We start from the raw sequence: 96,846 nt of genomic DNA on the forward strand, positions 1-96,846 counted from the left end.
CCAACACTCATTGACGAAGAGCCTAAAAAAGTATGCAGTGCACAATTCGCACCGCATATCGGACTAATTTTTATTCAGATTTGTCTCCACCAAAACGATTTGACGAAGATACGGTTTTTTGTAATATATTTTTGGGTTACTCAAATTCCAATTTTTTCATTATATCATGAAGATCAACTCTATCACTTTATATGAACATTTTCATCAATAAAGCGCCCTTAACAGATTTTAAAGCTGCGATTTTCTCTTTATGAAGATTAACAATGTTGTCAAGATCCTTAAACAACCAACCAATTTTCTGTTGTTCACTACTATTTGGTATAAAAATTGAAATAGAGTTAATTGTTGATTTAGAAAGGCTTGGAACACCTGTAGATTCATCTTTTGCCTTCCAATTTATTTTTTGAAAAATAGAATATATAAAATTCAGATCCGAATCATGTTTAGGAATTGCAAAAAATAGAGTATCTACGGTCCAGAAAGGAGCTTTGAGAATATATGGTTTATCAATTGTTCCCTTTCGTCCTATTCCGATAGCATTGTCATCATATGATAATGCTTGGTTAACACTTAGCATGTAACCTCCAGTACCATAAACAGGTATATTTCCTGAGTCTAAATGCTTATAGTCTCGACCAGAGCGAACATCTACCAAATTAATAAACTTACACTGTTCCCATTCCTCGTCAAAATCCGCAAACCGTAATTCAGGCACTTTTTCTCCATTTTTAGGAAACATCTTCTGTAAGTAAGCCTGCTTCAACTGCTTTAATAAGTCAAGTTTACGCTGATGAAGGGCGATAGAGTTGTCGAGTTGTTTGAAGAAGGTACCGATTTTATTTTGCTCGTCAATTTTCCGAGGATATTTGATATCTGTTTTAGCCACATTACTTTTACTTATTGATAACACCTTGATTCCTTGCATCAGTTTAATCAACTGATTGTGATAAGAAGAAGAATTCAAATAATAACCTAGGTAGTGGGACGCAAACTTAATGTTTGGTCTTGCCACCAAAGTATGGAGTCCAGAAACGACAAAATTATCTGTAATTCCCGCTATTTCAATAGCTTTTCCTGTTGTTTCATCCTCAGCAGTATCTGCAAGAATTATGTCTCCATTCTCAAGCAAATTTTTATTATATTTTTCAAGAGTTCCATCTGTTATATAAGGAATATCATCTTCAGCGATATTAACTACAGATTCAAATTTCGTTAGTATGTCACCATAATGAATGTTTTTGACTACCCCATTGTCATAATTTAATTCTGCACGTGGCAATGTATTATTTGAAATAGAATAATCCAATACTTCATAAAACTTACGCAGTTCCCAATCGTCAGTAAACCCTTCAAACCGCAATTCTGGAGCGTTTTTAGTCATGCTTAAACACTCCTTTTGTCGCTTCAATTATATCCTTCGTTTCAGGAGTAATCGCGAGTTCATCCAACATAGCTAGAACATCAGTTTCTGTTTGTTTGATTTCGGCATTCAATTTTTGTATTTCACTGCTAACTTCAACAATATCGATGGGCTCATCTTCCTCAAACGTATCAACATAACGAGGAATGTTTAGGTTGTACTCGTTCTCTTTAATCTCATCCAATGTTGCAATGTGAGAATATTTCTCTATCTCCTTGCGGTTAACTACTGTTTTAACAATTTTCTCAACATCTTCAGGGCGTAAGTGATTTTGTTTTTTCACTTTTTCAAAGTCCTTACTTGCATCAACAAACAATATATCCGACTCCACGCGATTTTTTCTCAGAATCAATACACATACTGGAATAGAGGTATTCAAAAATAATTTATCAGGAAATCCAATGACCGTTTCAATTTGATGTTTATCAATTAGCGCCTTGCGGATTCGACCTTCTGCAGCTCCTCGAAACAGTACACCATGAGGTAAGATAATTGCCATGCGCCCATTATCTTTTAAGTGATATAGACAATGTAGCAAGAAAGCATAGTCCGCTTTTGTTTTAGGTGCTACCCCATACTCACGCCAGCGTTGATCATCTTCACGTTCTTTGTTATTCCAATGAGCTGAATATGGTGGATTTGCCATTACAGCATCGAACATCCGAGGAGAATCTTTTCCATCTACAACACCATCAGGCCAGTCGCTTTCAAGTGTGTCGGCATGATTAACATTAATATCGTTAAACTCTACTCCATGCATCATCAAGTTCATTCTTGATAAACGATAAGGAGTGGCATCTTTTTCTTGCCCATAATATTTTATCATCCCACGTTTTTTAGAATTCTTCATATAACTTGCCGTAGTAAGTAATAGGGATCCCGAACCAACCGCCGGATCATAAATATGGAAACTTTCTTCATCCTCTCTTCCAAAAGTTAAAATTCGAGCCATCACGTTAGAGATTTCTTTTGGCGTGTAGTATTGTCCCATATCTGAGGCCAAAACTGTCGCAAATTGGCGAACTAAATATTCATAAATATCTGAGACAGTATCTTCATCACCAGACAAATCAAATTCTGGAGAAGATAATAAATCAATCATTGAAATCATTACGCTCGCACGAGATTGCGCAGTTGCTCCCAGATCAGCGCTATCAAAACGCATCCCATCAAAAATCCCTTCAAAATCACCACGTGCTTCAAAAGCAATTTGTTGGTTAAAATGACCAAATGCATCAGTCATCATACCAATATTAAAACGGTCTGTATCAATCGCTTGTTTCCAATCGGCAAAAAAATCATCTGGTTGAATCGCGTAACCCAGGTTCTTTTTCATATATTCTAAAGCTTTTGCAGAGTCTTGGGTATAAACACTTGTCCACGTTTCACCGCGTAACACACTTTCTAGCCAATGGGTTGCTTTCTCTGATAAATATTTATAAAACAGAATCCCAAATATATAATCTTTGTAGGCTGTTAGTCCAATCTGTCCTCGAGTTTGATTGAGCATCGCCCACATTTTATTTTTTTGTTCACTTGATAGTGCCATTTACTTCTGTCCTACTTCCTATTATTTTTGAAATTTTCTATAGTGAGTTGAAAAACTCCATCAACGCTTCTTCAAACTCTGATGCACCAAAGAAACCAATGTCTTCTTCATCCTCAATCGCATGTACGATTTCCGAGAGTTGTGGATTATCAATGAGTGTGTGTCCAGGTAAAAATAAATCAAAAGCCTCTACTATTCTATTTCCATTAACGTGTTGATCCGCAGCCCAACGTCGAATTTTTAACTCACGGTATTCTGTACGATATTTTTTTCGAGTATTCTGTAATGACTCGGTTGTAAAGTGCTCCGTTATCTCACCAGCTTCAATATCAACGACAATCGCATTGATTTCTTGGCGACTTTCCTCATCCATTGGCGTGATATGTTTCTCAATAGCCACTTTATTTGTTTCATTTTTGTCATCCATAAATGTATTCAAGAGTTCCACTAACATGTCATAATCTATAATTTGATGATCATAAAACTTAATACCTATCTTAATTTCTGTAAGATCAGGGCGTTCATCTTCAGGTATTTTCTCTCTAGCATCGTTTAATCGAGCTTGCAAAGCACCAAATTCTTCTATGCTTGAAATATCTAGACGAACTTTTTTGCCTGTAGGTTCATTTTTCTCGTCTAACTCGTCAATCTCACTCCCTAATTCGTAACCTTGTTGAACCAAACGTTGAATCTTATTCTGTGTAGGTAAAGCAAGATGTACAAATTCTTTTAGAGCCTTCTGGCCAAGTGGAATTTGACTAAAGTCTTCTCCTGCGAGTTCTTTTAGTTTAGAAACAGCTTCTTCCAGCTCTTTTATTTGATCGCTTTGTGGTTTTGCTAAGATATTGTCATCTTTTAATTCCTTGATACGTTCATCTTCCGACTCGTCTTCTGCTTCTTGAAGAGTATCATTTCCACCTCTTGTATAAATGCGTAGTGCATTTTCAACGTACTCTTTCATTTCATCTCCTTGACGATAAAAACGTACTTTCCCATGCGGTTTACTGTTAAGGTTATATGTTCTATTAGTCCGAGACATCGCTTGAATTAGCATGCCTTCTTTAAGCAACTTATCCATGTAGATCATATTGACATATTTAGAATCAAAGCCCGTCAATAGTTGATCCGAAACGATCACTAAATCCAGTCGATCTTCTTCTTTACCTTGATTGTAAGGTTTTTTACGAGCTAACCGCTTAGTGATATCAATCATATAAGCGCGTGCCGGATCTTTTGCATTCAAAATACTTGGTACGTTGAACTTCTGAGTATAATCTAAAATAGCCTTTTTCAGTATCTCATTTAATTCTTTAGTACCACGTTCATTCGATTCATCCCGAGAAAAGGTCATGGCCACATTTAAATGTGGGGCCTTTTCTTTGAAAATATTATAATAATGCGCAACTGCCTGCTTACCCGAGACAGCAAGCATTGCTTGAAAAGCATTTTCTTCACGTCTACCAGCTATCAATGCCCCACCAGAAGTTTTTTTCCAGTTATCCAAAATATCTTGAACTACTTGTTGACGATAAACATCACTTTGATAAACTTCCTTCTCATAGTCATGTTCAGAAAAATCATTTTCATTTTGAGGATGTTCAATCACCCAATGAGGTTTGAAGTAAGTAACATCGAATCCAAGTACGTTACCATCACCAATCGCATCCTTGATAGTATAGGTATGCAGTCTTTTTCCGAAAATATCATGTGTGGAAATATCTCGCGTTGTTTTTACATCATTGATTTCATCACTATAAAAATTTGGTGTTCCAGTAAAACCAAACCATGTTGTCTTTTTGAAAGCTCTCTTTATCAAACCGACTGATTCACCGCTGGCACTACGATGGGCTTCATCCATGATAATGACATTCCAATCATCATTTTCCAGACCTCTTTTTACTGCTTTTGTTAGTCCTTGAACAGAAATTAACAGAATTTGTGAAGCACCCTTATGCTTCAGTTCTCGCTTTAATTCATGTCCATTCACTTTCTTAATGCGTTTCTTAAAATGTATATAAGCAAAATCCTTAAAGTTTTCCAATGTTTGGTCAATCAAATCAACACGATCCACAATAAAAAGTACATTCCGAATTCGAGGCGCTGACGCTAACAATTGGGCAACTTTAAAAGAAGTCACCGTCTTACCAGAACCAGTTGTATGCCAAATATAGCCGCCCTCTTTTTCAATAAGATCATTGGCTTCCATATCTTTCATTCGCTGCAAGATTTCTCTTGTAGCTTGAATTTGATAACTACGCATTACCATTAAATTATCATTCGAAGCATCAGGTATCATATTCACCGTTATCAACCGATGCAAAGCAGGAATCCCCATCACTTGATGCGCAAATTCAAAAGCATCTGTAATGTCTTTATTGTTTTCATCACGCCACCCGAATACATAAGTTTGATTATAGTGTTCGAATGCATTTGGGCGAGCAAAATAATGTGCAGAGTGTTGACTCAAAATAAACTGCACCTGTACAAAGGAAAACAGACCTTTATAGAGCCCATCGCCATGATATCCTTTAAGCTGCTCGAACGCATTCCATTGATTTTGTAAATGTTCGTCTTTCTCCTCAATATGGGCTACTGGAAGCCCATTGATAAGTAAAGCAATATCAATGATTCGTTTAGTCGTCAAACCTTTTGGTAAATCCGTAAATGATATCTGACTTACAACTTCATAACGAGAACGTCCTCCCGCAACATCATCTTCATAAAAAATCTCGACTTCCAAACTTGAACCATCATCACGAGTAATTGGGATAGAACCTATTCCCCCAGCGCCTACTAATAAAAGTTGAGCATCATAAGGAGTTTGAATACGTTGCAGGGCTTGAAGAATTAACCCAAATTCAATGTCCGATAAAGGTGTTCCATTTAGTTTATGAGCATTTGTTTCGTTTAAGATATCTCGCCAATGTTCCTCAAGCTTTTTAATACTCACATTCGAAAAATCTTTACGATAACTCCACCCTTCAGCTTCCAGCTTACTAATCAGGGCTGCTTCAAATTTTGCTTCTGCCACTTCACTACTTCCTTCCGCTTTTTTAAGCATCTTCCATAAAACTATCAAATCATCCTATTGTTGTTCCACTTGCGTTGTGTTACAGCGTAAGCTTCAACAGTTTCAATTATAACTGAAAAGCATACGCTTTTGCTATTTTCTATATGATTTATTTATCATGTAGAATGTTCTTCATTAAAAATCAAATATCTTCAACATATCAATAGATAAAGAGAAAAAATACAAACAAAAAAACTACTTGTTATCTTCGATTTCAAGATAGCAAATAGCTAAATCACTGAATTATGTTTCATTAGCAATAGCAATTATAAATTATTCTGTAATTCCTTTACTCAGTTTTTCTAACAGCTTTTTTTCTAATCGCCTCTCCAATCATCGCTTCTGCATTGAAAAATTGCTTTTTGAAGTACTCATTAATTACCTTGCTTCGTTTGATAGTTTTTCGTATAATCAGCCATATTATACTGAACAATGCGATTTCTAAAAATCCTAATAGCAAACAAATAGCAACTTTTCCGCCAAAAGACTTCGGGTCTACTTCAGACCGACTGATACAATTTACTAAACCAATTACACTTTCTTTTGGTAAAATATCTTGGACCACTATTAGGCAAACATAAATAATTAACGTGGTGCAAGGAATCGCGATTTTAAAAAATGAATCATCAAACTTATCCTTTAGAAAAAGAGTCGTGTTTTTTTTAAAAAAGTCTTCACTCAAGGCCATTCCGATAATTGCTGATAGCAAACTAATCCCTGTCCACCACTTGCTACTCATTAAACCAACGAATATAATAAAACTAAAAAGCAGATAGACAAATTTCTTCTTTATATTCATGCTAAAGGAAAATGTATCAAAAATGATAGGAAAGAATAAAAAAATACTGATAACCATTTCAAGCGCATCGGTTAGTTCAGCAAATCCCTTTATATTGATTACACGTTCATATATTTCCAATGGGAAAATAAAAGCGATGATCACTTCAATCCACCGGAAAGAAACAATGGTAACTCCAAAAAATGTTTTGACAGTCGCTTTTAGATTAGGTTTCGAATTATCCTCTTCCGTAGCGATAAACTTATCTTCTAATTTTAACGCTTTATCCACTATTACATAAAAAATCGCTAATGCTGTTTGGGTAAATAGAAAATAATAGATATTTCGTTCCGTCTCAAAAATACGCCATACAAGAAACAGTATTCCCTGAATTGATAAAATGCACAACAAAAACCACTTATTAACCTTCGGACTACTAATTTTTGCTTTTACTAGTAAAATTAGAATTACCATTAGAATCATCATCAAACCAATCAAAATAAATATTTCCCCTACCGACATAATTCCCTCTTTTCTAAAAATAATTAATCTATTCCTCCATCATAATAAATACCTTATTTCAAGTCATTACAATAATCGTCAAATGATAAGAACAAATTTTCTGTTGAATTCTTTTTTTAACAATTGATAAATTTCATCCAGTTCTTCACTACTTAAAGATTTACCTTTGAGAATCGCATCACCAATACACTGTTCCCAATAAGATTGTTCTTCCAACCAATCGCAAATTTTCAGGCCTATCATATATTCCCCCCCTTAATTACAAACACTTCTAATAATAACATTTCTAATTATAAATAGGTTGTTAATTCCTGAACGGTCGATATTAGAACCTGAATGATCTCATAAATCACGTTATTATCCGCGAAACCCTCCTAGATAGTATTCACCTAAAAAGGATTGTTTATTGCCTATTAACTTAGTCTCAATAAAATCATTCTTCGCACCATCTTCCCACAAACCTTTCACCATTTCCCCTTTCTTTTTCAATAATCATCAGATATAATAAAGTTCACAAAATCACAGGGGCGCATCCAATGAACAAAAATCAAGATAACTTACCTAAGAAAATATCTACTCTTACCAAATTAATTATTATCCTAGTTGTCATCATTATCGGCTTGATCTCTTACATCGTAGCCTCTAAAGTGATGAATTCGAGCTCATCTACAAATGATGGTTCAAGTAACTCCATAAAAGTTGTGAATACTTCCTCATCAATGGCAGAAACCGCAGAAAGTTCTTCAACAGAAAATCGTTCTACAATGAGTGATTCCACTTCCGAATCAACGTCTAGCTCTGAAGAACCTGAATCCTACGCTGTTATATTTCCGAAAGGATCCGTTTTCACAGGTGAAAACGATCTTTACGGTTTTGCAGTGACGACTTACGCGAATCGAGAAAATATGACTATGTCCTACAGTCCTAAGGGGAATTATGCACCAGATGCTCATATGAGTATGGCAGCTTCATTCACGCCAATCACCATCCCCACAGCGACTATTCAAGTAAACGAAAGTGGCACTGTGAAGGATGTCAAAGTCGAGACTGAGTTAAAGCTTTCACTGGCTGATAACAGCAAACCAAGTCTTGAGTTTTTTACTCCCTTCAATGGCAATGATACAAAAATTTATGCTTATATGAACAACAGCGGGCAAACGGTCTTTGCTTTTACTCCGCTTGGAAACAATGATCCTTATACTACGGTTCCTATGAATGAAAAGCCCTATTAGGGTTTTTCTTTTTTGTACAAAAGCCAATCGTTCTTCGGGCGTTATTCTTCTGGACATACAAAAATCCCCCTATATAAGTCACCATATATTTCAGTGTCTTATATAGGGGGCGCATATCACATGAAAAGGCCTTTCATTAGAGACTTACTTCTTCCCTCAATCCCCGCGCTCTTCAAATTCCAGCAAATAACTATCCATCTGCCCATTCTCGATGATCTTCATTTCGATCGTATCCCATTCCTTGTGTTCCAGAAGTTTTTGAACTAAATTATTTTCGATCGTCTCTCTCGTTATCGAGCCAATTTCATAATAATCTATTTCAGACAGATCATCGATTTTATTTCCTTCTTCGTCTTCTTCATAGCTTGAGTAAATGTCGTAATCAACCACAAGCTTATTACTCTTTCTCGCATACCTCACTAAATCATCTAGGCGCGCAACTTCATAGCCAAAATACCTCAATGCCTCCTCTATTTCTTCTTTATCCCAACTATAGTGGGGTTCATTATTTTCAAGGATTCGTTGAATTTCTTCTTTTTGTTCTTCCGTTAGTGATTCATAAGTAATCTTATTATCGATCACTCCATCTCCATCATTTTTTTGTTCAACTCTATATAAAACGTTTCCATCTCGGTCCAATAGATTGAACTTCTCTGCCTTTTGTCCGTTCAATAGCGTGATCCAGATCACACGCCCTGGTCGATAGCCACCGTAAGATAATTTTGTTTTTTGATACTCTACTCTCACCTTTTCATCCTCCTCAACGCCAACAATTTTTTCCCGCCATTATTATACAACGAGGCAATCGATGTGGACTAGCTGATTTCAGGAAATAAAAACCCCAATTGCGAGGGATTTTTAAATAAAATGACTTCTTTTATAAAAAAACTTCAAAACAAAAAGACCGAACACTTCGATTCGTGTTCGATCTTTATCCTCAACTAAGCCTTTCCAAAACATTGGCTATCTCAGTCAAGACTTCTGAGTCGGTTTCGGTTTTTTCTAAGTCCTGCAAAAGACTAATCGTTTCCTCAGGTGCTTTTTTTGTCAGCTGACCTAGTGCCCAGACAGCGGTGCCGCGAATGACTGGCCGCTGGTCCTGTAGACAGGCTTTAATTTCTGGGAGTGCTTCTTTCCCACCGAGATTGGCTAAGGCGATCAGTGCATTGCGCTGCAGCGGTTTTTTCCCGCGCCAAGAGCCGGCTAAGTGTCCGAATTGTTCCTTGAACTCGCGATTTGAGATGGATAGCAGCGGTGCTAGTTTAGGATGGACCTCATCGACTTTTGGCTCCATTTCTTCGTGAAAATGAAAATCTTTGCCACGGTTGTATGGACAGACAAGCTGACAGATGTCACAGCCGTAAATGACGTTGCGCATTTTCTTTCGATATTGCTCTGGCATCATGCCTTTGGTTTGTGTTTGATAAGAGAGGCATTTTTTCGCATTCATCCGACCGTCTCCTAATAAGGCACCGGTTGGACAACCGATAATACAACGTGTACAATCGCCGCAGCCGTTAGACACTGGCTGGTCTGGCTCGAACTGAATATTGGTGATTATTTCGCCAAGATACACGAAGGAACCATATTCTTCTGTGATCAACAGGCCGTTGCGCCCGATAAAACCCAGACCCGCTCGTTGCGCGACTGCGACATCCACCAATTCACCTGTATCAACCTGTGGAGCAAAGCGCCACTCAGCTTGAACCTGTTCCGTTTCAGCCTGTTCTTTAATGAAGGCGATCAGCTTCTTCAGTCGTTCTTCTAAAATGAAGTGATAATCCGTTCCCCACGATGCGCGAGCAAATTGCCCACGTTTTTCATCACGGGGAACTTTTTCGTGGATTTTGGTTGGATAGGCCAGAGCTATCGCGATGATACTTTTGGGGTCTTCAAAGGTTTCTTCTGGATACAGCCGTTCTTTAATATTTTGATGTTCAAAACCAGAAGTATGTCCCAACGAGCGCTGCTCAATCAATGATTCCTCCAAATAATCGAAGGGCTCGGCGGTTGTAAAACCAATTTTATCTATTCCTAGCTGCTTACTTTCAGCAATGATCCGTTCTTTTAAGGTTTGCATAGTTCCACTCCTAGTTCGTATTAACGTAATCATTTTTCAAAAACGGAAAAATGAATCTGATTCTCTCCACGTGTGTCATTCTACTAATCCCGCTGAAGCCGGAAGTAGAACTGAGATCCTAGTTCGTACTGTGGTAATCATTTTTCAAAAACTGGAAAAATGAGTCTGATTCTCTCCACGTATGTCATTCTACTAAACCCGCTAAAGCCGGAAGTAGAACTGAGATCCTGATACGAAATTACAGGCTTACTATATCATATGTATCTTGCTTGCAAAAGAAATCACCTGTTTTGATCGAGTCCTGTAGAGCAAATTCATCGATATTCACTAGTGTTCACCATTTCTAAAAATATATTTACTTCCTACTAATTTTTTGAAAACCAAAAACCAATCCAATAATTAGGTAGCAAACTAGTCAAACCGTGAGCAATGAAAAAGAAACCCCGTGCAACTATCAATGCATGATAGTTACACGGGTTATTTTTAGCCTACTTATTTTGTTCCATTAATTTCAACGCTTCTTTGACAATTCGCTCTACCGTAAAATCATACTCTGCCAATAACTCATTAGCAGGACCCGATTTACCGAATTGTTCGACCCCAATTGATTTCCCTTTAGCTCCTACATATTTTGACCAGCCTAAAGTAGATCCTAACTCGATGGACAACTTATTGTCGATTGATGGCGGCAAGACTGAGTCTTTATATTCTTGACTTTGAGCATCGAACAATTCCCAGCTAGGAAGAGAAACAACGTTGACCGTATACTGATTCAATTGTTCTTTTGCCTTCAAAGCCATCTCTACTTCAGAACCAGTCGCGATTAAGATAATATCCGCGGTATCCGAATCTTTTGAAAGGATATACCCGCCTCTTTCAGCTCCTTCGATCTTCACATCAGCAATGGCAGGAACATCGTGACGACCTAGAGCAATAAGGAATGGTCTGTTTTTGGATTCCACAGCTAACTTCCAAGCAACGATTGTTTCATTCGCTTCTGCCGGACGATATACGACAAGATTTGGCATAGCTCTTAGTGATGCAAGGTGTTCTACTGGCTGATGTGTCGGTCCATCCTGTCCGACTTGCAGACTGTCGTGCGTCATGATATAAGTCACCGGTACGCCCATTAAGGCGGAGTGACGAATGGCTGAACGCATGTAATCTGAGAATACTAGGAATGTTCCACAATAGCCTCGCAATCCTCCGTGCAAAGTGATTCCATTACATATTGACGCCATCGCAAATTCTCGAACGCCAAAGTGAATGTTTGGTCCTTCATGGTTCACTTCATCCATAAACGGCCGACCTTCGATAGTTGTTTTATTTGAAGACGCTAAGTCCGCAGAGCCTCCTACAAAATACGGCAAATCCTGATAAATACGATTCAACATTTTACCGCTGGCTGTACGTGTCGCCATCTTTTCTTCAGTAAAAAATTGCAATCTTTCTGAACGAAGCTCCGTTTTTCCTTCAATCATTTTTATCAATTCAGTTGCTTCTACTGGATACGCCTTTTTATAGTCGTCAAAGCTTTGGTTCCATGCTCGTTCTTGCTTCTCACCTTCAGTGATAATCTGATCAAAGTTTTCTTTTACCTCTTCCGGAATAAAAAATTCATCGTACTCCCAACCAATCGCTGCCTTAATTTTCTTCGCTTCTTCCGCTCCCACTGGATTACTATGAATTTTCTCTGTCCCCTGTAAACTAGAGCCGAACCCGATGATATTCTTCACTTCAATTAAAGTTGGTTTACCTGTTTCTGCTTGCGCTTGTTTAATTGCTTCAGCAACTTCATCGGTGTTATTTCCATCCCTTACTAACAGGGTCTGCCAATTCATTGCTGCAAATTTTTGATGGATGTCTTCATGAGAAGAACAGCTTAACGGTCCATCTGAAGTAATGTCATTTGAATCATAAAGAACAATCAGCTTGTCTAGACCTAATTTCCCAGCGATCGCAGCAGATTCTAACGCCACACCTTCCTCTAAATCGCCATCACCACAAATCGTATAAGTGAAATGATCAATCAGCTGGTATTGTTCTCGATTAAACCGCTCACGTAAATGGGCCTCAGCAATCGCCAGTCCGACTGTCATCGAAAACCCTTGCCCTAATGGACCTGTAGTCGCTTCTACACCTGGTGTATGAAATACTTCGGGATGCCCTGGCGTTTTACTGTTTAATTTACGAAATTGTTTGATATCTTCCATTGATAATTCATAACCAGATAAATGAAGTAATGAATAGAGCAGCATCGAGCCGTGACCAGAAGTCAATACAAAGCGATCTCTATTGAACCAATGAGGATTATTAGGGTTGTGCTTTAAATGATAGCGGAACAACTCGTAACCCATCGGCGCTGCTCCTAAGGGGGCTCCCATATGACCATGGTTTGCATTTTCGACACTATCTACCGTCAAGTTCCGTATTGTCGCGATTGATTTTTTATCAATAGTATTCATTAGTAATTCCTCCAACAAATTCTTTATTTAAAATATACTTTGTAATAATTGTCGGATATAATAAATGAGTAGCCCTACAATATTAAAGTCTGTTTCTGGGAAAGATGTACCAGTTAAGCCGATATTTTCCATAATTGGGTAGATTAATGCTGGGCCAACAGCAATCAAGATACCCACCACAAAGGAACCAACCACGCAGCCTTTCCAGCCGCCAGTGGCATTTCCGAATACACCAGCGGTTGCACCAATGAAGAAATAAGGTACTGCTACCGGGATAATCACAATTGTTCCAATCAGTCCCATAATGATCATGGTAACTAGCCCACCTGCATAAGCTGCCAGAAAACCAATGACAGTCGCAGTTGGAGCAAATGGAAAGACTACCGGACAATCTAAAGCTGGCCTTGCGTTAGGAATTAGCTTTTCTGAAATTCCAACAAACGCGCTGACGATCTCTCCCAGTAACAGTCGTACTCCGGTTATGATTACATACAGAGCTGCTGAAAAGCCTAAGCCTTGAAACAATGGATAAACTAACCAATTCACCCCGCCAGATAACTCTTCAACGGCTCCTTTTCCAGCTGCGATCGCTGCAATATAAAAGAAGATGATCATCGTGATGGAAACCCCTACGACATAATCCTTAAACATGGTTAACCAGCCCGGTAATTTCAGATTCTCCGTGCTATCCTCCGGTTTACCGACTTTCGAGCCAATCCAACCTGAAATCGCATAACCGACTGTTACATAATGCCCCATTGCCAGCTCGTCATCGCCTGTAACTTTTCGCATGTACGGCTGAGCGATTGCAGGAAACAACCCGGCACAGATACCTAAAATAATTCCTCCAAAACCGATTGTCAGTGAGTTGTTCATCCCTAAAGACTTGAACATGATGGTTAGCAACGCCGCCAAATATAGATTGTGCTGTCCTGTTAAGAAGATATATTTTAACGGCGTAAATTTCGCTACCAGCAAATTACACAAAAACCCGATCAACATAACCAGCGAGACAGTCGTACCGAATTTGTCCTGCGCCAGCGCTGTTACCGCTTCGGCTAATGGTAAAACACCTTTTAAGCCGAACCCTTCTGCAAATAGTGCCTGAAAACTATCCAAAGAGGTAACTGCCGCTGCCGACCCAACTCCAAAAACTAAGAAGCCAACAATCGTTTTTAAGGTTCCTGAAATCACTTTATCTGCTGGCTGTTTTTGCAGTAACAGCCCTGTTAAGGCAATAATACCAACTAAAATAGGTGCTGAAGATAGTAAATCAAACACCACTACCTTTAAGATTCCCATTGTTTTTCCTCCTTCATATTAATTTTGACTGTCAAAAAAAGCCTGTAATTTTGTTTCAATCTCTTTTTTGTCCATCAGATTATTAATCCCAATGATGTAAGGCACCTGACCTTTCAGCTCATCCGCAACATCTACCATTGTAATCAGCAGGTCTCCCTTAAAACTTTTTACATCATCCAATGTGCTATGTTGGACCTCCAACGGAAACTGGTGTGCTCGCACGACTTGATCCACTTTGATTTTCAACATCATACTGGAACCCATTCCTGTTCGGCAGGCAATAAGTGCTTTCTTTATCATTTTTGCATCCTCTCTTTCTCAAAGTTTGTGATGAAATCAATAACTTCCTCTGGTTTTTCGGCATTATCCAATATTTGATAAAAAGCTTCTTGATCCAATAATTCGGCCAATTCAGACATAGCAGTCAAATGAGTTTGATTATCCAATGCACTTAACCCAAAAATGTATTTCACGGGATCATTCTCTTTGTTACCGAAAACGACTGGTGTCTTTAACGTTGCAATGCTTATACCGATTTTTTTTGCTCCAGATTCAGGACGAGCATGAGGCAGTGCAACATGTTTTGTAATGACGATATAAGGTCCTGTTTCTTTTGTGGTTTGAATCATTCCATCTATATAGCTAGGTTCTGCAACTCCCGTACTGACTAAAACATCTGTAGAGTTACGAATAGCCTCTTCCCAATCGGCAGCTTCGACTTGCAATTTCACCAAGTTCTTATTCGTAATTTCACTTAACAACGGATATTCACCTCCTTCTTCAATAACAATTTTAGAATGATTTGTATCTGCCAGAATCAGCAACTCATTTTCAATTTTTTCATATTGCTCATTAGTAACGTGTTTTTTAACAACCTTTAGAGCATCTGCTAGTATGGGATCTAGTAATGATTCATCGTTCAATAGTCCGTACACACGCCCAATCAGCTCAAACTTTTCCTTTGCTGTCATGATTGGATTCACCACAATAAAGGGAATACTAATACTTAAGATATTTGGGGTAATCGTTGTGGTAAAAACAATATCGAAATGATCTGTTTGTAGTTCTTTATGGTAATCTTGAACAAAGAATTCGATACTCGGAAAGAGCGATTCGAGCTCTTTTTGCAAAATGATCGAAGTGCCAATTCCATTAGGACATAAAATTAACCCTCGATTTCTCTTCACTTGCTCCTCTTGTTCCTCAAATGCAGCAGCAGCAAAATGAACCGTCAAAAATGCAATTTCATCTGCAGGTAGTTCTCGCTTAAACAATGGCTGGAGCGGCCTAATTGCCTCATTCACGAGAGCATAGGTTTCTGAATATTCTTTTTTTATTTTTGGTGTCAACGGATTAATAATTGGTAAATGATAAAATAATCGATAGTAGGTTGGTCTAAAATGTTCATACAATCTGCGAGTTACCGCTTCCCTGTCCAAAAATCTAATACCAGATAAGCTCTCAAAACGCGCAATCAATCGCTGAACAATCTTCTTGATCATTGAACGGTCAGAAGTAGCACTATGGATATTTCCAGTGGATAATCCTAAAATCCATGCAGCGATATAATAGATATTTTCTATTCGTTCAATGTCAAAATATTCGCAGATATTCAGACTAAACTGATATTCATTTGACTGCTTATCAATAAAATCACTATTTATTCTTTGGAAGCCTTTCTTTTTGAAGCGTTGGATTAATAAAATAAAACAATACGTAAACTCCTTAAATTTATTCTCAAAAAAAGAAATTTGATGTTGCTTACTCGCAGCTAAAATCTTACTTTCAAATTTTGAGTAATCAATGCTAAACTGCTTTTTCAAATAGCTTTCCAAAAAAAGCTCTCCATTGTCCTGATGCAAAAAGGTAATTATTGTTTTCATTACCATGTAGCGAATATTTGCCTCATCACCGGATAAATAATACCCTCTAACTCGAGTGTATTCGACATTAATATCATTCCTTCGAAGCTGCTGTTTCACCTCCTTTAAATCACCAACAACTGTAGACCGGCTACTATCCAACATTAGAATCAAATGATCAATCGAAAGATATTCCAATGAACAAGATAAGGTTAAGAGAATCATCAACCGACGATTTTCTTTTGAGTGATAAACATCCGAAAAAAATTCCATTTTTAGCAAATAATTTTGCAGATGTTTTTCGGCCTGACCGTTAATCCTCAGCTCGTTGCCACTGACTTTAATCAACTCTTCACTTTCAGAAAGTAAATCATTGATTTTTTTGATCGAATACGTAATCTGCCTTCGTGTAAGTAAAAATTTGCTTTCTAATTCGGCGGTTTCCCTTCGATTTCTAAAAGCAATCTCATGAAGAATTTCTAAATCTTGACTATCAATCATTTTCCTCAGCTCCTAATCAAAATATACTGTCAGCGCTTTCGCTATTCAATATTTATTGAATTCATCTTTTGTTTCAATGTCTTACAAATAATAAACAGACAGGTGTGAAAGAATTAAAAATCTCACTCTTATTAACGTTTATTCTGCACTAAAGATAGAATAAAAAAACAGTATGCAAAAATCTGTTTACCTCCAAAAAACTTCCCATCTTTCCATATCTTGAAATCGAAATGACTTAGAAATAAAAGAATGGCATTCTGATAATCGACATGCAAAAAAAGACACATTCTTCTCGAATGCCCCTTCTTTGTACGTATGCTAATATATATTTTTTAACAGTTCTGCCAACATTTGACTGGCCTATTTGCTGCCATAACATTCATTAAGTACTAGTAGTATTCATATCACTTTTTTAATATCCCAACGATAAATCTTCTGCTACAAATATTTGAATTTCGTCTCGATTTTCCTCCATAATTCTACCAAACAAAACAGCCACTGATCCAACGACCACAGGCTGCCTCTTCCTATCAAACGCTAAACAATCGGAATATAAATATCCGTCAAACTAGTATCCTTCATATTTTTCGGTGGTTCTGTTACATATAGTTCAAATGGGACGGCATCGCGGGACTTGGCTTTGTCTTTAAACAGCCACTCTTGATACATGTACTGCCAGGCCTCGCCGTACTGCTTGGCGTTCATCTCAAAGTGTCCAACGCCAAATTTCCCTGAAATGCTAGACTCACACACATTTCCGCTTTCAATTACTTGTGCCTCTTGCGGAATGGTCATCGCGACACTGGTGCGCAACTTCTTTTCCTGGGTGATAAAAGGATTGTCATCGTACATCGTTAACACCTTGGTTTCGTTTTGAACGATCAAGTCATTCTTAGTTGCGAAGTCAAACAACTCCTTAAACAGCTTCCCGCTTTGTTTTCTGAATTCTCCATAACTGCCTCGAAAGCGAATATAGATGATTCTTTGATTCGATAATTCCTCTGTGGTGATAGCAATTGGTTCAATCATGGAATCTCCTCCTTGTTTTTTCCTTTTACAAGATTGATTATTCCATGAACCAATCAGGATTTCTTGGCAATTCTTGCTGTTTTCGATAGTTCATAGGACTGACACCAAATTGTCTTTTAAACGAGCGGCTAAAGGAACTGGAATCTGTATAGCCATATTCCATCGCAATCGTCGTTATCGACAACTTCGGATTGACGCGTAAAAAAATTGCAGCACGCTCTAGCTTGAACCTCGTAACGAATTCATTGACGGTCTCAGAGGAATACTGTTTAAAGATTCGATGAAAATGAAAGTCGGACAAATGAGCATTTTTCGCCAGATCACTTAACGTAATCGTTTCCTTGAGATGACCCTCGATGTAATCTTCGGTTTTGTTTATTAATCGGAGATAAACCTGCTTAGAGTTCGTCATCGTCTCTTTCCTCTCTTAAATCACTGATATGCAATTATTATAGCAGAATGGAACCCTCCATTTTTTTCGTCGAACAGTCTTCTAAAAAACTTCGTGAGGATAAAGATATTGGTTAGTCGTTTTCGATAGCAAGTTTTTCTGTTTGTAAATAGTTTTTAGAAAGTATCTATGCAACAACGACTAATACCATCACAGAAATAATCCCTGTTTCCCCAACAAGAAACGGCCGCTGGTCAAACACTTCCTGAGCGCAGCATTACAGCAGCCATTGGATACGCTAAAGCCATAATTAGGATGAATAGGGTTTGCAGCTGGTACCATAAAGGGATCGCCGAAACGTCGCTAGCTAAGAAGACTGGGAGATACCAGAGGAACTAGAGAATGCCGCAAATTACTGTTCCTTTCTCGAATCCATAGAGCGCATTTAGTTTAGGCATCATTTACCCCCAACAGTCAATTTCTTCACCTAATCCTGTGAAAAGATAGGTTAATAATAAAAAACAGCTGCGGTCGCTTCAGAAGCTTGAACAGCATGTTCTCACCGAGGACAGAGCTGCCATAAATCAATGCATAGATCGAATAAGAAATCCCCCAATATATCAGCGGTAATAAAAGAGCATAGAGCAAGTACTTTATTCGTACTTTTCTGATCATCAGCGTCTTTTCTCCTCGGTGATAGATCAATTGCGGCAACACCAGGACACCACATGAGGAAGGGGCTAGCATCAAGCACGTTCTTATCGATAATCAAGTAATAGAAAATACTGCTGAGAGTTAGGCAGAGAATAGTAAAAAGAAGCGATGTTTTTCCGTTTTTGTCATCTATTATTCCATTCTTCAATCATGCTGGAAGCATGAACCGAGTATGCCATTTGAAGCTTGTTCTTTCTAAAATAGAATAGTTAAAAAACCGAATGAAGACGGGATATCCCAACTTCACTCGGCTTCTTAACACAAAATTCTATACCAACTCATTTTCTATATGAAACATTCACTGTTGACTTTTGAGACAATCAGCAAATGGAAATTTCTCGGATATTAGGTAATATCTGATTTTGAATAGCTCCGTAGGCCAAGATACAAAATAAGCCCGTCTAAGACCATCCAGAATAACAGCACCAACCCTACATAAAGAAACGGAAAATCCCAAAATCTCGCCATCATTGAAAAGGACGATAGCGGGTCGCATAGCTTCAACCATTCAGCTTTTGGAAACAGCTGATAGAGTTGATAAGTGACGGATGGAAAGACGATCAAGCCAATTAGATAAGCAGCTATAGTAATACTCGTCTTTTTGGAGAAAACCAAGAGAAGGTATCCAATGGCGATCATCCCAATATAAAGTGGGACAGACAAAACTATTTGAATCATCATTCTTAGTAATAGACCAAAAGTAAAACCGCCAAAGCCAAATAGAATGATCCCTGCGACCGCACTAACAAATAAGCAGCAGACCGTGTAGGTAAAACAGCAGAGAACTCCTGTGATGCATTTTGCAAGGTATACCTGCTTCCGATCAACAAAATAAGACAAGCTGTTTCGAATCGTGCCGGCTGAATAATCCGCACCTAAAATCGCTACCGCGAAGGTTAAGATGAAGAACGGGAATAGACCATCGTCACGCATCTGTTGAACAAAGGCACCACCGTTTGCTGGGAGTGATCGAGCGGCGCTCGCTGTAGATTGAACACCAACACCGCCAAAGCCGCTGCCAGAATTCAGCATATTCATTCCGGTAATAAGAATAATCGTCATGCCCGCCAGTAGTACATTGCGAACCGCCGATCCCCGTTTCAATCGGTATACATCCGCTCGGATTATATTTTTCAAATCCATCTCTTTAATCTCTCCCTTCGATAATTTGGATGAAATAATCCTCCAAGTTGATTTTTACTTCATTAGTAGAATAGATTTTTATCCCATTCTTACTCAACTGTTCTAGGGCTGCCGGCAAGTCGTTCATATAGTCAAACAATCGAATTTCGTTTTTAGGGTAAACTTCAAATCTATCTTTTTTGATCATTGATTGAAGGATAATCCTTGATTTATCAGCATTATCTACCCTCATGGAGAGGTGTCCTTGCGTATTTTTTTTCTAGTTCTTTTGAGGTAAACTCTTTTAAAAGTTGTCCATGGTGAATCACACCATAGTGAGTCGCGACCTGTGTCAGCTCAGAAAGGATGTGACTTGAGAGCAAAATCGTAATGCCGTGTTCCTGATTTAATCCATGAATAATGTCACGGAATTCGATCATACCAGTTGGATCTAAGCCATTAATGGGTTCATCCAAAATCAGCAGCTCCGGCTCACCCATGATCGCTAGAGCCAACCCAAGCCGCTGCTTCATCCCAAGAGAAAACTGATGAAACGGTTTGTCGCCAGTGTCGCTTAGATTCACCTGCTGCAATACCCGTTCAATTTCCTGTTCTTCAGAACTCCCTCGTTGAATACGGTAATACTCGAGGTTTTCTCGAGCCGTCAGCTTCGGAAAAAAGGCGGGTGTCTCGATCATGGAACCGATTCGTTTGCGGGCTGAAATCAACTCATTTTTTTCACTGCTGCCAAAAAGTTCGATACTTCCGCTCGTAGGCTGGATTAATGCGGTGACCAGTCGCAATAAGGTCGTTTTCCCCGCGCCGTTCTGCCCGATGAAGCCATAGATTTCTCCCCTGTTCAATGTCATTGACAGGTTATTTACCGCCCTGCGGCCTGAATACTCTTTAACAAGCTTATTTGTTTTTAAAACTATTTCGTTCATTTTATGGCTCCTTTTTTCGTTCGATACTGCTATTACTATAGCCCTCCAACCTATACCGAACCTTGAATTTTGAGCCTCGATTGCCCTTAACAAATGGAAATCGAACTGCATTGTTTTGAGTGTTTTTGAAATGAGGAATTTCCTTCATGGAGAAAAAAACACCCACCATAATTGGCGAGTGCAGGGGGATCTGTCTTCAAATTTGCATTAAAACTTGGTTTATTGCCCTTGGCTATCAAACCATGCTAAAGCGTTCTTCAATACCTCAACAAATTTTTCACGATGTACTTCTTTTAAAACGAATGTGTTCTTATCAGCTGAAGCAATTCTTCGAAAATCACCATAGGTCAATCCCCGCGCGGGAGACTCATCTGTAATGACATGAATATCTGCGAAGCTTCCTTCGAAGATCTCTGGTTTTAATAGATAGACTATCGCGCATAGATCATGAATCGGAGAGTCTAAAAAGCCGAATTGACGACCCGACTGGTTATAAAAGGACAACAGCTCATACGCTAAGTGACTGACTTTTCCTTTATTCTTAAGCTGTTCAATCTCAGTAACGGTGATCTCAGCCTTTTCCGTCACGTCTAAACCAGACATGATAATTGGGATACCGCTTTGAAAAACAATCTCCGCGGCATCTGGATCAACGTAAATATTAAATTCGGCTAGCGGTGTTTGATTGCCGTGATGAAGCCCGCCCCCCATCAAAGATATTTCTTCAACCAGAGGAAGGACCTCGGGGTAATTTTTGATGAGCAAGGCGATATTGGTCAAGGGACCTAGGGCAACCAATGTAACAGGTTCATTGGTTTTTAGAATCGTCTCCGCTAAAAACTGAACACCGTTGGTTGAACAGATCGGGTAATCCGCACCATCAAAATAGGGCCCATCCATTCCAGAAGCCCCGTGAGCTTCAGGGGCAGTCTGGAGTGCCTTAACTAAAGGACCTGCTTGTCCTGATGCCAAAGGAACCTCAACATTTAAAAAGCTTAAAACATTTTTCGCGTTATCTGTGACCTTCTTCAGCGTTTGATTGCCGCCGATCGTAGTGATTCCCAACACAGTAAAATGCTCTGGATTCGCTAGAGCGGCAATGAGCGCCAGCGCATCGTCATGACCTGGATCGCAGTCAATCAGAAGATTTTTCATGTGGTAACCTTCTTTCCTAGTTCATCCATCGTCATGATGCCTTCAAAGCCCAACGCTTTCGCTAATTGACAAATATATGGCTGCTTTAAGGCACTGACCCTTAGGATTTTTTCATCCCAAAAAATTTCTCTCGGTGTTCCTTCTTTTTGTAATTGCTTCTGGGCAAAAACTAACACGCGTTGAAATTCCTTAATTACAAACTCCATATCATGTGTGATGGTAATAACAGTTTTATTCTTGGCCGTTAATTCCTTAATTAGTTGACCTAACAATTCTGTCGATTCGCGGTCTTGACCAGCCGTTGGTTCATCCAGTATCACAACCTTAGGGTCCATAGCCATAACCGCGGCAATGGTGATAAATTTTCTCTTTGAATAAGGTAAATTATAGGGGTGTTCCTTCAGGACTTCTGTTAAGCCGCATAACTCGGCTGCTTCCTCCACCCGCTCTTTAACAATAGAGGTAGATAGTTTTTGCTTTTTCGGACCGAAGGCGATTTCCTTTTCAATGCTCTCTTGAAAAATTTGATCGTCTGGATTTTGAAAAACATAGCCGACGTGCTTTGCCATTTGAGCGGTAGTAAGTGTGTGCGTTTCTTTTTCATCAATTAAGACTCGTCCTTTAGTTGGTCGCAATAGACCGTTCATTAATTTGACCGTTGTTGTTTTACCAGCACCATTTTGTCCTATGATAGCCACAGATTCTCCTAATTGAAAGTCCGCCGAGATGTTCTGGACTGCCTCAAAGCCATTGGGATAGGTAAAGCTGACATTTTCTAAGGTTAAGACATTCATGATACGGCGCCTCCTTTTAGTTTTCTGATTGCTTCAGCCATCGTAATTGGCACAGCGTCTGTTTGCTTTAGCTGCTTTAAATAGAACAGCGCTACCTGCGGCAAGGAACCACCGTGTATTAAAATGTCAGGATCGCTTAAAACCTGGTGGGCGGTCCCATGCTTTATGACTTGTCCCTCTTCTAATAGAATAATTTCATCACAATACTCGGCTAATAGATCCACCTTATGTTCAATCACGACGATCGTCTTTCCTTGTTTTTTTAGTTTGGCGATAATTTCAAAAACTTCTTCCGTACTTTGTGGGTCTAGCTGTGAAGTCGGCTCATCAAGAAGAATTACCTCCGGATCTAACGCAACAATCGAGGCCAAGGCGACACGTTGTTTTTGTCCGCCGGAAAGCTCGAAAGGGTTCTTTTCTTTTAACTCCTCTAGCTTGAAGAGTGCTAATAATTCCTGTACCTTTTTGCCCATGACTTCTACGGATAGACCAATATTTTCCATCCCGTAGGCCAGCTCTTCCTCCACTGTATCCTTTACTCCAGAGATTTGAGTGAACGGATTTTGTGAAGAATAGCCGATCTCAGCAGCCAGTGCACCGATATTGTATTCTTGAATAGATTTGCCCTTATAAGCGACTGTGCCCTTCAGCTCTCCTAAAAACATCGCAGGAATGAAGCCTCGCATGATATTACACAGTGTGGTCTTCCCTGATTGATTGCTGCCGATCAATCCATAAACTTTCCCTGCCTCAATGGATAGGTCAACATTTTTGATCGTCGCCTCAGCATCTAATGGGTATCGATACGTAACATTTTCAAGTTCAATTATGCTCATAATGGCCCTCCTACAAAATATGCGATTAATCCTGAGAGACAAAGAATCACGACAATATAATCCACTGCGGTTTTTTTAACTGAGTAATAGGCCGTCTTCCGGATTGGCGCAGAAAATCCACGAGCCTCCAAGGTCAATACGCGTTCATCTGTTTGCTGGATGGAGGTTAATACTAATGGTCCCATCATAGGGATAAACGCCTTCATACGAACAAGAACAGAGCCTTCTGTCTCTATCCCTCGTGCCCGCTGCGCACCTGAGATCGTGCGCGAAAGCTTGCTCATTTGAGGAACCAATTGAATCGTCGCAGAAATAACAAAGGTTACCTTCTTTGGAATCCTAGCTTTTTCTAACGCTGAAACGATATCCTTCACACTAGTGACCTGAAAGAACCAGATAATAATGGAGCTGATCGCTACAATTCGTGAGGATAAGCCAATGCTTGTGGCCAACCCGATTTGAGAATAGCCGATAAACCACCAGATCGATTGACTGTCCTCGTTTTGCACGATAAATACCTGAACTAGAAAAATAAACAACACAATGATAAAAATAGATTTAAAAAAGGTAGCTAAAAATCGGCCTATATTCCCCGAACAGAGGCTCAATAAGAGAGAAAGTCCAAACAATACATACTGCACCACATTAGCTGTCGAGAACATACTGATGATGATTACAGTCAGAACAATCATTAATTTTGTTGATGGGTACCATTGATCGATCGATTTAGCCATGCTTCAGGACCTCCTTGCTAATGTAAGGTGCGCCATAATTCAGTTTAATTAAAAAGCGTGGAGGAATACGTTTGACCACTAAAAAGCTGATCGCAAAATTCAAGATCGTATTGATCGTACCAGTAATCATATTTGTTGAAAAAACGGAGTCCCATAGCTGACGGCCAGCCGCTAGAAAGGCCGCGGTCACCAAGTCTGTCCCTGCTCCTGTAATCCCGCCAAACATAAATACAGTCACGACTGCAGCTGTCCCAGCAGAAACGATCGTTAATACTCCGCAAGCCACGATTATCCCGATTAGATGATTAAAAAATTTAAAGCGTGAGAAAAAGCCGGCAAAAAGGCCAATACTCATAGAAACTAGACCATAAGGAATCGCAACTGGATTCAGCATGCCGTTTACTACATTTCCTAAAAACCCTGTCATCAACCCAACCCACGGACCAGCGACCATTGCTACCAAATATGTACCAATTTGATCAATAAAAACTGGAAGCTTTAATATCGTACACAGTTGATAACCTACAACATTCAATGAAACACCTACAGGAATCAGCATCAATGCCTGCAGCCCAAAGTCATATCTTAAACCTCGTTTCATTTCTTCTCCTACTTTCCTTTTTTAGAAAACAAGCCGTCTCTGTAAGGGCTTCCTTCCTTTTTTTCTTAGTATAATCAAAATGAAAATGCCACGAAAGGTCACATGTCCTTTCGTGGCGGAAATACCCAATTTTCAAATATGGATCAAATGCTCCTGTAATCTTTGCCGTTCATTCGGCCCGATATAAATTTTACGGTTTCTGCTGCTGATTTCTTGATTGTCTCGCAGCTTCTTTAAGGAGCGCCCGACGGTTCGAACACTCATACCCAGCTTATTCCCAATCTTTTCTCGGTTTTCCTTCACCTCAATGAAATCAGTCGTAGTACCCGCCTGCTTGTCATAGTACTCAACGAGAAAATAGCGGAGTCGGTCCACGCCTTCAAGCTGATAAAAAAGACCATCATTTCCTGAGCGATGATACAAATCCTCTGCTAAAAGATTTGCGCTTAGCCTTAATAAATCTAAGTCCTGCATGATCCATTGATAGACTGTCGCAGATGGAACACGTACCGCGTCAACATCAGCGGCGCAAGTAACCGTCGCGATGATTTCCTCTTTCTGAGCTAACGTTTCCAGAAGCCCGATGCTGCCATTCGTTTCATCAAGTTGGAAATAGTCATACTCGCTGCCGTCTTCATATTCTCTTATCCCGACGGCTACGCCACTACGAATAAAATAGATATATTCTGGAAATTCACCACGTGTGACGATCTGCTCATTGTTTTTAAACTTTACACTCGTATACTTGTCGCCTAGCCTATCTTGGATTTTAGTATAGTTAAACCGCTTCTCACTCCCGTAAAGCTGCCACATTTTTTTTAATCGATTCCTCTCCAATAGCGTCTCCTCTCAATTTTCCATCATCCAGTTACCCTCAGCATCCTGTTCATTGACTGTTTTAATGACTATAGCATACGCACGTATCCTGACAATACCAACAGTATCTCCTTACCCAATTTTTCTGCTGCCGTTGTGTCCTTCCTTTTTAAGGGGAAGTCGAAGAGTGAACTTCGTTGTCTCATTTAGGGTACTCTCCACCTTGATCGAACCATCTAATTGCTCTACGATACTTCGCGCAATAGAAAGGCCTAACCCATAGCTACCTGTGTGCTTTTGACGAACCTCGTTGGTCCGATAAAAGCGATCAAAAAGCTTGGGAAGATCCTCCTCAGTGATCCCAGCCCCAGTATTAGTAAAGGTTATTTTGATTTCCTTCGCTTTTGATTCCATCAATACATCAAAGGTTCCCTTTTCATCGGTGTATTTCCCAGCATTCTCGATGAAAATATCGAAAAGCTGCTGTAGCAGAGCTGCATCGGATTTTACGACTACTTTGGTCAGCTTTTGATTGACCGTAATTGATTTCGCCGCAAAGATCGTCTCGTAATTCGATAATGTATCCCTTAACAGCTCGTCAATAGAAAATTTCGTGAAGGTCATTTGCTCAAAAAGATTGTCCGTTTTCGCAATCGTCAGCATTTTGTTCACTAGTCCATTCATCCGCTCTGTTCCCCGCGAAATATTGTCCAGCCAGTTTAATTGTTCCTGTATCGTGTCTTCCTGACTAGAATAGAGAACACCAACATTGGTGGAAATAATACTTAACGGCGTCTTCAATTCATGGGAGGCATCTGCGATAAACTGTTTTTGCTTTCGCCAAGCTTCCTCCATCGGAGCAATGGCACGATTCGTGAAATAAATGATGATCAGGAAAAAGAAGAGCAGTAAGCCCACTCCTACAACCACTAAGGTCATTGAAAGAGAAGCCAAGCTCTTTTTCGAGTCTGTTATATCTAAAAAACGCATCAGGTAGGTCGCATCATTTTTGCTGATATTCTTGTCCGCGTCCTCATAGTCAAAATCTGCGATAGCCGGTGCAACCATGTATTGCCATTCTCGACCATTCATTTTTAGAGTACCGCCTTCTTGATTCTTCCATGCGTATTTAGCTGCTTTTTTATACTGTTTTTTTGACAGCTCTAAGGCAGAATCAATCATGATCGGCTTGCCGTTTTCATCCACCAGCATGTTGAAATAAACCCCTGCACCAGTGACAATCCGATTTATCTCCATGGTGTCGGCAGGTTTCTCATCAAAGGTCACTTTGCCGCCGGTGATTCGCAGCTGCTCCGCCTGATTCAATTTATCCAGATTATCGGACTGCTGCTTCAAGTAGGTCGTGATAAAAATTGTTGTGAAGGCTGCGATCAAAATGATCGCTACAAATCCTGTCGTCATCAGGATCAGACGTTTCTTAAATTGATTAATCATTGATGTCACCATTTGAAAATTCTAGGCAATAGCCTAGATTCCGTACCACCTTAATCTGTGTCCTACTGTTAACCTGTCTTAATTTCTTCCTTAAAAGAGAGACATGCATTTCCACATGATTGTACTCAGCCTCTGAATCATAGCCCCACACCTTCTCGATGATCTGATCTTTTGAAAACAATCTCGGATAATTGGTCACTAAAATTTCTAAAATATTTGCTTCCTTTTTCGTTAAGCGAAGCGCTTCGGTGTGCGTTTTCAAACTCAAATTATAGGGATTTAGTTCAAAATCACCAAAAGTGAGAATTCCATCGATCTTGAATTCTCCTTTTCTTCGTCCTAAGGCTTTTAGTCTTGCGATCAATTCCTGATACTGAAACGGCTTGCACAAATAGTCATCCGCTCCACTATTCAAACCATCAACACGATCCTCCAGCTCGCCCTTTGCAGTCAGCATGAGTATGGGAATATCAATGCCCTCCTCTCTTGCTTCTTTTAACATTGTCAATCCATCCTTTTTCGGAAGCATAATGTCAAGAATCGCTAGATCATACACCCCTGAGCGTAAGCAATCGCCCCCATACTCTCCGTCATCGGCTAGATCAACTAAGTAGCCTTGTTTTCTTAAAATTTGTGCCGTCGCTTCTGCAAGCATCGACTCATCTTCTACAAGTAAAACTCTCATTTACTGTCCTCCTTACCACTCAGCGTCTCCCTCATTATATAAGATGAAGCTCTAATGAAGCTTGAATACTAAAAATAACACCTGTAACGATTGTTTTTTTAGTAAAAAATAAAACTTCCCCTCATCAAAAAAATCTTACCTAATAAAAAATAATTTTTCTCTTGCGATTACAGCTTCATTATAGCTTCATCCCCTACACTAAACTCAGAAAAATGAAATGAGGTAGATATTATGAATAACAAGAAGTCAATGAACGATCATCCGAAGCAACCGGCCTCCTGGTCCGCTATTTTAAGAAACCTGCCTTTTACGGTCAGAGTATTCGGTCTCACTATTTTAATTGGTCTTTCACTTATGTCCTACAACATTGGGAAAGCCGTTGCTGAGGCAACCGCCTATAACCAAACGGACGTTTCCTTCACAAACAAGAGAAAACAAAAAACAAAACTGGATGATGTGAAAATTCGTCGGAACAATGGCAAATGGGAATTCTCTTCCGATGAAGGCGTGTCATGGTCTACCACTCCGCCAGAAGGCCTCTACGAAGATGAAGATGGGCGTCTGCGTTACAAAAATTCTAGGTCAGAAAGCATCAGCCGCTCCTCGACTGAAGACATCGTCAACTTTCCATTTAGTGACAATTCCATCAATGGGACGATCATGAAGCGCAAAGACAATAAATGGACCTTCTCCTCTGATGACGGAAAGACCTGGACAGAAGAAAAGCCAGCAGGCGTGGAAATCGATAAGGATGGCAAATTGACTTGGAAAAGTGAGGATGAGAAAAATGTCTCAACGTTTGATCCGAACAGCAATCAATGGAAGTATTCTGAAGATGGAGGGAAGACTTGGTCCGATCCATTAGAAGAAATTGAGGATTGGCTTGATAAAGGCATTACCGTTCCGGTCGAAGGGGGTGTTTCAATGAAGGTTAATGATGGGAAAATCCAGTATTCCACAGATGGTGGAAAGACCTGGTCCGAGGAAGCACCTGAAGGCTTTGAAGACAAGGTGAAATCCCTCATCACTAAACAATCAGAAGACGGGAAGACCCTCTACTCCACTGACGGCGGGAAAACATGGAGTGAAGAAAAGCCAGAGAACTTCACGATTCCAAATGTCGAAGATCTGCTAGATGACCTTCCGGATGAACTATTACCTAAGTCTGAAGATATAACGAGTAACTCCACGGCCATTTAAGCGATTGAAGCTGTAAAAAAGGCAGAGACTGAACGAATCGGTCTCTGCCTTTTTGCAGCTTCTTTTAACTAAAACTTATTTCTTCAACTGCTCCTTCAAAAGTCCCTGAACTCTGGCTAATTCATCAGGTGAAATTCGTTGATAGGATACACCGTCCTGCATGAAGCCTTCTCCCTTTGCTTGTTCAGATTGAATCGTGCGGAAGGCACCACGATAGTTTCTTGCCAGCAGCTCTAGATTTTTGAAGGAGAGGTCTGTTTGGATATTGCTGTCTAGGCTGGCTAGAATTTCCTGATAGCTGCTTAGTCCCTTGATACTGACTGCCTGCTTCATGATTCCTGTGATCACCTGCCGTTGTCTGGCCTGCCGTCCGTAATCCCCTTCCGGATCATCGTAGCGCATACGGGAATACTTTAATGCCTTGCTACCATCTAAAAACTGTGGTCCTTTTGGAAATTCGGTTTCCTCATAGGTAAAGGCGAAGGGATTAGAGACCTCGATTTCTCCCACAGCATCCACCAGCGATTCGATGCCCTTCATATTGATCGTCACATAATAATCGATGGGAATAGCCATTAATTTTTCGATGGTGGCGATTGTCATGGCTGTCCCGCCAAAGGCATACGCATGATTGATTTTATCCATCGTATCATGTCCGACAATCTCGCCATAGGTATCTCGTGGAATGCTGACTAGAACGGTTTTCTTAGTAGCCGGATTGACTGTCGCTACCATGATCGTATCTGAACGTCCCTGCTCTGTTCGGCCCAAAGAGCCTGTATCGACCCCTAAGAGCAATACGCTAAAGGGCTCCTGCTTCTTCAAATCAACCGGATCTAAAGCCAGCGTTCTCGCTACGGCTTTATAGGCTTCATCGGTGGTTTCTTTCACATCATACAGAATCTTTGCGCCGACAGCCGTCAGCAGCAGGACTAGGAAGAGCAGGATACTCACTAACGTAATCAGGATTTTCTTCAGCTTCTGCTTACGCTGCTGAGTATTGCGCTTTTTCTTTTTCCCCATTTGCTTCCTCCATTACTTGATCGTCCTATAAGTTCTGCGCCAGGATGTCAGCGATTCGTTCGCTGGCCTGGCCGTCACCGTAAGGATTCACTGCCTGAGCCATTTTTTGATAAGCTTGCTTGTCTTCGAGCAGCTTCAGGGTTTCCTGATAGACCGTTTCTCGATCTGTGCCCACGAGCTTTAAGGTCCCTGCTTTTATTCCTTCTGGTCGCTCCGTCGTTTCACGCAGGACCAACACAGGAATGCCAAGGGACGGCGCCTCTTCCTGCACGCCACCAGAATCGGTCAGAATCAGATCACAGCGCTGAGCGAAATTATGAAAATCAAATAGGTTCAACGGTTCGATCAGCTGAATGTTCGTTAGTGTCCCTAGCTCTTTTTCGGCTAATTGACGAACCACAGGATTTTTATGCATTGGGAAAATGATCTCTAGCTCTTCTTTTTCCTTCGCCAGCTGTGCCAAGGCTTGAAAAACACTCGTCATCGGCGCTCCGATATTCTCTCGACGGTGCATCGTTACTAACAATCGAGTTTTATCAGGAGCTGTCAAAGCGGGGTGGGAATAGTCTTCCTTCAGCGTATACTTCATCGCATCGATCGCAGTATTTCCTGTAACAAAAATCTGCTCCTGCGGATGATTTTCCTTCTGTAGATTTTCAGAACTTTCCTTGGTCGGAGCAAAGCAAAGATCCGATAAAGTATCAACCAATTGGCGATTCATTTCTTCTGGAAAAGGGGAATACTTATCCCAAGTACGCAAGCCCGCCTCTACATGGCCGATAGGTATCTGCTGGTAGTAAGCGGACAATGCCGCCGCAAAGGTCGTGGTCGTATCGCCATGAACGAGAACAATATCTGGTGCTTCCGCTGTCAGTATCGGCGAAAGCTGTTCAATGATCTGTGTCGTTATCTCACTTAAGCTTTGCTTTTCCTTCATAATATTCAGATCTGCGTCCGGTGTGATCTGAAAAAAATCCAATACTTGATCTAGCATATCGCGGTGCTGACCTGTAACGACTACTTTTGATTGAAAGCGCGGGTCCTTTTCCAGTGTCTTCACTACGGGGGCCATCTTGATCGCCTCTGGTCTGGTGCCAAAAATTGACAATACTTTCATCGGCATATGTATCTCCTTTTTATGCGTATTCTTCTGCTATAACAAAGAATCTTGAAGGAGAAGCGTTCCTCCTTCAAGATCCTTCACTTTCATACAAAACTTAGCGGATTAAGGATCTAATCAATAAAAGATCCATTGCTCTTTGCGAAATATCGGACAATGAAAAAATCAATTATTTTAGATTCCATGTTTTAAGGGCTTTACCTGCTGGAGCATATTGTAGCTGCTTCGCCTTTTCTCCTTGCCCGATCAGATAATACAACTTGCCCTTAGCGGTTTCATCTGGCTTCAAGACACCGCCAAATGCCTCCATTTCCTCAGTGACGCTGTAGGCTTTATCCTTTTTATCGGTCACCAGTCGAAAATCGATCGCTCCCATACCTTTATCGTCGGTACCAATATTTTTGTACTCTACCGTAAAGGTGATCAGCTGCTTCGGCTTTTTGGCTTGGTCCACAGACTCACTGCTGGTCACGTCAGTAATTTTCATTTCAATCCCATCCGCTGTGAAAGGTTCGTTCAATCCATCTTTTACTGCTACTTTAGCAACTGGAGCAGTGCTTTCTCCGCTGTTATCTACTTGCTTATTATTCGCAGATTCGCATCCCGTTAAGAGAAAACAAACCGCAACAATACTTAATAATAATTTTTTCATCCAAAATCTCCGTTCGCTAGTTCACTTGAACTGTTTTTCTATCTAATTCCTTGCCATCTGGATCATAAGCAACCAAGTAAACACTGTCGCCCTTTTTGATCGCATTGCCGACATAATAGCTGAAGCTACCATTTTTGAAGGTTCCGCCAATGGATACCAATCCGCCATTTACATAAAGACGTGCTTGCTTCACATCGCCGACATAAATCCCAGTGATTTCAACTGCGCCAACTGTGTAAGCATTTGGTGAGATGCTGCCTGTGTAAGAGGAGCTAGTGAAGGAAACCTTCACGTTTTCTTGTAACAGGACATCATTTTCTCCATAAGCATTTAATGTAACAACATCGCCTTCTTTAATGCTGCTGCCGACATAATAAGTGAAGGTACCATTTTTAAAGGTGCCGCCCCAAGAAATGACATTGCCGTTTACTGATAGACGCGCTTTCTTCACATCGCCTGTGTAAGTTCCGGTAATTTCACCATTTCCAACCGTATAGGTGTTTGGTGTGATGGTCCCTTTTTGTGCAGGTGCTTGCTTCACAGTTACACGATTGTTTTGTGTCAATACGACGTTGTTTTGGTCATAGCCATTGATAAACACGCTGTCGCCTGCTTTGATGGCGTTTTTGCCAACCCAGTAAGTGAAGCGTCCGTTACTGAAGGTACCGCCTAGAGACAACACTGTTCCGTTTACGATGACTTTCGCTTTCTTCACATCGCCACTGTACGTACCAGTAATGTATTCATCGCCAACTGTATAAGCATCAGCTAAAAGAGTGCCTGAAGTAGTAGACTCTACTTGTACGACTTTGCTGTCTAATTCCTTATCCTCAGCAGAAAAAGCAACTAAACGAACATTTGAACTTTTTGAAATGACATTTTGACCCACATAGTAAGTGAAGGTACCATTCTTGAATGTGCCGCCTTGTGAGATCAATTTGTCATTGACGTACAATTTCGCCTTCTTCACGTCGCCTGTGTAAGTTCCGGTAATTTCAACCGCACCGACAGTGAATTTGTTTGGTGTGATGGTTCCTTTTGCTTCTGGTGCAGCAAGGATCGTCACTTTGTTGTTTTGGCTTAGCACATCGCCGTCAACGTCATAGCCGTTGATCAATACACTGTCGCCCGCTTTAATCGCGTTTTGGCCAACCCAGTAGCTGAATTCGCCGTCTTTGAAGGTGCCGCCTAAGGAAAGAACTTTTCCGTTTACGATAACTTTCGCCTTCTTCACATCGCCGGTATACGTTCCGCGGATGTATTCATCGCCGATTGTATAATCGTACGCTGAAATTGTTCCGCTGTAATTAGACAATACTTTGACTGTTTTTTCATCTAATTTCTTTTTATCCTTGTCATAAGCAACTAGAACGACCTTCGAATTTTTCTTGATCAAGCCGTTGCTTACTTCATACGTGAACTTGCCATCTTTTAATGTACCGCCGCTTGAAACCAAATGATCGTCTACATAGAATTCAAGGTAAGAAACATTTCCTTCATACGTACCAGTAATCATACCTTCTCCAACAGTGTAGTCGCTCGGTGTGATTCCGTGTACGCTAGCTTTTACTTCTACTTCAATGTCTTTTGTCGCAACCCCTTTGTGGCTGTCTTCTACTGAATACGTGATAAAGTATTTACCAACGACATTGGTATTGACGGTATTTGATTTAATAATGATTTTTGAAGTCAAGTCGCCGTCTTCTTCATCGTGAGCGGTAACACCTTCTAATGGATTGAATGGTTCGCCTTTTTCGATGACTTTGTTTTCAGCGTTGATAACGGGTAGTGAATTTTCACCAACGGTAACTTCAATTGTTTTTGTAGCTGTCAATCCATGACTGTCCGTAATTTTATAGGTCACAGGGTAAACACCTGGTACATTACTTCTTACTTGATTGTCAGTAATCACAACATTTTTAGTAATATCACCGTCTTCTTTGTCGATCGCTGATACACCCTTCATAGCAAATGAACCAGTGAAATCATCACCTAAAATAATCTTGCGGTTTTCAGCTGTTAGAACAGGTTTTTCTGTTCCATAGGCTGGGTCAAGCTGTCTGTATTCCAAGTAGCCGCTAGATTCTTTTCCGCCACCGACAGTCCAGTCAATGATGTTGGTGTCTTGCGTCAACGCAGTATCGAAATGATATTTTCCGTCTAACGAGTTTGGTACACGAATTTCTGTATCCGTCACAAAACCACCAAGGTCAATATTTACCGAACAAAATACATGTGGTAAAAGCCCAACAATTGTCGTAACTTTAGGATTTTGAATAATCAATGAGCAGCTTTCTGGGTCTACCTTGATATCTGTTGATTTGTAGGTATAGGATTTGATCGGAATACCCAGATTGTAGGCCTTCATTTCACCTGATAAATAATTAATAAAGCGCGGATCTTCTAATAATGGTTTGAATTCGTTTGGTAATTTGATTTGATAGAAGGTTTTGTCCGCGATTCCCAGATTTGCAAGTTGAGTAATGTTCAAATCAACCGTCAAAATTCCTTCTGTTTTTTGGTTATTGATCACTAGCTCTTTGTTTGTAGAAGTTTTTAGACCAATCTTTCCCCATGCGATTAATCCAATATCCATCGGTTGGATAAGGCTGCCAGAATCTGCCTGTTGTTCACTATCAACAGTCGATTCTTCTGTACCTGCTTCAGATTCTTCTGTTGTCGCAGAAGGCGTTGTTGCTTCTGGTGTTTCTTGGACTGACTCCTGAGTTTGTTCTGGAGCCGCCTCAGGCAAGCTGTCTGTTGTCAGCTTATCTGTTTGTTCTGGTGCTACCTCTTCTGTATCTGCTGTTTTTTCTTCAGCTAAAGATACGACAGGCATTAACCCCGTATTCAGTAACATTAAACTGCTTGCACCAATGGTTAATAATTTCTTTTTCTTCACTATTTTTTCCCCTTTCTTTTCTCCTGATCTTCGTTGAAACGCCGCCTATTCATCCATCACCCCCTCTAATACTTGTAGTATTTATAATTTCCAGCCCCCATGGATTTTGCTCCGTTATAAACAACGCCGATCAGCCGTGCCTTCGATCGTTCGAGTAAGGTTTTACACTTTATCAAATTGTTTCGTTTCGTACGATTCTCCCGAACAACTAAGATCACCCCATCGACTTTAGAGGAAAAAATCTGCGCGTCCGTCACTACCAATAACGGTGGTGAATCCACAATAATGGCATCGTACTGATCCTCTAACTCGCTAAAAAGCTCATTCAATCGAAGGGAGTTCAGCAGCTCCGATGGGTTGGGCGGAATCGGCCCTGCAGGCAGAAAATCTAAATTTTTCACCTGAGTCCGTTGAATTGCTTCGTTCAGTGAACTCCTTCCGTTGTTTAACAAGGTGCTCAAACCCACGGCTTGGCTAGAACGCATATTAAAATATTTTCCGGCAGTAGCTCTCCGCAAATCGCCATCAATCAATAAAACCTTCTTGTTGGTCTCTGACATCACAACAGCTAGATTGGCGGCTAAGGTGGTTTTTCCTTCTTCCTGCTCCGTGGAGGTCACTAAAAGCAGCTTTAAGGGGTCGCCTGCAGAGGCGGCAAATTGAATACTGGTTCGTACATTTCGGTATTGCTCGGTGATTGGTGAAAATCTATTTTCAATCGAAATTAACCGTGTTTCTCTTACTTTCATGAATACGCCCGCTCCTAAACTTTAGACTCGTTTTCTTTGTCTTCTCGACACACTAAGAGAATCCTCCGACAAATTCTTTTTCAGAAGATCCTTGTCTTTCGCAGACATCTTCATGTCCACATTGGTGGTATGGGGAATGATCCCTAAAGTATTGGTGCCAAAAATCTCGTAAATCGCCTGCTCTGATTTAATCGTCTGATCAAAGCTCGCCCGCAGCAGAATAAAGAGAAAGCCTGCCAAACCGCCGACAAAGAAGCTCAGCATCAGGTTCAATTTATGATTGGGAGAGATTGGGTTTCTGCTGGCGGTCGCACCTGAGGTAATCGAGATTTCACCAGGGATCTGACTTTCTGCCAAAGCCTCCTGAAACACCTGTGAAGTTGTGTTCGCTATATAAGCCGCCAATCTTGGCCGATCACTCACGGCTCGAATGGAAAAAAAAAGCGAGTCTTGCTGCTGCTCTAAAGTGATGGCCTCTCGCAGATCGCTAACGGAGAGGCTTTGATTCTCTTCACTCTTCAGCTTTTCCTGTACTCGCCCTAACACAAGATCGCTCAACACTAATTCCTTATAGGTCTTCACTAACTGCAGGTTAGCGGTAATCTCGTTGGACAAGTTTTCTTCTGTCGACTTGGTCGTAGCAATCATCTGGGTCTGGGAGCTGTATTGAGGGGTAATCCAGAAAAAGGAAATATACCCGCCAATCAACAACCCGCCGATACTACAAAAGATAATGATAGGTAATTTTTCCTTAATGGTTCGAAACAAAAAGGAAAAATTGAATTTTTCATCCATAATGGTCAGTTGCCTCCAATAGTTTATGTACTGGTTTAATAAGCACCGTAGTGAGTAACGATCACCAGTAAGGTTTTAAGCATGATTTGAACATCTAAAAGGAAGCTTCCTCTATTTAAATAGCGCAGATCCAACTGAATCATTTCTTCAAAATGAAGCTTATTACGACCACTGACCTGCCAAAGCCCTGTACAACCAGGCTTTACTCGCAAACGTAAACAATGGTAAGCGGAATATTGCTCCACCTCTCGAGGCAGAGCTGGTCGAGGTCCTACGATCGACATTTCTCCTTTTAATACATTTACTAGCTGAGGAAATTCATCGATACTGAACTTTCGCAAAAAGCCACCCACTCGAGTGATTCTCGGATCACGCTTCATTTTGAACATTGGTCCTTCAATCTCATTTTTCGCCATTAAATCAGCAAGCTGCTTCTCGGCACCGACATACATCGTTCGAAATTTATAGATAACAAATGGCTTGCCGTTCAATCCGACCCGTGTTTGGGTAAAAAAGATCGGACCTTTAGGATCTTCCAGCTTAATCAACAGTGCCGTAAAGGCTAGTGGTATCAAAAGGATCGCTAAACCCACAATACTTACAAAAATATCGATGACCCTTTTTGTTCTCCTGCCAAAAAAGTCAGAAGTACCGAAATCGTCTTGATTAGATAACACGAATTCTTCAATCGAAGAATTATTTTCATAAATATTATTCATCTTTTCACTTCCAAAGGATCGGCATCAATTCCGATGTATTTTTCTTTCCTGCAAAAATATTCTTCTTTAGAATAATTACAGCTAACTATTTAATAGTAGAACAGAAGCGAATCATCCAACCGTCAATTAATTGTCGCTTTTTTGATTTTTTATCATCAAAAAACACAGTCTATTTTCGGAAAAATGACTTTATTGTGGAATTACCTTTCTTTTTTTGTTTCTTTTTTGAATTTTCCGCGGTTTGGGTTAGTCAACCTCTGTGACAAGCATTTGATAAAATTCATCTGAAATTTGATACCCTTTGCCCCAGGAAGTATTGATCGGGTCACACTCGACACCGCTTTTGACTACCTTTGATTTGATATTTCGCACACAGGCGGATAAGGCGGACATTCTTGAATTAGTGGCTCCCTCGTCCTCCCAAATTTTTTCGCACAGCTCTTGGCGTGAAAGGTACTTTCCACTGTAATCATATAGACAGGTCATCAGCAGATTCTCTCGTTTAGACAGCCCAAAATGATAAAGATGGTATTTCTTTTTTTGTGTATGTTCCCTTTCTTTGCTAAAAGAAGTATCCTTAAACTTCGTTGGATCTTGGTGGTTGATGGTCTGGCACATCTCACGAATTTCTTCTAGTGAAGCATTCCCTCTGATCCATTGATCAATGGCCGAATCTGTCTGATCCTCTTCATAGCTTTTCGTAAAATCACTCTCGTATTTCCTGACAATCGCAGAAACACAGCCACGAAGCTTCGGCATCAGCGCCACGATCTCCTGATAAGCGATCGTTTCACTCAAAATGACCGCATCAAAGCAAGAGAACAGCAGTCGCTTTTCCTGATCCATCGAGTAGCAATCCTCTAACAGACAAGCACTGCAGAAGACTTCATTATTCAACTGCTGCAGCTTGCTCTGAAAACCTGATTCCGCCAACAAATTTTTGGTTAAGATTAATATTTTCATTCGTGCTCTCCTTCTTTCATGCCATTTTGGCCAATGAACTGTCTGATACTTGAAACAAACTCTTCGTAAAAACGCTGCTGGGAATGCCGCTCTCGTCCACTTATGGCTGCTTTACTCATTTGACGACGTAATGCTTCGTCTTGAATCAATTGCTTTAGGCCTTGCGCAAATTGCTGAACATACTCTTGATCATAGGGAATCAATACTGCTCCTTTTTCACTGATATATTCTGGAATCCCGCCGATTTTTGTTGCAATCACGGGTATCCCCATCGCCTGTGCTTCAACTGCAGAAAGGCAGCAGGTTTCATGGAAGATAGAGGGCACTGCACAGATATCCGCCGCCCTCAAGAAAAACGGGATCTCTTTTTTATTGATATATCCGGTGAAGCGTACCTCAATCGGCAGCTTCTCAGCTTGCGCCAGAACTTTATTGAAATAGGCATCTTTCTTAGTAGAGCTATAGGTGGTTCCTCCTAGCACCAAGACCTTTACATGCGAGATATCGTCGAGTCTGCTTAGGGCTTCTAGAAGCAGATGCACCCCTTTTGTTTCGGTAATGCGACCCGAAAAAACAATGACGCAATCTGAATCCTCCAGACGAAGCTGCGCACGTGCCTCTTGTCTTTCAGCCTGTGATACTGGCTGAAAATCCTCTAGCTGAATACCGTTGTTTACCCGATAAAAAGCCGAACGCTCCTTAGGAAAATCTATCTTTTGAGCCTGTTGATTCAGAAAATCACAGACAGAGAACACACCATCCAGCTCCTGCAAAATCTCTTTTCCGTCCTTTGTCTCAGGATTCAAATAGTCATTATGCAAATACGTGCCTAATTTCCCTGAATAAAAGGAACGCAGCAACGGAATACGTTCTGGACAATTCAGATCCAGCACCCCATCAACCTCTGCCTCCTGTAAATACTCCTTCGTTTTTCTTATTAGTTCAGGATAAGGAATCAAGTTTTTCCGTTTTCCCGTCAGAAGTGACTGTCCTTTATTCCAGCATTTCTGGATGAACCACCATACGGGACGTTCTCTGATATCCACAGGTATAATTTGAGTCTGTGTATGGGTTTGGTTGAAGGCTGAAATTGCCGGGTCTGCTGGAGACACGATTCGTAGTTCCAGCTGTTGATGGGTTTCATTTTCTTCTATTAAAGAATCCAGCAGCGTTTCGATCGCGCCGCCTTTCACAGCCGGAACAGGTAAAGCCCCATAGGTTAGCAGCAAGATCCGTGGTTTCCTCATTTGACCTTCTCCTGCATCGTTAAATAAATAAAATAAAGATTTTCAAAGATGTAGCGTTTATAGAGCCGTCGCGGCTCCTTCATGAAGCGGTGCAGCCATTCCAATCCATTTTTCTGCATCCAGACAGGTGCTCGAGAAATGGCTCCTGCTAAAACATCGAAGCTCCCTCCCACACCCATGATTAGGTTGGCATTCAGCTCAGTTTTATACTTATTGACAAATTCTTCCTTATAAGGTGAGGTCATGCCGATAAACAGCATCTGCGGCTGACAGACGGCAATCTTTCTTACGACCTCCTCCTCATCTTTAAAATAGCCGTGATGAGCGCCCGCAATCTTCAAATTCGGATACTGCTCCCTTAACACCTCTAGCAGTCTATTCAAAATAGCTTCTTTGGTTCCTAAAAAGTACACCGTCATTCCTTTTTTCTCTGCCTGCTCCAGAAGTGCCATCATGGTATCAATCCCGGTCACCCGATCAATCTTTTTCTTTTTGATCCAGCGGCAGGCGCGTACCACCGAATAGCCATCCGCGCTCACCATGTCCGCCTGTTGAATAATCTTTTTTATCTCGGTATTTCGATGGCTGAGGACGACTTTATTCGAGTTGACGCCGACATGTTCAATGACTTCATTTCGCTGGATTCGTTGAATGATTTCAGTCACTGTTTCCTCCAAGCTGCCATCATCTATCATCAGATCAAATAACTCTACTTTATTCATTTATGCACCCCTTTCTTGCTTATCCCTCCATGGAACAAATCAATAAAAATAATGAGAACCAATAACAGACCTTGGCTGAAAAACAACCCTCCGCCAGAAAGTACGCCTGATTGGTTGAGGACAATCTGTCCGATCAATAAAGCAACTTGCAGCCACATTGCTTTTGTGGATAGTCGCTGCTTCATGAAGCGATCGGTTTGCCGTTTTCGTAAATAGAAAATCAGGAAGAAACCACCGCCCGATGCAAGTGAAGCACCATTAATCCCTATCAACGGAATCAGCAGCAAGCTTGCTAAAACATTGACTGCTGCACCTAACAAGGAAGTAGTCAGTATTCCTCTTGTTTTCTTCACAACGATATAGGTCGTCCCGAAGAAACCAGAAATACAGGAAAAGAAATTACTTACCAATAGCAACGGAATATAGGACTTGGCAAAGTAAAACTCTTTTGATAGCAACAACGATGCTAGTGGATCTAAAAACAGCAGGATCAATCCGGAGAACAGCAGCAGCAGCGTGCTGTAATGGTTAAACACCTTTTGATAAAAGGCCGCCGCCTCTTTTTTGTGATACTGTTCAACCGCCGACAGCTGCCACGCCTGTAAAAAGATCGTTCCGATAACGGACAATAGATTCGGAATCTTACTAGCCGCCGCATACATCCCGTTACTTGCCACACCAAGAAAAAAGGTCATAATGAAGCGGCTAGATGTGGTAAGAATCCACCACATCGCGGAATTCGGAATCAACGGCAAACTGTAGGCGATCAACTGTTTCCGCTGCTCAGAATTTACTGTTTTTCTTCGTGTAAGTAATGCTCGCCAGGAAATATTGACAGCTAGAAAACCGAGTGAGAGTAAATTTGCTAAGACCAGTGACAAGAAATATGCCACGATCATGTTCTTCAGACGCTGAAACAGCAGCAGGTTAAACAGCAAGGTTAATAGTGACAGCAAAATCCCGTTGGCCGCGTAGGTCTTCAGTTTCCCGACTGCTTTGATGTACTGCATCAGAATCAACTGGAAGGATTGAATCGTTAAGAGACAAAAGCTAAGCAGCCCCACACCTGAGGAAAGATCTACCGACAGGCCAAACAAACGCAGACCGCCCAATAGCAAAGCTAGACCTCCGAGTCCCATCACATTGGTGCCCAAGGCGGTTCGCAGCCAATCCACCTTTTCCTGTTGGCTCTTACTATCCAGCACAAAGCGCAGCACCCCTTCAGAAACACTGAGACTAACAATTGGAAGAGCCAAATTGATGGTATTCAGCAGCAAATCTGCTGTACCGTACTCACTTTTAGTCAAATAGTAGGTATAAAAACCGACAAGGAAGAACGTAATCAGCTTGCTGCCGAAGCTGCCGATCGCAAAAATCAACGAATCGTTGAACAATTTTTTATATTGATTCCTCATTCGACCAATCCCTGCCGAAAGTCGTCCATTAGCTCATGATTGATTGCAAAGGCTTGCCGCATCTTCTCCTTTGCCCGCTTCATCTGCTGGGAGGCTTCATGATTCTCAACAAGCTTTTCATTTACCTTTTCCAAAAGAAGTACTCGCTTTTTCGGTAGCTCCTCAATTGGTAGTACATCTTCTTCCATCTCAAGATTTTTGAACATCTCGACTACCTTCTGCTGCCAAGACAAGCCGATAATTGGAAGAAATTGAGAAACAGCTACAATCATGGAATGCATCCTGGTACCGATGATCAGACTTAATCCTTGATACAGCTCTAATAACTCTTCTTTATCTGTGGTAACGATCAGCTGTACTTGGGGACACTCTCGAAACTTGGAATACACACTTTCGACCGTTTCGTAATCCTGAATCTCTGAAGAAAAGAGAACGATCTCTCTTTTCGAAGAAACCAGCTCACGAATAAGATGGCTCATTTCCTCTAGATACTGCAGGTATTCTTTTTGCGGACAGCCAGTAATACGGTAATCAATTACACAAATTCCAATTTGTTGGCGAGTCGCCCTTTGTTTTCCAAGCTCCTCAAAGGATTGCTTTTCCGGCAAAAGAAAGACAGGATCCACAGAGGCATAGGCAGCAGAATGCTGAGCATTTTGCAAATAAGCATAGGAACGCTGATCACGAAAGGTCACAGCATCGCATTTTTTTAAGGTAGCGATCGCCGCTTGTTGCTGTTTTTCTGTACAAAAGGGGCCAATTCCGATTGAACTGACGAATATCTTTGTGTGGTGCTTGTTCGCAAGAGTCACTACCTGATCAAAACGTTGTGCGGACAGCGTCGCAGGTGATAAATCGAAAATCGCATTTCCACCGCCAATTATCAGCAGCTCCGTTTCCTCTAAAGCCGCTTCAAATGCTCGAATGTTGGCTGGCTCGTACATTTTCTTTCGCGAACGCAGCCATTTCCCTTTACTGACAAGATTCTTAACAAACGGCAGCTGGCGAAAATATTTGTAATAGTAGTCATGAATTTTTGATCGTCGAATCAATTGGTTGTTTCGTTTAATCTGTGATTCTTCGATCAATTTGTAGCTGTATTTTTTTGTTTCAACATCTGTTAACAGTTGGTCTGACAGCGTTTCAGCGATCAATCGATCCCCGATATTCGAACTATCAATGAAACTAACTAGGATTGCTTTCACTCCGGCCACTCACCTTCAACTTTTTTCTAACATTGCTAGCATTCATAAAAATCAACCACACCGATAATTTCCGTATCCATCAACGAGGGAACGAGCTCCGGCGTTTGAATGATTGCTCTTGCCTTCAGATAGTAATAAATAAAACTGCTTGAGGTACTCAGCATCAAACTGATCAAAAAAATTCCCGCAAATACCTTCGTCAAACGAGGAGACCGCATTGTTTCAAAAGACTGCGCAGACAACAGAAAGACATTCCGCGGCAGCTGACTCTGTTCAACGATCTCTGGATACTTTTCACTCAAGCGAATCGCCAGTTCTTTGCTTTTTTCTGGTTGATCAGCGGTCACACTGACTTTGAATATTTGTGAATTGATGCTGTTGGTCACCGTCAAGGACTGACTAATAGTCTCTCTACTTAACTGCGGCAACTCCTTTTGCAGCGCTTCTATCACAGCATCGCTTTTGATCATTTCCTTGTAGGTCTCCACTAACTTGATATTGCTTGCCACCGCTTTGTTTTCTATCTCTTGTTGGTCGTTATTCGCCAGCGACTCTGCTTCGCGTTGCTCTGCAGGCAGCAGGAAGGATACCTGTGTGCTGTATTTAAAGCCTTTCATGTAAAATCCCACACTTCCCAGCACAGCAAAAAGTACGGTCAGTACGATAAGCGCCTTCTTACGCAACCAAAGAAAGTAAAGAAAGTCCTTAAATGAATACATGACGTACTCCTTTCATCCACGAGATAATGAGTCGTAAAGACTCTCCCAATTCGCAATATACGCATCCAGCGAAAACTGCGCCTCGATCTTTTGTTTCGCCTGTTCCGACAGCTCTTTACGTAGCTTGTCGTCTGAGAAAAAAGAAAGCAGCCGCTCCTCCATTTCATCAATAGCTCCTGGCACTACCAGAAAGCCATTCTCTCTATCCGTGATTACCTGACTGATACCCCCAACATCCGTTGCCAGGTTGGGGATTCCAGCGGCCATTGTTTCTAAAACTGCCATCGGAATCCCTTCATGGTACGAAGGAAGGAGATGTAGACCGCAATCCTTTAAAAGCTCCTGTTGATCAATAGTCCAGCCATGGATTTCTACATTCGTACAGCCCGATTCTTCTAATTGCCGAAGAATTGCTGGAGTCGTTTGATCACTGTCCCCATAAAGATGAAAACGAACCTCAGGCAATTGCTCTTGTATTCGCTTAGCGAGCGTAATAATGTCATGACTGCCTTTTCTTTCGCATACGCGTCCGAAGGTTAGAATATTCATTGATTGCGGGTGGTAGCTGCTCTTTTCTGGTACGAAAACCGCATTGTTTATCACGATCACTGTTGTTGTCGTTAGTGTGCGATAATAATCAGCCCATTCGTCTCCCAAAGCGACAATGATATCCACTTTGTCGAGCGCCCTGCGGATAAAGTTTTTTTGTTTTGTAGAGGCTTTTTCGTAAAATTGATCAAAATTAGGCGCGTGCATATGAAAAATCGTTTTAGTCTCCTTTTTCACTGCCTTCAGCAGCAGTGCTTTGCGATAGAAACTCGCGTCCTGAGAAACATGAAAATGAACGATCGCTAGCTTTTGTGTATGAGCGGCAATGAGTAATTGTCGAAAGGATCGCAACGCGTATCGAAGCTTGTGTTTTTCATTCCATGAAAATACGTATTGAAGTTGCCAGTTATGATCCGTAGGAAAATACTGACGGAAATTTCGGATTACTGTAGAAATTCCACCTTTGCCGGTACTTTCGGGACCTATCATGATTATCTTTGCCATCCCTGCTCCTTTTTTTTCACTTGGATCAGCATGCACATAAAACCGAATACCGTTGCCGATAGTGCGGAGAAAAATACATGTCCCACCAAGAAACTGTAAATGATTGTAAAAATTAATAAGAATACACAGAACTTATCGGAACCGTGATACACAGCCAGTTTCAAGAAATAGCCCACCACAGCGATCAGAAGGAACGTTCCAATAATTCCATAAGAGAAAAACATATCGAAGAAGTCCATTTCTATCAGGCCACCCTTTCTTCCATACCAATCCCAGCGATTCTCGAACCCGGCTCCGAACAAAAAGAGGTACTGATTTTTCGGTGCCTGTAAGAAGTTATCCATCGCATCCTTCAGATACACATTTCTAGAACTAAGCAGCAGCCTCGGCCAATCATCCTGATAAAGTGTGCGAAAGTAAGCGAATCGTGCGATCACACCCGATAAAGCAGTCAATAAAAATTCTTTTCCCTTCATTAAAAGAAGAAAAAGCCCCAATAACAGAAATTCAAAAACAAAAAACTGAGCAGATAAGGAGCGACTCCGATAACGAGAAAGAAAATAAAAAATCAAATAGAAGGTATAAAGGACACCTGTCAACAGACCCGATTTTGTTCCTAAGATCAGCAGGCAATACATATTCAAAAAATACAAAACCAATAGCATTCCGGCTGGAATCAAGCATTTTTCATGATGGATGAGAAACCATCCAACAAAGAAGAGCAAGATCAAAAACGCAAAGGCAATGTCATTTGTCGCGAAATAGAACCCCTTAAAGCCAGCCGTATCGTCATAAGTGCTGTTTCCTAGCCCAAGAAAGTAAGGAATAATTAATCCTCCAATCAAAAATAAATCTAAAAAAACTGTTACCTTCGATAGTTTTCTAATAGACAAATAATCAATGTATTGATTCGCAAAAAACGGAATTAGCAAACATAATGAGAATCGAATGACATAGGACAATTCTTTAATAAGCAGCGAAAGACCCGTTTTGAAATACACCGTTTGAACAATACAAAGAAGGATCAGCAAGAAAAGGGAAATCAGTAGTAATAGATAGTCGCCTGTTCGCTTCACCCCTTTTGACAAAGCGCCATAGAGAATATAAGCAATAAAAAGGACTCGATAGGCTGTTCCTAGCGGGATATTGTGTCCATACGAGATAAAAACGCCGTTAAAAATATCTATTAAAGGAAAGATGATGATCATTATTAAAAAAATATGGATTTTAATCCGGTCAACCAATATATTCCTCCTCTGTCTGGGTATTAATAAAATCGTTTTTTTCGTTAAACGAAACACAATTAATGTTAATTCAATTAATAAATAAGCAAACATCTTTTTTTGTTAATAAATTACCTATTTTTGACTGATTAAAAGGGGTCTCAAAGTATAAAATAGATAAATATCAATCAAAAAATAAACATATTATAATTTTGATATTTTTTAATCGTTTATTCGAATTTATATTCATTATCATTTGATTACTTATCCCCTTCTTAAGAAAATTAATTGTGGGTATGTTGGAAGGAGTAAAAATAAAAGATGTTTCTAATTAATCAAATCGCTGATCTTTTTGACAAAGAAACGGTGACAAAAATAAAAATCATCTATTTGTTGAAAGAAAAGAAAACGTGGGTGTCGATTGATGAGCTGACCTCACAGTTAGAGATCAATCAACGAACAATCACAAAATATTTAACGTTTATTGAAGAAGATATTGATACATTCTCTTCAAACAAAGAAGTTGTGCTGAAGAGCCATAGTAAGAAAGGATATTTTTTGTACTATGATTTTGAGCCGGTTTTAGAAGATCTGGTCTTTCGTATCATTGAGGAAACAATCAATTATCAGTTATTAACGAAAATATTTTTCTCAAAAATTCCTTCGATCATACAGTTTTCTCATAAGTACTACGTAAGCGAATCTTCCTTATGGCGCATGATCAATAAATTCAGAAAGAATTTGCTACCCATTGGTATTTCTATCGAACGGAGATCCCTAGAATTGATTGGTGATGAAATTCAAATTCGTCGATTGAGTTTTGTGTTGCTGCAAAATTCTTATACACGGGGAAAATGGTTATACGGAAGTACGACAAAAATGGTGACAGAAAAACTGATGGAACGACTTGTCACCTTCTTCCATCTATGTTTATCAGATTTTGATTACAAGAATCTTTTCTGTATGATTGCGGTAAGCATTGAACGGACGAAACAAAAAAAGCACCTTCGTCTATCGAAGGAGCTGTGGGAAAATATCGAAAACAATGAATTGTTCGATCATTTTTTTTATGAAATGAGAGAGGTTTCACCCAAGGATTTTTATGATCGTGAAGAAATTGGGTTTCTCTTTTTATATGTTTTTACTATGGATGAAGTCTTTAACGACACATACATCCGAAAGAATTTTATTGCCTTTCATCACGAAAAAAAGACACAGCTCTTTCAGTCGGTGGAAATGTTTAAACAGCTATGGTTTGAGGAACAGAACCTGTTTCTCTCAAAAGATGACCTGATCATTGTTGATAAAAGTCTCTATAGTGCACACCTGTACTGCCAATTATTCTACAATGAAAAACAGCCAAATACTAAATCTGAAGATTCTTATTGGCAATCAAGCGAATACATATCTTTTCATCTGAAAAGTTTAGTCAAAGATTTCATACAATTACTGTACAACAAAACGAATTTTAATCTTTTCAGAGAAAGAAATTATCTTTTGTCTATTTATCCATTGTTGATTGAAACTGTCACACCACTCCAAAAGGTAGAAGAACCCTTACAAGTTTTTTTAGTCTCTGATTTATCAAATCTCGAAGAATACCAATTGATTAAAATGATCGAGAACGAATTCCGAGGGCGGTTTAAACTAGAAATCTATACCCATCATGATAGCCTGTGTGAAACGAGTTCTTTGGATTTGATCCTTTCTACTAGAAAAACATTTCTGCCGGAACGTCCACTATTGCCTAATATCGTCATTCCAAGAGAACCATCCAAACTTGATTTTCATACGTTGGAAATCAAGCTGCGAGACATTTATGCCAGAAAAAACCAGCAACCGACTCTTCCTTCACTGAACCATGTACCAGCAAACAATCCAAAATCAACCTATTAACATTTGTTAGAAACATCTCTGCAGCTTTTTGAAAAGAAAGTGCAGAGATGTTTTCTCACTCAAATCAATGAACTTAATGGAAAAACCAGCTTTTTTTCACTTCTTGAAAAACGGGTCGCCGCACTGGATCCCCATTTAATAAATCCTTTGTCATTTGCTGCATCTCCTCCAGATAGCCTGTCCCAAAACATTCTTCGATCTCTTGATACGCTTCTTTCAAATAAAAACCACGCTGGTGGACACTATGCGCATCTGAGGCAAGCATATACACAAGTCGATTTTCCAGCATCAGCTTCGCCGTCCGTTGAATCTTTTTACCAAAAAAACCGATAATACTGGGAGCCGTCACCTGTGTCAAAGCCCCCATCTCTAAGTAGGGAATCAAACGATTCGGCTCCTTTGCAAAAACCACATTTCTCTCTGGATGAACAATCACAGGAATATGTCCCTGTTCAATCAGCCGAAGAAATAATTTTTCTGCGTAGGCGGGAACCTCTATTGTAGGAAATTCAATCAACAAATAGTGATTCGTCAAATCCGTAAATAAAATATTTCCATGATGAATCTCTTCTAATAAGTCCCCCGTTAGTCGTACCTCCTGCCCTTCAAAAAGAGTCAGCTTTAGGTTTCGCTGATCCAGTTCCTGCTGCAGCTTTTGAACGGCTGATATCACTGTAGAGGCGGGATTTTTGTATCGTCCATTATTGTGATGCGGGGTACATAATATATGTGTAATCCCCTGTCGTATAGCTTCATGGGCCATGGCTAGACTTTCCTCCAACGACTGAGGGCCATCATCAACACCAGGGAGAATATGACAATGCAAATCAATCACACGTATTCCTCCAAACAAATCTACTTCTCTATGAATAGGAAATCGACAATGGTGCAGCCCTTACTACACCAAAATGCTATCAACGCCTTAAGCCTTGTCAATTCCTAATCAAGTTTTTTTCTTTCGTTTGATTCTACCAAATACGCTTAAAAATGCCGCATCAAAAAATGTTGTTTTTGTGAAAAAAATTCTTGTAGGAAAGTCTCGTTCAGAATACTATCAGCCTAGGAGAATAATGGTAGACAAACACTGTAAATACATCTAAATCTGTCAGAATGGAGCACCCCCTCTTTATGCAACCACTCCAAAAAGAACTGGAAGATATTTAATACAGTGAGTTCTGACAAAAAAATCTGTCGTGCTCTCACTCTCTTCTTCATGGACGCAGGGGCCCTTGGGATTAATTTAATGGGAAATCATTATTTTGGAATACTGAAGCGCTTTAGTTATTTGTACCGAAAAAAATATTATCCTAATTGAGCATTGTGGAACAAGTGAACGCTCGCATTCTTTGCTATGCTTTTCTTATTAAAACTAACTGAAATGAGGAAAACTTATGGCAAGAATTGCAGAGATTATGATTAAGCAACTACCAGAGCAGCACATGCTGACTATTCGACGAACCATCAACTTTTTCGAGGAATACGCCGATTTTATGGGGGAAGCGATCCGTACAATTCTTCAACACATCGAGGAAAATGAGGCTTGGCCTAGCAGTGGGCCGATCGTCTGCTTTCATAACATGGATCTAGAAAATTTAGCTGTAGAGATTGGCTTTGTGACGCCACGACCGCTTGAACCAAGTAACGCTGTTCAATCCGTGACACTGCCAATTCGCAAGGTAGCATTGACAATTGATCGCGGACCTTATGAAGAGCAGGACCCTACTCTGGAAGCACTCATGAAGTGGATTCCTGAACATGGCTATGAAGCCTGTGGTGGAATTTATTATCATTACTTAAATGGCGAAGACCAGCCAGAACAGGAATATCTTACTGAGATGTTTCTTCCAATAAAAAGTTCGTAAAATTCTTATATTAAGTCGTGAATCACTCTTTTTTAGTAGGAGTGATTTTTTTAATGCTTCAACATCCAAAAGATTGCATTCCAAACTGTTGACAAAATAAATCTACAGATATATTATATCTACAGATAAATTTAATCTATAGATTTATCTTAATAAGAAATTCAATGATACAAGAGGCGATTATTATGAAACGTAAAAAGAAATTTTTGATTTATGCAGTAGTTTTCTTTTTGACCCTTATTCCGATCCTTTATTCCGGTTTATTTTTAGGTGCTCTAATGGACCCCTATGGAAAAGTCGATCAGCTTCCTGTTGCCTTGGTAAAGGAAAATGACAATCCGATATACAACAAGCTGGTCGAGAGCAAGCTGTTTGATTATAAGGAAGAAAATGCTAGTAAAGCGAAAAAAGATCTAAACAAAGGAAACGTGTACGCAATCATCACTTTTGATGAGGGCTTTACAAATAAACTAACTGCCTTTCCGGTCACTCAACAGCAGCCGGCGATGACCTTGACTACATCGGAGGGACTAAACTACTCTGCCGCCAAATTAATCGTGACAACAACTGAGCAATTTGTTTCCAAAGTCAATGCAGGCCTTTCCTCCCAAATGATCAGCCAGCTAAACGCGAAGCAAGTTCCGACGAATATAGCCAGTATCATTCATTTAGAACATAAGGACATTCATCCAGTGAAAAACAATGGTGAAGGGATGGCACCCTATATCTTCTCTTTGACCCTATTTGTCGGCGGGATTTTTACGAACCAGTTCATTATGAGAGCATTGACGAAGAAAAAGGAAAAATATCGCATTTACTGGCGAGAACAGTTTCTATACCCAATGGTGATCGCTCTGCTGCAGTTGATCTTTTTGCTACTGATCAATGCGCTGTTCATTCACATCTCGATCACAAAACCTTTGGACTTCGCACTATTTTCGATCGTCGTCGCGGCAGCATTTTACAGCATTATCGTTGCCTTTAACAAGCTGGTTCCAGGGGTTGGAAGCTTTATCGTCTTGCTATTGACTATGATGCAGACCTCCTCATCTGGAGGTAGCTACCCTATTCTCTTATCTTCACCCATTTTCCGTACGATCCATCGATTCATTCCCATGACTTATAGTGTCAATGGGTTTAGAAATTTGATCAGCTTAGACAATTCAAAGATCTTTTTAGACTACGCCGCACTGAGTCTATTTATCGTGATCGGTCAAATCGGGATTTATTTCAGCTATCGAATTCATGAAAAGAAAAAAGCAGCGTAGCAAAAGAGCCAATCATGTGATGAATCTTCAACACATGATTGGCTCTTTTCTTTACAACAACGTCGCGATATAAAGCAAGACAGCAGAAACAATTAAGAGGATGACAAATATTTTGGACCCAACCTTCAACCATTTAGAGAAATTGATCTCCGCTATGGCTAAACCTGCCAGCAACACTCCGCCAGTCGGTGAAATCAAATTCATCAGCCCGTTGCCAAATTGATTACTCAAAACTACGACATCACGATTAATATAAACCAAATCTGCTAGCGGTGCCATAACCGGCATCGTCAACGCTGCGGCTCCCGAGGAGGATGGAACAAAGAACGTAACGATGACTTGCGCAATCAATAAAATCGCTGAGAACATAAATTTCGGCAGTCCGCCTAAAAGATTCGCCAAACAATTCAAAATCGTATCAATAATCATTCCGTTCTCCAAAATGACTAGCACACCTCGAGCCAAACCAATAATTACCGCCGCATAAGCAAAATCCGCACAGCCTTCGACAAATGCCTCGGCGATCTCTTTCTGATTAAACCTAGCGACAAGCCCGGCATAAAGACCCATTCCTACAAACAATGCTGAGATTTCAACCATATACCAGCCTTGCGCGATGATGCCCCAAATCATGATCATCAACCCAATAATGAAGCCGCCAATGATCCATTTATCACTCGTACTAAATGGTTTGTCCACTTCAAAATTTTGAAACTTGTGCTTAACCTTTTGGTCATTTTTATAAACAATAGAGGATTCTGGATTGGCCTTGACTTTTTTCGCATAATGCATGGTAAATAGGATAGAAATAAGTGTGATTACCGCCCAGCAGACTACTCGATAGACCAAAAGAGGATTCCCGTGTACATCGGCTACTCCTTGAGCAATCAGTACGTTGAATGGATTTATCGTCGATCCAATATACCCCGCCTGCGTTCCTAAAAAAATAGAATAAGAATTGCCGTCATTGAGTCAAAGCCTAAAGAAAACATCAGGGAAACGAAGACCGCAAATAGCGGAATAACCTCTTCACTCATCCCAAAGGTCGATCCTCCTAAGCTAAAGAGGATCATAGATAAAGGGATAACTAAAATTCCTTTATCTCCTAAAGATTGTGCCAATGTAAATAATCCACGGTCTACGGCACCCGTTTTTAAAATGATTCCAAAAGCGCCGCCTACAATTAAAACAAACGCAACAACTTCAACCGCATTGATTACTCCCGCTGCAGGAGCTTCTAACACGGCGCTAATCCCTTGTCCGTAGCCCGCTTTATCAATCTGATGATACGTACCGGGTACGACCGTTGTTTTTTCCATCCCATTAATCGTTCCAACAACCGTCTTAAATTGCCCGCTTGGAATAAACCACGTAAGTAACGCTGCAATAATAATTAAGAGAAATATCAATGTATAGCTATGGGGAAATACAAACTTTCTTCTTTTTAATTCCATTTCTTCCGCACTCCTTATATCGTATCATAACGTTATGTCAAAAATTAGTCTTTTTTATACACAATCTCACCGTCAATGCAGGTCAAGATTGTTTCGGCTGCCGCAACCTCATTAAAATCCTCAGTCGTAAGGTCTTGGTCAAAAATAGCAAATGTGGCCGATCTCCCTGCCTGCAGAACACCATAGTCTAATAGACCGTTTGCTACAAATCCATTTTTCGTAAAGCTTTTTAATATTTCTAGCGCTGACACGCCATTTTCCTTTTTCCACGTTTCAGCTCCTGTTGGAAAACGACGGAAGCAGGCGCGAAGAATGGATTCTGGCAGATTCGTAATGAATAACGGCAAATCTGTTCCGCTAGTCAGTAGAATGTCCGCCTCATGCAAAAGCCGATAATTGAAAAAAGCTTCGTCCTCACCAAGAAGAACCTCTGGCATATAAGCCTCCTGATAAGAAGGGTTCAATCCTAAAATTTGAGGATAGATTTCCGCAGCGATGTTTCCTTCAGACATTTCTTTAGTCATATTCGCTGTGATCATCTCTAAATCACTGATTGAGTTATATACGCCTTTCGGTAAGCGCTTCCCAAATTGGTTAAGTATTTTCGCGGCTTCGACTCCTGCGCGATCCCCTTCTGTGGTCAAACAACAAGGAACTGATCGTTCATTCCATTTTTTTACTTCATTTGCTAATGCTGGATAATCAATTGTTGGGCCCTTCTTCCCCGAGGCATAGGACCCAGTGATGTCCCCTGTTTCATCTGCGACGACACCATCCACCATCATCTTGACTCCTCCAAAGCGAACCTTCTCTGGAAAATGCTCGGTTTGATAGCTTTGAACTAAAGCGGTCGAGATCGGCTCTTCCACTGATTGAAGGTAGAAGGTCGTCATCAGCTTTCTATAACTTATGTTATTTAAAAAATCAGCAGTATCAAAGACGATTTCCTTGATTGAGACGACTCCTCTCGAAAGCAGCAGCTCCTCGAATTCATGGTACACTGCTTGTACCAATGCCTGATTCGCTAACATTTCTTTGATTAAGCGGAAACGACTTTCCGCACTTGTTTCCGTTTCTTGAAAACCGTAACGATCTTTCGCCTTCTGATTCATCCAGCAATAGGACCGATCCTTCGCGATAGCAGTTATCGGTCCTGGATAGTTCAGACGATCCAATGTTTCTTGACTTGGAAGTGTTCCCCAATCCTGCGTTGCCCAACCATAGGCATAAACAGGCTGTCCATGTTTTTTATCAAGCTCATTTTGAAGCATCTGCAGTGCTTCATTTTCAGAGCTTGTCTTTTCTAAGTTTACTCCTGCATGCATACTTAAATATCCACTAAAAAACACATGGTTATCGTGCAAGCCCGGCATCACAAAAGAATTATCATACTTTAGAACGGTAGTCTCTTCATCTACTAGATGCTGATAATCCCAGCCGCTCTGTACTTCTTCAATCGTCTCCCCCTTAAAAGCAACATAGCCTTTAAAAGGAAGGTTTCCGCCATCGAAAATGGCGTTGGAACGGAGAATTTTACGCAATTTTTTCACTCCTAATTACGGAGAGCCTACAAGCTGAATTTATACACTTCGCCTAAATAATACTGATGGCCAACATGGATAGGCTGATGATTTTGGTCATTGATCAACGTGTTCACATAAAAGAAGGGCGTACCGATCCCTACCTCCATAACCTTAGCTAATTGGTCATCTGCGATTGCCAGCTCAAGGATCGTTTCACCTGGATTGATCGCCAAAATATCCTCCTCAGCCAATAACTGATACAGTGATCCTGTCAAATCAGCTGTCAACAATGACTCAAAACGCTGCTTATCAAAGTAATTATTCTCCAATAGGATGGGCGTACCATCAGCCATACGCTTCCGTTTTGTATAGATGACGTCATCACCAACATTGATCTGGAGTTTCTTAGCCAGTTCGGCAGTCGCGGGAATAATCTTTCGTTCTAAGAGCTGATTGCTCGGGGTGAATCCATTCGCGCGGCAGCTTTCACTGAAGCCAATTACATATTCGATTTTTCGGAAGACCTTGTGTTGATTGACAAAAGTTCCCTTTCCCTGCTTTTTGATCAAATAGCCCTCTTTCACCAGTTCTTGAATGGCCTTTCGAACAGTGATCCTGCTGACAGAATAGACTTCTGTCAATTCCGGCTCTGGCGGAATTTTCTCATTTTCCTTGTACTCTCCGCTACTTATTTTATTTTTTATGATTTCCTCTAATTGCTTATATAAAGGCACCTGTGCTTCTGCATCTAACATACATTGATCCTCACTTCTTTGGATTATCTCTCTTTTGTTAGAGTATCAAATGCCCTTTGATAAAACAAGCTACTCGTAAGAAACACCATAGCCGAAAGAGCCTTCCACCATGCAAGATTCTCCCGCAAATTCATTACCCTTTTTCATCGCAGAAGCAATATCCTCACCGCTTAAGTAATGGATCAGGAAAGCTGTTAGGAAAGAATCCCCTGCTGCCATCGTATCTACCGGTTCTCTCAAAACAGGATTCACTTCATAATAATGCTGACCATCATAGCCAATGGCTGCTTTGTCTCCTCTAGTGGCGATCAATACCTCATTGCTAGGAGTAAAATATTTTTTCAAGAAGGCCTTCGTCTCATCCTCTGACAAATGACTCACTGAAAAGAATCCAAAATTCACTTTATCAATCGCTCGCAGGATCTCCTCCTCAGAAAAATCATCCGAGAAATCATAGGAGACTTTCCCTGGTAGATCGATTAATTCTTCCAATAAATGATTGACATGACTATATAACCCCATGTGAATCAAGGCAAACTGCTCTAAATAGCTACGATCCGCTTGTGTCAGCTGGATTGGATGTTCACGCGTGACACCGCCTTCATTACTCCCTAAAAATATTCGATCGCCCTCTTTTATCTCTACACGGGCACAACCATTTTCACCTGACTCAAAGCGGGAGTGACTATGTTCGATACCTAAATCTTCAAGCGCAGATAATACGTGCTTTCCTTCTGCATCCGATCCGAAAACACCCATGAAGCTGCTGTCTTGGCCAAGCTTTTTGGCAAAGACAGCAAAATTCAACGCATTTCCACCAGGATACATGATTTTAAGGTTTACATATTTATCAACAACATTATCTCCTAAACCTAAAACATTCATGCTGCTTCCTCCTAGTAATCAACTTTTCCCATATAACGTCGAACGTCTAAATCGTGATTCCGATTATCAGCCAATGCAGAACGATATTCTGACAATACGCTGTAAAACAGAATTGGATTGAAGAACTCGGAAACTTCATCTGGGATTAAATCTAATCCTAATTCTTTTGCATCAACAATTTCAACTTTTTCCGCATATTTATCTAGAAAAACTTTTGCTCGCTCATCTAGCACACGCGTACGTCCTTGACTCATTAATAAAATGAACATTGTATCCTTGTCCGTTACTTCAAATGGACCATGGAAAAACTCTCCCGAATGAACCGAGGTCGAATCCAACCACTGCATCTCCATCAATGAACAAATCGAAAAACCATAGGCATGACCATAGCTAGGTCCGCTACCTAAAATGTAATACATTTTTTCTTCTTGGTACTTATCCGCAAAAACCTTCACCCGATCCTGAACCTGTTGCTTCGCATTATCCACTACCGTATCAATGATCGTCATTCCTTCACGAAATTTTTCAAACGCCTCATAGCCCTCAGTCCCATGAAGCAATGAGACTGTCAAATCCAAGATAATCGCCATCGGATTGTTTTGAACCTGTGCATCACCGCCCCATTCATATAGGAAGCTGTAATCAGAAACCTTCAATAGCTCCGCCTTCTTATTATGCGTGAGACCAATCGTGTGTGCTCCTCTTTTTTGTGCAACCTCTCCTGCTTTTACCGTTTCTCCTGTGTTTCCACCATGTGAGCAAAGAATTACGACAGATTTTTCATCTAATCGCTTAGGCACAACTTGTACAAACTCATTTGCAGTATAAAGACCTGTAACTGCCTTCGAAGCTTCAGATTTCATGAAATAGTCCGCAACATACATATCAACCAGCGAACCACCACAAGCTACGAAATAAATACCCGATAATTCTCCCCCATTCTTCTCGATGATCTCATTTACAACTTTTTTTACGTCCACCAAAATTCCTCCTTTTTCGTATAACGTTATATGACGTTATATCTATGAACCTCATTTTAGAGTCTCTCAAACAAAAAGTCAACAAGTTTTTAAAAACGTTTTCTAGAAACAAAAAAAGATTGCTCTATTGGGCAATCGTCTCCCAAAATGAACAACCTTTTTTTAATCATCTAGCTAAACGTTTCGCTTTTTTCCTATCCATTACAACAGGTAGCACTTCCAAAGAACCTTCGACTTCAATCAATTAAGTCGAAGCAACTCCTGCAGCTTTTCTTGTGCCGCATGATCTTCTGAGATTTGAAAATCTACATCTGGCGTATACGTTCCTTGCCTTCCATCATCGTCGTACTCACCAAAGCCTGTATTCGTACTTACTGGTGTGCCATTACCTGTCTTCAATTCATAGACCACACCGTTATCCCCTAGTAAATACTTGCTGACGGGACGAGTAAAATCCATTTTTACAGAATAGTTCGCCGCAAATGAATCCGCAAATAATTCTTGCTTGCCGACGCCGCCATCCTTTGCCGTGTAAAAAATACATCCGCCGATTGCATGAATAGGAAACGCACTTAGTCCAGGCATGTTATTGTTTTGAACTTGAACCTGCCCATCAGGGGTATTCGCATACCAGTCACCGTGTCCAGCTGCCCCGTGATCAAAGAACCAATCACTCACCGCCATATTTCCTATCGCTGCACGTTGTCCTGCCCATTCAAGAAAAGCCTGATTGATTTGATCTTTTTGCGCATCGCTCAATTGAACTCTTCTATTGTTAACAGGATTCGTTTGTTCAGTACTTTGCGCCTCTTCTGTATCAGAAGAGCGAGCAGCTCGCGTTTTTGAAGTAGAAGACATGCTATCGGATGTCGCCGTTACCTTGATTTCAACAGAACTTTCCGAAGCGCTCTTATCCTTAACCGCCATTGAGCTACAACCGGACAATAAAAACACTGCACAGAGTCCAAAGGCGAGAAAGCTATTTATTTTCATTATAATTCCCCCAATACAAAAGCCTCTGGCTCAATTCTAGCACTAAATTCATTAAAAAAAAGAAACCTTTAGTTAGAAAACGATTGATCTTTCTCATGCGCATGCTTCGGTCTAAAGAAAAATCTCACGATCGAATGATTGCTACTAACAGTTAATGCATCCGTAGGGAGCAACGTTAAAATAAAAAAGAATAGCCCGATCGCGTAATTTAGATAGACAAAAATAATGTCCGCTCCAGATCGATAAGAAAAATAGACAAGAGCTATATTAAGAAGAAAATCCATCGCAGCCAATAAACCTGATACTAATGAAACGATCCATAATACGAAAAAGCCTCGACCATTTAATCCAACATCACGGCAGCGTCTTGTGAGCAACGCCAAACTCGGGACAAAAAAGAACAGGAAGTAAATCACTAGTGCAACAAGCATCATCGTCATTATATTGTTCGTAACATATAGAATAACTTGCTCCTCATCTACGTTTCGAAGGATCATATCGATCATACTCGCGAATTGATACACACTAACAGGAATGAATAACAGGGATAAAATAAGATACCCCACCATAACCCACCAATATCCCGCCCGTGTTGTTCGACCTTTAAAATCAAAATAACCAACAAAAAAATCCTTAATCGCTGTTGGAAAACTTACATAACTTGCACGCTTTTTAATCTTTATCACTATGTTAACTCCTTTGATGTTTTGACGACGGAAGTTTGATCAGGCTCTTTGATCATGTCCATATATATTCTGTCGTCGTTAATACTAAATGTAACTGTTGCTTTGATCGACATGCGTGATTATTGATGGAGGGGATTCCTCCTTCGCTGAACAGCCACTTAAAGTAGCAAACAACACTAATAAAAGGAATACAGGTTTCTTCATTCATAAACCTCTCAGGTATTTTCATTCTCTTCAACCTAATCGTATCCAATCAGGCAAAATCTACTCAATAGAAATCATTATCACCTGCAATTAGTAGAGCTGCTTATATAAAGAATCAGAGTTCAATTTCTTATCTTGAAACCAAACTCTGACTTGCTTCTCTATTTAAATCAAAAAATTATTTCAGGGAGTATTATCACCAAATAGAAAGTAAACAAGACAAACTATTGCGATTATAACAACCACAATCATAATGGCCCTTTTGCCATTCCTTTGCGCAGATTTATCTTCTTTCACCTCTAACGCCACAGCTAAACTTTCAATCTCCTGCTCACTAAATTCATTGTTTACCCGTAGTAAATTGATTTTTTCTGGATCAATAGTTGTCATCCCAGACAGCTCTTCATTCGAAATATCCGAATGTTGAAGGGCCTGTTTTACATTCATAAATTTTTTATTTTTTGGAGCGATTAAAAAAGAGTAATAGACATACAGCACTAAACTGAAAACTCCAATGACAAATATAGAATTTCCAAAAAAGGTCAGTGATACTCCCAAAAGTGCGGCAAGTGAAACGAAACCGATGGAAATGATTTTATTCTTATTCAAATTTTTAACTCCTTTTATTTAGTTATTTTACTTAAGTTATCTATGCTTACCTTTCCAAACTTACTTCACTCGATTACTGAAATAAATTTTTAGAAAGACAGAGAAAAGGTGTCGGTATTTCTTATAACACTGACGCCTTTTCTAAATGCCAATCATATGCAGTATCTACTTGTACGACCCCGATTAAAAAAAGTCATATTACTCTACTTCTATTTCCAAAAGAAAGATGTGTATCCCATTAAAAAGGAGAGTTTCTATTTCGATTCGGACTGGTTATTGATGATTTTTCAGTTATAACTATAAAAAGAAAAACGGAACAATTCTCGCCTTCAGAGATACGGTGATCTCATTTCTTCAACAAACAATCCATTTTCGGTTATTTGTACGATTGATTTTCTCAGAACTTTACTAGAGCAAACATACATGTAATAATCATACCCAAAATGAACTTCAAAACTCTTACTCACAAGTTTCGCCCATACGATTTCTCGCAAAATTAATTTTATTACCAAAGCGACATCACAATTCTTAATTGTCATTTCTTCTTCAAGTAAATCATACATTTTTTTCAGTTCATCAGAATCCTCTTCATTGATACTCAAATAATGGTTTTTCTCAAGTTCATTAATTTTTAAGGTTTCTACTTTCATTTCATCCATCATACTTTTTACGGCTTCAAAATATTTCTCTTCGACAGATAAGTAATCAGATAGTGTAAATTCTTTACTATCATAAATTGTCCCAATATCACCAATGGAAATCCACTCATTCTTTGGATAGTGCCCCTTAGAATTCCGATATTTAGGATCATATTTTGTAATTCTATAACAATGCATACGGGTCTCCTATTTTTTTCAATTTGCTATTTTAGTTAACACAAGATCATTATCCCTTCATGACGCAACAAATGTTCAATAGAATTATTCTGTTTTGCCTTAATTTGACAAACTAATCAATCATTATGGATCTGACCTGTTAACCAAAAAGATCCTGAAATGATGTTTCCCTCCATCATCTCCTCAGTCACAAGTTCTGGATCAGCAACAACATCAATTTCTCTTCCCAGCGTCTTGACCTTGGCATAATAAAAGAATTCATTCGTATAAGGATTGGTTATTTTCTTAGTAGACAATACTCGTCCGCCAAAAATTGCAGTAGAATCTGGTAAAAACGGGGCTTCTTCTTCGCTAAATAGGCCAGAAGGAATAAAAAATTCAGTTGCCAAATTTAATCCTTCCTCCCCTTCTTGTGCCTGTTTGTAAGTTTGTTCATTGGTATAAATGTTCAACTCATGGGCAAAAGCCGCTAACTGTACCTTCTTAATCGAAGGAAAGTTTAATTCATGGAGGCCTATATCTGGTAAATCAAAAACAAAAGGATAAGTAATTTCTTCGTCTTCTCCTGGTTCTGCTTCACTGCAAACCTGTCCATCTAAATCTGTAGCTGCCGGGTTTTCGATCTTTTTTGTTAAACAAACTTTTGATACAGCCGTTCCCTTAAAATGTGGATTCAAGCCAATTATCTCATTTGCCTCGTTCATCTGTCCCCACAACTCAACGCCTTCACCCAGCTCCAGTTTTAAATAGGCCGCTTCACCAACTTCAAGTCGTTCTCCTGATTCACAAACTAACTTGGCATACTCCATAAACTCTTCATTAGACTTAAGTGGTAACCCAATTGTTGAAAAATGACTAACCATTTTTTCTCCACCCTTCGAATGTTCAACATGCTGCTGTTTGATCAGCATTACTATCTTTCAAACCAAACTAATCTTCCGTTACCTAAAGCCAATAAGCAATTGCCACCAGACCAATCATCATCAAAATGAACAGTAGTAACGAGTTTTTTTCTTCATCTGCATTCAAAGCTTGAACTGGGGATAATGGTTGAACAGTCTCTATTTCATGCGATGGATGTCCACGCTCAATCATTAACCCTTGAAACCAATGAATTAATTGCATTTCCCTCTTTTTTCTCCCCCTTGTTGGAAGTTTCTCAAGATAATTATCCGCACTGTCCAACATATCTAAGGCTTCTGGTAAGTTTTTTTCTCGAGAATAAAGATAGGCGGCTTTCACCCGTTGTGTCACTGAATCTTCGTTCCTCATCATTTTACGAAACTTTTTATCTTGCCAGATTTCTTCAATTCGAGGATCATTGGACTGGAAGATCAAGAGGTAGAAGAGCATTTCCGCTTTTACTGCCAACTGATATACAGGAGCGACATTGGGTAGTTGCTCCCACAGCATGTCCAATTCTGACTGAAGCTTTTCCCATTGTTTCGTATCCAAAAAGAAATACACCCTTAGCAGATCGTGGTAATCATCAAGATGCGTACGCTTAGAACCTGTCGGAATTTTCTCAAAATATTTTCTTGGCATCTCTGCTAAAGTCATGCCTCTATTTGACAAATCATTCATCTTCAACTCTAGATGTAATAAGTAACGATACTCCTTTCGCTGAGAAGCCAGCAATATATTTTTCCCGTCATTATGCCCGTCAGGAAGCCCATTTAGCAAAACGATCAGGAACCCCATGAAAGAAAAAATGGACAAGTACCAAGTACGCTCAAAAAAGATAAGGGCTAGCAAACTCGCTATTAGATTTGCCAAACAGCCTCCTGATAGATACCATCGAAATGGCCACTTATTTTCACGATATTCTGGCGGTGCCATCAAGCATTGCCCACTTAACCCCGCAACAGGGCTTTTCTGAAAAACGATCCTGCCATCAGGGTACCAAGACCACATAAATGATAACACCCGAAAGCTGGTCATTTTATAACCAGTCATTTTTCCAAACAAAGCATGTCCAGCTTCATGGATAACTATTTGTGAGACTAGTAACAAATAAGAATAGACCAACAACCAGCTAAGATCAAAAATATCATGGCCATCCTCGTAAATCCATCTCCATAAAAACAGCCACATGACACAACTTAGGACAAGACCAAGTATCCAACGAATAACCTTTATTGCTTTCATTTTTATATCCTCCACAATTTTCAAAATCTTTCCTTATGCTCTAAATCCAAAAGTCGAAGAGGTTGATTTCTCTTCGACTTTTTTGTATAGTGCAGAAACAAATTCAATTCCTTTAATCGTTGTCGCTGCAGCGTACGTATACTGAATGCATTTCTCTAACATTTAAAATTGAAATCCCTGATTATCTAAGAAATAGATTGTTCTCATTTGCAATTTTTTCATAAAGCTGTTTATCTTTGTTGTTATCAATAATAATTGGGAGACTCAGGTCATAATTAGAGATTAAAATCATAGGATGTGAGTTAAAGTATAAACTGTTCCATATTTTTTCTCGAAGAAAACCTTTGATAAATAGTTTTAAAAGATTTATATTTCCAATCTTATATATATAATTATCACCATTATTTAAGACATCGATTTGATTCACATAAATTAGTCTATCTATCTTATCTAATCTCTCGCATTGTCTATCCATTATTTTAGTTATCTTACTCTTGTCATCTTCACCTCCCAAATCTATATAAGCTTCGTTATCATTTATTTCAAATACTCTCCCAAAAAAAGATAAATACTTATTTTCTTGACTTAGTCTGAAGTATTCATTTGACAATAGACTAAGTCTCGGGTCTCCTATCTGCATAGTTTCATTAAATACATCTAATACAGCAACTTTTTTAAGCCTTGTCGCTTCAACCACTAATTCATGATAATCTGTAGAATCGAAAAATAATTTATAAAGCTCATTATCAAAACTGCTTGATGAAAAATCCATTTTTTCTAATTCAGGGATCTTCCCATCCTGAATGTTAATTTCTGATTCGTTGCTCATTATCATCATAGGTTTCTTTCTATACTCATTGATTGATGGCCCCTTCTAAACTTTCATCAGAAGAAATTTTATAATGAATCAACTTAGAGTCGGTAGTTTGACTTTTAGCATAATTAGATTTGCTTTCCAAAGGTGTTTCCCAGCCTTATCAAAAACCTCCAAATGCTTATCTTTTCCTTTATGGTAAGTATCTCTATAGTAAACATACTGCTTATTAAATGGGATTTTTCGCTCGGTTAAACATTGCATTCATAATTACTGATCAACCACATATTATTTTTTATTCAACCATTTCTCATCCCCATAAAATAATCCGTTTGGTTTAATTTCCTTTAATACTTCCTTAGCAGAATCATGTAGCGCTTTAATTTCATTTTCTAGTTCATCCGGCAATAATGATTCTATATCTTCTAATTCAGTTCCCAATTGTACGATGTCAATGATTCTTTTATCAATGCCTTTTCTACGTAAAACCTCTAAAGTGTAAGGACTAAATAAGTACTGCTCGCATTCTTCTATCGCCAATATTCCACTTTCCAGAGAGTCTAGTAATCCTATAATACATACTAATAACATTATATTTGCATCTGATTTTTTATTGGTGGACAACTTTATTTTTGTTCGCATTTTTTTCTCCTTCTTGTTTCTATTTGAGTCAATTTCATAATTTGCTAAAACTTATAAAACTGTTTATTTTGAGTATGTTTCTCTGTGCAAGAGAGATGAAAGTTTATCATTCCAATGTGGAGGTAAATAGCTAATTCTTGAATAATTTGAAAAAATACAGTTGATTCTACCACTGTTTTGCTCAAATTATGGGGAAGTAGCAACTTTCCAAGTACCCTAATCGTTGATATACTAACTAAACTAATCATGAAATTTGCTCATTTATTTAAATTATTACTCCATTTATTTTTAACTTTTACATCAAAGACTTTTCCTGATTTACTTTCAAAATAGTGTATAGAAACCTTGTTTCCATATTTGTCATATCCATCTTTATAAACTTTCTTCCATTCTCCTGGTTCAATTTTTCTTAAATCCTCTAATGCTTTTTTGTATGTTACCTTACTAGATTTAAGCCCACCTCTTTCTGGTGTAAATCCTTCAGGATATTTTGGTGCATGTTTTATGCCATCATAAACATTCTTAATACCTGAACCAGAACTACTATAATTACTCCCGCTCTTAAAGGCTTGTGTAGTATTTTTTGCCACCATATTAGCATGACTTGTTACTGCAGCTGAAATTGCCGCTGCCGATAGAATACCTGTTCCACCACTAACAAAACTCGTTCCCACCAAATTGTGCAATCGCGGCTGAAAAACCTGCTTCACCAATGCCAAATGCTGCTTTATATTCTAGTGCAGCTTGGACATATCCAGATAATTTCCCAACAAATACTCCGACATTATAGCCTTTATTTTTTTCACCCAGTCTTGGTCTGCAAGCAAGCTAAATGTTGAATTTATTGGTAGAACAATACCATTATTATCCAAAATCTGAGTAAGTGCCTCTACACGAAATACAACATCAGTTTTTGAGTATGTTAGCTCCTACTTTTCCCTACATTTGCTTTCAGTACTAGCTAAGTATTCTACGTTGATTAGTTGTTGATGATATGCAGTTTGAACGGTTTATTTTGAATAATTAAAACTAAAAATACATTCAATTTAGTAAATGAACATTCAAAGAGACTAAATAAGCCTTTTCGAATGTTCAAATAATAGATTGATTAGTTTAATTGTCAGTTGACAAAATAACAATCCATCTAAATGTTCAGATTGATTTCATCCACTTTTTTTTGTGCCATTTGAACCAAACCATTACCAAATCGCTCTACGAGTCCTATTTCACTTTGTACGTAGAAACAACATCTATGCCTTCTTTCGTCGTTATCATCTATCTCCATATCGGCTTCAATAAATATTTTTCCGGTTACATCAGCTGGGAAAAATTCTAACGAAAATGCTGGAGTATAGTTTCCTTTTTTTTCGCCAAACTCAACATAACAGTTTTCCTTGAAATAAAATGAAAATTCTATGATGTTTTTTCCGATACTCTCTAAATCAGTATCCTGAATAAAGCATAATTGATAAATTGAGAGGTATTTTGACGTTATACTTACTTTTAATTCCAACAAATTTGAATCTTCCCAATTTTTTTCTATTTTAATGTTATCCATATATCCTCCCTTAAACTCCATAGCCTATTTAAATTTGAAATCATCAAAGACACCTGTTACTTTATTGTAAACATAGTGAATAGATACTGTTTTCCCGTTAGACAACTTTACGTTTTTCTGCATTTTTACCCAGCCCTCTTTAGCATGCCATCTAGCATCGTTCATTTTTAATGGTAGCTCGGTAGCATTTTTCAACGGATCGGATTTAGTTTCATGCATTGCCATCTGTTCTTCTATAGATTTAGGCTCAGTCCGACCCGTACTACCTCTACCAGCTGTTTTAACTGGATTTCCGACACCACTATTAGAACTGTAATTACTCCCACTCTTCATACTTTGAATAGTTGCTGCTAAAACACCTGTTGCATGTGTTACTTCTACGGCAGCAAGTGCAGTTGACGCTGGTGAAAGTGACAGACTTGCACCACCAGTAAATGGCGATGCAGCAAAACTGATTGCATTTCCACCTGTGAATGTTGCTGCAGCAGCCGTATATTCGACTGCGGCCTGTGCAAAACCAGATAGTTTTCCTAAAAATACACCTTTATTGTAAGCTGGATTTTTCTTAATCCAATTTTTGTCCGTCCACATAGCAAATCTAGAAATTGGAGAAATTTTAATTCCGTTATTTTCAACTACTTGTGTGATAAATCCTACACCAAATGCTACACCAGATTGTACCTTATTTTTTACTACCTTTTTAGCTGTTTTACAAAACTTAGTCAGGGTATTTTTTAGAGCTGTTCCCCAGTTTTTGAGTAAATTAGCGCCTTCTTTAGTCTTCGGTTTTCCTTTGCTTCCTGTAACTTGCTGATACTCTAAGTTGAGTCGTTGCTGGCGATAGGCAGTTTGAGCAGCCATTTGCTGAGCATAAGTCATATTGCTGTAGCTATTCGTTACTCCTACAGAAATCATGTTTGCTCCACTTCCATAATATGGTGGACCATAGGTTGTTCGTCCGCTGCTTGCTCCAGAGAAATAATTATTTACGGAATTATAGGTATTTCTAACGCCATTATAAACGTAACTTGCGGCTTGTTTAACACCACCCCAAACATTACTAGCTACCTTCTTAACCGTGTTATACGCATTGCTGACAACTCTTTTGACTGTATTGACCACTTTTTTGGCGACTGACTTAACTTTATTTACTACCTTTTTCGCCGTCTTCTTCACACCAGACCATAAATTTTGGAAGAAATTCTTCTTATGCCCTGTCGGATCGGAATAATTAATCGGGTTATTCTCGACATACGTATAGCCATTTTGACTCAGCGGATTGTCTTCTTCACCCTCATAGCTGTCTTGGGTTAGGAAGGTGCCGCTTTGACTATCGTAGTAGCGCGCTCTTAAGTAATTATACCCTGTAACATCCTGTGCTTCACCTGTATATCCGAATGGATTGCCTGTTTCGTCCACTTCCTCTGGTGTTCCAAAGACGGAATAGTTATTTGAGCTGTCGAGTTCGCCGTCTTTCATCATCCCTGTCACGCTGCCTCGTGCATCGGTCAGGTATTGGTACTCGTCTTTTGTTTGCTCGTTCGTGTAGCTGAGTCGTTCGTTTCCATACGTGTATGTTTCGCGAGCTTTCATCTCGTCATCATAAGTTTGAAGAACTTGCGTATTTTCCTGATTGACATCGTTGACATAGTTTCGAACTTCGTAGTAGTTATACGTATCTTCTCGCGTTGTATATGGAATCAAGACTTCGTTTACTTCAGAAGAATAAGTCACTTCCCCTTCGCCTGGTCGATTGCCTAGACTTGGCCGGTTCACGACGATGCCTTCTTCGTTCGCGCGGTCCTTCGCGATCTTCTGGTGATAAGCACGTGAAACAGTATCGAAAACGTTCATCCACAGATTTCCGACGGTTTCTGGCAGACTTGATAGCCCTTGAATCACATTTTCAGTAAAACCATACCAGAAGAGGGAGTTTTCCTCTCCATTTGGACTAGTTTTTGGTGATTTCCGACTATCTTGACCGCTTCTAGTCGTCGAAGTAGATTTAGAAGCTCCTTTGCCTTTTTTCTCTTGACGTTTAAAGAGCTGGTACGCAGTCGTATCTTCTGTTCGACTGGCGGTAAATACGCGATTGTCATCGCCGTCATAGAGGGCGGCCATTAGTAAACCCTTGTTGTCTTTTACTGCAAGCAGGCGATTTTCTGTGTCATAGATATAATCCAACACTTCATCGGTTCCACTTTGCTTCACTCGATTGCCATTCTTATCGTATTCATACTTAATGGTTTGATCGTCATTTTTCATGCTTAACAGACGATTGTTATCATCGTAAGTAAAGTCAGTGGTCTGTTCTTTTCCGTTAATCGTTTCTGTACTGGTTAATTTATTCCCGGCTAGATCATAGGAATAGGCATAGCTTGCCAGTTCATTTTTCTTATTCTTATCAGAAACGGTCATCTGAGTTACTTGACCAAGGCTGTCATACTCATATTTTTGCACGACAGTCTTGCCTTCTTGTGTGATCACTTCTTCAGAAACGAAATTGTCGGCATCATTTTTCAAAAACAGTTTATTTTGGACAGCATTGTTAAAACCAAAATTAAATTATAATAATTATTATTAACCAATATAAAAATATCATATTTAGATACAAAAGAGAATTTATTATTAAAAAACGATTCTAAAATATCTTAAACGGTTATAAAACAACCCTGAACGGTAGTTTTTCTTGTATACAAAGAGCTTTTTTACCTTTCAATTGTTCTGGTGAAGAACTCCGTTACAACAAAAAAAGCCCAATCATCCGTTAAGACGATTGAACTTTAGTCAGAACAATCAGCAGCTGGTGTGCTCCATTCCTTTTCTAAGTAATATTAATAGGCAGTATTCGCCAATTTTGTTTGCTTAAGAACATTCTGATTTTTTCGTCAAATCAGCTGCCGTTTTCTATGGAATAGCTAGGTCGATCAACAATTACATTTTTCTCTGACCAATCGTTTCCTGCTCCTTTTCCAGAAATTCCTTGAACCAATAAAAGCTTTTTTTAGGGACACGTCTCATATCGCGTAAATCATGGTTGCCTCGGTTTACATAGACCATGCCGTATCGTTTTTCCATATCGCCTTTAGAGCTTGGCAAGTCAATTAATCCCCACCCGAGATAGCCTAACACTTCACAGCCATCGATAGCCATGGCATCCTTCATCGCTTGGATGTGGGTCTCATGGTAGTAAATTCGATAGTCATCCTGAATTTGAGTCCTGCCATCCCATTCTTCCTTCGTCCCTATACCATTTTCGACTGGAAAAATCGGTACATGGTATTTTTTGTACATCCTATTTATGATGTCTCTAAATCCAAGAGGATCAATGCTCAGCTGCCATTCATTATTTGAAACAAATGGGTTTTCAACCTCACCAAATGTTAAATAATAATTGGGTGCCACATCTGACGGGATGTTTTTATGACTGATCGATCCTGTGCAATAGTAACTGAAGGCTAAGTAATCACTAGTGACTTTTTCTATTTCTGCGAGTTCTTCTTCTGAGATTTCTAGGTTCATTCGTTGCTTCTCGAAAGTCCTTACCTGTCTAGAATAGCCACGTCCGCAAAAGGCGTCTAATAGGTTTTGATTGATAAACTCGTCCCATTCTCTTGCGACTAGAATATCTTTGGGATCATTGGTTGCTGGATAGATATTCGAATAGGCTAACATTCCTCCGATTTCACCATCTGTCGTCTCATGGATGTAATTCGCAAGCCTAGCATGAGCGACCATCACATTATGAGCAATTTGATGGATATTTTCGGCAGTATCTTCTGTAGTTAAAGTACCTCCATACAATAGTGCTAACGGAGTGGCGTATAAGTTTTGTTCATTAAAGGTGACCCAATACTTCACTTTTCCTTTATAGCGATCGATCACTTTTTTCCCATATTCAACAAACGCCTCTACGACATGTTTACTCATGAAGCCTTCATAGTTCTGCGCTAAGTGCAGCGGCATATCGAAGTGGTATAAGCACAGCATTGGTTCGATCCCCCGTGCCAGCATCGCGTCGATGTATCGATCATAAAACAATAATCCTTCCTCATTGAAGGTCCCGTCTCCCATCGGATTGATCCGTGACCAAGAGGTTTGGAAACGATAGAAGTTCATTCCCATTTCCTTCATTAAATCAAGGTCCTCTTCGTAGCGATGATACCGATCAATCCCGTGCTTCCAGTCGGATGTCTGCTCACCCGCCTCGCGTATATCATACACTGAGGGCCCTTTTCCCCCTTCATTCCAAGCACCTTCTGTCTGCATACTTGATGAAGAGTCGCCCCAGTAAAATTTCTTTTCTACCATTCTCTCATTCCCATCTTGAATCATTCTCTCTGTTCTCCTCGGTTTCTTTTCTTATTAAAGAACCTAGGAAGCTGAAGTCTCCGCGCTTGCACGAGCCACTCGTTCACTGATCTTCAGGAAAGGCAAATAGAAGAAGATCAAGGCGACGATGATGACTGCTTGAACAAGAATCGCCCGCCAATCCCCGGCTGTTGCTAAAAAGCCGCTGATAAATGGTGGCGTCGTCCACGGTATCGTGACCACACACGGATTGACCAATCCGACAGCAGTCGCTAGGTATCCGATAACGGTTCCAACAATGGGTGACAAAACAAAGGGAATGATCATCGGTAAGTTAAACACGATCGGCAACCCAAAGATCACAGGTTCATTGATATTGAAAAGATTGGGCCCTAAAGCTAATTTCGACAAATCCTTGTATGCTCGATACCGACTAAATAGTAGGATCGCTATTACCAGGGCAATCGTTGAACCGGTCCCGCCCATTAAAGCGCCATAAACTTGGTGAAAGGCTGAATTGATAATGTGTGGCGCGTGTTGTCCCGCAGCTGCCGCGTCCATATTTTCATTCATATTCACCATCAGCAATGGATCTAGAATCGGCCCTGTAACCACCGATTGATGAATCCCAAAAGAAAACAGCAGGTTTCCAAGACAAACTAGGAACAAGTAACCAAATAAAGAGGTCCCTACACCACGCAATGGCTCTTGAATAAATCGTTCAATGATTGACATAAAATCATTACCGGTCAACTGAATCAAAAACGAAGCAAAGGCAAAAAGTGACACAACAATGATCAATGGAATCATCGTATTAAATGATTTTCCGACTGCAGGTGGAACATTGTCCCCTAAATTGATTTTTAATTTTTTCGATTGCGTCAGGCGAATATACAGTTCCGTTGCTAATAATCCAGTGATGATGGCGGCAAAGACACCCTTTGAGCCAATATTACCGTAACTAATGACGCCATTGATTTTCACAGCGGTCTCGGAATCTATCGGCGTAGTCTCGATCATGATTGGCAGTAATGTCAAAAATGCTGGAACAACCGCGATAATGACACCGATTGGATTCTCGTAGTCTCGATTTTTCGCTAAGAAATAGCCGATCGCGATCACCAAGATGATCCCTGTAATATTCAATGTAGCATTCGTAACGATGTTTCCCCAATTTTGCGCTGTCGCCATCGTATCTGCATTGATCAAGCCTTTGAACCAACCAGTCGGGTCCAACACAACAGAATTAATTAAAATGGCAATCCCGGCCAAAATGAATAATGGCATGATCGTAGCAAAGGAATCGCGTAAAGTTCTCAAATAAACTTGGTCTCCAATTTTCTGCGCTGTCAAAACAAATTTCCCCATCAAAGCTTCTCTTTTTTGCTTTTTATCCTCATTCATTCGTTTCCCTCCAAATTTATTTAAAGCTACGCGCTAACTTTATCTGAATAATACCACCTGCAAACGTTTTTGTAAACACTTATTTAAATTTGTGTATACTAATTTTTAAAAATAAAAAAGAATGTACCTAATACATAAGTACATTCCTCTGGATTCTTAGTTTATATCCGCGACTATTTTCCCTGATGTATAGGGGTATCGTGTCTTAGATAAATCAAAGGGCGTTCCGTCATCAAAAAACACGACCTGATTCGTTTCAAGTATTGGTTCTCCTACTTCGATATTGAACTCTGCACTGTCTAGTTCATTCGCCTTCGAAGCAATGATCACACGCTGCGCCGCGCTAATAACAAAGCCCAATTCATCTCTAATATAATTATAGATAGAGCCCATTAAAATTTCTTCATCCAAGTCTCTTACATACTTCAAAGGCATGACAGAAGTCTCGATACTCTTCGCTTCATCCTTTACATATCTGACACGTTTAATATCATAGACAGGATCTGTATGCTTTATTTTCAAGGATTCTGATTCATAGGCTGTGGGAAAGCGCACTTCGAAACGAATAATTTTACTTGTGACCTCTTCACCCTCCTGAAGAGAAGTCCCAAACACGCTATTAATTTGAGTAACATCTTTATTGTTCTGTTTGATATTCGTTCGGACATAGGTCCCTGAGCCACGTCTCGTATACAGCAACCCTTCATCGATCAGCAGCTGAATCGCTTTTCGAACAGTTACCCGACTGGTTTGATACATCTTCGCTAGCGTTTCTTGATCTGGCAGCAGCTCGCCTTCTTTATACTCGCCTTCCACGATTTTTTTCTTTAGAGCAATGGCAATCTCTTTGTATTTAGGCATATCCACAGGCCTCCTGAAATTTGTATATACTTATATAATAATAGATTACACATAAAATGTAAACCTCCTATACAAATAAACAAAATGCGGACTATGACTAATACCACTGCCTCTATAGCAAAAACAGCCTTATAAGCTGTGTAACTAGCTTATAAGGCTGATGTAACCATTTTATTGTTTTATAAATTTCCCAGAATCCTTTAGATAGCCAGCAACGTTGGCTTTTAATGGATCAAACTCGACAGAACTCGTCGTAATCGTAAGAAGCAGTGATACAGTCTCTTCCCTGCTAAAGGTCGTCTTGTACCCATTCATCATGAAAAATGTCATCATTGCTACAAGTGCGGTTCGTTTATTCGCGTTTTGAAAAGGATGTCTTTTCGCAAGATTGATCGACAAGATAGCAGCCATGTCATAAATGCTTGGGTAAAGCTCCTCACCAAAAACAATCTGCTTCGGTTGCTCCACAGTCCTATCTAGCGCTGTTGCATCTCTGAAACCGATCATTTCTCCTTTTGATGTCCTTGTAATTAATTTTGCATTGATTTTCACAATATCTCGTACCGTTAAATAATTCATAGCTCAATTAAATCCTTAATCGCATCTTCATATTGATCCATCACAGCATCCACGATCGAATCAATATCAACCTTCTCTTCTGCCTTTACGATCTTCACTGTCCCATCTTCTAAAAAGATATAGCTGATTGCGCCACCAGTTTCAACACCTAGACGCTCTTTCGCCTCGGCAGGAATTGTGGTCACATCACTATTACCTGATCTTCTGATTTTATAGCTCTTTTCTCCCACAATGTACACCTCCATTTTGTATATATTATATGATTGTATATACTTTTTATCAATATATACAAAAATAAAGTATTTACTTTTGAAATCACATCATAAAAAAACGTCTCAAGAAAGACTTCAACTTTCTTGAGACGCGATGATTGCATCGAATGGAACATTGTTTCTTTCGCGAGGAAACAATTTATTGATTTACCTGCTTTTCTCTTCCCTAGAATCAATCAATGAAACCCCAAAATAATGAGCTTTCTTCCGAATTTCTCTTCTTAATTGTTCGCCATAGACAAAAATGTGTTGTCGCCATGGATCTGTCAAATATCCCCAAGAGAAATCTTTGGAAAAGAACAAATAATAATCCCCGTCAGGATAGAACTCTGGAAAATACGCGTAGTATCCACCATCGTAATAGTTTTCATCCGAAATAAATGTTGGCTTCTCTTTCCGCGTCTTTACCTGCGGATAATACTTGTAACAAGTATGCTGCCAATCCAAAACATACATATATTCTTGGTCTTTTAAGCAGGTACAAAAAATATCTTGGATCGTTTCTCGCCATTTAGGATCAGAATTAGCTATCGCAACTACGCCCTTACAACTGTAGAGATCGTAAGGCTCCTTCAAGGTATAGCGAGAATCTTCTGCAGAATAATCTGGTTCAAAGGAGAATCGCTGGTCGACGATTTTCCAAAGTTCATTTTGTTCTTGACCTGTGAGAATTTCCCATTCCTCTTGATGGTTCATAATAGCCCTCTTTTCTAGGTTAAGTTGTAACTAAAGTTCTATAGACAGTATTTTTAAAATTTTAAATCTAGCATGCGCACCTATATAGCTAAACAAAATCCGTCAAAATTAATTTTTCCCTCAAGCACTTATTTCTGTTTAAGGTTCAATTAAGCTAAGCTCGCTATAGTGTACTCAACCTAAAACTTTTTCATTATGCCAGTCGCTTCGGCGGCTGGCAGCCCTTTTTTTATTTATGTTCACTAACTGAAATCACTCAAAATCAATCTCTTGCTCTTTTATTGGACTCTACCAGAGCTAAGGAATCAGTTTAAAATCATAGCTAGTAGTCTTCGCGCAGAAAAAGACATCGACCTATGAACCGAAACATGGTTCATAGGTCGATGTCTTTAAAATAATGTACACAATAGGTTAGTCTAATTTGGCAAAATCGTATAACCGATCAGCTTGTCGATTCTTCTGATCTTCGACTTCAAACGTTACCATACAACAACGAATAACATCAGATATTAGTGTAAAACAAAAGAAATGGTAGAGCTTTTATTAATTAAAAATTTTTTTCTACACTTCTTTCACTCAATTAGTAACCGAACTTTTAAGAGTTCATTAATCCATCAGTCGATCAAGTAGCCAATCCACACCATACGTACAAGTTTTTTGTGCTTCATTGTTCCCACAATGAACGTTTCCTTCAATTTCATAGTATTCTTTATCTGTGCTTGAGACCTTTTCGTAAATAGTCTTCGCCCCTTCTATGCCGATAACAGGATCTTCTTCTGTGTGCTCTACAAGCACTGGGCATGTGATGTTCTTCAAGTCCGCTTCAAAATTCATGCGGTGAGAAATTTCTGCTGCTTCATCTAATGTTTCTACGTTAAATTTATTAAGAAAATTATACAGATAGAACCGATCAATACCTGCAAAGGTATGCATGGTCAATTGATCAAGCTGTGAGCAGCCTCCTCTAACTACTAATCCAGCGAACTCATTCGGATAGCGACAAACTGCGCTGGTAGCTAAGTAACCACCAAAACTGACTCCCATGATCCCGATCCTGTTTCCTACGGCGGGATTTTCCTTTAAATAATCAACAACTGCTAAGACTGCTCCATCGTAGTTGTTCTCAGTTAAGTAGAGTTCCCTGTTCAAATTGCATTCACCCTGTCCCGGACCATCGAAAATCAACGCTGCACATCCCCGGTCAACCACTGTTTTGGCAATGACAAAATTCTCTTCTTTAAAGCCTGTCGCACCGACCACACAAATAACGACTGGTGTATCTTTCGTTGCATGATTAGGTAGCGCAAGGTAGGCTGGCATCCATTTCCCTTCATAAGGAATTTCGATGTATTGAACATTTTCATTTTTGGCTAATTTTTTATGCAGCTTAAAACTACTCACAAGTTTGCCGTAAATGCGATACTTTTCTTCATCAAAATTTTTTATCCCATAATCCCCCAAACGATAGAGTGCATTAGCATTAAAATAGTATTCACTTGCTGTTTCTGTATGTCCGGCTTCCTCATTCTTTTTTGCATAGCTATATGCATTGTCACCTAATCGTTCACATACCTCTACAAAATCATGCGCCTCTTCTGGTGATACTTTGTCAAAAGTTTCCAAGTTGATCTCTGTTTCCGCCATCATTTTGATAAAATCTTCTGGTGACATGCCACCTCCTAGAATTCTTCCAACATCTTGTGCAGGGGGTCTTTTTCGAATTTCCATAACGACATCTCCTTTTCTCATTTTTAGTACAGTGTACTGTTTACGCTTTCATAGTACACTGTACTAACAGAGATGTCAATCGTTTATTTTTTGGTGTATACTGTATCTCATAAAAAGCTATTGTGCCGTTTTAACAGCTAAGTACATAAAAAGAGGGGTTCTCCATGGCGGATACTAAAACAAAAATATATTTAAGTGCTAAAGAGTTGTTTAAGAAACGAGGCTATAGTGCCGTTTCCTTAAGAGATATCGCGGAACACGCCGAAACTACCATAGGAAATCTGACCTATCACTTTCCAAAAAAAGAAGATTTTATGTTACGTCTTCAAGAAGAGCTTTATGACAATTTCTTCAACTTTATGGACGCGAAGATTACAGAGGACAATGCATTTGACTTACTAAAGTCTTCAATTAAAGAAATTCAAGAAATCCGAAATACGAACATGTATTATTACAAGTATATCGTGAACATCCACGAAGAGTTTCCTGCAATGAATGGAAAACTCATGCAATTTAGAAAAAGACTGACCTCCTTTTATCTCAATATATTCCTCACGTTAAAAAAGACTGGTATCATGCGAAAGGATATCCCAGACAGTGAGTATGAAAATTTAACTGTACTTATTTCGCACTTAACATATAGCTGGTATCAATTGACCAGCCCTTACTATGACAGTGAACATGAACTGTCGTTGGATGAGGCATTGAAGACATTGCTGAAAAGATATTTGACTGAGGACGAGGCTATCCGTTAAAAATCAACAATCACTTTTTCAAAAAAACTCAGGATATTTGAGAATATCCTGAGTCGTAATAAAAAAAATCGTATGCTTAAATCCGCGTTCACTCTTTATCCACGAAAAGTTGACGATTTGATACTGCGAGTAATCCGTTCAAAGCAATGGAGTACTTATTTTAGGCCTTTTTAATGAAAAGGTCTTTTTATTTTGATTATCTTATCGAATCTCTATCACTGACTGCGTTTACTTCCCCTCATGGTGTAAAACCACGATTACGCTATTCTTACTATCTTAACAGCCTTTTTCCTCTCCTATTCATTTACAAGAAATTGTCCAGTCCTTCTATCCTATTGATTTTATATATAGAAGGTCCTATCTATAAAAAACAGTAAACAGGTTTTGAATTTTCTAAACATGTTCATAACCTTTAGGAAACACTTACATTTCCTCTTGCACTATTTATACTAGGAAATGAAGAAACAGTGGCCACATCGTTCTTCTAATCAAAGATAGACCTTAACGCTTCGCTTAATAATATCTCGAATTGATTCAACGTGGTCCCAAAGAAAAGATTTGGCTGGTATTCCGACAATACTTGCGGCGCATAGGTGCCTGTGCTGATGGTCAGTGTTGCTAGCTGCCCAATACGGGACTGCTTCTCTCCAACGAAAGCAATGAGATCAATCTGATGATCCTTTGCCATTTTCGCAAGTTCGGCCAAACGAAAAGTATCGCCTGAATTAGAAATGATGATAATCAATACATCCTTTTCAACTCGTTCTCGAAGAAATTCTAAATGACTATTAGCTGTCGCGCGAAAGCCGTAAAGATTTAGCTTCTCAGAGAAATGGTTCGCGATATTTTGCGAAAAACCGGAGCCCAAGATCATGAGTCGCTTATCACAGTATTTAGACAATAGACGAATAAATTCATCTCGTTCTTCGTTTGAAAATTTCTTGGGAGAGCTAGTTGTTGACTGCTTGTTTGCATAGGCAAAGACCAGCTCACTATAACCGGAATAGCCGATTTTTTTCGCCATATTGATGATGGTAGCCGTTGAAACATAAGACGCCTTCGCTACCTCTCGAATGCCTAGGCTTTTTAGGGAATCACGATTTTTATCCATAAATCGTAAAACCGCAGCTTCCGAATCATTCAACTGATATTTATCGATTAGCGTTTCTGTATCCATTAGGTCCACCTCAAATTCTTTCGTTAGGAGTATTATAGCATGACAGAAAAAAAATTTATTCAAGATCCTTGGGCAAAGATGACTACCCGAAACGGCTTACGCGGCGATGAAGTAATCTCCGCATTACAAAAATCTATTCGTCGAGGAAAAGAAAAGGATGCCTGCGAATTTGCCTACGAGATGTATATTACCTCACCACAATTTGAAGAAAAACTATGGAGACGCTTATTAGCAATCAGTGTGGAGGACATCGGTATGGGAAATCCTATGGCGGCACTGATGATCAACAACTTGAATCTAATGCGTCAGGAATTCCAATACAATGAATCAGACCGTGCGATGTTTTTCTTCCATGCCATCCGCTATTTATGCGGCTCAGAAAAGGATCGTTCCTCAGATCTTCTAAAAAATATTGTTATTAAAAGCTTCGCTATGGGATATGTCCCTGAAATTCCAGATATTGCCCTTGATAAACACACGACACGTGGGCAAGAGATGGGACGTGGCTCCGAACACTTTTTACATGAAGCAAGTAAAGTTATTCCTCAAGCAAAAGTAGAGAATGACTACAAAGAACAATATGAAGAAATCATAAAAAAATATGACCCGAATCATGTCGTACCAAGCACGTTTGACTTTAATCCTTGGCAGGTATAGGAGGACACAAGTATGGAAAACTCTACGTTCATCATGAAACTTAATGACCTACTAAGTCCAGTAGCAGCAAAAATTGGAAATCAGCGACACCTCAAAGCCATTTCTAGTGGGATGATGTTTGGACTGCCCTTCATCGTAATTGGCTCTTTTTTTCTAATTTTCGCCAATCCACCGATTAACATTGATCGCTACAATCCAGAAACAGCCAATTTCTTTATGAAATTTATGGCTGGATGGAAGGATTTTGCAGTCGCTAATTATGATTTGATCACTGCTCCATACAATTTAACCATGGGAATTATCGGACTGATCAGTGTCTTCGGTATTGCTTTTTCTCTTGCTAGTGAATACAAAATCAATCCATCCATGAATGGCATGGTCGCATCTGTCATTTTCCTAATGGTCTGCACACCCGTAATGGAAGGAACAATAAACTTAAATTATTTGGGAACAAACGGTCTTTTCGTAGCCATCCTAATCGGTCTATTAGTCGTTGAAGTGAACCGAGTGTTTGAAGTGAGAAATATCAAGCTAAAATTGCCAGATACCGTTCCACCTATGGTAGCCACTTTCATCAATACACTGGTTCCACTGTTGACAAACATCATCCTTTTTTACGGAATCAATCTGATCTTTTTACTAACAACCAAAAAGATTTTTCCAGAAACAGTGATGCAGATTTTGACTCCCGCTACAAATATCGCTGGGAGTCTTGGTGGGTTCTTATTGATCGTCACTTTGGGAAACATTCTATGGTTATTCGGCATCAATGGCTCGTCTATTATTTTTCCAATTGTCTTTACTTTAGGAATGGCGCAAACAGGTTTGAATGCCGAACAGATGGCGAATGGAGAAACAATGACTCACCTGATGAATCTGCAAATGTTCCGTATCTCTGTTTTAGGAGGCGCTGGTGGAACCCTTGGTCTAGTGCTTTTAATGATACGAAGCAAGGTTTCAGAATATCGAACAATTGGAAAACTTTCCCTTATTCCGGGGATCTGTTCGATCAATGAACCCGTTATTTTTGGGCTTCCGATTGTCTTCAATCCAATTTTGGCAATTCCATTTTTAATTACACCGGTAATTTCATTATTATTGACGTATGTTGCGCAAAGTGTCGGTCTGATTAGTGTCGGATTCATCGTTGATCCATCCTTCACGCCCTTTTTCGCACAAGCGTATCTTTCAAGTATGGACTGGCGTAATATCGTCTTTTGCTTCGTATTGATCCTTATAAGTGTTGTTATCTACTATCCGTTTTTCAAAGTAATGGAGAACAACAAGACGAAGCTAGTGGAAGAAGAACAATAAAAGCGAGCTACAAAAAAACAGTCAAGTAACGGTATCAATACCGTTGCTTAACTGTTTTTCATCTGTCATCTTTTCTGTATCTATCTCACTATACTCTCCCTAAACTCTTCTCCCAAAGCGAGCAGATGCTCCTTCGAGAAATTCTGTGCCAAGCGATAGCCGACAAAGTATGGTGAAACGATAAAACGAGGGGTTATCTTGGCGATGTATTTGCCGTTCTTTTCAAACAGAAAAAGATTGTAGCTATCACAGCGTCCATGATGATAGGTGTTCAATATGTAATCAACTGTTTTTTGAATGAAATCAGCTAATTGAATAATGGCTTCAGGAGCTTCAGCATCCACTAGGATATTGATCTCTAAAAAGCCCATCACCGGCATGGTGGAAAAATTAATCTCGATATTCTTGTCTGAGAGAACAGAGATTCCTGTAAAGTTCCCAGAATGAATATTTTTCTCACCATCCATCTCCTTTAATCCGACGATTTGCATATGGGGATGCTTCAAGCTGCCGCCAGATAGAGGTCCATGATTTTTATAAAAGAGCACGGATTCGAATTGCGGATCGTTCTTCGTTTTTGTCCAGCAGTCGAAGGCGAAAGCAAATAATTCTCGATTTTGTTCCTTTGTATAGGTCGAGATGTCCTTATTATGATCGTTGCTCTCGATTATAATGGTTTGGAACGTGTCCTGTAAGGTCTGATATTTATTGAGAATCCATAGCATTTCCTTTTCCCTTTTCAGGATGTTCTCTTCTTCTGCATAATCGCAAAAGGGGCAGCCGATCTTTTCCGATCCATGATGCTGCGGTTTGCCATTGGCCGCTAACGGCAAGAAAACCAATGCTTGTTCCTCTTTTTTCTCTTTCATCGATAAGCAACTCCTTATAGCCGTGTTTAATTGTTGGAATGCACCGCGTTAGTTATTGGCAAACGTCCAAAACAGATGAACGGCATTCATTTTTTAAAAAATGTTGTAACTTAAGAATATCATCTTTTAAAAAAAAGTGACATACAATAGGTTATGTACGCCACTTCTTATCCTTACTCTTAGGTTGTTTCACATTTATCCCTAGCTAAATTCCCCACTTCAATCACATCCCCTGAATCTTTTTTGACAATCATAAAATCAAAATTTTTTATTTTTGTTTTGAACCAGGAACGCTTTTTTAGTTTTCGATTGCTCATTTCTTTCTTCCAACTCTTCAAGTCTATTAGAAATATACTTGAAATCATTATTACGGTAACTTTTACTAAATTTGAATTTAAAGGTTGCGAAATATCATTATTTTTCATAAATAGCTCATACTGTCGTTTCGTTTTTTCTATCAACTATTTCTTCCAGCCTTCTTTCCTCGCGAATGAGCTCTTAATTACGCTAACCGTATATTACATTCGATAAATAATAGATCAATGGACTATCCTTTAGACTTTAAAGTTTTCTTTTCCATCCGCTCTCAATGTTTATCCATGCTTTTCATCGTACCATCATAAACAATACATTTATCTCTTATCCATAAAAGAATTTAGTAGGACTCGTGATATGTCGTTGCTTTTATCATGAACAAAATCTGTTTCTCTTCTATTATCATCTATCATCGCGATAGTAATCTGGAAAAAACTCTTTTATTTCATCACCATCAACATGATTATAGCAATCATACTCATATTTCTATTAGGGATTCATTTTTCTATAAGCGCCCTAACGATTCATTCAACTATTTATAGATAACGAGGTAAGGCTACTATGTCACTTTACCTCAACACAATATTATTCTTTTTCAATAGTGGAAATCATTTTTACTCTATTCTGATGTCTACCACCTTCAAAAGAAGTTTCCAACCATTCCTTCACAATCATTTTAGCAAGTTCACTCCCAACAACTCTTGAACCAAAAGCTAAAATATTTGTGTTGTTGTGTTCCCTAGATAGTTTAGCAGAATAGGGTTCACTGCACACCACCGCACGAATTCCAGTCACTTTATTTGCTGTAATAGAGATTCCCACACCTGTTCCACAAATAAGTATCCCTAGATCAAATGAACCACTTGAAACCTCTTCAGCTACTCTTTTTCCATATATTGGATAATCTGTCCTTTCAGTAGAATAGGATCCAAAATCTTTTACTTCATGACCTAGCTCTTCTAAATAATCACTAATCATTGGCTTCAATTCAAAACCAACGTGATCACTTCCGATCGCAATTCTCATTTCACTCATCCCTTCAACTATTGCCTTAATTCATTAACAATCTCTTTATAAGAACCCTCTTTGCCAAAAAGTGCTGAGGTTCCTAAAACAAAGCCACTCACACCCATACTGCTTAATTCATCTATTTTATTCGAAGATATCGCACCGTCTACCATCACTTTAAAATCATACACTTCAGCATAAGATACTGCCTTTTCAATTTTTGTATTGACGTAATCCAAATAGCTTTGTCCAGAGAAGCCTGGATTGACGGTCATAATCATTAAATAGTCTATTAGGAAAAATAATTCTTTGATTGTCTCAATCGATGTGCCTGGATTTATTGCCAACCCAACTTTCTTTCCCTTATCATGAATAAGAGAAAGTGTTCTTGCAGGCTGGAGGTCTGCTTCAGGATGAATATAAATAATATCTGCACCCATGTCTGCAAACATTTCAACATATTTAGAAGGCTCTGTTATCATCAGATGAACATCAATGGTCTTAGTTGTTGCCTTACGAATCAATTCCAAATCTTGAATTCCCATCCCAAAATTTGGCACAAATGTACCATCCATGATATCTATATGAAAAATATCAATATCTGCCTTCTCTAAGTTGCGTGTATCTTCCTCCAAATTTGAGAATGAGGCACACATCATAGACGGACACAAAATTCTTTCTTTGTTCACAAAAACACGCCCTTTCTCTTTATCTTGCACCAGAACCCAATCTTCTAAAGGTTAATCTTCTACCCTTCAATGCAATAGACATTGTATAAATCCCTTCAGGTGAACTCATCCCACTTAACCCTGCATCTCCAATGGCATGGATATCCGCACCTGTCATTTTCGACCACAATGTACATTGACGAATCGTATCGTCATCCGCACCTTCCACAGAACAATCTAAGAAGGACATTATCAATGTTCCTGGTTTATAAGTATGGGCGTATGTGGTTATTTCTCTAATATCTTCTACGTTGATTCCAGGCCGACACCCTGGCATTGGTAAACAAATAACATCTGCTCCCGCATCAATTAATTCCTTAACAAATTTTTTATGCTCAGCCATAGGGACTTGTGGGTCTCCCAAGACCTTTTCAAAAACTCCATCCTCCCATTTTCCTGCAAAGATAAGTGCATTGTCCCCGATAACTTCTTTTGCTAATCTCGTTGATTTAACGATTGCTTCATAAGAAGTCTTCGTTCCAGGATTGCCAGCTAAGACAATAAAATCTACTTCTTCATGTAATGCCTTTTCTAGATTTCCCTTCGATGCTACTCTATCTTCATTGACTAAAACCTTTTCAGGAGATGTAGATGTAGTGCTGTCATCACCTGCTCCGCATTCCAAGTAAATTCCTAGAGGTACATTGATAATTTTTTTCATTTCTTTTAAACGATATTGTTTCGTACAAAAGGCTTGACTGGTCTCATCCCATTCCTCGACAATCAACCCTTCTTGCACGGCATCTGATTTCATAGAATACCCATTAAAGAAAATCATGTCTGCTCCAAAAGCTTGACTGATCTCAGCATTCGTAGTTCCTTCACAGAGACTATGCCCAATAAAATTTTGACATAATACTGTTCTTCCTTCGCTTGCTAAAATCGATGTTTTAAGCTCTGAAGCGGTCATGTTTCTTATTTCACTTTTGCTGCTACTTATCAATCTTCTGACCATCTTTAATTCCTCCAAAAATTTTATATGCTTTTTATATTTGAATGTTGATTTTTACTATAAGGATCATGAATCCTAATTCTTTGATTTTTAATTTCTAGTCATCTTACACTGGTTCAAAATGTAAGGTATACTTAAGTTGCGCATTATCACTGAGTCTATCAGGAAAGGATAAATCAATGTTACTTACAAAATTATCTGATCATTCTAATTTTTCTGAGCGAGAAACATTTGTTGCTGAATATGTTTTAGAGCATGGAAATAGCGTCTGTAATATGACCATACAGGAGTTAGCGAAAGTTACTTATAGTTCACCCTCTACGATAATGAGATTGTGTAAAAAAGTTTCTACTAAGGGGTTCTCTGATTTTAAAATCCAACTCAGTAGAGAGCTCGCAGACAACGAATCCTTTCCAACGAAAAGTAATTATAATTTTCCTTTCCAAAAAGGAGATTCTTATGAAACTGTCATTGACAATATTTTTTATGTGTACAAAAACTCTATTAGCGAAGTTCGCTCAGAGTTTAATGTCAAACAGCTTTACAAAATCATAGAGACGATACACACAGCTAAATACCTTGACATATATGGGCAAGGATCTTCTCAAGCATCAGCCTTTGAGTTCAAAAGTAAAATGATTCGATTAGGGACTCCCATTCATCTCGAGTCATGTTATACTGAACAGCTACATCAAGCAGTTAATTCAAACAATTCCCATGTTGCCATAGTGATTTCTCATTCCGGTGAGAATCCAGAAACATTAAAAATTGCTCACGCACTGAAGAAATCAGACACACCAATTATCTCTATCACAAAAGATAAAAATACTATGCTAGCTAAAATTTCAGATTATAGTATCTATACCGGAATAAATGAAGCTAAATTACTCAAAAGTAAAATGGAGACATTCAGCTCTAGTATCGCAGTGCAGTATATCCTTGATTGTCTATATAGCTTCATTTATCTAAGGCAATTCGATCAAAATTTAAAAAACACTAAGAAAAACGAAATTGAACTTAGAAAACGTTTTTTCGAATAGTGTGACTTTGTTACAAGAGCTGTCAGCTCTTGTAACACTCATCCTTCTCACTACTTATCGATTATTTCTCCTTCAATTCTCATTTCCTCTTCACGTTCAAAAGCTTTGACAAATGGATAGTAGATTAATGCTCCTAAAGCAACATTCAATATTGTCGCAAGAATGTATTTCCAATCCCCAGATGCAATGAATCCGATAATTACCGGAGGAGTAGCCCACGGCAATTCAATAAACGGCTTTGCTAAAACACCTAATTGACAAGCCCCATAAGTAAAGAAAGCACCGAGGGTTCCACTAAGTACAAATGGAATAATTAACATGGGATTCATTACAACGGGAAGCCCAAATACCACTGGCTCAACAATAGAAAAGAATGCAGCTGGAAATGACGCGATAGAAAAAGTTTTCAAATGTTTTAGTCTTGAGAATAACAAGAGCACCAATAATCCTAAAACAGGTCCTGTCCATAGGCACGTTCTTTCAAGAGCAGTAGTCCAAATATGATTCATAGATTGACCAGCTACTTTTGCTGCACCATTTTCTGCAATCCATGTCAGTTTCAATGGATCTAAGATACCTTGAAACAGAGAATCTGCATGGATTCCAAAAGCCCAAAGTAATTTACTAAAGAAACCATAAAACGTAAATATGATAATATTATCTGCACCACTAAAAATTGGATCAAGGAGCGTTCTCATAATATTCATAATATCTAACTGAAGAATTGTTCTTGCAAACCAGTAGAGAATTCCCACTGTAGCAAACGGAATTAGTGAAGAAAACGCGGCACCTACTGCTGGCGGAACGCCATCAGGCATTCGAATAACAATGTTTTTTTGAATGAATACTTTGTAAATTTTCAGAGCTAAGATAGAAGTAATCATGGTTGGGAATAATCCCGCTGCTCCAAAAGTGGATACGTCAATGCTACCATCCACAATTTTATCTATGTTGATCATAATGAATGCCATTAAACTAATCAGAGCTGAATTGGTTCTATCAAGATCATACTCATTTGCGTAATTAATACCTATAGAAACAGAAAAGTATAAGGTCATAAAACCCATTGAGAGTGAATTCATGAGACCAATTGAGTCCGCATAATTTGAAAGAAATGGAAGTATGGGCTTTTCAGTCCCCATCGATGTAGTTCCTAACAAAGAAACGAGTAGCATCACACTTCCAAATAGAATAAAGGGCATGATATTAACCATGCTGTTCTTTATAATGTTAAGCGTAGGTCGATTAAATACTTTCATTAAAACAGGAGTCATTTTATAGGTAATGTAATTGGTTAATCTATCCATAAATTTTGAATCGTTTTTCATTTCGATACCTCCCAAAATAATTCGACAAAAGTAGAGTACTCAGCGCTAAGTATTAATAATCCTCTTGCCTTGACCTTAGTATATTTTGATAACTTCATAGGGTAAATCTTTTTTCATAGGTTCGGTAATTTATACCAAGAAATCGTTTCCATCCGCATCTTTAGATCGAATTTTTTACCACACAATTTTTAAAACATTACTGTGTTTCGTTCTAAAAAAATATGTGCGTGTAAGTTAACTTTGACAATTGATAGCATTCATTTATTAATAAGTAGTACCTAAACCTGAATGATTATCATTGATTGCTATGCGTTTGTGATGGATATTTTATAGAAGAAAAGTAGAGAGATGCCAAACTCAAATCGTTTAACTATTGTTCAAAGTGAACAAGTTACATATTTTTCAAGCCTTAAAAATAACCAAAACTCTTGAACCTTGTGTACAAGAAAACAGTGTAACTTAATAGAAATAGAAGAAGAACTCTGATCGAATTTTAGATTCGCAAAGTTCTTCTTCTATATTTACAACAAACAACTACTTATAATTTGAACAATATTTATTAATAGATAGTTAATGTAGTTTTTTTGCTAATTCTTTCTTGAAATAATTGCCATTTAAATCTAAAGGTCACAACTCTCCAACGAATAACCCAAAAAATCTATCCTAAGAAAGAAATGTTTATCTCTCTCTTAAGATAGATTTATTTCGTACGGAGAACAATCCAGAGCTACTCTCTCTTATCGATTACCCTATTATCAAACGCATTATCACCTAAATTGACAACTCTAGAAATTGTTATACTCGTCAGTTTATTATTCCAAAAAGCATTAGCTCCAATCTCCTGAATACTGGCGGAATCCTTACATTCGTTTGCAGATTCCCAGAAAAAGTTTCCGAACGAATGAGCTGGAGATTGGATAATATCGTTATGGCAGCTGACGTTAAATTTACTGTATAAAATCAGAAGCAGTTGTCTCTTCTATTAAAAAGTGCCTACGAATCTATTATCGGCAACAGAGATAGTCACTACTGTTTCATTCCAAATCCTTTGCCTTTCTACGGCTGCTCAGCCATAAGATACTCGTTGCGCCAACAAGGAGCACCCCAAGACTCGCCAGCCCCAGATCGACCGCCATGCCGGTGGCTGGATACTTGCTGGTGGTTGTTTGAGCATTTGCCTTAGGTTTGGTTGCATTCACAGGAACCACCCCACTCGTTTTTTTGCGCGGAGTCAAGCCTTGTACGGCCTTTTTCAGATCAATCAAGGCCGCAGTGACTTTTTCCTCGTCGTAAGGGGTGTTTGTCAGTACTTCTTCGGCCTTCTGCAGCGCTTTTTGGTAGGCCTCCCAGCTCGCCTCGGTATAAGTCTCTTTGTCACGCAGCTTTTCCTTCTCCTCTTTCACCAGCTTTTCCAGCTCTGGTGCTGCTTCTGCCGGAATGGTAAGCGTCAGATCCACGGACTGATCCTGCCCATAGATCCTTGGCGAGAACGAGGTAGGGACCATCAGACACAGCAGGAACAATGACAGAGCCTGCAATATTTTCTTCATCGTGTTCCCTCCTCGTTTACTCAAATGAGCTGGTAAAGATGATTTTTCCTTGATAGTTCCCAGGTTTGGCTGCTGCCCAGCTTTGTGGCGTAATGTTGACCTTTAGGCGGAGCTCTTTGCCGCTATTCGCCTCAGCTTCTGTCCATGTATCCTGTGTCCATTCAGCATTCTCACCATTCTTAAGTGAGAAGGGAATGACCTGTGACTTGTATGTCAATGGTGTCTTAGCAGCGGTGACCTTTACTTTTTGACCAGCAGCTAGATTCCCCTGAACCTTCAATGTGCCCAGCTCCGTCACTTCTTGCTTGTATTGGATATTTTTGGTTGTCGCCGGAATCGTCAAGGTATACTCCGAAGGGATCTCCACGGTTAGTTCCGTGCTTTGCTCTTCTGCTAAAGCAACGATCGGAAATAGGGTCAAGCTGCTAAGTAACAGTGCTATTCTTCGCTTTTTCATTAGATTCCCTCCTACTTGATCTCTGCTGTAAAGTTGAGTTGTGCCTTGTAGGTTCCCGCCTGTTTGTTTCCTGCAAGCGGTTCGAAGCTGATCTTTTCTTCCTTACCACTATCCGATGTGCCAGCTACCTGAAGTATTGAACTTCCTTTGAGAATTGTGCTTCCGTTAATCGTCATTTTTGTGGTTAATTTATTGGTACCTGTATCTTGACTCAGTGTCACTTTACCTTCATCGTCCATTGCTGTATTTGTCAATGATAAGCCGATATCCAGCTTTTTTCCTGGGGCGATATCATGTTTATTCGTACCGATCACCCATTCTCTATCAGTATCTGTTAAGGTTTTTGCTGGGATAGATAAGGTATAGGTGCTTGCTACGTCATAGGTTACGGTCGCATCTTCTGCCTGAACTGTCGCACCAAATCCAACGGCGATGATCGCTAACAGTGTTGCTCCAATTATTTTTTTCATTCTTCGTTCACTCCTTTTTTAAAATACTTCTAGGGTTACTTTTATTTCAGAGCCGTTGAGGGGCTCATGATTTTCTAAACTAAAACACTCGTACTTGACCATCGCCTCTTCATAGCTTCCCGCAGCTATTGTTTTATCTAATGTAAGCTCGTAAATGGCTTTGCCAGGCGCTAATAGTTTGGATTCCCATAGTTTCGTCTCGGGGTCTTGCCACAAAGAAATCTTGAAGTAGCAGGTATTGTTCTCCGGGTTGTGGAAGTTGACGGTTTGCTCCAAGCTATCTGCTTTCAGCTGAAGCTTTTCATAACCAGGAATGTCGATGGTAGGAGAAGGTTTTTGTGCCGCCTTCCGTTCGCCTGTCCAATCTTCTGCTGATTCGACGTCTGTCAGCTGTGCCTCTAAGGGCTCACCGAACCAGTTTTGCCAATTCATCCCAATGAAAATGCCCGCAACAATTAGAAAGAGTACGCCAGCAAGTTGTCCGATTTTTTTCTTTGTCATATATGATCGTCCTCCTTAATTGCTAAAGCCTGCTTCAAAGGTCAAGATGCCGCGGTAATTACCTGTACGAATCGGCTCTCCATCAATAGACGAAATCGGGGCAGCGAAGGTAATTTGATTTTCATTCTTTTCTGAACCTGCTTCCATCCTCAACTCATCCCACGCGACTTTGGTACGAATACTCTTGCTTGCATCCGTGGTATCCGTTAATGTCAAATACTTCTCATTATCTAAGGAACCTACTTTAAGCTTCGCTGTGACTTGACGGGTGTACCCTGGCACTTGATAAAAGTCATTTTTCAGTTCAACTGACGCTGTTTTATCACTAGCCTCTAGTTCGACTGTCTGAGGTATGGTTAAGGTATAGGTCGATGCTGCAAGAAACTGATTGGTTTTCCACTCAATATAGGATTCTGCCTCTCCGACCTTCACCACGTGTTTATTTTCTGTCAGGTAGAGGTAGAAGGACTCATCTCCATCGTGTTTGCCGCTGACATTAAAGTCTTTATTCATAGCGGTAACCGTCTGATTCGATTGATAGTTCGTGCCATCAGCTTTATAGGGGTGAACAGGATCGCTGCCATCTGTCGGTGCAGGATCGATATTGTTTTTGGTCGCTTTGACACTGCCGCCGTTGATGGTGACCAAACCGCCAGAGCCACCGCCCCCGTTGCCGATATCTGAACTATAATACCCAGTTGATTGAACTGTACCTCCGCTTATGGTTACTTCTCCACTACCTTGATATCCGCCGCCTATACCCGCTCCATAATATCTACCGGTTGCGGTTACATGACCTCCATTTATGGTTACTTTACTGCTCCCATAAGATCCGCCGCCTATACCCGCTCCATAATCTCCACCGGTTGCGGTTACATGACCTCCACTTATGGTTACTTCACCGCTTCCTAAACCTCCGCCGCCTATACCCGCTCCATTAATTCCACCATTAGCAACAATACTCCCACCGTTTATTGCAACAAAACTATCCGAGCCAATTCCGCTGCCTATACCTGCTTCAAATTCACCTTTACATTGTGCTATCAACCTCCCAGCATACCCATCATAGCTGCCAGAAGCACTTGTAATCACCAGCGAATTCTCAGTAGTATTGTTGTTTTGCAGCCCAGCATATCCAGCAAGTATATTTTTACTAACTAATTCGTTCTCACCAATCAAGTCGACAGTCGCGGAAGCGCCTGTATTAATTAAGAAAGGGGCGTTACTGGATGACTCAATTTTCACGCCATTTAGCTTCACCGTGACGTTGGTTCCTGTGACTTCGATCCGGTCAGAATTGGTTGTATAATCAGTTGTTTTCATACTGACGTTGTAAGTTTGACCATCGCCGCCTAGCTTCAGTACATTACTTTCATAAGTAACACTCGTTGAGTTGTCTATAAGAAAATCGCCGTACTCTTTTTCTTTAAAGGTCTGTGTGCCGACATCCCATTCGATCTCCCATGTTTTGGTTTGCTGGTCGCTTTGCATCGAAAGGGTGTGCTCTTCCTTGGTTAGATAGAGATAGTACTGATCATCTGTAGGCTCGTGTTTGCCACCAATATTAAAATCAATCCCGTCCACTTTCAGCGTAGGCTGCGGGGCAAAGGAGACTGGATTCTTAAACTTGTAGCAAGCCACTTCTTCACCATCAGTATTTTTCGGTAGGGGTATAAGAGTGTTATTAGTCGCCTTGACACTGCCGCCGTTGATGGTGACCGAGCCGCCAGTGACACCGCCCCCGCTGCCGATATCTGAACTAGAATTCCCCCCAGTTGATTGAATTGTCCCGCCATTTATGGTTACTTCTCCACTACCACTATCTCCGCCGCCTATGCCCGCTCCATAATCTCCACCAGTTGCGGTTACATACCCGCCACTTATGGTTACTTCACTGCTTCTACCAGCTTCTCCGCCTATACCTGCTCCATTCCACCCGTCACATCGCGCGGTCAACTTCCCAGCATACCCATCATAACTGCCAGAATCACTTGTAATCACCAGCGAATTCTCAGTCATATTGTTGTTTTGCAGCCCCGCGTAGTTATCTGTACTAATCAATTCGTTCTCACCAATCAAGTCGACAGTCGCGGAAGCGCCGGAATTAATTAAGAAGGGGGCGTTACTAGATGAAAGAATTTTCACGCCATTTAGCTTCACCGTGACGTTGGTTCCTGTGACTTCGATCCGATCGGTGGTAGCCGTTTGTCCAGGGGTACTCATACTGACGGTGTATAGTGCATTTGTCCCACTCAGTTCCAAAGTATTCCCTTGATAGGTAATTCCACTAGATTCTCCATCTACTAGAAAATCTCCTGTTTGGATAGGTTTTGGACTTTTACTTTCTATTTCTGGTTGTTCTTCCGACACCTCCCTTTGTTCTGCGACAGTCGTTTCTGATTCTTCAGTTTCTACTGTATTGGACTCCTCCGTGTTCATTCTATCGCTAGATTGGGAAGAGAAACTCTCTGATACTACTTCCTGACTAAAACTTGTCACCGGTTCTTCCGAAGCTATTTTTTGAAATGACTCACTTGACTCCACAGGAACCGTCTCAGTCTCTGCTAAACCTATGGCAGTTGAAAAAAGACTCCCAGCAGAAAGGATGACCGTCGCAGCAACTCCTATCACCTTTAATTTGTTTTGCACCCTCATATTTTGTGACCTCCTTTCGTAATAACCTACTCAAATCAATTATAACAAACAATTCACTCATTAAAATATTTTCTTTTATCATCGGCATTAAAACAACAATGTTTTAAAACCCAATAATTTGATTATCTCTTTAAAATAATGGATTTTAAATACTTCATAATAGGTATATACATGCAAATAAATAGAAATCAAATTTTCTAATATTTATTATCAAAAAGGAACTACCCTTTATTGATAGATGAGATTTTCCCTCAACATAAGCTTCAGTAAACGTTTTTCTTTCATTAGTCTCGCCGATTACACATCATTTTCCTCACAACGAAAAAGCGAGCCTTCAAATCCTCTCAAGTGATAAGCAGACTGGCAGGTAAACGTAAAAGAACCCTCGAAAATCAAAAAAATGATTATCGAGGGTTCTTCTTTTTTCATATGACTCATCACTATTTCTATCCAGAAGACACTGCCTGATGGTCATGACTGCTGAGACTTAGGATACATGTGATAAAACTTCTTGTTCAAATGATAGCCTTTTCCCCAGACTGTCTCAATAGTATCTGATGGAAAGCCTTTATTCATGAGTTTCTGGCGTAGAGCTTTCGTTAAAACAGAAAGCTGCGCCAAATTGGATCGTGTAGATTCGACGCCCCAGATAGACTGACAAAGCTCTTTTCGTGAGACGAGAGAAGAATCTGCTTCATACAATGTTAAAAAGTATTTTTTTTGATTCTTAGTAAAATCCATGATGAGCCCTTCAAACGTTTCTTTAGATAGATAGTCACTAGGTTCAGCAGTACTCATTACCGCGCACTCACTGATCAATTCCCTTAAAGTATCTATTCCAATTTCTCGTGATATCCAGCGATCGATTTCCAATGCTTTTGCCGCATCTTTTTCTTTATTCAAGGGCTCACATACGTATTTCCGAAAAATTACAGCGCGTCGTTCCTTTAATTTCGGGACGATCACTTCTAATTCTTTATTCGATAAGGATTCACTAAGGATAATCAGTTGGTAAAAGGAAATGTTCCAGGGATCTTCTTCGTGCAAAAGCATGTCAAACATTGTTTTTGAGACAAATACTTCGTAATTAAACTTCTGTAGATTTTGTTGTATGGATTGTTCATTTAAAATATTATGAGTCAATAATAGTATTCGAATTTTTTATCACCTCACAGAATCTCCTCTAGTATTCGAATTTGATTTTGTATATCAAAAAATAAGTAAACAGCTAAAATTACACATACAACAACAACTATCAGTAATGACAAATTTAAAAGATAGTACATTTTAGAGAGTTTCCGTGCCTGTATTTGTTTCATATCTCTGAATATGAAATAGAAAAAAACAATTAAGCTGATCATGCCTATTATTGTTAAAATGATCATCCAACTATAGCGTCCCAATCTTGTCATCCTTTCAGGAATGGTGAGAAAAACACTCTCACCATTCCTAATTTATAAAAAGAAAAAATACTCCTTGTGGGAAATAGAGAATAACTACTAAGGTTCATTTACCATTAACCATTCTATCTTCCCTTCGTAAAACGCGCCTTTTTGAGCCACGTTTCCCGGAATAGATAGCTTGACAGACTCAAAGCCAATCGTTGTTCTAAATTTCCCTTGCCCTGCAGCAATACTCGTCGACTTCCATAATTGAGTCGTCGTATCATTGGCAGGGAGGCTCGCCGTTGGTTCAGACAACCCTTCAAAATCTTGAGTTATCGGCTGCCAATTCATACCATCTGTTGTGTGCTGCAACTGTTTCTCGAAGGAAAGCTGTGCGCCTGTTAGCTCTTGATTACTCCCATCCTGTGTTTGTAATGAAGCGACGCGAGCCGCAAAAGACCAGTTGGAATTTATTCCTACATTTTCCATCTTTATTCCAAAATCAGCGGTTCCTTGAGCAGTTGACAATCCCGTGGTTATCACGTTTGAACTGACCGATTGAACACCAAAGTTAAAGGTTGGTGTTTCTGAAATATAAAAACCCGCCTGTCGTTGATTGGTAGTAAATGCTCGTGTAGGGGTTTGTTCAGACTCGCCTCCCTGATTAACAACACTGCACTTCACATGATACGATTGTCCGGCGATCAAGTTCTTGATTTTCACAGTTGCTTTTTTATTCGTTGTATCAAAATTATACGTATCGATTGATGGAGAACTCGACTGAGTGCTGACTTCAGAAAAATCAACACCATTGGTGCTTAAATACACCTTTACCTTACTTGGATGGGCTGCAGGTTGATCTGGATGATCGCCCGCGGCTTGATAATCCACTGAAAATTCAGCGGTCGCCTCATTTTCCGCTACAGGTGCATTTAATGTAGGCGTACTTAAACTGGAGACAGTATTTTTCGTATAGAAATATTCGTTTGCAGCACCGGCCGGTTGCCCTATCGGTCCAACAACAGTCCCTTCGAAGTTTTTGAGTTGCACCCACCCTCTGTAACGAGTTCCAGGAGTCAAGCCGTTCACCATCGTGGCAGCGTACGTTCCGTTTGTTGTGGTGGTGTGTTGTAGATTATTCACCCGTGCGGTCCAGTCTTTGTCATTGGTTCCGTTATTATAGGATTCAGTAAAAATGACCCCATCATTTGATGTTTGTGAAATATCTCCACTGTAAGTCCCTTGCTTCAATTGAATACTTGTGGCTGTGGCAGTCGCTTGATCGAAAACAGGTGGTGAGATTTGTAGAGCGATCCCGTATGTTCGAATGGATACAACACTAGAATACTCAGACCATTGATTGCTATCATTTTTCACACGATACTGTACTTCATACGTAGTATTTGCTTCCATATGTCCGAGTGTGAATTCAACCCGTTTACTTGTCGAATTAATAGTCAGCGAAGTAACAGTAATGGGCGAGCCAACTGTTCCTATTGCTTTTACACTTTTCCAAGACGTGTAATTAGTATCTTGGGAAGAACGTATACGAATATCTACACCTTTTTGACCATCATAACCATCAGTAACCCCCGATTCTTTCGGGTGCGCTTGCCCTTGCGAGTAGTCGGATACTTTATAGACTCCGACCATTGATGCGCTGGCACTTGATGCTGTTTGTGCCGGTGTATAGGTGACATTGGTAACACCATCCACTTCATTTTTTGTATAAAAGTAGGAATAGGTATTATTGTTCAAGCGCCAAGATTCTTGCCACACATTATCAGTATCACGAATAAATATGTGGGAACGATACTGAGTTCCTGGCATCAATTCATCGGGTAATGTATAGCCACCAGCAGCATATTTCCCACTGCCGTACGGTATTTCATGATGCACACTACCTCCGCGTACGCTAACCCATGCACCAGCATCGTTTTTCACATGCATTCCTTGCTGCCCATTAGTTGCTCCACCATATATATCACCATTATAGCTTCCTTCATTCAAAATCATTTTTTTTGCTGAAGTCGTATAGCTAAAGGTCGGATTAGATATATAAGTTAACGGGACCCCTTTTGTCGTAAACTCACGAGAAGTTGAATAACCTGACCACACATTACTGGCATTTCGCACACGATAGCGCACATAATACTTCGTTTTAGAGTTGAGCTTTGATAGGGTGAAGCTCACACTTTTATTTACAGTATCAAAGACTCTGTTTGTAATTGCTGGCGTGGTATCCGCTGTAATTGTTGTCCAAGTCGAATTGTTGGTACTGATCTGAATATCCGTTGATGTTGGATGAGCAGCTACGTTCCCTACATTATAAGTAGCGCTCACTTGAGCTGTTGCATTGTTCGCAGCCGTTGGCGTATTCAGGGTTGGAACTGCGGGCTGATTGACTGTATTTGCGGTATAAAAATACGCACTCCATGCTGAATATCTCCACGTTCCGCCATAATCCTTGATGGCAACTCTACCTTTATACCTTGTTCCAGCAACTAAGTTAGGTACTGTTACATTGTGATAGGTTCCTCCTCGAGAAACAGTGTGCGTTAAATTCGTCACCTTATCCTGAACCGTCGCTCCATCATCAGAAGTTACTTGCACTTTTCCTTGCCCACTCGTTTGGAAAATATCTCCCGTATAGGTCGTTCCCGTCATATAAATGGCATTATGGGTGGCTGTTGTCTGCGTGAATGTCGGGGTTCCAATAGATAATGTAATTGCTCCCGTGGTAAATTCCCGAGCAGTTGAATAGCCTGACCACACATTACTGGCATTTCGAACACGATAGCGCACATAATACTTTGTTCTAGCATTGAGCTTTGACAGGGTAAAACTTACACTTTTGCTACTAGTATTAAAAACTCTGTTCGTAATTGCTGGGGTTGTATCCGCTGTAATTGTTGTCCAAGTCGAGTTATTAGTACTGATCTGAATATCCGTCGATGTAGGATGTGCTGCCACATCTCCAACATTATAGGTAGCACTCACTTGTGCTGTTGCGTTATTTGCTGCACTTGGTGTATTCAGCGTTGGAGCTGCAGGTTGATTCACTGTATTAGCAGTGTAAAAATACCCGCTCCATGGAGAATAACGCCATGTTCCTTCATAGTCTTTTATCGCCGTTCTTCCCTTATATCGTGTTCCTGCAGTTAATCCCGACACAGTAGCACTGTTGTAGGTTCCCCCTTGAGAAATTGTATGACCTAAGTTTGTCACCTTATCTTGAACGGTTGTTCCATCGTTTGAAGTTACCTGCACTTTCCCTTGTCCACTCGTTTGGAAAATATCTCCAGTGTAGTTCTTTCCAACCATTGGAATCGTGTTGTGCGTCGCACTTGCTTGTGTAAAAGTCGGAGCAGCGATAGATAACGCCGCTGCAGAATCCGTAGTGAAAACATACGGTGTCCTGATGTATTTTTCCAGAATAGTAGACGTTCCTTGTGGATGATACCATCCGATGTTTATCTCACTGGATGGAACTGAAAAAAGCCAAACATAATACGTTGTTTTTGGTTTAAGATTTGTCATTTTCCCCGACCCAAATGTAACAGAACCATCATCCCAACTCTTATTAAACGGTACAACTACATTAGTGCCGTCTGCCTTCAATTCTGTCCACAATGCTTTTGACAATTGTGAAGCACTAGATACATTGGCACAAAGCTTGATGATACGATTTGGATCTGTACTCCAAACAGCATAGCGTGTATATGCTGGACTGGAGTACAATTGATACTTGAGTTCAATAGATGCTTCTTTGGCTTTTATACCATGTATTTTTACATAAGTACTTATCTTGCCGCCTGTACCTGCCGAACCATTATATACAACATCAGCTACTGCTCTTGGAGTTATTTCTCCTTGTGTTCGAGTCGGGTGCTCATTTTGAGCTGTCGATTGTGTTTGCAGCTTCTCTTCATAGATTTCTGTGTTTTTTTCAGAAGCTTCCGTTATATCTGTTTTAAAAAGAATGTGCCCTTTATGAATAGTTCTTACTACAGATTGTTCTTCGTTGGGTACCTCTATCTCATAATCTACAATCAATCGGTAATCCTGTTCTTCTAAAATATCTTTAAGTTCAAAGATAAAATTAGACTCGTTCAGTATATGGTCCGTACTCTCTTTGAATACCGTTACTTCTTGCCAACCAGTATCTTTCGTTTTGGTCTGCAAAGCTACTTTTTCTAGGATTGTTGTTGACTCATCGGAGGATTCAGAGCTTCGTTGAATTTCTCCACTTAGCCCTTTCTGATCTATTTCTGCTTGGACAAACGGTTGTGAACCATTTTCTTCATCTTTTTTTGATAAATCCCGCTCATCATAGTTTTTCTCTGCATAAATCTCTTGCTCCTGCGCTTCGACAATTGGTTCTTCCTCAGAATCTGCTGTTTCGTTTGGCGCTCCCAGCACATCACTAGACATAGTCGTCAGCGTATTAGTAGAGGCTTCTGTTTGACTCTGGGAGTTCTGTGTCCCCTGTGAAACGGCTATACTAATCGCCGGATGAATCACCGTACTAGATAAAAAGCCTACGAACATAAAAAATGAAACCCATTTTTTATTCACATCCATCCCTCCTTCTTCGTTCATAATTGCCAATGAAGAAAAAGAGCAAAGTAAATAGGAATGTTGTCCATCCTAGACAAGACAGAACACTATTATATTCTTCCCCAGTGGTGGGCAATCTTCGCTGACCTGAATAGGCTAAAAAAGATTCATCTCTCTTTTTTTCTCTTGTATGTTTAATCAATGGTAGATCAGTCGTTGACTCACCCTCTCTCTCTCTTTCTTGACTAGAAAAAGTGATTGTCATCGTTGTACTAGTGGCACAAGACTTTATAGGGTCTATAAAAAGAACGAGGCTAATTATTATCCCAATGAAGAAAGAAATTGCCATTCTCTTTTTTTTCATCTCTTCACCTTCTCGTAATATATATTTTGAAGA

Annotated in this window: 89 protein-coding genes and 1 pseudogene; 9 read left to right on the forward strand and 81 right to left on the reverse strand. The window is 39.7% G+C overall.

What is annotated here, in order from left to right; translation table 11 throughout:
* Positions 1–187: 187 nt before the first annotated feature.
* The 5 genes from RV13_RS21335 to RV13_RS20995 all read right to left on the reverse strand — a co-directional run bounded on the left by RV13_RS21335 (position 188) and on the right by RV13_RS20995 (position 7,582).
* The gene (locus RV13_RS21335; RefSeq protein ID WP_060789204.1) at positions 188–1,381 is read right to left on the reverse strand and encodes a restriction endonuclease subunit S; all 1,194 of its coding nucleotides are present in this window, start codon (positions 1,379–1,381) and stop codon (positions 188–190) included.
* Positions 1,374–2,969 (reverse strand): type I restriction-modification system subunit M, encoded by a 1,596-nt coding sequence (locus RV13_RS09615; protein ID WP_060789205.1) that lies wholly within the window; start codon positions 2,967–2,969, stop codon positions 1,374–1,376. The genes RV13_RS21335 and RV13_RS09615 overlap by 8 nt, the downstream gene beginning before the upstream one ends.
* Before the next feature lie 37 nt (positions 2,970–3,006).
* Positions 3,007–6,000 (reverse strand): type I restriction endonuclease subunit R, encoded by a 2,994-nt coding sequence (locus RV13_RS09620; protein ID WP_060789258.1) that lies wholly within the window; start codon positions 5,998–6,000, stop codon positions 3,007–3,009.
* Between the two features lie 328 nt (positions 6,001–6,328).
* Entirely contained in the window at positions 6,329–7,339 is a 1,011-nt protein-coding gene (locus tag RV13_RS09625) for a hypothetical protein (protein WP_028020264.1), read from the reverse strand.
* Positions 7,340–7,417: 78 nt separating this feature from the next.
* Positions 7,418–7,582 (reverse strand): hypothetical protein, encoded by a 165-nt coding sequence (locus tag RV13_RS20995; protein ID WP_156424134.1) that lies wholly within the window; start codon positions 7,580–7,582, stop codon positions 7,418–7,420.
* A gap of 293 nt (positions 7,583–7,875) precedes the next feature.
* On the opposite strand from RV13_RS20995, the gene RV13_RS09630 reads away from it, so the two are divergent.
* The gene (locus RV13_RS09630) at positions 7,876–8,571 is read left to right on the forward strand and encodes a hypothetical protein (RefSeq protein ID WP_028020263.1); all 696 of its coding nucleotides are present in this window, start codon (positions 7,876–7,878) and stop codon (positions 8,569–8,571) included.
* 156 nt (positions 8,572–8,727) lie between these two features.
* On the opposite strand, the gene RV13_RS21340 is transcribed toward RV13_RS09630, so the two are convergent.
* The 19 genes from RV13_RS21340 to RV13_RS09725 form a co-directional block, all read right to left on the reverse strand.
* Positions 8,728–9,318 carry a hypothetical protein gene (locus RV13_RS21340; protein WP_249024469.1) on the reverse strand — a complete coding sequence of 197 codons (591 nt, stop codon included), beginning with the start codon at positions 9,316–9,318 and terminating at the stop codon, positions 8,728–8,730.
* A gap of 190 nt (positions 9,319–9,508) precedes the next feature.
* Entirely contained in the window at positions 9,509–10,651 is a 1,143-nt protein-coding gene (queG, locus tag RV13_RS09645) for a tRNA epoxyqueuosine(34) reductase QueG (RefSeq protein WP_028020262.1), read from the reverse strand.
* 488 nt (positions 10,652–11,139) lie between these two features.
* On the reverse strand, positions 11,140–13,116 hold the full coding sequence (tkt, locus tag RV13_RS09650) for a transketolase (RefSeq protein ID WP_028020261.1): 1,977 nt from the start codon (positions 13,114–13,116) through the stop codon (positions 11,140–11,142).
* 27 nt (positions 13,117–13,143) lie between these two features.
* Positions 13,144–14,418: a PTS ascorbate transporter subunit IIC gene (gene ulaA, locus RV13_RS09655; protein ID WP_060789206.1), complete on the reverse strand. Its 1,275-nt coding sequence runs from the start codon at positions 14,416–14,418 to the stop codon at positions 13,144–13,146.
* 18 nt (positions 14,419–14,436) lie between these two features.
* Entirely contained in the window at positions 14,437–14,718 is a 282-nt protein-coding gene (locus RV13_RS09660; RefSeq protein WP_082718852.1) for a PTS sugar transporter subunit IIB, read from the reverse strand.
* Positions 14,715–16,781: a BglG family transcription antiterminator gene (locus tag RV13_RS09665; protein ID WP_028020258.1), complete on the reverse strand. Its 2,067-nt coding sequence runs from the start codon at positions 16,779–16,781 to the stop codon at positions 14,715–14,717. The genes RV13_RS09660 and RV13_RS09665 overlap by 4 nt, the downstream gene beginning before the upstream one ends.
* Positions 16,782–17,318: 537 nt before the next feature.
* A complete protein-coding gene (locus RV13_RS09670) occupies positions 17,319–17,810 on the reverse strand; it encodes an AraC family transcriptional regulator (protein WP_028020257.1) in 492 nt (163 codons plus the stop codon).
* A gap of 37 nt (positions 17,811–17,847) precedes the next feature.
* Entirely contained in the window at positions 17,848–18,222 is a 375-nt protein-coding gene (locus RV13_RS09675) for a helix-turn-helix transcriptional regulator (RefSeq protein WP_010744126.1), read from the reverse strand.
* Between the two features lie 1,038 nt (positions 18,223–19,260).
* Positions 19,261–20,058, reverse strand: coding sequence for an ABC transporter permease subunit (locus RV13_RS09680; protein WP_249024470.1), 798 nt, complete (start codon positions 20,056–20,058; stop codon positions 19,261–19,263).
* Between the two features lie 4 nt (positions 20,059–20,062).
* The gene (locus RV13_RS21345; protein WP_249024471.1) at positions 20,063–20,290 is read right to left on the reverse strand and encodes a hypothetical protein; all 228 of its coding nucleotides are present in this window, start codon (positions 20,288–20,290) and stop codon (positions 20,063–20,065) included.
* Entirely contained in the window at positions 20,277–20,981 is a 705-nt protein-coding gene (locus tag RV13_RS09685) for an ATP-binding cassette domain-containing protein (protein ID WP_249024472.1), read from the reverse strand. Before RV13_RS09685 ends, RV13_RS21345 begins: the two co-directional genes overlap by 14 nt.
* A 219-nt stretch (positions 20,982–21,200) precedes the next feature.
* Positions 21,201–22,136 (reverse strand): nucleoside hydrolase, encoded by a 936-nt coding sequence (locus tag RV13_RS09690; protein ID WP_028020256.1) that lies wholly within the window; start codon positions 22,134–22,136, stop codon positions 21,201–21,203.
* On the reverse strand, positions 22,133–22,930 hold the full coding sequence (locus RV13_RS09695; protein ID WP_028020255.1) for an energy-coupling factor ABC transporter ATP-binding protein: 798 nt from the start codon (positions 22,928–22,930) through the stop codon (positions 22,133–22,135). Before RV13_RS09695 ends, RV13_RS09690 begins: the two co-directional genes overlap by 4 nt.
* Positions 22,927–23,766, reverse strand: a complete 840-nt coding sequence (locus RV13_RS09700; protein ID WP_028020254.1) for an energy-coupling factor ABC transporter ATP-binding protein — start codon at positions 23,764–23,766, stop codon at positions 22,927–22,929. The genes RV13_RS09695 and RV13_RS09700 overlap by 4 nt, the downstream gene beginning before the upstream one ends.
* Entirely contained in the window at positions 23,763–24,500 is a 738-nt protein-coding gene (locus RV13_RS09705) for an energy-coupling factor transporter transmembrane component T (protein ID WP_028020253.1), read from the reverse strand. The genes RV13_RS09700 and RV13_RS09705 overlap by 4 nt, the downstream gene beginning before the upstream one ends.
* Positions 24,493–25,101, reverse strand: a complete 609-nt coding sequence (locus tag RV13_RS09710; protein ID WP_028020252.1) for an ECF transporter S component — start codon at positions 25,099–25,101, stop codon at positions 24,493–24,495. The genes RV13_RS09705 and RV13_RS09710 overlap by 8 nt, the downstream gene beginning before the upstream one ends.
* A 132-nt stretch (positions 25,102–25,233) precedes the next feature.
* Positions 25,234–25,938 carry a Crp/Fnr family transcriptional regulator gene (locus tag RV13_RS09715; protein ID WP_028020251.1) on the reverse strand — a complete coding sequence of 235 codons (705 nt, stop codon included), beginning with the start codon at positions 25,936–25,938 and terminating at the stop codon, positions 25,234–25,236.
* A 111-nt stretch (positions 25,939–26,049) separates the two neighbouring features.
* Positions 26,050–27,372, reverse strand: a complete 1,323-nt coding sequence (locus RV13_RS09720; protein WP_028020250.1) for a sensor histidine kinase — start codon at positions 27,370–27,372, stop codon at positions 26,050–26,052.
* The gene (locus tag RV13_RS09725; protein ID WP_060789207.1) at positions 27,365–28,057 is read right to left on the reverse strand and encodes a response regulator transcription factor; all 693 of its coding nucleotides are present in this window, start codon (positions 28,055–28,057) and stop codon (positions 27,365–27,367) included. The genes RV13_RS09720 and RV13_RS09725 overlap by 8 nt, the downstream gene beginning before the upstream one ends.
* 231 nt (positions 28,058–28,288) lie before the next feature.
* On the opposite strand from RV13_RS09725, the gene RV13_RS09730 reads away from it, so the two are divergent.
* Positions 28,289–29,257: a sialidase family protein gene (locus RV13_RS09730; RefSeq protein ID WP_028020248.1), complete on the forward strand. Its 969-nt coding sequence runs from the start codon at positions 28,289–28,291 to the stop codon at positions 29,255–29,257.
* Positions 29,258–29,332: 75 nt separating this feature from the next.
* On the opposite strand, the gene RV13_RS09735 is transcribed toward RV13_RS09730, so the two are convergent.
* The 15 genes from RV13_RS09735 to RV13_RS09805 form a co-directional block, all read right to left on the reverse strand.
* Entirely contained in the window at positions 29,333–30,280 is a 948-nt protein-coding gene (locus tag RV13_RS09735; RefSeq protein WP_028020247.1) for an LCP family glycopolymer transferase, read from the reverse strand.
* Between the two features lie 25 nt (positions 30,281–30,305).
* Complete coding sequence (gene wecB / locus RV13_RS09740; RefSeq protein WP_028020246.1) at positions 30,306–31,403, reverse strand: non-hydrolyzing UDP-N-acetylglucosamine 2-epimerase; 1,098 nt, start codon at positions 31,401–31,403, stop codon at positions 30,306–30,308.
* Positions 31,404–31,569: 166 nt separating this feature from the next.
* Positions 31,570–32,052 carry a DUF4352 domain-containing protein gene (locus RV13_RS09745; RefSeq protein ID WP_028020245.1) on the reverse strand — a complete coding sequence of 161 codons (483 nt, stop codon included), beginning with the start codon at positions 32,050–32,052 and terminating at the stop codon, positions 31,570–31,572.
* A gap of 16 nt (positions 32,053–32,068) precedes the next feature.
* A complete protein-coding gene (locus tag RV13_RS09750; protein ID WP_060789208.1) occupies positions 32,069–34,954 on the reverse strand; it encodes an immunoglobulin-like domain-containing protein in 2,886 nt (961 codons plus the stop codon).
* A gap of 65 nt (positions 34,955–35,019) precedes the next feature.
* A complete protein-coding gene (locus tag RV13_RS09755) occupies positions 35,020–35,703 on the reverse strand; it encodes a CpsD/CapB family tyrosine-protein kinase (RefSeq protein ID WP_060789209.1) in 684 nt (227 codons plus the stop codon).
* 21 nt (positions 35,704–35,724) lie between these two features.
* Positions 35,725–36,498: a YveK family protein gene (locus RV13_RS09760; RefSeq protein WP_028020242.1), complete on the reverse strand. Its 774-nt coding sequence runs from the start codon at positions 36,496–36,498 to the stop codon at positions 35,725–35,727.
* A 35-nt stretch (positions 36,499–36,533) separates the two neighbouring features.
* Entirely contained in the window at positions 36,534–37,217 is a 684-nt protein-coding gene (locus RV13_RS09765) for a sugar transferase (protein WP_028020241.1), read from the reverse strand.
* Between the two features lie 246 nt (positions 37,218–37,463).
* Positions 37,464–38,180 carry a winged helix-turn-helix domain-containing protein gene (locus RV13_RS09770; RefSeq protein WP_060789210.1) on the reverse strand — a complete coding sequence of 239 codons (717 nt, stop codon included), beginning with the start codon at positions 38,178–38,180 and terminating at the stop codon, positions 37,464–37,466.
* Complete coding sequence (locus RV13_RS09775) at positions 38,177–39,427, reverse strand: glycosyltransferase family 4 protein (protein ID WP_060789211.1); 1,251 nt, start codon at positions 39,425–39,427, stop codon at positions 38,177–38,179. The genes RV13_RS09770 and RV13_RS09775 overlap by 4 nt, the downstream gene beginning before the upstream one ends.
* Complete coding sequence (locus tag RV13_RS09780; protein ID WP_060789212.1) at positions 39,424–40,149, reverse strand: WecB/TagA/CpsF family glycosyltransferase; 726 nt, start codon at positions 40,147–40,149, stop codon at positions 39,424–39,426. Before RV13_RS09780 ends, RV13_RS09775 begins: the two co-directional genes overlap by 4 nt.
* Positions 40,146–41,564, reverse strand: coding sequence for a lipopolysaccharide biosynthesis protein (locus RV13_RS09785; protein ID WP_060789213.1), 1,419 nt, complete (start codon positions 41,562–41,564; stop codon positions 40,146–40,148). Before RV13_RS09785 ends, RV13_RS09780 begins: the two co-directional genes overlap by 4 nt.
* Complete coding sequence (locus RV13_RS09790; RefSeq protein WP_060789214.1) at positions 41,561–42,769, reverse strand: polysaccharide pyruvyl transferase family protein; 1,209 nt, start codon at positions 42,767–42,769, stop codon at positions 41,561–41,563. The genes RV13_RS09785 and RV13_RS09790 overlap by 4 nt, the downstream gene beginning before the upstream one ends.
* A 35-nt stretch (positions 42,770–42,804) precedes the next feature.
* Complete coding sequence (locus RV13_RS09795; RefSeq protein WP_060789215.1) at positions 42,805–43,488, reverse strand: YveK family protein; 684 nt, start codon at positions 43,486–43,488, stop codon at positions 42,805–42,807.
* Between the two features lie 12 nt (positions 43,489–43,500).
* A complete protein-coding gene (locus RV13_RS09800; RefSeq protein WP_060789216.1) occupies positions 43,501–44,541 on the reverse strand; it encodes a glycosyltransferase family 4 protein in 1,041 nt (346 codons plus the stop codon).
* Positions 44,529–45,785, reverse strand: coding sequence for an O-antigen ligase family protein (locus RV13_RS09805; protein ID WP_060789217.1), 1,257 nt, complete (start codon positions 45,783–45,785; stop codon positions 44,529–44,531). The genes RV13_RS09800 and RV13_RS09805 overlap by 13 nt, the downstream gene beginning before the upstream one ends.
* 300 nt (positions 45,786–46,085) lie before the next feature.
* Between RV13_RS09805 and RV13_RS09810 the strand changes: the two genes are divergently transcribed.
* On the forward strand, positions 46,086–47,660 hold the full coding sequence (locus RV13_RS09810) for an AcpB/EbpR/MafR family transcriptional regulator (protein ID WP_028020232.1): 1,575 nt from the start codon (positions 46,086–46,088) through the stop codon (positions 47,658–47,660).
* 73 nt (positions 47,661–47,733) lie between these two features.
* Here RV13_RS09810 and RV13_RS09815 read toward each other — a convergent pair whose 3' ends face one another.
* Positions 47,734–48,495: a tyrosine-protein phosphatase gene (locus tag RV13_RS09815; protein WP_060789218.1), complete on the reverse strand. Its 762-nt coding sequence runs from the start codon at positions 48,493–48,495 to the stop codon at positions 47,734–47,736.
* A gap of 556 nt (positions 48,496–49,051) precedes the next feature.
* Here RV13_RS09815 and RV13_RS09820 point away from each other — a divergent pair.
* Both RV13_RS09820 and RV13_RS09825 read left to right on the forward strand, forming a co-directional pair.
* Positions 49,052–49,522, forward strand: coding sequence for a GyrI-like domain-containing protein (locus RV13_RS09820; RefSeq protein ID WP_028020230.1), 471 nt, complete (start codon positions 49,052–49,054; stop codon positions 49,520–49,522).
* Between the two features lie 185 nt (positions 49,523–49,707).
* A complete protein-coding gene (locus tag RV13_RS09825) occupies positions 49,708–50,790 on the forward strand; it encodes a YhgE/Pip domain-containing protein (RefSeq protein WP_060789219.1) in 1,083 nt (360 codons plus the stop codon).
* 51 nt (positions 50,791–50,841) lie between these two features.
* On the opposite strand, the gene RV13_RS21350 is transcribed toward RV13_RS09825, so the two are convergent.
* The 26 genes and pseudogenes from RV13_RS21350 to RV13_RS09945 all read right to left on the reverse strand — a co-directional run bounded on the left by RV13_RS21350 (position 50,842) and on the right by RV13_RS09945 (position 74,728).
* On the reverse strand, positions 50,842–51,738 hold the full coding sequence (locus tag RV13_RS21350; RefSeq protein WP_306301661.1) for a YfcC family protein: 897 nt from the start codon (positions 51,736–51,738) through the stop codon (positions 50,842–50,844).
* Entirely contained in the window at positions 51,729–52,244 is a 516-nt protein-coding gene (locus RV13_RS21355; protein ID WP_249024473.1) for a hypothetical protein, read from the reverse strand. Before RV13_RS21355 ends, RV13_RS21350 begins: the two co-directional genes overlap by 10 nt.
* Positions 52,245–52,288: 44 nt before the next feature.
* Positions 52,289–53,785 carry an amidohydrolase family protein gene (locus tag RV13_RS09835; RefSeq protein WP_060789220.1) on the reverse strand — a complete coding sequence of 499 codons (1,497 nt, stop codon included), beginning with the start codon at positions 53,783–53,785 and terminating at the stop codon, positions 52,289–52,291.
* Positions 53,786–53,811: 26 nt separating this feature from the next.
* The gene (locus tag RV13_RS09840; RefSeq protein WP_028020226.1) at positions 53,812–54,522 is read right to left on the reverse strand and encodes a GntR family transcriptional regulator; all 711 of its coding nucleotides are present in this window, start codon (positions 54,520–54,522) and stop codon (positions 53,812–53,814) included.
* A 69-nt stretch (positions 54,523–54,591) separates the two neighbouring features.
* Entirely contained in the window at positions 54,592–55,407 is an 816-nt protein-coding gene (locus tag RV13_RS09845) for a fructoselysine 6-kinase (RefSeq protein WP_060789221.1), read from the reverse strand.
* An 11-nt stretch (positions 55,408–55,418) separates the two neighbouring features.
* A complete protein-coding gene (locus RV13_RS09850) occupies positions 55,419–56,387 on the reverse strand; it encodes an SIS domain-containing protein (protein ID WP_028020224.1) in 969 nt (322 codons plus the stop codon).
* A 240-nt stretch (positions 56,388–56,627) separates the two neighbouring features.
* The gene (locus RV13_RS09855; RefSeq protein WP_060789222.1) at positions 56,628–57,380 is read right to left on the reverse strand and encodes a hypothetical protein; all 753 of its coding nucleotides are present in this window, start codon (positions 57,378–57,380) and stop codon (positions 56,628–56,630) included.
* 68 nt (positions 57,381–57,448) lie between these two features.
* Complete coding sequence (locus tag RV13_RS09860) at positions 57,449–58,066, reverse strand: DUF805 domain-containing protein (RefSeq protein ID WP_060789223.1); 618 nt, start codon at positions 58,064–58,066, stop codon at positions 57,449–57,451.
* Positions 58,067–58,150: 84 nt separating this feature from the next.
* Positions 58,151–58,270: a lipoprotein gene (locus RV13_RS21000; RefSeq protein WP_156424135.1), complete on the reverse strand. Its 120-nt coding sequence runs from the start codon at positions 58,268–58,270 to the stop codon at positions 58,151–58,153.
* 183 nt (positions 58,271–58,453) lie between these two features.
* Positions 58,454–58,879, reverse strand: coding sequence for a hypothetical protein (locus tag RV13_RS09865; RefSeq protein WP_060789224.1), 426 nt, complete (start codon positions 58,877–58,879; stop codon positions 58,454–58,456).
* A 329-nt stretch (positions 58,880–59,208) separates the two neighbouring features.
* Positions 59,209–59,715, reverse strand: coding sequence for a hypothetical protein (locus RV13_RS09870; protein ID WP_060789225.1), 507 nt, complete (start codon positions 59,713–59,715; stop codon positions 59,209–59,211).
* A gap of 116 nt (positions 59,716–59,831) precedes the next feature.
* Positions 59,832–60,626 (reverse strand): hypothetical protein, encoded by a 795-nt coding sequence (locus tag RV13_RS09875; RefSeq protein ID WP_060789226.1) that lies wholly within the window; start codon positions 60,624–60,626, stop codon positions 59,832–59,834.
* A 34-nt stretch (positions 60,627–60,660) separates the two neighbouring features.
* Positions 60,661–61,863 carry a zinc metalloprotease gene (locus RV13_RS09880; RefSeq protein WP_060789227.1) on the reverse strand — a complete coding sequence of 401 codons (1,203 nt, stop codon included), beginning with the start codon at positions 61,861–61,863 and terminating at the stop codon, positions 60,661–60,663.
* Positions 61,864–61,903: 40 nt separating this feature from the next.
* A pseudogene (locus RV13_RS21530) lies at positions 61,904–62,016 on the reverse strand (IS6 family transposase); the annotation flags it as partial.
* A gap of 28 nt (positions 62,017–62,044) precedes the next feature.
* Positions 62,045–62,701: a hypothetical protein gene (locus tag RV13_RS09885; protein ID WP_060789228.1), complete on the reverse strand. Its 657-nt coding sequence runs from the start codon at positions 62,699–62,701 to the stop codon at positions 62,045–62,047.
* A 264-nt stretch (positions 62,702–62,965) separates the two neighbouring features.
* On the reverse strand, positions 62,966–63,319 hold the full coding sequence (locus RV13_RS09890; RefSeq protein ID WP_060789229.1) for a DUF3969 family protein: 354 nt from the start codon (positions 63,317–63,319) through the stop codon (positions 62,966–62,968).
* Between the two features lie 257 nt (positions 63,320–63,576).
* Positions 63,577–64,032, reverse strand: coding sequence for a hypothetical protein (locus RV13_RS09900; protein WP_060789231.1), 456 nt, complete (start codon positions 64,030–64,032; stop codon positions 63,577–63,579).
* 431 nt (positions 64,033–64,463) lie between these two features.
* Complete coding sequence (locus tag RV13_RS09905; RefSeq protein WP_060789232.1) at positions 64,464–64,877, reverse strand: hypothetical protein; 414 nt, start codon at positions 64,875–64,877, stop codon at positions 64,464–64,466.
* A 24-nt stretch (positions 64,878–64,901) separates the two neighbouring features.
* The gene (locus tag RV13_RS09910) at positions 64,902–67,400 is read right to left on the reverse strand and encodes an RHS repeat-associated core domain-containing protein (RefSeq protein WP_249024474.1); all 2,499 of its coding nucleotides are present in this window, start codon (positions 67,398–67,400) and stop codon (positions 64,902–64,904) included.
* Positions 67,401–67,811: 411 nt separating this feature from the next.
* Complete coding sequence (locus tag RV13_RS09915; protein WP_249024475.1) at positions 67,812–69,212, reverse strand: glycoside hydrolase family 1 protein; 1,401 nt, start codon at positions 69,210–69,212, stop codon at positions 67,812–67,814.
* 39 nt (positions 69,213–69,251) lie between these two features.
* Positions 69,252–70,592, reverse strand: a complete 1,341-nt coding sequence (locus RV13_RS09920; RefSeq protein WP_060789233.1) for a PTS sugar transporter subunit IIC — start codon at positions 70,590–70,592, stop codon at positions 69,252–69,254.
* A 156-nt stretch (positions 70,593–70,748) separates the two neighbouring features.
* Positions 70,749–71,453 (reverse strand): GntR family transcriptional regulator, encoded by a 705-nt coding sequence (locus tag RV13_RS09925; protein ID WP_060789234.1) that lies wholly within the window; start codon positions 71,451–71,453, stop codon positions 70,749–70,751.
* Between the two features lie 171 nt (positions 71,454–71,624).
* Positions 71,625–72,032, reverse strand: a complete 408-nt coding sequence (locus tag RV13_RS09930) for a type II toxin-antitoxin system death-on-curing family toxin (protein ID WP_060789235.1) — start codon at positions 72,030–72,032, stop codon at positions 71,625–71,627.
* Complete coding sequence (locus tag RV13_RS09935) at positions 72,029–72,277, reverse strand: AbrB/MazE/SpoVT family DNA-binding domain-containing protein (protein WP_060789236.1); 249 nt, start codon at positions 72,275–72,277, stop codon at positions 72,029–72,031. Before RV13_RS09935 ends, RV13_RS09930 begins: the two co-directional genes overlap by 4 nt.
* A gap of 174 nt (positions 72,278–72,451) precedes the next feature.
* Positions 72,452–73,000, reverse strand: coding sequence for a DUF2716 domain-containing protein (locus RV13_RS09940; RefSeq protein ID WP_060789237.1), 549 nt, complete (start codon positions 72,998–73,000; stop codon positions 72,452–72,454).
* Positions 73,001–73,606: 606 nt separating this feature from the next.
* Complete coding sequence (locus RV13_RS09945; RefSeq protein ID WP_060789238.1) at positions 73,607–74,728, reverse strand: alpha/beta hydrolase family protein; 1,122 nt, start codon at positions 74,726–74,728, stop codon at positions 73,607–73,609.
* A gap of 164 nt (positions 74,729–74,892) precedes the next feature.
* Between RV13_RS09945 and RV13_RS09950 the strand changes: the two genes are divergently transcribed.
* The gene (locus RV13_RS09950; RefSeq protein ID WP_060789239.1) at positions 74,893–75,483 is read left to right on the forward strand and encodes a TetR/AcrR family transcriptional regulator; all 591 of its coding nucleotides are present in this window, start codon (positions 74,893–74,895) and stop codon (positions 75,481–75,483) included.
* A 484-nt stretch (positions 75,484–75,967) separates the two neighbouring features.
* Here RV13_RS09950 and RV13_RS09955 read toward each other — a convergent pair whose 3' ends face one another.
* Complete coding sequence (locus RV13_RS09955; protein ID WP_060789240.1) at positions 75,968–76,660, reverse strand: MurR/RpiR family transcriptional regulator; 693 nt, start codon at positions 76,658–76,660, stop codon at positions 75,968–75,970.
* 39 nt (positions 76,661–76,699) lie between these two features.
* Here RV13_RS09955 and RV13_RS09960 point away from each other — a divergent pair, with 39 nt between their 5' ends.
* Both RV13_RS09960 and RV13_RS09965 read left to right on the forward strand, forming a co-directional pair.
* On the forward strand, positions 76,700–77,317 hold the full coding sequence (locus tag RV13_RS09960; protein WP_028020208.1) for an AAA family ATPase: 618 nt from the start codon (positions 76,700–76,702) through the stop codon (positions 77,315–77,317).
* A 12-nt stretch (positions 77,318–77,329) separates the two neighbouring features.
* The gene (locus RV13_RS09965) at positions 77,330–78,631 is read left to right on the forward strand and encodes a PTS sugar transporter subunit IIC (RefSeq protein WP_060789241.1); all 1,302 of its coding nucleotides are present in this window, start codon (positions 77,330–77,332) and stop codon (positions 78,629–78,631) included.
* A gap of 80 nt (positions 78,632–78,711) precedes the next feature.
* Here RV13_RS09965 and RV13_RS09970 read toward each other — a convergent pair whose 3' ends face one another.
* The 5 genes from RV13_RS09970 to RV13_RS09990 form a co-directional block, all read right to left on the reverse strand.
* Positions 78,712–79,500: a DUF4931 domain-containing protein gene (locus tag RV13_RS09970; RefSeq protein WP_060789242.1), complete on the reverse strand. Its 789-nt coding sequence runs from the start codon at positions 79,498–79,500 to the stop codon at positions 78,712–78,714.
* 179 nt (positions 79,501–79,679) lie between these two features.
* Positions 79,680–79,961, reverse strand: a complete 282-nt coding sequence (locus tag RV13_RS09975; RefSeq protein WP_060789243.1) for a hypothetical protein — start codon at positions 79,959–79,961, stop codon at positions 79,680–79,682.
* A 439-nt stretch (positions 79,962–80,400) separates the two neighbouring features.
* Complete coding sequence (gene rpiB, locus RV13_RS09980; protein WP_060789244.1) at positions 80,401–80,841, reverse strand: ribose 5-phosphate isomerase B; 441 nt, start codon at positions 80,839–80,841, stop codon at positions 80,401–80,403.
* A gap of 17 nt (positions 80,842–80,858) precedes the next feature.
* Positions 80,859–81,542, reverse strand: a complete 684-nt coding sequence (locus RV13_RS09985) for a ribulose-phosphate 3-epimerase (RefSeq protein ID WP_255212354.1) — start codon at positions 81,540–81,542, stop codon at positions 80,859–80,861.
* The gene (locus RV13_RS09990) at positions 81,532–82,506 is read right to left on the reverse strand and encodes a DUF7916 family protein (protein ID WP_060789245.1); all 975 of its coding nucleotides are present in this window, start codon (positions 82,504–82,506) and stop codon (positions 81,532–81,534) included. Before RV13_RS09990 ends, RV13_RS09985 begins: the two co-directional genes overlap by 11 nt.
* A gap of 176 nt (positions 82,507–82,682) precedes the next feature.
* Between RV13_RS09990 and RV13_RS09995 the strand changes: the two genes are divergently transcribed.
* Positions 82,683–83,543, forward strand: a complete 861-nt coding sequence (locus tag RV13_RS09995; RefSeq protein ID WP_060789246.1) for a MurR/RpiR family transcriptional regulator — start codon at positions 82,683–82,685, stop codon at positions 83,541–83,543.
* A 50-nt stretch (positions 83,544–83,593) separates the two neighbouring features.
* On the opposite strand, the gene RV13_RS10000 is transcribed toward RV13_RS09995, so the two are convergent.
* The 9 genes from RV13_RS10000 to RV13_RS10045 all read right to left on the reverse strand — a co-directional run.
* Entirely contained in the window at positions 83,594–84,871 is a 1,278-nt protein-coding gene (locus RV13_RS10000; protein WP_060789247.1) for a PTS sugar transporter subunit IIC, read from the reverse strand.
* Positions 84,872–85,905: 1,034 nt separating this feature from the next.
* Positions 85,906–86,421 carry an FIVAR domain-containing protein gene (locus RV13_RS10005; RefSeq protein ID WP_060789248.1) on the reverse strand — a complete coding sequence of 172 codons (516 nt, stop codon included), beginning with the start codon at positions 86,419–86,421 and terminating at the stop codon, positions 85,906–85,908.
* 16 nt (positions 86,422–86,437) lie between these two features.
* Complete coding sequence (locus RV13_RS10010; RefSeq protein ID WP_060789249.1) at positions 86,438–86,878, reverse strand: hypothetical protein; 441 nt, start codon at positions 86,876–86,878, stop codon at positions 86,438–86,440.
* A gap of 11 nt (positions 86,879–86,889) precedes the next feature.
* Entirely contained in the window at positions 86,890–87,348 is a 459-nt protein-coding gene (locus RV13_RS10015) for a hypothetical protein (protein WP_060789250.1), read from the reverse strand.
* Positions 87,349–87,366: 18 nt separating this feature from the next.
* Complete coding sequence (locus RV13_RS10020) at positions 87,367–87,849, reverse strand: hypothetical protein (protein WP_060789251.1); 483 nt, start codon at positions 87,847–87,849, stop codon at positions 87,367–87,369.
* A 15-nt stretch (positions 87,850–87,864) separates the two neighbouring features.
* Complete coding sequence (locus RV13_RS10025) at positions 87,865–90,504, reverse strand: hypothetical protein (RefSeq protein WP_060789252.1); 2,640 nt, start codon at positions 90,502–90,504, stop codon at positions 87,865–87,867.
* Positions 90,505–90,975: 471 nt separating this feature from the next.
* Positions 90,976–91,647 (reverse strand): winged helix-turn-helix domain-containing protein, encoded by a 672-nt coding sequence (locus RV13_RS10030; protein ID WP_249024476.1) that lies wholly within the window; start codon positions 91,645–91,647, stop codon positions 90,976–90,978.
* Between the two features lie 356 nt (positions 91,648–92,003).
* A complete protein-coding gene (locus tag RV13_RS10040) occupies positions 92,004–96,467 on the reverse strand; it encodes a WxL domain-containing protein (protein ID WP_060789254.1) in 4,464 nt (1,487 codons plus the stop codon).
* Positions 96,460–96,846 (reverse strand): hypothetical protein (locus RV13_RS10045; RefSeq protein WP_211276167.1); only part of this gene is annotated, 387 nt, incomplete at its 5' end. The genes RV13_RS10045 and RV13_RS10040, both read right to left, overlap by 8 nt.

Origin of the sequence: Enterococcus raffinosus, assembly GCF_001886185.1 — a bacterium.
GTDB classification, from domain to species: domain Bacteria; phylum Bacillota; class Bacilli; order Lactobacillales; family Enterococcaceae; genus Enterococcus_A; species Enterococcus_A raffinosus.

Coding starts and splice junctions, on each gene's coding strand:
- RV13_RS09785 (WP_060789213.1), bottom strand. CDS start 41,564: ATGAGGAATCAATATAAAAAATTGTTCAACGATTCGTTGATTTTTGCG.
- RV13_RS09970 (WP_060789242.1), bottom strand. CDS start 79,500: ATGAAAGAGAAAAAAGAGGAACAAGCATTGGTTTTCTTGCCGTTAGCG.
- RV13_RS09880 (WP_060789227.1), bottom strand. CDS start 61,863: ATGAAAGCAATAAAGGTTATTCGTTGGATACTTGGTCTTGTCCTAAGT.
- RV13_RS10010 (WP_060789249.1), bottom strand. CDS start 86,878: ATGAAAAAGCGAAGAATAGCACTGTTACTTAGCAGCTTGACCCTATTT.
- RV13_RS09745 (WP_028020245.1), bottom strand. CDS start 32,052: ATGAAAAAATTATTATTAAGTATTGTTGCGGTTTGTTTTCTCTTAACG.
- RV13_RS09735 (WP_028020247.1), bottom strand. CDS start 30,280: ATGGGGAAAAAGAAAAAGCGCAATACTCAGCAGCGTAAGCAGAAGCTG.
- RV13_RS09915 (WP_249024475.1), bottom strand. CDS start 69,212: ATGATTCAAGATGGGAATGAGAGAATGGTAGAAAAGAAATTTTACTGG.
- RV13_RS09765 (WP_028020241.1), bottom strand. CDS start 37,217: ATGAATAATATTTATGAAAATAATTCTTCGATTGAAGAATTCGTGTTA.
- RV13_RS09675 (WP_010744126.1), bottom strand. CDS start 18,222: ATGACGAACTCTAAGCAGGTTTATCTCCGATTAATAAACAAAACCGAA.
- RV13_RS09935 (WP_060789236.1), bottom strand. CDS start 72,277: ATGGAGGTGTACATTGTGGGAGAAAAGAGCTATAAAATCAGAAGATCA.
- RV13_RS10020 (WP_060789251.1), bottom strand. CDS start 87,849: ATGACAAAGAAAAAAATCGGACAACTTGCTGGCGTACTCTTTCTAATT.
- RV13_RS09965 (WP_060789241.1), top strand. CDS start 77,330: ATGGAAAACTCTACGTTCATCATGAAACTTAATGACCTACTAAGTCCA.
- RV13_RS09625 (WP_028020264.1), bottom strand. CDS start 7,339: ATGTCGGTAGGGGAAATATTTATTTTGATTGGTTTGATGATGATTCTA.
- RV13_RS09870 (WP_060789225.1), bottom strand. CDS start 59,715: ATGCATTGTTATAGAATTACAAAATATGATCCTAAATATCGGAATTCT.
- RV13_RS09800 (WP_060789216.1), bottom strand. CDS start 44,541: ATGGCAAAGATAATCATGATAGGTCCCGAAAGTACCGGCAAAGGTGGA.
- RV13_RS09680 (WP_249024470.1), bottom strand. CDS start 20,058: ATGGATTTGAAAAATATAATCCGAGCGGATGTATACCGATTGAAACGG.
- RV13_RS21355 (WP_249024473.1), bottom strand. CDS start 52,244: ATGGAATTAAAAAGAAGAAAGTTTGTATTTCCCCATAGCTATACATTG.
- RV13_RS09685 (WP_249024472.1), bottom strand. CDS start 20,981: ATGAACGAAATAGTTTTAAAAACAAATAAGCTTGTTAAAGAGTATTCA.
- RV13_RS21000 (WP_156424135.1), bottom strand. CDS start 58,270: ATGAAGAAACCTGTATTCCTTTTATTAGTGTTGTTTGCTACTTTAAGT.
- RV13_RS09665 (WP_028020258.1), bottom strand. CDS start 16,781: ATGATTGATAGTCAAGATTTAGAAATTCTTCATGAGATTGCTTTTAGA.
- RV13_RS09960 (WP_028020208.1), top strand. CDS start 76,700: ATGACAGAAAAAAAATTTATTCAAGATCCTTGGGCAAAGATGACTACC.
- RV13_RS09810 (WP_028020232.1), top strand. CDS start 46,086: ATGTTTCTAATTAATCAAATCGCTGATCTTTTTGACAAAGAAACGGTG.
- RV13_RS09730 (WP_028020248.1), top strand. CDS start 28,289: ATGAATAACAAGAAGTCAATGAACGATCATCCGAAGCAACCGGCCTCC.
- RV13_RS09930 (WP_060789235.1), bottom strand. CDS start 72,032: ATGAATTATTTAACGGTACGAGATATTGTGAAAATCAATGCAAAATTA.
- RV13_RS09710 (WP_028020252.1), bottom strand. CDS start 25,101: ATGAAACGAGGTTTAAGATATGACTTTGGGCTGCAGGCATTGATGCTG.
- RV13_RS09705 (WP_028020253.1), bottom strand. CDS start 24,500: ATGGCTAAATCGATCGATCAATGGTACCCATCAACAAAATTAATGATT.
- RV13_RS09775 (WP_060789211.1), bottom strand. CDS start 39,427: ATGAGGAAACCACGGATCTTGCTGCTAACCTATGGGGCTTTACCTGTT.
- RV13_RS09695 (WP_028020255.1), bottom strand. CDS start 22,930: ATGAATGTCTTAACCTTAGAAAATGTCAGCTTTACCTATCCCAATGGC.
- RV13_RS09890 (WP_060789229.1), bottom strand. CDS start 63,319: ATGCGAACAAAAATAAAGTTGTCCACCAATAAAAAATCAGATGCAAAT.
- RV13_RS09720 (WP_028020250.1), bottom strand. CDS start 27,372: ATGATTAATCAATTTAAGAAACGTCTGATCCTGATGACGACAGGATTT.
- RV13_RS09875 (WP_060789226.1), bottom strand. CDS start 60,626: ATGCTGATCAAACAGCAGCATGTTGAACATTCGAAGGGTGGAGAAAAA.
- RV13_RS09950 (WP_060789239.1), top strand. CDS start 74,893: ATGGCGGATACTAAAACAAAAATATATTTAAGTGCTAAAGAGTTGTTT.
- queG (WP_028020262.1), bottom strand. CDS start 10,651: ATGCAAACCTTAAAAGAACGGATCATTGCTGAAAGTAAGCAGCTAGGA.
- tkt (WP_028020261.1), bottom strand. CDS start 13,116: ATGAATACTATTGATAAAAAATCAATCGCGACAATACGGAACTTGACG.
- RV13_RS09725 (WP_060789207.1), bottom strand. CDS start 28,057: ATGAGAGTTTTACTTGTAGAAGATGAGTCGATGCTTGCAGAAGCGACG.
- RV13_RS21335 (WP_060789204.1), bottom strand. CDS start 1,381: ATGACTAAAAACGCTCCAGAATTGCGGTTTGAAGGGTTTACTGACGAT.
- RV13_RS09700 (WP_028020254.1), bottom strand. CDS start 23,766: ATGAGCATAATTGAACTTGAAAATGTTACGTATCGATACCCATTAGAT.
- RV13_RS09820 (WP_028020230.1), top strand. CDS start 49,052: ATGGCAAGAATTGCAGAGATTATGATTAAGCAACTACCAGAGCAGCAC.
- RV13_RS09845 (WP_060789221.1), bottom strand. CDS start 55,407: ATGAATGTTTTAGGTTTAGGAGATAATGTTGTTGATAAATATGTAAAC.
- RV13_RS10015 (WP_060789250.1), bottom strand. CDS start 87,348: ATGAAAAAAATAATTGGAGCAACACTGTTAGCGATCATCGCCGTTGGA.
- RV13_RS09940 (WP_060789237.1), bottom strand. CDS start 73,000: ATGAACCATCAAGAGGAATGGGAAATTCTCACAGGTCAAGAACAAAAT.
- ulaA (WP_060789206.1), bottom strand. CDS start 14,418: ATGGGAATCTTAAAGGTAGTGGTGTTTGATTTACTATCTTCAGCACCT.
- RV13_RS09855 (WP_060789222.1), bottom strand. CDS start 57,380: ATGAAAATAAATAGCTTTCTCGCCTTTGGACTCTGTGCAGTGTTTTTA.
- RV13_RS09995 (WP_060789246.1), top strand. CDS start 82,683: ATGTTACTTACAAAATTATCTGATCATTCTAATTTTTCTGAGCGAGAA.
- RV13_RS21345 (WP_249024471.1), bottom strand. CDS start 20,290: ATGAGGGTAGATAATGCTGATAAATCAAGGATTATCCTTCAATCAATG.
- RV13_RS09770 (WP_060789210.1), bottom strand. CDS start 38,180: ATGAAAATATTAATCTTAACCAAAAATTTGTTGGCGGAATCAGGTTTT.
- RV13_RS09925 (WP_060789234.1), bottom strand. CDS start 71,453: ATGCCTAAATACAAAGAGATTGCCATTGCTCTAAAGAAAAAAATCGTG.
- rpiB (WP_060789244.1), bottom strand. CDS start 80,841: ATGAGAATTGCGATCGGAAGTGATCACGTTGGTTTTGAATTGAAGCCA.
- RV13_RS09920 (WP_060789233.1), bottom strand. CDS start 70,592: ATGAATGAGGATAAAAAGCAAAAAAGAGAAGCTTTGATGGGGAAATTT.
- RV13_RS09755 (WP_060789209.1), bottom strand. CDS start 35,703: ATGAAAGTAAGAGAAACACGGTTAATTTCGATTGAAAATAGATTTTCA.
- RV13_RS09630 (WP_028020263.1), top strand. CDS start 7,876: ATGAACAAAAATCAAGATAACTTACCTAAGAAAATATCTACTCTTACC.
- wecB (WP_028020246.1), bottom strand. CDS start 31,403: ATGCCGATGAAAGTATTGTCAATTTTTGGCACCAGACCAGAGGCGATC.
- RV13_RS20995 (WP_156424134.1), bottom strand. CDS start 7,582: ATGATAGGCCTGAAAATTTGCGATTGGTTGGAAGAACAATCTTATTGG.
- RV13_RS09660 (WP_082718852.1), bottom strand. CDS start 14,718: ATGATAAAGAAAGCACTTATTGCCTGCCGAACAGGAATGGGTTCCAGT.
- RV13_RS09945 (WP_060789238.1), bottom strand. CDS start 74,728: ATGGAAATTCGAAAAAGACCCCCTGCACAAGATGTTGGAAGAATTCTA.
- RV13_RS09905 (WP_060789232.1), bottom strand. CDS start 64,877: ATGGATAACATTAAAATAGAAAAAAATTGGGAAGATTCAAATTTGTTG.
- RV13_RS09840 (WP_028020226.1), bottom strand. CDS start 54,522: ATGTTAGATGCAGAAGCACAGGTGCCTTTATATAAGCAATTAGAGGAA.
- RV13_RS09670 (WP_028020257.1), bottom strand. CDS start 17,810: ATGATTGAACCAATTGCTATCACCACAGAGGAATTATCGAATCAAAGA.
- RV13_RS10025 (WP_060789252.1), bottom strand. CDS start 90,504: ATGAGGGTGCAAAACAAATTAAAGGTGATAGGAGTTGCTGCGACGGTC.
- RV13_RS09795 (WP_060789215.1), bottom strand. CDS start 43,488: ATGTATTCATTTAAGGACTTTCTTTACTTTCTTTGGTTGCGTAAGAAG.
- RV13_RS09885 (WP_060789228.1), bottom strand. CDS start 62,701: ATGATGATAATGAGCAACGAATCAGAAATTAACATTCAGGATGGGAAG.
- RV13_RS09955 (WP_060789240.1), bottom strand. CDS start 76,660: ATGGATACAGAAACGCTAATCGATAAATATCAGTTGAATGATTCGGAA.
- RV13_RS09760 (WP_028020242.1), bottom strand. CDS start 36,498: ATGGATGAAAAATTCAATTTTTCCTTTTTGTTTCGAACCATTAAGGAA.
- RV13_RS09990 (WP_060789245.1), bottom strand. CDS start 82,506: ATGGTCAGAAGATTGATAAGTAGCAGCAAAAGTGAAATAAGAAACATG.
- RV13_RS09780 (WP_060789212.1), bottom strand. CDS start 40,149: ATGAATAAAGTAGAGTTATTTGATCTGATGATAGATGATGGCAGCTTG.
- RV13_RS10005 (WP_060789248.1), bottom strand. CDS start 86,421: ATGAAGAAAATATTGCAGGCTCTGTCATTGTTCCTGCTGTGTCTGATG.
- RV13_RS09825 (WP_060789219.1), top strand. CDS start 49,708: ATGAAACGTAAAAAGAAATTTTTGATTTATGCAGTAGTTTTCTTTTTG.
- RV13_RS09615 (WP_060789205.1), bottom strand. CDS start 2,969: ATGGCACTATCAAGTGAACAAAAAAATAAAATGTGGGCGATGCTCAAT.
- RV13_RS10000 (WP_060789247.1), bottom strand. CDS start 84,871: ATGAAAAACGATTCAAAATTTATGGATAGATTAACCAATTACATTACC.
- RV13_RS09690 (WP_028020256.1), bottom strand. CDS start 22,136: ATGAAAAATCTTCTGATTGACTGCGATCCAGGTCATGACGATGCGCTG.